Consider the following 110015-nt stretch of genomic DNA (forward strand, 5'->3'; position numbering starts at 1 on the left):
ACCATCGCCTTGGTCTGTGAGCCGATGTAGAAGCGGGAGTCGGCCGGGATCGTGCCGCCTTCGCCGTTGAGCAGCCGCGACCCGGCGGTGCCCTGGCCGGCGGGCCTGCCGTCCACGTACGCGCCGCCGATCGCGCCCACGACGCCGGGCGTCTTGGCGAGGTTCTCCATGGCCTGCTGGGCGTCGCCGACCGCGGCGGCGCCAGCGGCGCCGGCGGCCGTCGCGGGTGAGGCGGTGGCCAGCAGCAGGGCTGCCGCGGTCGCGGCGGCAACGGACATGCGCTTCAAGACAACAACTCCTTTGAGGGGAGGAAAAGGGGTCAACAAGGCGCACAGGAGGATCACGCGATGACCTGTCGTGCCGTCTCGCCGAGGGACGCCACGGAGGCGTCGGAGATGCCAGGGATCACCATCAACAACACGCGCGACACGCCGCCGAGTCTCACAGCACGCTCCGTAACCCGCCCGCCGGTCGACTCCCATCCACTGTCGGCCACCCGTGTCCCCACCTCATCCGCGCCGTGTCATGGTCAAGTCACGGTCGCGCCGACAGCGGCCGCCGCCAAGAACCGTGACATGCGGCAGACGTACATTCGGAACGAATCGCGTGCGCATGCTAGAGCACGCCTCCCTCCCCCTGTACGAGCCGCCGCCTGATCGCAGTGACGCGGCGCAACCTACTCGTCGACGTCCATCGCGATCGCCCGCTCCCGATCGGCCCGCAACTGCATGACGTGCTGCTCCATCTCCGGCAGGTAGGTCGGGTCGGCGCGGAAGAACGTGCAGGCGGCGCACTGGAAACGGATGGCGCAGGCGTTGCCTCCGGCTCTGACGTTGGCGGGCTCCTGGCAGCGGCCGTAGGGCACTGCCACCGACTGCGCCTCATAGGCGGTGCCCGAACGGGTCGGCCGAGCACACCGGCGCGGTCGAAGCCGTGACGACCGGCGATCTCCACCGCTTCTCGCTTCCGCTTGAGGGAGAGTTGCGGTAGTAGACCTGGGTGGAGATCGTGCTCTTGTGGCCCATGAGCTCGCGAAGCACGTCCTCGGGGTGCCGGCGTACGTCCCGCCTGGCTATCGCTGGCAACGCCCGAAGTCGACGACGTACGTGCCGCCGCCTGCGGCCCCCGCGCCGGCCGGATCCGCCGACCCTGCCGCGACTCCGATGCCGAGGTCTCTCAGCGTCGGGCTCAGGACGATCTGGCGGTGGCCGTACGTGCTGACGTTCACCCACCAGTTGACGGCGGCCCGCGCCGTGCCGTAGCCGGTGCCCCAGCCGGTGTAGGTGGTCTCGGAGTAGGCCCACGACACCGGGTTCGGGCAGTAACCCGCGCCGGTGATGCGACTGTACGGCGTCGAGCCAGTCTGCGGATTGGTGTGCGAGTCGGCGCCGGGCTGCCACCACTTCAGGCTCGCCGCCGCAGCGGCGTGCGACGTCGCCGCCGAGTCGAGCGGGCTGTTGCGGGTGAGCGCGGCCAGCCCGACCTTGGCGCGTTCGGCGTCGATGAGGCAGTGCACCGCCTGGCCGACCATGGCGAGGTTGCCGCTGGTTGGAGCCGCGTCGTAGTACGCTGCCGCGGTGGCGCACCCCGGCGCGGCAGCGTACGCCGGGGCGGCGCTCACGAACGGGACGACCATTAAGGCAGCCAGACCTATGGTGCGAATCACAGGGATCTCCTTTGGCGATCGGATGCTCATGCCTTCCTAGTGAAGGGCGACTCCCAGGTGCGCGCATGAGTAGCCCCTACTCAGCCGCAGCTCTCGCGCAGATCGAGACTCCGTCGCCGTCCAGCTCATCGCGGTAAGCCCCCGCCCGGTCATCGCCATGACCAGCGTCACCTTCCCGCCCCACACGGGGGCTGGCCGACGCCGACGCGGACACGGGGTCGACCAGGAGCCATGCCGTCCACGTCCGTCCTTCGTGTTCAGGGGCCCGCGGTGACGGGTGGGGAGTGCGGGTGGTGGATGGTGGGCTCGTGCCCGATCAGTCGCGCCAGGTGCCGTGCTTCGGCGAGTTCCGCGAAAAGGCCGTCGTGTGAGCATTATTCGTACGGCTCCGCCGGCTGGTCGATCTTCGTGACGTCGGTGGCGGTCAGGTCGGGGATCACGTAGCCGTGGGGGATCTTGCCCTTCCACGGATCCATGAGCCGGTGACCTGTACCCAGGAGTTCTCCCTCGGCGCAGGCACGCCCCGGACCGCCACCTTCAAGGCGAGGGCGTCGGCGGCGCAGCAGCTGATCTGCATCCTGGTGACGTACCAGTGGTTCTTCTCTTCGACGGCACCACGAACACCGGCTCGGCCAGCAGCCACGCCACTCGCGGCCCGTGCTTGTGCTCGTGCTCGTGTTCTTGGTCCTGCGCGTGGTCGCTGTGGTCGCGCCACTGCCGGACGAGCGCGACCAGGGCGAGGCCGACCAGCACCGCGCCGGCGCGGATGAGCAAGGGCCGGAAGCCCGGTTTGACGTCCACCAGGAAGGCGAGCTTGGCCGTGGGCGAGAAGGCGGTCAGCGAGGCGGTCACGAGCGCGTCGGCCTCCGAGCAGATCGACAGCAGCAGCGCCAGCACCAGCACGGACTCCACCGGAACACCGGCCACGGAGGTGAGCCATGAGCGGGGAACCACCACGTTCAGCGTCGCCGCGGTCAGCCCGCCGATGACCAGGAACCCGCCCCGTGTGCAGCAGGTCGTGGAACGTCGAGTCCAGGAAGGCGCCCTCCTTAATCTGCCCGGGCGGCGCAGGTCCTGGTCTCCTTCGTCGCCGCCCTGCAGTACGAGGCCGGTCGGGTATTCGATCTGCCGGGCCAGGACTTCGGCCAGGTAGTGCTGGTCGCCGACGTCGAGACCGCCATGGCCGATCTCGCTGGCGGAGCGACTCGCGGCAAGAGCATCCTCCGGATCGGATGACGCCAGCCGGGTCGGCCCGGAGCGCTGTCGGCTCCAAAAGCATCCCGGGCCGCCGGAAGGAGCTCCAGGGGAGCGCCGACACAACACCCAGTTCCGTGGTGCCCGCTGGATGCCGCGAGAGATCATGACTGGTGCCCGGTGTTCCGGTCGGCCTGGCTCTGCTGACCTGCCCGAGGGTCGCGTTCACGAGGAGCAGGAACTCGGCAGCGGCGCCGAAGCGGGCGCCGGCCGGGGTCGTGGCCCCGAGGATCTCGGCCGCGCGCTGCGATGTGGCGGGCGGGGTGTCGTTCATCTGCAGAGCCGCGAGGGTGGACCGGACCCAGAGCTCGTCGTCGGCGACATAGCGTTCGCGGCGCCCGCCGGGGAGGTCGTTCCCGCTTGAGTAGTCCGTGCTGCTCGAGGAGGGCGACGGTCTGCGAGATCGACGCGGGGCTGACACGAAGCCGCTGGACCAGGTCAGCGGCGGTGGGGGTACCGGAGGCGGTGACACCGAGGCGACAATTCAGCCCGTCGAGGGGCGTGAGCTGTGATCAGCTCACGCGATGAGCTTTGCTTGAAACGCCCATATCCGTCTTCGGGTAAGCGGCGTTGACTGACAGTGTCCGGTCACCTGTCTTCGGGCGAGGTGCGCCGGCGATACCCGGGGGAGGCGGTCGTGTCTGCCGAGACCGTGATCTGGGTGGCCGCCATCGTCGGGGTGATAGTGATGGTGCCGGCCTTCGGTTTCTTCTTGTTGCGGAGGCGTCGAGGCCGCCTTCGCGAGCGATTCGGCCCCGAGTACGAACGCACTGTTGCCGCCGCGGGTAACCGCAGGGCGGCCGAGCGTGAGATGCGAGCCCGTCGAATGCGATCAGGCCCACTCGATATACAGTCGCTCGATCCCGACGCACGCCGCGGCTATGCCGAGAGGTGGGCCGCGGTTCAGGAGCGTTTCGTGAATGAGCCGAGTCCGGCGGTCAGCGAGGCCGATCTGCTGGTGAGGGCCGTCATGGCCAAGCGCGGCTATGCCACCGAGGACTTCGCGCAGCAGGCGTCCGACTTGTCGCTGCGACACAGCCGCACCTTGGAGCACTACCGCCAAGCCCATGAGATCAGCGGGCGCGCCGGGGACGGTTGGGTGTCGATACAGGAACTGCGGCAGGCCTTGACGCATTTTCACGCCTTGTTCGACGACCTCATCGGCGGCGATCAGCGGCCTCTCCGGGCTCGGGCTGCCGCTCGATCATCCATGACACGCCCACACGGAGCTGCGAGTCCCCGCCAGTAAGGTCGCGGCGCTCAGGAGGCCGCGAGCCGGAAACACGATCGATGGATCCACCCCGTGGTCGTGCCACGGAGAACTCACGGAGGTGCCAGACCGATGGCGTTGCCCCATCACAGGAGAGCCAAAGCCGCCTTCTCGCTGATGGCGACGCCTCTGCCGGGACGGCCGAGGAGAGCAGCGCCGACGAGAGCCACAAGGAACGCATCGACCGCGAGCTGTCCGAGCTCCTGCAGGGGCTGAGGGTCATGGTGACCGGGGTGCGGGTAGTGTTCGCCTTTCTCCTGGCGATGCCGTTTCAGAGCGGCTTCGCCAAGGTGGACACCTCGGGCCATTGGCTGTTCTTCATCGCGTTGACGGGGTCGGCCACCGCCTCGGTCTGTTTCATCACGCCCGCTGTTCAGCACCGGTTGCTGTTTCGTACCGGACTGAAGGAGAAGATCGTGCATCGCGCCAACGAGCTGGGCCTCGTCGGCGCCGTGTCCCTGGCGGTCGCGATCACCGCCGGGGCGGCTTTGGTGGCCGAGGTCGTGCTCGGCAATTGGCTCGCCATCGTGTTCGGTGCCGCGGCGGCGCTGGCGACCTGCTGGCTGTGGCTCCTGCAGCCGATCATCGACCTGCGCCGCCAGGCAACGGCCGATCCACCGCAGACGACACACAACGAGGACTAGCCGGGCGGAGGTGGCCCACCACCGTTTCGATGGGCGGCCGATCCGTGACTTCGTTCCGATCTTCGTCGAGCGGATCGCCAAAGAAGACCTGCGCCGGTCCGCCTCCTCGCGCTGATGTCTCTGTACGCCCGAGGAAGGCCAGACGGCCGGGCACTTTCAGTAACGCCTCCCACAGGATACGGATACGGGCGTTGTCAGCCCAAGGCCCTGCGCGCCCAGCCGAGCGCAGCAGAGGGATCCATCCCGAGCGGGATGCGGTCGGTGGGGGTGTAGCTGAGCCACTGGTCGATGAGCCGGCCCAAGTGTTCGGGCACGTCCGGGGTGAGGCGATCGGCGCGTTCGGGGCGGGTGCCGGCTTGCATCAGGTGGCGGATCTGCAGCAGGTCGGCGTCTGTGCCGACGACGGTTTCGAGCTCGCGTCGCAGCGGCGCCAGGCCGGTCAGCAGCCAGTAGGCCAGGGCGCCGACGCCGTACAGGTCGGACAGCGTGCTGGGGGTTGCGCCGGTGACGCCGAGTTGCTCGGGGCTGGCGAACCACTTGGTGCCGCCCGGGGACACCGTGGAGACGCTCTTGCCCGCCTGGTGCAGCTGGGACATGCCCCAGTCGATGATCCTGACGTTGGCAGGGCCGTCCAGCACGATGTTCTGCGGCTTGATGTCCAGGTGGATGATGCCGCTCGCGGCGGCGGCCTCAAGGCCGGCCAGCACCTGGTCCAGGATCTGCAGGCTCCACTTCAGCGAGACGCCGGCGCCTGGCCTGCCGTGGAGGTGGAGGTGGAGGTGGAGGCTGCCTGGCTGGTAGAGGGGCGAGATGAGGTAGACCGCCTGGGATCTGCGGTCTCGGCCGGAGTCGATGATCTGCCCGATGTGCGGGTGGTTCAGGCGCATGCTCCGTACTTCCCGCAGGAAGGTGCGGAATCGTTGGGGGTCGTTGTTGGCTTGGTGGAACACCTTGGCGACGACGGTGGCGGCGGGGTCGGCGAGTTCGTAGGCCTTGTACAGGGTGGCCATGGCGCTGGCGTCGGCGTTCAAGGGGGCGTAGATGTGCCAGCGGTCGTTGAGCACCATGATCGGCGCAGGGCGGTCGTCGTCGTCGGGAGCGGGCGCTGGCTGCGTGCTCTGACCTGCCTGGCCCGCCATGGCCTGCCGCCGCGGCAGGTGCCGGCTCCGCGCACGCTGCAGCGTGGCCGAGGCGATGATCTGCGCTGAGGTGATGATCTGCTCGGCGTCGGCGCGGGCCTGGGCGAGGATCGCGGCGGCCTCGACCTGGGCGTCTTGGAGCACCTGATGGCGCGGCCGGTCCGGCGCGGCTGTTGCCACGACGGGAGGATAGGGGCGAGGCCGATTGGTCGTTCCGCTGCCGACGGGGAGAACAGACATGGGGGCACGAGGTCTCAGCGCGCTGCCGCAGGGCAGGACCCGACCCTGCCCGTACCCGTGCCGGGGGTGGTGCCGTACATCGGGAAGCTGCAGTCCAGACCGGTGACGCGCAGCACCTTGGCCACATGCGTGCGGGGTGCGGCCAAGCCGAGGGCGATGTCCAGGGATCTGGCCTGGCGTTGGACGCCGACAAGGACGCTCAGCCCGGCGGCGTCGCAGAACGACACCCCGGACAGATCGAGGATGAGCAGGCTGGTGCTGTGTTGCAGGGCGCGCAGCAGGCGTTCGCGCACCGCCTCGCGGGTGGCGAGGTCGAGCTCGCCGCGCAGGTGAACGATGGTGGCGACAGCAGGGATGAGCCACAGACCTGCCCCGAGGCGGGGGCGGAGGCTGGTCATGAGGTTCTCCGATCGGGGGCATCGCAGGATGCGGCCCTCGCGGCGACAGGGCTTCGCGAAGAGGTCGAACGAGGTCGGTGACCGTGCTGCGCAGGTGGCCGGCGGCACAACGCCGGGGGCATCCCTCGGGGACCGGTGGCTCATGAGTGAGCGGAGCCGTTCAGCCGGGGCGCGTCGGTACCTGCCTCAAGTCAGGCAGGGTGGAGTGGTCGAGTTCGCCCTCGACCCACAGGCCCGCACGATCGGCAAGTGGGGTGATGCGCAGGAGCTGATCGGTGGCCGTGGCGGGGACGGCCCTGATGGGTGCGGTCGTGATGGGGGTGAGGGCGGTCACGAATCGTTCGACCAGGGCGGCGATAACGGAAGCGGGGGCGCTGGCGGCGTCCTTGGTGCTCATGCCGGGCTCCTACAGGAGAGTACGGGAGACAAGAGGGCCGCGGGGTCGAAGCGGCGGCGTGAACACGTTGCGAGGATGCCAGCGTGAGCAGTGTCGTACGGTGCAGTGACCTGATCATCCAGCAGACTCGACGGAGCGGAAACCACCGATGTCAGCCAGGCTTATCACCAGCGGCGATCACCGGCCAGGGGCTGGTCGGGTGAGAGTAGCGGGACCTCGCCCGGAGAAGTGCCGATCTCCCGGCCCCGGGCACCGACATCGGCCCGGGGGGCACGCTCATCGGTTCCGGTGATAACCGGCCTGATCTTTGCTCATTTCCCCGCCATAGGCCGGGGAGGACACTGGGACTCCAAGCCGCCTGAGCGCGGTGAGTGTCCGTCTGCGCGAGGTCATGGCTGACGGGCAGACGGATCAATGGTCTGCCCGGGTGATGGCAGAGCGGGGCGGTGAAGGGAAAACACTATGAGTCTTGGTACGAAGATCCGAGATAAGGCGCAGGTCGTCAAGGGCTGGGCTAGGCAGCGTTTGGGCCGCGCCACCGACAACCAGCGCCTGCAGGCTGAGGGCAAGACCGATCGGGTCATGGGCAACCTGAAGCAGGCCGGCGGGAAGGCCAAGGACGCCTTCAAGCACTGACTCCCTCTGGGCAGGCTGCCCGGCGGGGCCGGGCCGCGAACCGGTCCCGCCCGAATACTGCCACACCCACGATGAGCCGTGCGACTCGCCGTTCCCCCTCATCGCCTCCGACACTTCCGCGCAATGAAAAGATGGAGACAGAAGCGATGCGCTTCGCGTCGATAGTGCTCATCCTGTGGCTGATCGCCGGCGCCGTCGCGGCGGGCCAGCGCGGTTACTACACAGGACCGGTCGAGAACTGCAACCAGGTGGCCACCGTCGCCGTAACGGTCCTGGCAGGCCCGCTCAACTATCTTGGTATGAACCCGAAGATCGCCTGCCAGACGCCCAAGCCCAGCAAGTAGCGTCAGGGCTGCCCAAGGCTCGCGAGGATCTAAAGTGCAGGAAGATGGTCCCTGTCGGTGCTGCCCGGTCGGGAAGGGGTGGCGGGCATGGAGTTGCGCCAACTGCGCTATTTCGTGACGCTTGCCGAGGAGCTGCATTTCGGCCGGGCGGCTGCCCGGGAGCACATCGTGCAGTCCGCGCTGAGCCAGCAGGTGCAGCGGCTGGAGCGCGAGCTGGGGGTGCGGCTGCTGGAGCGCAGCACCCATCACGTCGACCTGACCCCGGCGGGCACGGCCTTCCTCGTCGAGGCGCGCCAGATCCTCGACCATGTGGGCCGAGCCAAGCAGGTCGCGCGCAACGCCGTCGCGGTAACACCGACGCTTCGGGTCGGCATCATCGACGCCGGCTACGATTCGATGCCGCAGATCCTGCGTGAGCTCCAGCGCGCCCATCCGGATATCACCATCCATCAGGTCGAGGCGGGCACCCCCGAGCAGTACCGGCAACTGGCCGACGGGCGCCTGGACATCGGCATCGGATATGCCTCCCAGGTTCCGCACGAGGTGACCTTCGAGCTGATCAGGCTCGATCCGCTCGGCGTGCTGGTTCCCGACGACCACCGCTTCGCCGGCTGGGACGCCGTACCCGTCGCTGCCCTGGCCGACGAGTTGCTGCTGCTCGGCGAGGAAGCGCAGACACCCGAGCTCAACCAGCTCGTCATCGAGCTGTGCCGCTCGGCCGGGTTCGCACCCACCATCTACGAGGGAACCGTCGAGAGCACCCGCGCCGCCGCCGACCTCGTCCTCCAGCACCGCTGCGTGCACTGCATCCCCTCCTCCTCCCACACCTCCAACCGGCCGGGCACCACCTGGCGGCCCCTGACCGAACCCGTCACGCACTACCCCTGGTCACTGCTGTGGCACGACGCCAACTCCTCCCCCCACATCGCCGCCGTCATCGACAGCGCCCGACAACTCGCCCAACGGCTCGGCTGGCTGCAATCCGCCGCCCGGCCCACCGAACCGACACCCGGCGAAGATGCTCCGACAGCCACCAGCCACAGCGATGAGCCTGTGTGATACGCCGGGTTTCAATGCCGGTCGCGCCACGAAGTTCCTTCTCCTGCTGATCGGTTCTGCAGATGGGTTCTTTCCGGATCGCCGGTTTCCGTCCCGTACGCCGGGGGTGTTGGCTCAAGGCGAACGAGTACGACCGTCGGCGCCGACAATCCCGCGGCGGCCGGCCCCCTGCTTCGACCGGTCCGGAAGACCGATCCGCGCAGACATCGATGCACCGCCAAAGGGAGTTCGGCCATGGGCATCATCGCTTGGATCATCCTCGGACTGGTCGCCGGGCTGGTGGCCAGAATGCTGGTCCCCGGTAAAGACTCGCAAGGCTTGATCATCACCCTTGCGCTCGGCATCGGCGGGGCGCTGCTGGGCGGCTTCGTGGCCACCCAGGTGTTCCACGTCGCCGGGGTCCAGGGCTTCTTCAACCTGTCCACCTGGATCTGCGCCATCATCGGCGCGGCAGTCCTGCTGCTCGGCTACAACCTGATCACCGGCCGGCGTTCGGGTCGCTGGGCCGGCCGCCGATGACCCCGCCCCACTCACCCCGCGGCTCAGGTGCCTGCCGCGGCAGGAGTGATGCGTGATGCCCATTGCCGCAGCCATCGCGGTCATCGTCTTCGGCGCGATCCTCACCTTCGCCCTGGCGGACGGCTCGGCGGGCGGCTTCAACCTACGCATCGTAGGTGTCATCTTGATGCTCGGCGGCGCCGCCGCCCTCTTGCTGCCTCTGCTGCTGCGCAGCCGGTCACGCTGGAGCCAGTCCACCGTCCGCAGCCGCCAGGACGTCATCGACGACCGGCCGCCACCCACCCTGATAGACCCTCCTGACTACGACGGCAGACAGGGCGGTACCCGCAGGGCGGCCCCGGACGATCATCGCCTGTGAAAAGAGATGCACCACCGTACCGGTGACCGCATCCGATCTGAAGCCGTACGGAACGCCCGTGCCGGCGGCGGCCGGTACGCCGCGGCAGCCCTCTGGGCGGTCAGGACCAGGCGGCACACCGGTATCGGCGTGCCGCTGCTCAACCTATGTCCAACCGTTGTCTTTGCCCCGTCCTCGCCAACGTGCGCGAAGGCATCGACATCTCTAGGAGGCAGACATGCGCAACGACCACGTACGCCTTGACAAGCGCCTAGACGAATTCGCCGACACACCGCCGCTCCGGCCCGTACCCGTCCCCGTTCTGGAACGCGACAGCGCTGAGGATGCCCCGTCGACGACACCGTCTGACAAGCTCGTCTTCGACCTGTCGGCCCAGCCACCACCCGCACCGCCGGCACCAGCGGTGTCTCTGCTCGACAGTGACCCGGCCGGTGTCCATGACCGCTGGCGAGACCTTCAGACGGCCTTCGTCGACGATCCCCGCGATGCGGTGCAACGCGCCGACTCGCTCCTGGACGAAGTGATGGCCTCAGTCCATCAAGCCCTGGAAAGCCGCATCCGTGAGCTGCAGGACCTGTGGAAGAACTCCGGCCACAACGACACCGAGCAGCTGAGAATAACCCTGCGCTCCTACCGCGACACCCTGCACCGGCTGCTGCCACTCACCGACGCCTCCGACCGTGATGACGCGTCACGGTAACCCCGTCCCGTTGGTGCGGTTGAACACTGACTCCGGCCGTCCTCCACGTCCCCCGACCTTGGCCGTCCTTGTCCACCGACGGATCGCCGGGCGTTTGCCAGGCAACCGGAAGAAAGGAAAAGGGATGGCCGTCCTGGACACTGGCCTGGAACAGATGACCGCCGAAGAGCTCCTGATCGAAATGGTCCGGCCGCAGATCTCGGAAGCGCACAAGGCACGGCTGCGCGAGCGGCTGGTTGAGACGCACGCCTGGATGGCCAAGTCCCTCGCGCGCCGCTACCGCAACCGGGGCGAACCCGTTGATGACCTCTTGCAGGCCGCCTACGTCGGCATGGTCAAGGCCATCAACGGGTTCGACGCCGGCCTCGGGCACGACTTTCGCCGCTACGCGGCCGTCACCATGGCGGGCGAGGTCAAACGCCATTTCCGGGACCATGCGTGGGCAGTCCGGGTTCCCCGCGTCTACCAGGAAGGCCGCTCCAGGCTGAACAAGCTGTCTGCCGACCTCAGCCAGAGCCTGGGCCGCTCGCCTACCGTCGCCGAGCTGGCGCTCGAGATGGGCCGGTCGGAGGAAGACGTCCTGCTGACGATGGACGCCTCGGGCGCTTACAGCACTCTGTCGCTGGATGCCCCCGTCAACAACGACGGCGACTCCTCCAGTCTGGGCGACTTCCTGTCCCAGGACGACGAAGCACTGGACACCGTCATCGGCAGGCAGTCCGTCAAGGCGCTCATCGACGCCCTGCCCACGCGCGAGAAGCACATCCTGCTGCTGCGCTTCTACGGCAACCAGACCCAAGCAGAGATCGCCGCCGAGTTCGGACTCTCCCAAATGCACATCTCCCGCATCCTGCGCAACGTCCTGGGCCAGCTACGCAAGGCACTGACCGACTAACCGCACCTGGAGGACTGTGATGACGGCGAAGAGCGGGGTCAAGTCCGCGGGCCGCCAGGCGGCCTCAAGCCGCTGGCTTGAAGGGCTGGCCCGGGGAGGGTTCGTGGCATGCGGTGTCAACTACCTGCTCATCGGCGTGCTGGCCATACAGATCGGCGTAGGCGCCGGCGGTGAGGCGGCCGACACCTCAGGAGCGATGCATGCCGTCATCGCCTACCCCGGCGGGTTGGTGCTCTTGTGGCTGGTAGCGGTCGGTTTCGCGGGGCTGGCGTTGTGGCGACTGGCCGAGGTGGTGTACGGGCAGGCCAGCCCGAACGGCCAGACGGTCACCAAACGGCTGGCGTCTCTGGGCCGTGCCGTCATGTACATAGCCCTGTGCATCGGCATCGTCACCTTCCTGCTCGGCGTCGGAAGCCAGCGGTCGGGTAACAAGCAATCCAAGGATTTCACCGCGATCCTCATGAGCTTTACGGGCGGTCGATGGCTGGTCCTGCTGGTCGGTCTAGGCGTCGTCGGGGTGGGCCTCAGCATGATGGCGGAAGCCGTCCGCAGAAAGTTCGTCGACAACCTGCACATGACACAGATGAGCGCGCGCACCCGCAAGACCGTCCAGGCGCTGGGGGTCGTGGGCATCTTCGCGCGTGGGAGCGTGTTCGCCGTCCTCGGCGTGTTCCTCGTCGTCACCGCCGCCACGTTCGATGCGAAAGAGGCCCAGGGGCTGGACGGGGCGCTGCGCAAGTTCACGTTGACGCCCCTTGGCCCCTGGCTGCTGGTCGTCGTCGCGCTCGGCTTGGTCACCTTCGGGTGTTACTCCTGGTTCGAGGCGCGCTGGCGCAAGACAGAGCCCGGCTAGACGACCTCACCGACCTAACCATCAGACCTGCGCCCCGCCGTCGAGCCGGGACGCTGGATCCAGTGGCGCCGCTGAGCGAATTTGGCGATCGGCGGCGGCGATGAGCCTTGCTGGCTTCGCCCGTATCCGGGCGGCGGCGATGGGCGTTAACTGAGGGGGTCCGGCCGCCGGCCTGAGGAGGTGTGCCGTGATGGGTGCTCGGGAGAGCGCCTGGCTGCTCGCGGCACGCTCGCCAAGGCGTCTTCGGGTCCTTGGAGGACATCGTGGCCACCGTTCAGGCCAGTACCGCAAGCAATGCCGCTCCCGTGGTAGCGGGCCCAGCGCTGGTGGTCTTTCCCGGCCTGACGTCATTGGCCAGGCAGGCCGCACCCCGCCTGCTGGAGGCGGTGATCGTCCCTCTCACGCTGTTCTACACTGCATTGGCCGTCTTCGGCCTGTACGGTGCGCTGGCCGCGGTGCTCGCCTGGGCCTATGGCAGCGTCGCCTGGCGGCTGCTCAGGGGCCGCACGGTCTCCGCGAGCATGATCCTGGCCACGATCGCGATCACCGTCCGCGTCGCGCTGGCGGCCTGGAGCGGAAACGCGATCATCTACTTCCTGCAGCCCGAGCTGGGCACACTCTGCTTCAGCATGGTGTTCCTGGTCTCCGTCCGGCTGCGCCGTCCGTTGGTGGGCAAGCTGATCGGCGAATACGTCCGGCTGCCCCGGGCGGTCATCACGCACGAGCGGGTCCGCCGCTGCTTCGTCCAGCTCACCCTGCTGTGGGCGCTGGTCCTGTTGCTGAATTCGACCTTGAGCATCTGGCTGCTGCTGCACGCGACGCTCGGCACCTACCTGCTCGTCCGCCCCATCGCCGTCGCGGTCATCAGCGTGCTCGCCTTCACCTGCTCGGTGACGCTCTTCCTGCGGGTGCTGCGCCGACTCGGCCTCTCTGCCAGAGCCGACCAAACCCGTCACCTGCCGAAGGGTGCGGGACTGCACGAACTCCAGCACGATCCACGGCCGTCCTGCCCGTTCGACCACGTCGTACACGGCGGTGACATGGGGTGGCTGATCCGCGCTGCTGCGCGAGCCTCTCGCCGGGTGCGCTCGGCCAGGATCCTCCGTTCGGGGTAGCGCCACCTCCTTGATCGCGACGTCACGCGGCAGCAGCTCGATGCGTCCGCGCCCGACTGTCCCCAGTCCGCCCCTGCCAAGGGGTTCGAACCTCCTTCCCCTCCCCTCCTCCGCCAGCCGGTGCGGAGGCCGACGGTACCGATTCCCGCCTGGTGCAGGGCGAGCAGGCATAGCCCAAGGAGCACGAAGAAAACTCCGTCGAGCCCGGCGAGGGAGACGTTGAGCAGGTCGAAGAGCAGGCCGAGTCCGAAGATGATGGCCGCACCGAGGTCATCACCCCATCAAGTAGTGCGCCGGCTTGCTGCACGGCCTCGCGTGGGTCGTCCACGAACGTCGCCTGCAGAGCCGTTCCTGCAGGGCACCCAGCAGCGACGCGGGTACGGCGACCTCATCGGAGGGCGGGGTATCGGCGAGCGGGGGCTCCGAAACCTGCCCCTCGATGCGTTCGCCGTCTCGAATATCCATGTTGAGTCACCTTTCTCCAGAGCCGTCGCCCTGGAGCGACGGCTCACCGTGGGCTGGTGTCGTTTGTCGTTGACCCTCGTCGGCCCCGATGAGGAGGTCGTCGAACAGGGCGCTAGTGCTGCATGGCCTGCCGTCGATCCTCGGTGGGTGCCTCATTCCGGGCGGCGCGTCCACTGATCGCGTACGCCTGCCTATAGCGGTCCAGGGTGGGGCCGCGAGTGACCGACAGATCGGATACCGTCGTCCCCGCTATCGCTGCTGGTGATGGGGCTTGCTGCGACTGCCTCTTTCCGCTGATTCGCCGATCACGTTGACTGAGGTATGAGATCAGTCGGCGCACCTTGCGTCGCTGTCGCCGTGAGGGGGTCGTGATGACCCTGGACGCAGAAGGTATGCAGGTAACCAGGCGGGCCGCTCTGAACGGTAGCGCGCCGCGCTGCGATCACCTCGACACGCTGATGGTTGTCGAACGCGCATCACCCGAATGCAAGGAATGCCTGGTCCTCGGCTGGGCCTGGACACGCCTCCTGGCCTGCCTCACCTGCGGATGGGTGGCCTGCTCCGACGATTCTCCCGGCAACCACGCCCAGGCGCACTACCAGGAGACCGACCATCCGGTGGTCGCCGCGATCGAGGCGGGCTCGAGCTGGCGATGGTGCTATGTGCACGGGCGAACCGTGTGAGCGGGACGAGAAAAGCCCCCGGGCAGAGGCCTTCGGCTACCGGCAATCCAAGTGGGCTGACCTGGGCGTTTCGAGCGACGTCTCCAGGGCAGCCGTGATCTCAACAGCAGATGAGGAGGCGTCACGTGACCGCCGGGACTCTGATCTGGGTGGCCGTCATCGTGGTAGTCGTGGTGGCCATCGCCGCAGTCGCGTATCTCGCACTACGCCATCAGCGCCGTAGCCGCCTCCGTGAACGGTTCAGCCCGGAATACGAACGCACACTGGCCGGGCAAGAGAACAGGGGCGCGGCCGAACAGGAGTTGCTCGCCCGTGAGGAGCGCGTCGCCGAGCTCGACATCCGACCGCTGGCGCCCGAGAGCCGGCAGACCTATGCCGCGCGCTGGACAGAGGTGCAGGAACGTTTCGTCGATGCTCCAGGTTTCGCGGTGACAGAAGCCGACCAACTGGGCTCCGGGGAGGATCGGACCGGATTTTGGCGCTAGAACCGACCGGCTCGCCGCCCGCACATGGATGCTGAGAGCGGGGTGAGGAACGGGAGCGAACCGCCGTTGGCTGTGGGCGGTGCTGTCGATGATAGGCCGGTCAGCCCGTGGACGTAGCCGACGACAGCGCCGTGGCGTTCGTAGCCTCGGCCACGATCAGCGCGGCCAGGCTGACCCCGAAGTCCTCCATGGGCGAGTCGGCGCCGGAGATGTGGGTGAAGTCGGCCGGCAGGCCGGTGCGGTCGAAAAACTTCCAGCAGCAGCAGCTCGGGAAAGTCCAGCCGGGGCAGCATGCCGTCGACCAGGCTCCGCAGCTCCTTCATCAGCGGCGGCTCTTCGGCCGCGCCGAGCTTCTCCAACTGCAGCCGGCCGCCGACGAACTGCACCGCGGTGTTGGCGCCGAGCCCGTCCAGCACTCGGGCATAAGCGCCCTCCAGCGCGCTGGCGAGCTCGGCCAGATGCCCGGCCGGTTCGACCTCCAGCTCCAGCGAGGTGAGGAGGCGCGGCCCGCGCCTCCTGCCACGCCGACCCGTCCAGCAGCCGGGCTCGCGGGTCGCTCCAGCGCTCGGCCCCTTCGGCGAACACATCGCGCCGGCGCAGCGCGTGGTGCAGGTGCATCACGGCGCACAGCACGAACGCCGCCTTGCCGATCTGTCCCTCCGGCAGGTCCGGGTTGCGGTAGACCAGTGGCCGCCATGACCCGGCGATCAGCGCCTCGTGCGCGGCGATGTCGCCGGGGGTGTAGCGGCGCCGGTTCTTGGCCATCGCCGCAGCGGTGCGCACCATGGCCAGCACCGGAGTGCCGGCCTCGACCGCGCGGAACCGGATCACCTCCAGCAGCAGTTCGCTGAAGCCCTGCACGGTGCGGTAGCGCTTGACCAGCTCCGCCCGCCATTCGGCGGCCGCGTCATCGTCGGTGGCAGGCACGAACGCCGCGATCGTCTGCACCGCCGAGGCCAGCTTCTCGCGCGGCACCACCTCCTCGATCGCTTTCCACACCTCCACCAGCGACACCAGCCGATCCTCGGTCGCCTCCGGCGCCGACATCAGCACCTCTACCGCCGAGGCCATCGTGCGCGCTGCCTTGCGCAACTTCGGGAACGTGCGCAGCTGCTCTGCCTTGCCCGCCCGCTCGGCCCGGGCCAGCAGGTTGGAGGTGATGAGCAGGTCCAGCACGTCCAGGGCGTCATCGACCCCGGCCCGAGGCCCGTGTCGGCGCGGTACGCAGCCGCTCCAACTCTGAGACCCGCCGATCGGCAGGCCCCTTCAGCAGATCAGCCAGCCGCGCCTGCAGCTCCGGGCCGGCGCGCTCGGCCAGCGTGCGATAAGGGCCAGGGTGTCGGTGCGGATCTGATCGGCTTGCTCTTTGTGGGTCAGGTGCCAGCGCAGCATGCTCAGCATCCGGCGCTCCTGGAAGGTCTTCAATATCGCCAGGTAGGCGACCCGTTCACCGGCGAGGGACGCTAGTGCCTGCGGGACGGTGGTCAGCACCAGCAGGGGCAGCAGGACCGGCGCCAGTGTGGCGATCACCACTGTGGCGGCGATCAGGGTGGTCAGGGAGGCGACCAGGTTCTGCGACTCGCCGATCATGTCCTGGCTGACGCTGACTCCTCGGTCGGCCTTGTCGCACCGGTCATCGAACCCCGGGTGGTCGTAGGCGGCCATCTCGGCGTTGGTGGCCGCCTCCAGGAGGCGGTACTCGGCTTCGCGACCGATGCGCGGGCCCAGCCGGTTCGACAGGCCCCCTACCGCGATGCCCAGGAGCGCGCGCAGACCGGCGGCCCCGGCCAGGACCACGATCGAGGGCAGGGCCTCGCGCAGGCGCGTGGGGTCGTGGGCGGATTGGATCAGCGCGCCGAGCGCCGCGGTCGTGGCAAGCAGGCCGAGCGCCTCCGCCAGGCCGGAGATGATCTGGCAGACCAACAGAACGATCACTGCGCGTCGGTCCACGGCCCAGGCCAGGGCGAAGGAACGGCGGATCAGTTGCGGCAGGCGCCTGGTGAGTCGCCTCCAGGTGAGGTGATCGGTCCATTCGGTGTCTCGGCCGTTGAAGTTGAACGTCAGCTCTTCGTTGTGCTGCTGTTCTTCGCCGTGCTGGTGCTGTTCGGGGGTGGGATCGGCGACGGTTGCCTTGTCGGACACGTCAGCGGGCTCCTTTCCGGTGCGGGGGCGAACGGGGCGAGGCCACTGCGTGCTCTGCGGTACTGCGCGTACGGCCTGAACATCACTCGACGGACTGCCTCACCCCCCGGGCCGTCACGTAGGGCTCCTTGGCGAGCGCTGTGCGTAACAGTTTCGGACGCCCGACAATCCGTGGCTTGCCGTGATCGATTCACTTCCTACGTGATGGCGAGTTCTATCGCGGGCGCCTCCAAGCGGCAGCGGCCCCAGCCTGTGTTCAGTGGCCGGGGCGAGGTCAAGCCGGACGGCGAGTACGTCGCGGAGGAAGGTGCGCTCCTGCGTCAGGCCGCGCGCGGTGAGGTAGTCCTGGAGCCAATTCCTGATGCGTTCCATCTCCGCCAGCACCTCGTTCTGGTCGTGGTCCAGGAGGCTGCGCGAGCGTCGGTACTCCAGCTCGCATTGCGAGAGCCTCACGTCCGGTGCGGCAAGGAGCGAACAGTGGTCGAGGAAGATGCCGCAGGGTGCCCGGTGATCATGGATTCGCACTGGATGTCGTAGCGGACGCGGCGGAAGGGCGGCATGGCCCGTACCTGAAGGCCCATCTCCTCGCGTAGATACTCCTCGAAGCCGCCCAGGGAAATGTCCAGGTCGGGGGAGATCTGCTCGCGGCGCGCGAAGGTGTCCTCCGTATACCACTTCCGCTTCAGCACGTGGCCGCCGTTCACCGTCTGGATGAAGGTCGAAGAGGTGGTTTTCGGTGAAGTAGATCTGGAACTCATTCCGGTACTCCGGCTGGCAGCCGTCCAGGACGCCGTGACGCAGAGCCTTCAGCAACTCCATGGCGGCCACCCAGATGCCCGTTCCCGGCGTCAGGTTGAACTTGTACTCCAACTCGGTCCCGGCGAAGTGAGTCTGGAAGTACCGCTTACGGTTGTTCAGGCGGAGCGCCGCGCAGGCGTGGGCCTTGAGTGCGGGGGGCAGCCAGCGCAGAGCCTCCACCGGCCCATCGCCAACCAGCCTGGGGGTGATACGGATGAAGCAGGCATCCTCAGGGTGGAAGCGGATCTGGGCGAAGACGTGGTAGCCGCCGGTGTGCTGCGCCAGGTAGCACAGCGGTACGAGGCCGGGAGCCACGGTGGGGCCGGCCATCGCCATCAGATCGGGACCGGCGATGGCGTCGGGGAAGAGGACACTGCCGTCGATATCGCGGTCCGGTGCGAGCGTGTCGCCGGAGGCGGTCAGCGGGCGGACAGGGCAGAGGCCGAGCGCGTCCCAGCGGACGACAACGGTGGTAGTTGGGGAAGCGCTCGCTTCCTGGGGTGGGACCTGGACCAGGACGATGGGGTCGTCCGGTCGGCGCGGCGTGGTCTGGTTGAGCAGGTGGATTCCGCCCAAGACGACCCAGGCCCGCGTGTGGTCGCTTCACGATGCATGGTGGACCTGCCTTTCCGGTTCCGTGTTCGTTCGGTGGCTGGCATCCCGTACGGAGGTGGCGGCATACGGTGTGCGGGTGATCCACCGCGAGGACGAAGAGACGATCTTGGATGCCGCGGCCGTCGATGTCGGCCTGGCGAATTCGACGGCGCGCGGGCTTGGCTGGAGCAGGCGCGTCGGCACCCGATGGAGCCGCTGGCGGCGGATGTCTGGGTGAGTGATCCAGGCTTCGGGCACATTCTGCTGGTTAAGCACAGGGTGCGCGGCTCTGTGCCGCCCGGTGGCAAGGTCGAGCCGGGAGAGACCCCCGCGCCGCGGCAGCACGCGAACTGGTGGAGGAGACCGGGCTGCACGTGGAACTGCTGGAGGTGCCGGCCGCGGTCTGCGTGCGTTCCTACCGCTCGGACTGGTCGCCGACGCTGGGCCTGTCGTACGCCGCGATCGTCGGTCTCGATGCGCCGCTGAGCGGGGAGAGCGGGCAGCCGCCGCGCTGGTTCGCCCTCGATGAGGAGTGGGGGTCGGTGTTTCCCGAGGATCGCGACCGGATCCGGGCGTACGTAGCCCGGCTGGTGGCCGCTCGCGCTGTCGGGGCGCACTGACCATCGGCTGAGGGACATGGTCAGATCACATCGTCGATCCGGTCGAGCGCCTCGCCGGGCATGGCGACGAGTTGCAGGTCGTGGAGGAAGCGGACCCAGACCGGTTCCAGTCCCGGCCGGGCCGCGGACTCAGCTGCGGTGATCTGTCCGGCGAAGGCGGCGGTGCGCTGGGCGTACTGCTGGAGCTCGTCGGGGTGCACCCATCGGGGGGCGCGCACCTCGCGGGCCGAGGGGTGGAGTTGCCCGGAGGTCTGGGTCTCGAAGATCGTCCACTGGTGGCCGACGGTGCCGCCGGTGGGTCTGCGGCACCGGTTGGACCGCCAGCCCTGGTGCAGCAGGTGGAGGCGGGTTACGGTCAGGCCGACCTCCTCGGTGACCTCTGCGGTGGCGGCCTGCTCGGGGCCGCCATGGGCGTCGATGTGCCCGGCGACGGGCGCGATGCCGGCCGGCGAGGCGGTTGCGGCAAGGCGGGAGGGGCGGTACGCTCACTTACTTGGCACTTCAAGCCAAAGCTATATACAAGCCTCCCGTTAGGAGTATACCAGCGAATGGCTAATCGTCAAGATGCTCTCGCGGAAGCCCTTGACGTCGAGCAGGGGACGGTGTCCATGCTCTACGGCAGACTCGACGCGGCGCGTGAGCGGGCGCGGGCGGTGCTGCGTGAGGTGTACGGCCGGGGTGGCGCGCTGGGCACCCGCCAGGCCAGGGTCGAGCGTGAGGTGAGCGCCTCGGAGCAGGCGCGGCGGCTGGCGCAGCTGGACGGGGTCGAGCGCGGGCTGTGCTTCGGCCGGATCGACGACAGCGGCGGCGAGACCACCTACATCGGCCGGATCGGGCTGCGCGATGAGGGGCACGAATCGGTGCTGATCGACTGGCGCGCCCCGGCGGCCCGCCCGTTCTACGTGGCCACGGCCAGCGATCCGGGCGCCCTGCTGCGCCGCCGTCACCTGCACACCCGCGAGCGCACGGTGGTGGGCCTGGATGACGAGGTGTTCGACCTGGAGCGCATGAGCGAGGGCGAGCGCCGCACGCTGGTCGGCGAGGCGGCGCTGCTGGCGGCGCTGCGCCGGGGCCGCACGGGACGGATGGGTGACGTGGTGGCCACCATCCAGACCGAGCAGGACCGGGTGATCCGCGCCTCTCTGCAGGGGGCGCTGGTGGTGCAGGGCGGCCCCGGCACCGGCAAGACGGTCGCGGCGCTGCACCGCGCCGCCTACCTTCTCTACACCCACCGCGACACGCTGGAGCGGCGGGGGGTGCTGGTGGTGGGGCCCAATCCGATGTTCCTGCGCTACATCGGCCAGGTGCTGCCGGCGCTGGGCGAGACGCAGGTGGTGATGTCGACGGTGGGGGAGTTGTTCCCCGGGGTGCGCGCGGTCGACGTCGACGGGCCGCGGGCGGCGGTGGTCAAGGGCGACGCGCGGATGGCCGAGGTGGTGGCGGCGGCCGTGCGTGAGCGGCAGCGCCTGCCCGAGGGCGATCTGGAGGTGCTGCTGGACGGCCGGGTGCTGCGGGTGCCGCGCGCGGTGTGCGTGGCGTTGCGGGAGCGGGCGCGGGCGGTGCGGTTGCCGCACAACATGGCGCGCAAGCTGTTCGTCACCGAAGTGCTGAAGGAGCTGGCGCGGGCCGAGGCGCGGGCGGTGGAGGAGGCGCTGCGGCTGGCGGAGATGGAGTTCGAGGATCCGGAGCTGGCCGAGCCGCTGGATCTGGAGCGCGATCTGGACGAGGTCGATCTCACGCTGGCCTCCGCGCGGCTGTGGCAGGAGCCTGCGATATACGAGGCGGTGGAGGGGCTGTGGCCGGAGCTGACGCCGCAGCGCGTGATCGGGGAGTTGCTGGCCTCCCCGGAAACGCTGTGGCAGGTCTCGCCTCCGGGACTGGAGTGGCAGGCGCTGGTACGGCCGGCGGGCTCGCCGTGGACGATCGGCGACGTCCCGCTGCTGGATGAGGCGGCCGAACTGCTGGGCGAGGACGACTCGGCCGACCGGTCGGCGTCGCGGCAGGCCGAGGGCGAGTGGGAGGAGCAGGAGCGCTACGCCCGGGAGGTGCTGGAGAGCACCGGCCTGCTGGAGGAGGGCATCTTCGACCGGGCCGACGTCCTGGCCGATCGCCACGCCGACACCGGCCTGGACCTGAGCACCGCCGAGCGGGCCGCGGCCGACCGCCAGTGGGCCTACGGTCACGTGATCGTGGACGAGGCGCAGGAGTTGTCGGCGATGGCGTGGCGGATGGTCATGCGCCGGGTTCCGGCCCGCTCGCTGACGGTGGTGGGCGACATCGCCCAGACGGGTTCGGCGGCGGGCGCACGCTCCTGGGGCGAGGCGCTGGACCCTTATCTGCGTGGCCGCTGGCGGGAGGAGCGGCTGCTGGTCAACTACCGGACGCCGGCGGAGATCATGCGGGTCGCGGCCGACGTCCTGCGTGTGGTCGATCCGTCCCAGAGCGTGCCGGAGTCGGTCAGGGACGGGGAGGCCGAGCCCCGCGCGGTCCGTACGGGCCTGGCCGGGCTGCCCGCGCTGGTGGCCGAGGAACTGGCGCTGATCGGTGAGGGCCGCCTGGCCGTCATCACCCCGGACGCCGCTCATGCGGGGGTGGCGGCGCTGCTGCCGGATGGCGGCGATCTGGAGGCGCCCGTGGTGGTGCTGACGGTGACCCAGTGCAAGGGGCTGGAGTTCGACGCCGTCGTCGTGGTGGAGCCGGCGGCCATCATGGCGCAGTCACCGATGGGCGGCCAGGACCTGTATGTGGCGGTGACCAGGGCCACCCGCCGCCTGACGATCACCCACGAGAACGACCTGCCGCCGGTCTTGTCCCGCATGTCCAAAAAATCTACTTTGTAAAGGCGTCCGGGCGGGGCAAAAACCCAAACACATAATCGAATAAATACTCTCATTTAGAGGCTAGGGGCTTACGGAGGGTCACGGGTAGAGCTGGTCGGCGACCTCGCGGACGCGGGTGGTCACCTGTAGCAGGCAGCGCAGGGTCTCGGTGTCGAGGTGGTCCATGATGCGCCGGTAGTGGTCGAGACCGACATCGTTGATCTCGGCCAGGAGCTTGGCGCCCGCGTCCGTCAGCTCGACCCGGCGCACGCGCCGATCGTGGGGGTCTTCGCGCCGGCTGACCAGCCCATGGCTGACCAGCCGGTCGACGATGCCGGTCACGGTGCCCAGGCCGACGCCGAGGTCGTGGGCCAGCTCCTGCCCGGAGGCCGAGCCGGTGTGCGACAGCAGCATGACAACCTTGAGTTGCCGCATGGTGAGGTTGGAGGTGAATAAGGCGGACTGGGTCTGGCTGAGGGCCCGCCCGAGGCCGCGCTGGGTCTCGGTGATCCGGCGGATCAGGTCTTCGCGTTCGTCGTCCACACTCACCTCTCGCTTCCTGAGAAGGTTATCAGGAAAGCCAAGGCAGCTTAAATATTCGTACAAGGCGAAGTGTTAGTCTGGGGCGAATTCTGAAGGGACGCTCATGACCGCATTCGCCCGGTTGAGTCTTGCCAACCGCAGCCTCGTGATCTTACTTTCGATCGTGATCACCGCGTTCGGCGCGTTCACGATCCCGCAGCTCAAGCAGCAGTTGCTGCCGTCGCTGTCGTTCCCCGGCGCGTTCGTGATCGCCTCCTATCCCGGGGCTTCGCCCGAGATCGTGGAAGACCAGGTGACCAAGCCGCTGGAGGACTCCTTCCAGGGGATTGACGGCATGGAGCAGATGACCTCCACCTCCAAGGAGGGCATGACCCAGGTTCAGGTGGCCTTCGCCTTCGGCACCGACATCGAGGCGTCGATCAGCAAGATGCAGCAGGCGGTCAGCCGGGTGCAGCCGCAGTTGCCCTCCGGTGTGGAACCCCAGGTGGTCGCGGGTAACACCGATGACATTCCGGTGCTGGTGCTGGCGGTGGGCGACGGCGGCGATGAGCGGGCGATGGCCGACAAGCTGCGCCAGATCATGGTGCCGGAGCTGCAGGCCGTGGAGGGGGTACGGGAGGCGACGGTCACGGGCACCCGTGACGAGGTCGTCACGATCAAGCCGGACCTGAAGAAGATGGCGCTGGCCGGGGTGTCGGCGGCGCAGATCCCGGACGTGCTCAAGGCCAACGGAACGCCGATCCCGGCGGGCACGCTGAACTCCGGCTCCTCCTCGCTCACGGTGCAGGTGGGCGAGCGGGTCGATTCGATCGACAAGCTGAAGGACCTGTACCTGACTCCGGCCCAGCCGCAGGCCACCCCGGCCCAAGCACAGCCGCAGGCGCAGCAGGGCCGGCCGGGCGGGCAGCAGCAGCCGGGCGGCCGTCCGGCGCAGACGACCGCGCTCGCGCAGCCCAAGCCGCTCAAGCCGGTGAAGCTGGGTTCGGTGGCCGATATCACCCGCGGCCTGGCCGAGGCGACGACGATCACCCGTACCGACGGCCGGACCAGCCTGGGCGTGTCAGTGACGATGATGCCCGACGGCAACGCGGTGTCGATCTCCAACGCGATCCGCGAGAAGCTGCCCGACCTGGGCCGCTCGCTGGGCGACTCGTCGGAGACGGCCGTGGAGGTGGTCTTCGACCAGGCCCCCTACGTGCAGCAGTCGATCGAGAGCCTGACCACCGAGGGCCTGCTGGGCCTGGCGTTCGCGGTGCTGGTCATCTTGGTGTTCCTGCTGTCGGTGCGCTCGACGCTGGTGACGGCGGTGTCGATCCCGCTGTCGGTGGTGATCGCGCTGATCGCGTTGTGGGCGGGCGACTATTCGCTGAACATGCTGACCCTCGGCGCGCTGACGATCGCGGTCGGCCGGGTGGTGGACGACTCGATCGTGGTGCTGGAGAACATCAAGCGCCATCTCGGCTACGGCGAGGCGAAGCTGTTGGCGATCTTGTCGGCGGTACGCGAGGTGTCGGGCGCGGTGACGGCCTCGACGCTGACGACGGTGGCGGTGTTCGCGCCGATCGCGGTGGTCGGCGGCATGGTGGGTGAGTTGTTCGGCCCGTTCGCGGTCACGGTGGCGGTGGCGTTGCTGGCCTCGCTGGTGGTGTCGCTGACGGTGGTGCCGGTGATGGCGTACTGGTTCCTCAAGGCGCCGGTGCTGACGCCGGAGGAGGCGCGGGCGCAGCGGGAGGCGGCCGAGGCCAAGGAGCTGCGCAGCCCGCTGCAGCGCGCCTATCTGCCGGTGCTGCGCTTCGCGACGCGCTTCAAGCTGGTGACGATCCTGATCGGCCTGGCGGTGATGGTCGGCACGCTGGGACTGGCGGGCAGGCTGCAGACCAACTTCCTGGACTCCGCCGGCCAGAACACGATCTCGGTGTCGCAGAAGATGCCGGTGGGCACGGACCTGGCCACCACGGACGCGGCCGCCAAGAAGGTGGAGGGCGTCCTGGCCGGCCTGGACGGCGTGGAGACCTACCAGGTGAACGTCGGCGGCGGCAACGCGATGCGCGGCGGCGCCGGTGGCGGCGCGGATCGCGCGTCGTACTCGCTGACGCTGAAGGAGGGCGCCGACACCCCGGCGGTGGAGCAGGCGCTGCGCGACAAGCTGACCGGCCTTTCGGGCATTGGTGAGGTGACGGTCGGCGGTTCGGGCGGCGGCGGCTTCTCCTCCGACTCCATCGACGTGGTCGTGCAGGCGGCCGACGCCGAGACGCTGCGGACCGCGGCCGACGCGGTCAAGACGGCCATGGGCCAGGTCTCGGGCCTGCGTGATGTGTCGTCGAACCTGGAGGCCAGCGCCCCGCGGATCGAGGTACGGGTCGACAAGGAGAAGGCGGCCGCCAAGGGCCTGTCGGAGGCGCAGATCGGCCAGTCGGTGGCGCAGGCCTTCCGCGGCGCGCCGCTGGGTCAGCTGACGCTGGACGGGCGGGCCAGCGACCTGGTGCTGCGCGTGGGTGAGGCTCCCGAGGACGTCAAGGAGATCGAGAAGCTGAAGCTGGCCACGGCGACGGGCCTGGTGAAGCTGTCGTCGGTGGCGGATGTCAAGCGGGTGGCCGGGCCGACGCAGGTGACCCGGATCGACGGTGAGCGCTCGGCGACGGTGTCGGCCAAGGCGACGGGTTCGGACCTGGGCAGCGTGACGCAGGCGCTGACGACGAAGCTGAACGGCGTCACGCTCGCCTCGGGCGCCTCCTACGAGATCGGCGGCGCCTCAGCCGATCAGCAGGACGCCTTCGCGGATCTGGGGCTGGCGATGCTGGCGGCCATCGCGATCGTGTTCATGATCATGGTCGCGACGTTCCGCAGCTTCGTGCAGCCGCTGATCTTGCTCGTGTCGATTCCGTTCGCCGCGACGGGCGCGGTCGGGCTGCTGGTGGCCACCAACACGGCAATGGGCGTGCCGGCCCTGATCGGCATGCTCATGCTGATCGGGATCGTGGTGACCAACGCGATCGTGCTGATCGACCTGATCAACCAGTATCGCGCCCAGGGGTTGGGGATCGTCGAGGCCGTGATCGAGGGCGGCCGGCGCAGGCTGCGGCCGATCCTGATGACGGCGGTGGCCACGATCTGCGCGCTGACGCCGATGGCGCTGGGCGTGACGGGGCAGGGCGGGTTCATCTCCCAGCCGCTGGCGGTCGTGGTCATCGGCGGGCTGATCACCTCGACCCTGCTGACGCTCGTCCTGGTTCCGACCCTCTACACGATGGTGGAGCGGGCCAAGGAGCGGCTGCGCCGCAAGCCGGCCGAGCCGAAGAAAGAAGCGGCGAAGGTTCTGGCTCCGACCCCGTAACGCAGAGGGGTGCTCCGCCCGTACGGCCTGGTGCCGTACGGGCGGAGCTGTGTGAATAGACTTGTCCGACGTGACTTCCAAGCCGCGTATCCCTGATGTCCTGGCCGCCCGTTATGCCTCCGCGGAGCTGGCCCGGTTGTGGTCCCCCGAGTACAAAGTCGTCGCCGAGCGGCGGCTGTGGCTGGCGGTGCTGCGGGCGCAGGCGGAGCTCGGGGTCACGGTCCCGCAGGAGGCGGTCGCCGACTACGAGAAAGTGGTCGAGCAGGTCGATCTGGCCTCCATCGCCGCGCGGGAGCGGGTGACGCGCCACGATGTGAAGGCGCGCATCGAAGAGTTCAACGCGCTGGCCGGGCACGAGCAGGTCCACAAGGGCATGACCTCGCGTGACCTGACCGAGAACGTCGAGCAGCTGCAGATACGCGACAGCCTCCTGCTGGTACGCGACCGGGTGGTGGCGTTGCTGGCCCGGCTGGCGCGGCTGGCCGAGGAGCATGAGGCGACCGTGGTGGCGGGCCGTTCGCACAACGTGGCGGCGCAGGCCACCACGCTGGGCAAGCGGTTCGCCTCGGCGGCCGATGAGCTGCTGGTGGCCTTCGGCCGGCTGGAGGAGCTGATCGCCCGCTACCCGCTGCGCGGCATCAAGGGACCGGTGGGCACCGCCCAGGACATGCTGGACCTGCTGGACGGCGACCGCGCGAAGCTGGCGGAGCTGGAGGGCCGGGTGGCCGCGCACCTGGGGTTCGAGCGGCGTTTCACCAGCGTGGGCCAGGTGTACCCGCGCTCGCTGGACTTCGAGGTCGTCTCGGCGCTGGTACAGCTGGCGGCCTCGCCGTCGTCGCTGGCCAAGACGATCCGGCTGATGGCCGGGCACGAGCTGGTGACGGAGGGGTTCAAGGAGGGACAGGTCGGCTCGTCGGCGATGCCGCACAAGATGAACACCCGCTCCTGCGAACGGGTGAACGGCCTGACGGTGGTGCTGCGCGGTTACGCCTCGATGGTGGCCGAGCTGGCCGGCGATCAGTGGAACGAGGGCGATGTGTCGTGCTCGGTGGTACGCCGGGTGGCGCTGCCGGACGCCTTCTTCGCCTTCGACGGGCTGGTGGAGACGATGCTGACGGTCCTGGACGAGTTCGGCGCGTTCCCGGCGGTGATCTCGGCGGAGCTGGACCGCTACCTGCCGTTCCTGGCCACGACGAAGATGCTCATGGCGGCGGTCCGCGCCGGGGTGGGCCGGGAGCGGGCACACGAGCTGATCAAGGAGCACGCCGTGGCTTCGGCGCTGGCGATGCGCTCGCGCGGCGCGGCCAACGAACTTCTCGACCGGCTGGCGGCCGATGAGCGTTTCCCGCTGGACCGTGACGCTCTGGCGGCGCTGCTGACCGACCGGGTCTCGTTCACCGGCGCGGCGGCCGAGCAGGTGGCGGCGGTGTCGCGGTCGGTGGGCGAGATCGTGGCGGCCCATCCGGAGGCGGCGGCCTACCAGCCGGGCTCGATTCTGTGATCGCCGAGCTGTCGCGGCATGCGCGACGCGGCTGGTACGGCACGCGCTGAGCGAGATGGGGCCCTCGTATCGGCCGGTGGGTGAGGCCGACCTGGTGGGAGGGGCCGGGCGGCACTGATGGTGGATGAGGGCAACCGGGCGGCGATCTGGGTGTACGAGCGGATCGGCTACCGGCGCCGCGCGCTCATGGCTTCGCAGGTGGTGTAGAGCGGGCCTGTCGAGGGGGCCGCTGCCGTACGGGAACGGCGGGTTTTGCGCCCTTATGGGCGGGCGTGGCGGAGCAGTTCGGTGAGCAGGGGGCGCAGGGCGGCGGGCACCTCGGACTCGGCTAGCTCGGTGACCTGGTCGCCGGTGGGGCGGTGGACGGTCAGCCGGTAGCGGGGCTGGGACAATCCGGGCGGCTCGGTGGCCGCGCCGGAGCGGAGGTGCCGCAGCAGGTCGTCGACGGCCTCGTCCAGGTCGGTGTCGAGGGTGGCGGTGCGGCGCAGGCCGGTGAAGCCGCCGCTGGTTTCGAGCGTGACACGCATGGGCGTCCTTCCGGCTGGCTGTTCACCCCACGGTACGGGGCTCCGCACGGGTCCGGGCGGGCTTGGCCGCGCGACCCTCGCGGCAAGCCTTGTCGCCGGACCCGTGCACAGGGGGTTACCAGAATCCCTGCTGCCTGGCGGCGCTGCGGACGGTCTGAGGGGACTGGCGGGGGACGAGGCCGGTGCGGGCCAGGATGCGGGCCTGGGCGACGGCGACGGTGGCGGCGTCGGCGAACTTGGCGTTGGGCCACAGGTTCTGCAGCGTCTGGTACATGATCACGGTGGCGGCGTCGAGGCCGAGGTCCTGGCTGATGAGGTAGAACCAGCGGTTGGTGATGCCGGACATGATGTGCGGGTCGGCGGGTTCGAAGTAGCCGGACATGTCGCGGGGTTGCGGGTCGCGGCCCATCAGGGGGTTGTCGAAGGCGGTGCCGGGTTCGGCCATGTTGCGCAGCGCCTCGCCGTACAGGTCGTCGGCCATGATCTCGTCGCCGATGAGCCAGTTGTGGGTGTGGGCGTCCTGGCCGCCCGCGTAGGCGTCGATGGCGGTGCCGAGCATGTCGCTGAAGGATTCGTTCAGGGCGCCGCTCTGGTCGTTGGTGTAGTTGAGGTTGGCGCTGAACTGGGTGACGCCGTGGGTGAGCTCGTGGGCGCACACGTCCATGCTGGCGGTCAGGTCCTTGAAGACCTGACCGCTGCCGTTGCCGAACACCATGCGCAGGCCCGAGTCGTCCCAGAAGGCGTTGTCGAAGGCGACGCCGAAGTTGACGTTGGCGACGAGGTTGAGCCCGGCGTTGTCGATGGACTCGCGGCCGAGCCGGTCCTTGTAGTAGGTGCGTACCGTGCCGAGGCGGTCGTAGGCGTCGTTGGCGTTCTGGGCGGCGACGGCGGGGTCTCCTTCGCCGCGGATGAAGGTGACGTCGAAGGTCCACTGGTTGAGGTCGTCGTAGACCAGGCGTCCGCCGGTGCCGGGTTTGGGGACGGTGAGCCCCGGCGGGACGCTTTCGGGTTCGGCGGTCATGCGCTGCTGGGCCAGGGGGAGGGCGTCGGTGCTGCGCCGGCCGCGGCGGAACTGGGCGGAGACGACGGCTGAGCGCTGGGCCGGTGAGGGTTCGGCGCTCTGCTGTGCCTGGACCTTGGCGATGTGGTCGAGGACGTGGGGCGGGACGAAGGAGCAGCGATATGCCATGGCTGAGCCCTTTTGGCGGGAACGGATTCTGACGTTTCCACGTAAGCGGGGCCGGGTGCGGGGCGCATCGGTGGCGGTCTCAGGGCTATCCCTAGGCGGCGTCCGGGCCGGGATTCGGGGTGGCCGGAAAATCGGATGAGGTTCGGCAGGCCGTCAGGCACAGTTGACAGTGTGATGTCCGATTTTGTTCCTGGTATCGAGTTGTCCCGAGACTTTTATGCCGAGGTGGTGGCGCCGCTGGTGGAGCGGGTGCCGCACAGTGCCGCGCTGATCGGGCCGGGCTCGGAGGTGCTGGCCTTCGACACGGGCCGCTCCGCCGATCACGACTGGGGCCCGCGGGTGCTGGTGTTCGTGGAGCCGGAGCGGGTGGCGCAGGTGGAGGCGCAGGTGCTGGCCGGGCTGCCCGAGCGGTTTCGGGGGCTGGAGACGGTGTTCGACTACCACGGTGCCCGGCGGCCGGGCGTGGTGGTCGCCGATCTGGAGGCGTGGCTGGTGGAGCGGCTGGGGTTCGACCCGCGGCGCGGGGTGTCGCTGCTGGACTGGCTGTCGGTGCCGTGGCAGAGCCTGGCGGAGGTGACGCTGGGGGAGGTGTTCCATGACGGGCTGGGCGGGCTGGAGGAGGCCCGGGCGGCGCTGCGCTGGTATCCGGGCGATGTGTGGCGGTACGTATTGGCGTGCCAGTGGCGGCGCATCGCCCAGGAGGAGCCGTTCCCCGGCCGGTCGGGAGAGGTGGGGGATGAGCTCGGCTCGGCCGTCGTGGGGGCACGGCTGAGCCGGGAGGTGATGCGGCTGGCGCTGCTGCTGCGCCGCCGCTACCCGCCCTACGCCAAATGGCTGGGCAGCGCCCTGGCGCGGATGCCCGGCTCGACGGAGCTGGGGGAGTCGCTGGGGCTGGCGGTGGCCGCCCGGTCATGGCGGGAGCGGGAGGACGGGCTGGCCGCCGCCTACGGGCGGCTGGCGGCGCTGCAGAACCGGGTGGCGCTGGCCGAGCCGCTGGATGAGCGGGTACGGGACTTCCACGACCGGCCCTTCCGCGTCATCGGCGGCGACCGGTTCGTCCAGGCGCTGCTGGGATCGGTGTCGGACCCGGTGATCAGGGGGTTGCCGGTGGTGGGGTGCGTGGACCAGCTGTCGGACTCGGTGGACCTGCTGCTGGAGCCGCGCCGCGCCCGGGCGGTGACGGCGGCGGCTCTCGGCCTGGGCGCCTGAGCGCCGCTCAGGCCCGCCTACGGCCGAACAGGCGGGCGCCGCCGAACACGCACACGGCCGCCAGGGCCACGGTGACGGCGGCGCCGGTCAGGACGGTGGCGTTGGCGTAGTGGCCCTGGAAGACCTGCCGTACCGCGTCGACGGTGTAGCGCAGGGGCACCACGCGGGAGGCGGCGTCGAGCCAGCCCGGCGCCAGGCTCATCGGCAGCAGCAGGCCCGACAGCAGCATGAGCGGCATGCCGGCGGTGTTGGCGATGGCCGCGAACTCCGGCGGCGTGGCGACGTTCATGGCCAGCCCGTAGGACAGGGCTGACAGGGCGGCGGCCAGGACGGCGACGAAGGCCAGGCCCAGCACGATCCCGGCCAGCGGGGCGCGCAGCCCGAAGGCCAGGCCGAGCCCGACGAGCAGGATCGACTGGGCCAGCAGTTGCACGACGTCGCGCAGCGTGCGGCCCAGCAGCAGGGCCAGCGGGTGGACGGGGGTGACGCGCATGCGGTCGATGACGCCGAGGTTGCGGTCCATCAGCAGGCCGAGCCCGACGAACGAGCCGCCGAGCAGGGCGAGCTGCACCAGTACGCCGGGCACCAGCGCCTGCCAGGACGATCCGCCCACGCCGAGGTCGAGCCTGGTCAGCAGCGGGCCGAACAGCGCCAGGAACAGCAGCGGCTGCAGCATGCCGAACCAAAGGCTGGTCGTGGAGCGCAGCGTGGCGCGCAGGTAGCGGCCGAAGATGATGCCGGTGTCGGCGAGGAGGGTCATGAGGGGTCCGTATTCCTGTGGGTCTACTAGATGGACAGGGGTTCGCCGGCGGTGGTGCGGCCGGTGATGGCCAGGAAGGCCTCCTGCAGGCTGGCGGCCGGATCGCCGGTGTGGCGGGACTTGAGCTCGGCGGGGGTGCCTTCGGCGACGACCGCTCCGGCGTCCACGACGACGATGCGGTCGGCGAGCGCGTCGGCCTCGTCTAGGTAGTGGGTGGTCAGGAAGACCGTCGTGCCGTGCTCGGCGCGGATGCGGCGCACCAGCTCCCACAGCTCGGCGCGGCTACCGGGGTCCAGGCCGGTGCTCGGCTCGTCGAGGAAGAGCACCTGCGGCCGGTTGACCAGGCCGAGCGCGATCTCCAGCCGGCGGCGCTGGCCACCGGACAGGGCGGCGCTCGGCCGGTCCATCAGCTCCACCAGAGCCAGGTCGCGGGCCAGCTCCTCGGCCCGCTCGCCGGCCTGGCTTTTGGTCAGGCGGTGCAGCCGGCCCTGGGTGATGAGCTCCTCGCGTACGCCGCAGCCGGGGTCGAGGCCGCCGGACTGGGCGACGTAGCCGATGCGGCGGCGTACTCCGGCGGGGTCGGCGAGCAGGTCGTGCCCGGCCACCTCGGCGTGGCCGCCGCTGGGCGGCAGGAGGGTGGTGAGCATGCGGACGGTGGTGGTCTTGCCGGCGCCGTTCGGGCCGAGGAAGCCGAGGATCTCGCCGCGCCGCACGGTCAGGTCGATGCCGCGTACGGCGTGGACGGGGCCTTTGGCCAGGGTGAAGGTACGGGCCAGGCCCCGGACGTGGATGGCTGGTTCAGGCATGCCGCCGATAGAACCACACTCCACTCCAAAATTGCAATCGACTTAAAGTTTGGAGTTGAGTTAAGCTATTCGGCATGACCGAGGGCTTGCGGGAACGCAAGAAGCAGCAGACCCGCCACCGCATCCGCGACGTGGCCACCGCCCTGTTCGTCGAACGCGGCTTCGACCACGTCACCATCGCCGAAGTCGCCGCGGCGGCCGAGGTGTCCGTCAACACCGTCTACAACTACTTCCAGACCAAGGAAGACCTCGTCCTGCCGCCCGAGGAGGCCTCACCCCAGCGCCTGGCCGACATCGTGCGCCACCGCCCCGCCGGCCAGGCCGCCGTCCCCGCCGTCCTGGAACACCTGCGCCAGGAGGTACGGCGGCGCGAACGCAAGCTCGGCCTGACCGACGGCTTCGGCCGCGTCTTCGACATGATGAGCGCCGCCCCCACCCTCACCGCCCGCCTGGGCGACCTCGGCCGGCAGATGACCGACGAACTGGCCGCCGTCCTGGCCGAGGAGAGCGGCGCCGCGCCCGGCGACCCCCTGCCCGCCATGGTGGCCTGGCACATCGGCGGCTTCCACGCGCTGGTCTACGCCGAGATCGGCAAACGGACCGCGGCAGGACAGAGCCCCGACGCCATCGCCGCGGCCGTGCTGGAACTCATCGACGTCTACGAGGACCTGCTCGGAGACCGTCTTCGTACCTACGCCACACGTAAGGACTGACCCATGTTCAGAGTGACGATCCGCGGCACCTTCCAGGGCCTGGACGAGGCCACGCGTGAGGCCGTACGGGCCGCGGCAGGCGCCGCCTTCACCGAGGCCGGGACCTTCACCCACGACCAGAGCGTGTCGGCCTTCACCTTCCGCTGCCAGATCCCCGCGGGCCCCGACGACGGCGAGCACGAGGCCACCGCGGCCGCGATGGCCGCCCTGGACGCCCACGGACACCCCTACCACGTGCTGCGCGTCGCGGTCACGGACATGCGCGACATCAAGATCCGCCGCAAGGGCCGCCCGAGAGCGAGCTCGGGCTGAGCCCCGCCACCGGCCTTCAGCGGCGGGCGTTGGCGGCGATGGCCAAGCGGAAACAGGCCGCCAGATCCTCCACGACCGCCGCCGCCTCGGCCTTGAGCCGCACCCAGTCGGCTTTGGTGCAGGCGGCGACGCGGCGCCGGCTCTGCTCATACCGCTCACCGCCGCCCCAGCGCCGCTCCACCTCCGCCTCGTGATCCTCCGGCCGGAAACCGCCGGACACCTCCAGCCGTTCGGCCGGACTCAGCGCGACGCTCCTCGTATGAGCCTGCATCGCCCGCTCCACCGCGGCGATCACCTCACTCAGCCGCTCGGACCTACGCACCAGCAACTCATGCTGGCGGCGCAGATGCGTCAGCTCATCGGCACGCGGCTCGTCCAGAATGACGGCCACCTCCTCCAGCGCGAAACCCAGCTCCCGATACAGCAGCACTTGCTGCAGCCTGACCAGATCCGCCTCGGTGTAACGCCGGTAACCGGCCGCCGTCCGCTCACCCGGACTGAGCAGGCCGATGTCGTCATAGTGATGCAGCGTCCGCACGGTGACACCGGCCAGCCTGGACACCTGCCCCACGGAAAGCTCATGACCCCCACCATGAACCCTCACGTTACGTCAGGCACAAGCCCGGGCTGGACTCTCCCACAGCCGGAGGCCCCATGCTGGGGGACGTGGACGACGACCTCCTGCCGATCGGACAGTTCGCCCGGCTCACCCGCCTGAGCGTCAAGCAGCTGCGGCACTACGACGAGATCGGGCTGCTCCGGCCCGCCTGCGTGGACACCGCCACCGGCTACCGCTACTACCGCGCCGCCCAGGCCCGCACGGCGATGTCGATCGGGCTGCTGCGCTCCCTCGACGTGCCGCTGCCCGTCGTCGGCCAGGTCCTGGCCGGCACCGAAGGCGCCCTGGAGTCCGTACACGACACACTGGAGGCCGAACTCGCCCGGCGGCGGCGCACACTGGCCTCCCTGGAACGCGTCATAGCCGACGGCCTGCCCGCCACCCAGGTCCGCATCGTCACCGAACCGGCCCACCGCGTCGCGCTCGTGCGCGAACGCGCCACCGGCCCGGCCGACATCGCCCGCGCCACCACCGCCGCGATGACACGCCTGACAGCCGGCCTGCTGTACGGGCCGGCGACCCGATCCGACACCGACACCGACACGCCCCCAGCACTGCCCGGTGGGGGAGCGGCGGGCGGCGGCCCGCACTTGATCGGCCTGTTCCCCGTCGACCTGACCGACGACTTCGACGTGACCGCCGCGCTCGTCCTGGCAGACGGCTGGCACACCGGCGGGGGAGCACAGGTGGACGTGCTGCCCGGCGGTACCTTCGCCGCCGCCACCCACCTCGGCCCCTACGACCAGATCTCCCTGACCGCCCATGCCGTCCTGGCCTGGTGCGCCGAACGCCGCCACCCCATGCGCGGCCCGATCCGCGAGGTGTACGTGTCCGACCCGGCCCACACCCCGCCCGACCAGCTGATCACCCACCTGATGATCCCTTTGGAGGACGAACCATGAGCGCCGAACTGATCACCCAAGGCCCCGTCACCTGCCTGAACGTCACCGGCCTGGGCGAGCCAGGCGGAGCCGAGCACCTGTCCGCGATCGGCGCCCTGCACGCCGTCGCCGGCGCGATGGGCGGCCCCGCCGGACCGCTGGAAGGCCTGTGGTGGGTGGAGGACGAACGCCCGGGGCTGCAGGTGCCGCGCGAGCAGTGGCGCTGGCACCTGCTGCTGCCCCTGCCCGCCACCCCCGAGCCCGGACGCCTGGAACAGGCCCGCGAGTCCGTACGCGCGAGCGGCGCGGCCGTCGACCGCGTACGGGTGGCCGTCTTCACCGAGGGACAGTGCGTACAGATGCTGCACCACGGCCCCTACAGCGAGGAACCCGCGACCCTGAAGGTGATGGAGGAGTACATGGACGAGCACGGCCTGGTGGCCAACGGGCCGCACCACGAGGTGTACCTGACGGCGTTCGACGACCCCGATCCGCGCACACTGCTGCGCCAGCCCGTCCGCCCGGCATGAACCGCCTCACCCGTTAATCAGGGGTTCATCTGGGGTCGCACGATCTTCCCCCGCCGCCGCGCCGGCTCTTACATTCCGAAGCGTCACCCCATCCCGAGCGTCACCGCGGACACACCGGCCCAGCGAGATCAGGCCGCTCAGCCACCGCGGCCGCGTCGGGCGCGAAGGTAAGAGCCGGCAAGGAGACAGACCGTGTTCAAGCGCATCGCCCTCATCCCTGTGCTATTACTCGCCTTTCTGGGAGTGGCGAACCCCGCCCCGGCCCAGGCGCACGAGCCGCGCCACCTGCGCATCCTGCTCACCAACGACGACGGCTACACCTCCACCTACCTGCAAGGACTGCGCCAGAAGCTGATCGAGGCGGGCCACGAGGTGACGGTTGTCGCCCCCGACAGCGACGTCAGCATCACCGGCACGGCGATCAACGCCAAGTTCGGCACCACGCTGCAGGCCACCCAGAAGGAGCCCGGCGTCTGGGCCGTCGGGGGCAGCCCCAGCGACGCGGTCGCGTTCGGGACGCGCGTCGTGTTCGCCGGCAACCCGCCGGACCTGGTGGTCTCGGGCCCCAACCCGGGCGAGAACGTCGCCGCGACCGCCAACTACTCCGGCACCGTCGCCGCGACGATCACCGCCATCACCGGCGGCATCCCCGCCGTAGCGGTCAGCGTCGCCAGGAGCGGCGGCTCCTTCCCCAGCGCCGACCAGTCGATCGCCTTCGCCGTCAAACTCGTCGACCGGCTGGCGGCGACCTCACGCGGCGCCGTCCTGCCCGCCCGCACCGCGCTGAACGTCAACTACCCCGTCACCCCCAACGGCAAGGTCACCGTCGCCAAGCTGGGAACCTCGCTGCCGTTCTCCACCGACTACACCCTCGACTCCGCCGCGTGCGCCACCTGCTACCGCATCCTGCCCCTGCCGGCCACCGCCCCCGACCCGGTGACCGACGCCGACCGCACCCTGCTGGCCGCGGGCAACGTCACCATCACCCCGCTGGACGGTAACTGGGAAGCGGGACCGGCCACCGCCACCATCATCCGCCTCCGCCTCAACGCCCTGACCCCCTGAGCCCGGAGCACCCCGCCGGGAACACCGTGGGCCCACAACCCGACCCCACCCTGCGGCGCCAACCCTGCGGCGAGCACGAGCGGAGCGGTGAGCACGAGCGGAGCCGCACGAGGGGCGAGCACGACAGAGCGGCGCGATATGGCTGCGCGGCTCCTGAACCGCGACTGCTAAACCGCGGTGAGGATCACAGGCCCGTCGTCGGTGATGGCCACCGTGTGCTCGCTGTGGGAGGCGCGCGAGCCGTCAACGGTCCGCAACGCCCACCCGTCGGCGGCCGTGAGGTAGCGGCCGTCGCCGCCCGCGGTGAACATCGGCTCGATCGCCAGCACCAAACCCGTCCGCAGCACCAGCCCGCGGCCCGGCCGCCCCTGGTTGGCCACGTGCGGGTCCTCGTGCATCTTCCGCCCGATCCCGTGCCCGCCGAAGTCGATCGGCACGCCATAGCCGCCCGCCACCGCGACCGAGGATATGGCGTGCCCGATGTCGCCCATCCGGTTACCCGGCCGCATCGCGGCGATGCCCGCCCGCAGCGCCTCCTGCGTCGCCTCGATGAGCGCCACGTCACGGGCGCGCGGCAGCCCCACCACGAAGCTGACCGCCGAGTCGCCCGCCCACCCGTCGAGGTAGGCGCCGCAGTCGATGCTGACCAGGTCACCGTCCTTGAGCCGGTAACGGTCCGGGATGCCGTGCACGATCACGTCGTTGATCGACGCGCAGATGACCGCCGGGTAGGGCGTCGGCGCGAAGTGCGGCTGATAGCCCAGGAACGCGGGCGTGGCACCCGCCTCGGCGATGATGGTGGCCGCCAGCTCGTCCAGCTCGTCGACCCGCACCCCCACCGCGGCATGCTTGACGATCGCCTGCAGCGCCCGCGCCACCACGCGGCCCGCTTCGCGCATCGCCTCGATCTCCGCCAATGTCTTGATCTCCACCATGTCGATAACTATACCGGTATTTTTATCCCGACGGCATCTGTATCCCAGCTGTAGACTTGGGTTCATGGTCCGACCCTCGCTGACCCCCGAAGAGCGACGGCGCGGCGAGCAGCTCGGCCTGCTGCTCCGCGACGTGCGCGGCGACCGCAGCATCGTCGAAGTCGCCGCCGCGGCCGGCATGTCCGCCGAAACCCTCCGCAAGATCGAGACCGGCCGCATCCCCACCCCGGCCTTCTTCACCATCGCCGCCCTGGCCGACGTCCTCGGCGTCTCTCTCGACCACCTCGCCCTGCGGCTCACCCCCGCCACACCCGCCTGAGCGAGACAAAACCGCGCCCGCTCAACCGCTCACCGCCGCCCCAGAGCCCACCCCGGCCACGCGAGACGAGCTAGGCCAAAGCGGCTGGGCGGAAGCGGGCGAAGCGCAGGCGGGTCCGCTCACCGATCCGGGTCGGCCCGCTTCAACAACGGATGCGCCCGCATCGCCCCCTCCAGCTCACCCGGCAACTCATCGCGGTAACGCCCCAGCGTCGACAGATCACTGTGCCCCAGCACCCGCCGCACCGCGTCCATGTCCACCGCGTCCGCCAGCAGATGCGTCGCCGTCGTATGCCGCAACCCATGCGGCGTCACCGACCGCCGCTGCTCGGCCGCCACCCGCCGCTGCACCCGATCGATCACCGCCTGCACATCGCCACGCGCCAGCCGCCGCCCCCGCCACGACAACAACAACGCCTTGTCCGGCACTTCCGCCCGCTCCCGCGCCAGATAGGCCTCCAACGCCAGCGCCACATCGCGGGGGAGCGGCACATCCCGGGTGCGGCCCCCCTTGCCGAAGATCCGCCAATAACGCACCCCGTCATTGGTGTAGAAATCCTCGACATTGGCCCGCACCAGCTCCGACACCCGCGGCCCCAGCGTCGACAACAGCAACACGATCAACGCATCACGCAACTCCGTCCGCTGATCACGCCGCCCCGCCGCCGGCGCCTCGCCCGCCGACCGCGCCGCCCCGATCAGCCCCTGCGCCTGCTCCCGCGTCAACGCCCGCCGCTCGGGCCGCAGCCCGCCCCGCTCCCTGGCCGTCACCGTCGACAACGCCATCGGATTGATCTGGATCCAGCCCGCCAGCGACGCGTACTTGAACAACGCCGAGATCGAACGCCGAAACCGCGCCTGCGACGACGGACTCTGCCCCCCGCCACCTGCCGAACGCCGGCCATCCGGCTTACGCGCGAACGCCAGCAAAATCGCATCGACGTCCTCACCCGACAGGTCGTCCAGCACCGTCGACTCCCCGGCCAGCGCCACCAGCGTCGCCACATCACGCGCATAAAGCTCCGCCGTCGCCTGCGACAATGCCCCCGTCAACGTCTTGGCCCGCACCAGCTCCACATAGCGGTCGGCCGCCTCCACCACCGTCAGCCGATCCAGCTCAGCAGGCCGCACCGTCCCCCCTCACCCCAAGATCCACCGAAGATCCACACAGGCAGACGGTAGCGGGCCCCACCGACAGAATCAGATGTCGCGGAAGGTCTCGATCCGCGCCCCCAGCGCGTTCAGCCGCTCGGCCAGATCCTCATACCCCCGGTTGATGACGTACACATTGCGCAGCACCGACGTGCCCTCACCCGCCATCATCGCCAGCAGCACCACCACCGCGGGCCGCAGTGCCGGCGGGCACATCATCTCCGCGCTGCGCCAGCGCGTCGGCCCCTCCACCAGCACCCGATGCGGATCCAGCAACTTCACCGACGCCCCCAGCCGCGTCAGCTCCGTCAGATAGATCGCCCGGTTGTCGTAGACCCAGTCATGGATCAGCGTCGAACCCTGCGCCGTCGCCGCGATCGCCGCGAAGAACGGCACATTGTCGATGTTCAGCCCCGGGAACGGCATCGGGTGGATCTTGTCGATGGGGGAGACCAGCTTGGACGGCCGTACCGTCAGATCCACCAGCCGCGTCCGCCCGTTGGCCGCCGCGTACTCGGCACCCCGATCGTGATCGAGGCCCATCTCCTCCAGAACCGCCAGCTCGATCTCCAGGAACTCAACCGGCACCCGGCAGATCGTCAGCTCCGACTGCGTCACCACCGCCGCCGCCAGCAGGCTCATCGCCTCCACCGGGTCCTCAGAGGGGGAGTAGTCGACATCCCGCTCGATCGAGGCCACCCCGTGGACCGTCAGCGTCGTCGTGCCCACGCCCTCCACCCGCACGCCCAGCTCCTCCAGGAAGAAGCACAGGTCCTGCACCATGTAATTGGAGGAGGCGTTGCGGATCACCGTCACACCGTCGTGGCGCGCCGCCGCCAGCAGCGCGTTCTCCGTCACGGTGTCACCCCGCTCGGTCAGCACGATCGCCCGCGACGGCGACACCCCCCGGTCCACCCGCGCGTGGTAGAAACCGCCCGTCGCCGTGATGTCCAGTCCGAAGTGCCGCAACGCCGACATGTGCGGCTGCACCGTGCGCGTCCCCAGGTCGCAGCCGCCCGCGTACGGAATCTGGAACTGGTCCGTACGATGCATCAACGGCCCCAGGAACATGATCACACTCCTGGTACGCCGCGCCGCCTCGGTGTCCATCGCCTCCAGCTCCAGCCGGGCCGGAGGCACGATCTCCAGGTCACTGCCCTCGTTGATCCACCGCGCCCGCACCCCGATCGAGGCGAGCACCTCCAGGATCCGGTAGACCTCCTCGATCCGCGCCACCTTACGCAGAATCGTCCGCCCCGAGGTCAGCAGCGACGCGCACAGCAGCGCCACACACGCGTTCTTGGAGGTCTTGACATCGATGCTGCCCGACAGCCGCCGCCCGCCCACGACCCGCAGATGCATCGGCCCGGCATAGCCCAGCGACACGATCTCACTGTCGAGCGCCTCACCGATCCGCGCGATCATCTCAAGACTGATGTTCTGGTTACCGCGCTCGATCCGGTTCACCGCGCTCTGACTCGTCGCCAGAGCATCCGCCAGCTGCAGCTGCGTCCACCCACGGTGCTGGCGCGCGTCACGAATCAGCCGGCCGATCCGCACGAGATAATCATCAGTCATAACACGACAACATATCTCACATATGAGATGCGGCCGCACCCGACCCCGCCGACGCGCCGGACAACTCCCGATGCACCGCCAGATGCTCCGGCGTCCTCCCCACCTTACGCTTGTGCACGAACGCCTGACGCGCCTGCCGGAACCCATTACGGTCATCGAACATATCCCGGCTCATCTCCGCCAGCTCCTCCACCCGATAGGCCTCCAACGGCTTACGCCGCTCATCGGCCTCCCGCACCTCCCGCTTGATCCCCAGCAACCGCTCATAATCATCCCCGGCCGCCAACCGCTCGGCGTACTCCAGCACCGACCGCTCGAACTCCAGCCGCGACCCCGCCATCATCCGATCGGCCAGCCCCAGCTCCACCGCCTGCGCCGCACCCACCGGCAACGCCTCACCCGTCAGCCGCCCCGCCACCGACGCACCCACCCGCCGAGGCAGCACGTACGTCCAGAACTCCGACCCGAACAACCCCATCGTCCGATAGTGCGGATTCAACACCACACCCTCACGAATCAGCACCCGATCCGCGCCCAGCCCCATCATCACGCCACCCGCACCCGCGTTACCGCCCACCGACGTCACCACCAGCTGCCCCGTACACGCGATCACTTCACGACACACCTGGTTGATCGCGTTGATGTTCATCCACGCTTCCAGCTCCGGATGACGCGCCGCCTCGATCACATTCAGATGGATGCCGTTGGAGAACACCTCACCACCCCGCAGCACCACCACCCGCGTGTCCTGCGCCGCCGCGTACCGCAACGCCGAGGCCAGCCGCCGGCACTGCTCGGTCGACATAGCGCCGTTGTAGAAGTCGAAACTCACCACCCCCACCGCGTCACTACGGTCATAGGTCACCTCGCTGTAACCCGGCCGCTCCTCCAGCCCCGCCACCCGCTCAGCCAGCACCATCGCCGCCGGCAGCTTGATCGCCCCCGGCTCCTCGGCCCGCAGATGCCCCACCCACACCGTGCCATCACCGGTGTGCACCAGCACCGCGCCCTCACGCCGCGCCACCACCGACCCCGGCGTCCCCACGACGGCCGGGCCCCGATACACATCGAACACCCGCATCATCCGCCCCTCCAGCAGCACCCGCCCACCCGGCGCCCCATCGGCCGAACGCACCCGGCGCAACACCGCGTCCGTCGGCTCCGACCAGGAGAACTCCCGGTCGCCATGCCGCATCGCCGGCAGCAACCGCCCCCGCACCAGCGGCGAACGATAATCCAGCGGCACCGGCGCGAACCCCGCGTCCATCGCCTTGGCCGCCACCTCCACCACCAGCTCCACCGCGGCGTCGGCCACCGGCCCGTTGTAGAGGGCGGACTTGCGCGGCGGCTCGGCCGGCATCGCGAACGTCCGGAACCCCCAGATCGGCCCCGCGTCCATCTCCTCCACCGCCTGCAGCGCCGTCACACCCCACTCCGGCTCGGCGTCGGCGATCGCCCAGTCCAGCGAGGACGGGCCGCGGTCGCCGGGCGGCCCGGGGTGAATGATGATCGTGCGGTGGTTCTGCCACAGCAGCGCCGGGACCTTCTCCTTCAGGAACGGGCAGATGATCAGGTCGGGTTTGGCCAGCTGGGCCGCCTCGAGCATCACCTGCTCCGAGACGGCCAGCTCGACGGTGACGTCGTGACCGGCCCGGCGCAGTTCCAGCCAGGCACGCTGGGTCAGGCCGTTGAAGGAGGAGCAGAGCAGCAGAATACGCAACGGAGAACTTCTTTCAGGCGGGTCGTTCGAGGGGTACGGGGGCTCGCCGTGTGCGGGCCCGGGGGAGAGGGGCCGGCTCAGCCGGGCACACCTGGGCGCGGGTGACCCCACCGGTCCCAGATGTTTACGGCAGTCCCATATGGCCCGTACATGCCCTCGATGCTGACACGAACCTGCAAGTGCTGATGACACATCTCGGCAAAAATCCGCCCGAACCGGCCCCAAATGACCAGATTTGTCGGAATCGAATGTGGGGGAGAGGCACCGAAACGGCCCCCAAACTCCCCTCCGCGTCCCGACAGCCGCACCCGCCGCGCGACCGAAACCCCGACCCGGACCGCTTGACACTTGCGGCGCCTCACCGTGATTCCGCCCCCTCCGGTCTGGCTTTCTGTCCTGTCGCAAAAGGGGCCCAACTTCACCGGCCACCGTGACCCGTCACCCGATCCCAACGGGAACAACGGGACCGCCACCCTGGCGGTGATCGGGCCGGGCAAGGATCACCCAGTTTCAGGGCCGAGACGCCGACGGTGCCGGGACGTGCGATTGCTCGCGTGCGAGCAGCACACCCGGTCGAAGCCTCGAAGCCTCGTTCGACGTAAGCCTTGGCGACCGCGTCGTCCAGCCGGTCATCGAGACGCTTCTGCTCCTGCACCGTGACCGCCGCAGGGTGGGGTCGACGATCAACTCCTCCGGTTGGAGCTGGAAACCGAGGTCCCGGACGATCTTCGAGGGGACGAAGATCGCCTCCATGTGCGGATCGGCGGCCCTGGCGCCGACCGCCGGGACGGTCCTGGTCGTCGCGTCGTTCTCGTTGATCTCGTAGGAGAGCTCGACCGAGTCGACCTTCACCTCGGCTGACGTGATCACCACGGGCGTGCCCTCGTCGTACGGCGTCGACTGATCACCCGTCAGATACCGCAGCAGCTTCTCGTCACCGATGGCCTGATCCCCATAGACAATTTCCTCCGGGATCTCGACGTTCTCCGCCCTCACGTCGAAGAACCGAGACTCGGCCGAAAGGCGCTCACTCTGGGCAATCGGCACCCCGGGTAAATCGCGCTCGATCACCGCTCGCACGGTGTCCGCATCCGCCGCCGAGAAAGGCCCCGCGAACAAGGGGCTCGGCTGGACCAATAAGGTGCCCGGCCGGGCCCTGGGGGAGTATTCGGCCCTGCTCTGCGTCGTTTGGCCGACCGCGATCATCGCCAGGGCGATGCCGAAAGCGCTCGCCATCATCGCCAGCGTGATCGCGAGCACCGCGCTAACCCGACGATCGGCCAGGTCGCCGGCCGCCAGGCGGAAGGGCAGCGGCAGCCGTTCCGCATATGGACCGGTGACCTCCAGCAGCCCGGTTTATGGACTCGTGGCGGTTGGGCGGGGCGGAGAGCACCGCGGCAGGGGTGGCCCCGGCCGCGATCATCAGGGGAAGGCCGACGAAACGCCGGGTATCCGGCCTGCTCGCCTGGACGGCAATCGAAAGGAAACTGTGCGCGATACCGGACAGAATCCCGCTTCTGTCCGGTATCGCGTATTTTCGGGTGATTTAGAGGCGGTTGACGAAGCGGGCGGCGGCGCGCTGGCTCATGCCGGTCTCGCCGCGTACGAGGAAGACGGCCTCCTGGAGCTGGCCGTGAGCCTTCATCTCGCGCGCCTGGTCGACGAGGTCGGGGCTGGGGGTGGGGCGGTTGCGGGGGTTCCTGGTCAGCCGGACGGCCAGGATGATCAGGTAGATGGCCAGGGCGGTGACGACGGCGGTGAGCGCGACGAGACCCGTGGTGGAGATCGCCAGGCTGTGCATCTCTCGATCGTAACGCCGCCCGCTGGAGATCAGCGGCGGGAAGACGCCCGGATGACGATGAAGGCGATGATCGCGATCACGACGATGATCACGGCGAAGATGAGTAGCTCCACGGGGCCTAAGTTCATATTTCTCAGCGTAGGTGGCGAAAAGATGCCGTGTGCGGAACGTCGCCGTTTGCTTGATAATGAACATTATGTCAAGTAGACCGCTTCGGGAGAGGCTCTGACTCGGGGTGGAGCCCCATGTGCGCTTAGTGACGTTGGTCACCCTGCCCGCCGCCCCGCCGAGCGGTGATCGTCGGGGCCTGGCCATGGGGTGTTACGGGAGGTGACGGCCGCCTCCGGTGGGCCGGCGCGGTTCTTGATCATTACGCTGCGTGAGGCCGGAATGCTCTGACCGATGGGTTGACCTTCGGTTGATTCACTGTCCTGGCTGGCCGGATCGCCTTAGGGTGGGAGATCTGCTATCGCGCCGCGAGAGGAGCAGCACGTGGGGAACCAGTCGGTGTTATGTCCAGTGTGTCAGGGAGTTCTGCCCGCTACGGGCCGGGAGTCCTATACGACACTGCGTGGTCGTCTTATTGTGACCAACGGTTACTGCGGAGGTGGTTGCGCCGAGCGGCGGGCCGAGATGGAGCGGACGCAGCAGATGACGCGTCCTTCGGCCCCGGTTGTGCCGGCCGCTCCCCCGGTGGCTCACGCGCCTTCCTTGGCTCCTGTCGCCGGTCCGGCGCGGGCGCGGGTGGCGGGCTGATCGTTTTTGTAGCCGGTGCCTGGTTCTGTGTGGGTGCCGGGTGGGTCTCCGGGCCTGGGTTGTAGTGGTTTTGTCGCATTTGTGGGCTGGCCGCTCTGTGCGTGGTCATACGTGGCCTTGTGTGGTGTGCCAGTAGTCGCGGGTCTGTACGGCGAGGCCGTCGGAGTCGAAGCGGGCGATGACGCAGCCCGCGAGGGTGATGGGTGTGCCTTCGTCGATGGCGTGGACGCGGAATTCGATGACCGCTTGGTCGCCGTCCACGATGGGGGTGGCGAAGGTGACGTGCGGCGCGGTTTCGGTGCTGAAGGACCAGCGGATGTAGTCCGCTATGGCGCCTCTCCCCCGGTGTGGTGGCCGGAAGGGCATGGAGGTGTGGATCGCGTCGTGGTGGTAGAGGGTGGCGATGCGGTCGGTGTCGTGGTGGGTCCAGCCGTGTTGCCAGGTGTCGGCGAAGCGCTGGGCGGCTGCTCGGGTGTTCATGGGTCTCAGTGTGGCGGCGTTTAACCGCTCGATTCTGTCGGTGGCGTTGGTTATGGTCTGAGCTCGTGTCTGGTGAGCAGTCGCTGGTCCGCGCGCGTGGGCTGGTGAAGCGGTTCGGGGATTTCGTCGCGGTCGACGGGATCGATATCGATGTGGCGCCTGGTGAGGCGTTCGGTTTCCTGGGTCCCAATGGGGCGGGTAAGTCGTCGACGATGCGGATGATCAGTTGCGTGTCGATGCCGTCGGCGGGTGAGTTGCGGATCTTCGGGCTGGATCCGGTGCGGGAGGGGCCGCGGATTCGGGGGCGGCTGGGTGTCTGCCCGCAGCTGGATAACTTGGATCCTGATCTGACGGTTCGCGAGAATTTGACGACGTACGCCCGTTATTTCGGGTTGTCGCGGGCGCAGGCGCGGGCCCGGGCCGAGGAGCTGCTGGAGTTCGCGCAGCTGAGTGATCGGGCCTCGAGCCGGGTGGAGCCGCTGTCGGGCGGGATGAAGCGGCGGCTGACGATCGCGCGGGCGATGGTGAACGAGCCGGATCTGGTGCTGCTGGACGAGCCGACGACGGGGCTGGATCCGCAGGCGCGTCATCTGCTGTGGGAGCGGTTGTTCCGGTTGAAGCAGCGGGGTGTGACGCTGGTGCTGACCACGCACTACATGGATGAGGCCGAGCAGTTGTGCGATCGGCTGGTGGTGATGGACGGCGGCCGGATCGTGGCGGAGGGGTCGCCGCGTTCGCTGATCGAGGCCCATTCCTCGCCGGAGGTGGTGGAGGTGCGCTTCGGTGGACAGGAGCTGGCGGGTTTCGTGGCGCCGCTGGCCGGGATCGGTGATCGGGTGGATGTGCTGCCGGATCGGATCTTGGTGTACGCCGGGGACGGTGACGCGGCGGTGTCGGAGGTGCATCGGCGTGGGCTGGTGCCCTCCAGTGTGCTGGTGCGCCGTTCGTCGCTGGAGGATGTGTTCCTGCATCTGACGGGCCGGACGTTGGTGGAGTGATGGCGCATCCGACGGTGGCGGTGCTGGAGCGGCATCTGACGCTGTACAAGCGGTTGTGGCGGGCGTCGTTGTTCTCGTCGTTCGTGTTGCCGGTGCTGTTCCTGGCCAGTATCGGGCTGGGGGTGGGCGGTTACGTCGGTGAGGTGGGCGGCGTGCCGTACGTGGAGTGGATCGTGCCGGGGGTGCTGGCGTCGACGGCGTTCCAGATGGCGGTCGGCGAGTGCACGTATGCGGTGTTCGGGGAGTTTCGGTGGAATCGCGGGGCGCATGCGATGTTCGCGACGCGGGTGTCGGTGTGGGACATGGTCGGCGGCTGGCTGCTGTACATCGTGTTCAGGGTCGAGATCGCGGTGGTGGTGTTCGTGCTGGTGGTGGGGGCGTTCGGGGCGTTGTCCTCGCCGTGGGTGGTGCTGACGCCGCTGGTGGCGGCGTTGCTGGCGGTGGCCGTGGCGGCGCCGGTGACGGCGTTCTCGGCGACGATCGATCATGACAGTTATTTCGCGTTGCTGTTTCGGTTCGTGATGTTGCCTTCGACGTTGTTCGCGGGGGTGTTCTTCCCGGTGGAGCAGTTGCCGGCGCTGGTGCGGCCGGTGGCTTACGTGTCGCCGTTGTGGCATGGGGTGGAGCTGGCGCGGGCGGCGACGTCGGGGGTCGCTCCCCCGTGGCCGCTGTGGGCGCATGCCGGGTGTTCGGTGGCGTTCGCGGCGGGCGGGCTGTGGTGGGCGGGTTACGCGTTCCGTAAGCGACTTCAGGACTGATGATGGTGACGTTGGCGGTGGCCCGGCGGCTGGTGTCCGGCCGGGTTGGGGCGGGGCGTGTTTCGGCGGGCCGGGTGGGTGCGGTGGTGGGCCGCAATGTGGGCGCGTTGCGTTCGGGTGCTTCGTACTGGCTGGTTCTGGTGTCGGGGTTTTTCGAGCCGCTGCTGTATCTGCTGTCGATCGGTGTGGGTGTGGGTGCGCTGGTGGGGCGGATTCCGCTGGCTGATGGCCGGGTGGTGTCCTATGCGGTGTTCGTGGCGCCGGCGATGCTGGCGGTCTCGGCGATGAACGGGGCGTTGTCGGAGACGACGTTCAACTTCTTCTTCAAGATGCGTTATACGAAGACGTTCGAGGCGGTTTTGGCGACGCCGGTGCGGCCGATCGAGGTGGCGCTGGGTGAGTTGACCTGGGCGATGGTGCGCAGTTCTGTTTACACGGCGTTGTTCCTGGTGGTGATGGTGGTGCTGGGGCTGGCCGAGCCGGTGTGGGCGTTGGCGGCGTTTCCGGCGACGATGCTGGTGGGGGTGTCGTTCGGCGCGCTGGGGATGGCGGTGTCGACGGTGCTGCGTGGCTGGCAGGATTTCGATCTGATGACGGCGGCGCAGTTTTCGTTGTTCTTGTTTTCCGGCACCTTCTCCCCTGTGACGGATTATCCGGGGGTGTTGGAGGTGGTGGTGCGGGTGACGCCGCTGTATCACGCGGTGGAGTTGGTGCGGGGTCTGGCCTCGGGGGTGCCGGAATGGGGGTTGCTGGGGCATGCGGGTTATCTGGTGGTGATGGCGGTGGCGGGGTTGTGGTTCGCGGCGGGGCGGATTCAGCGGGTGTTGTGCGCGTAACCGGCCGGCCGGCCGTGCCGAGGTGCGGGCGCCGGGGAGCAGGTCTTCGACGCGCTGACCGCGTTGATCGACAAGTCGCTGCTGCTCGCCGCTGATTCGACACCCCGTGAGCCCCGATGCGGGACCCGTCGCCCCGATGTCGAGCCCGTGAGTGTGCGCCGAAGAGTTCTCGCAGCGCCTGGGCGACGACGTGCCTGTATGTCGAAGTGGAGCGTCGGGATGAGCGTCTCGACGGGCACCTCGTCGGTGGGCCCCTCCCCCTGTAGGCGTGTCCCGATGGCCAGGAGCGGCGCCAGGGCGAGGCGGGGAGTTCTTGGGATGCTCGCATTCCGCCGTGCGTGAGGAGCAGTGCGGGTCCGTGGCCGCGGTGCCGGTAGCCGATCGTGGTGCCGTCGGCGGAGCGAACCTGGCCTTTGCCGTATTCGTGTACGGGGGTGCGTTGGCGTGGCGGGTGCGCTCCGGAGCCTTGCGTGGTGCGAACGTGGGCGCTGAAGCCTTGGGCGCCGGGTGGCGGTCCGTCGAGCCTCCAACGGCCTGGCGGGTCGTCAGGGTCGTCGGCGCACGCGTCGCTGTACCTGTGTCCAGCTGGTTCACGCTTGCGGGTGGAAGCTCGATGACCTGGCGAAATGCTGGAGGTATGGAGCACAACGCCGAACTGGAGAGTTTCTGCGTTCCCGTCGTGGCCCGTGCCCTGCGCTTGGACGACGTCGAGCGCGGCTGTGCCCGCCTCGCCTCCCGTGAAGCGTTCGGGTCCATCGTTGTCGAGCTGTGCGCGCTGGATGGTCAGGCGTAGGGGTGTACGGCGGTTACCGAGCTGAGCGGGAGTGGGCCGTACAGGTGGGGGAAGCCGTTTTCGAGGCGGATGTCGAGTCCGGCGGGGTCGATCTGGAGGATGAGCAGCGGCTGGGTGACGTGGCCGTAGAAGGCGGTGTGTACGCCGTGGAGCTGGTCGAGGTCACGGCTGCAGTGGATGAAGCCTTCTTGGTCGAGGGTGCGGCCGAGGGTGGAGATGCGGTACTCCCCCGCCGGCTGGGCGTCGGCCCAGTCGGCGGCCAGGGCGAGGTGGAGGATGTCTATGGTGTCCATTCGGAGTCGAGCATGGCATAGATGACCTCGGAGGACCATTCGCCTTTGACGTGCTCGTTGTCGATGAGGTGGGCTTCGCGGCGCATGCCGAGTTTTTCCAGGACGCGGCCAGAGGCGGTGTTGCGGGCGTCGAGGCGGCCGACGATGCGGTGCAGGCCGAGTTCGTCGAAGCCGAGGCGGAGTAGTTCGCGGCCGGCTTCGGGGGCGTAGCCGCGGCGGTGGTGGTCGGGGTGCAGGATGTAGCCGATCTCGCCTTGGCGGTGTTGTTTGCTGGTCCAGATCAGGACGCCGTTGCCGATGAGCTGGCCGGTGTCGCGCAGGGTGATGGCGATGTCGAGGGCGTCTCCTTCGTCGAGGAGGGCGACGCGGGTGATCTTCCTGTCGAGGAAGGTGCGTACGGTGTCGAGGTCGCGGGGTTCCCAGTAGAGGTAGCGGGCGACGTCGGGCCGGGACTCGTAGGCGTGCAGCGCGTGGAGGTCGTCGGGGGTGAAGGGGCGCAGCAGGAGGCGGTCGGTGAGGATCGGGTAGTGGGGTTTGAGCACGGGGGCAGTGTAGATAACCCGTCTTCGGGGGCGCGAGGCGTTTTCGCCGAGCAGGCAGGTGGTCAGGCGGGCGGGCCACAACCGGGCGTTCGGGGTGCCCGGGGTCAGTGGGCGCCGGCGAGGTTGAGGACGATGACGCCGCCGATGATGAGCAGGATGCCGCCGATCTTGAGCGGGGTGAGGGTCTCCCCCAGGAAGGCGGCGCCGATGAGGGCGATGGCGGCGGTGCCGGCGCCGGACCAGACGGCGTAGGCGGTGCCGACTTCGAGCTGCATCTTGAGGGCGCGGGCGAGCAGGACGAAGGAGATGAGGTAGCCGATGGCGACGATGGCGGCCCAGCCGAGGTGGGACAGGCCGTTGCTGAGTTTGAGCGCGGTGGTCGCGATGACCTCGGCGGCGATGGCGATCGCGAGCAGCAACCAGGCCATGGTGGATCCCTCCTCGTGATTGGCAGTGAGACGGCCTCGGTGTGATCGTGGGTAGCGCTGGAGCCACTGCCGGTCACCGCCGGGGCCATGAGGATGAGTGTGCTGACCGGGGCGGCTTGTGTCGAACCTCCGGTCGCTGGGGGCCGGTGAGGCGGAAGCGCTTGAAAAGGGAGTCGAATGCGTGTTCCACTGGGGCCGTGGGTTGGGACGCGCTTTCGCTTGTTGAGGCCGCAGATGATCGTCCGTTGATCGAGCGGCGGGCGGTGCTGCGTGACGGCTTCTACGAGACGCAGGCCCGTACGATGATCGAGCGGGTGCCGCAGAGTGCGGGGATCGCTGAGCGGTGGGCCGTCTCTCCTTATCGTGGGTGTGCTCATGCTTGTCGTGGCTGTGGTGCTCGTGGGGGTCATCGGCGGCTTGGCTTGGACGCGGGGCGGGATTTCGACACGCGGATCGTGGTCAAGCCCAACGCGGTGACGCGGTTGCGGGCGGAGTTGGCGCGCTGGGGTGGTGAGGCGCTGGCGGTCGGGGTCAGTGGTGACTGTTACCAGCAGGCGGAGGCGACCTACCGGCTGATGCCGGGCATCGTGGAGGCGCTGGGTGAGGCGGCGGTGCCGTTCACCGTCTACACCAAGAGTCCGCTGGTGTTGCGGGATGCCGCGGTGCTGGCGCGGGCGGGGGCGCAGGTGGCGGTCTCGATCGCGTTCGTCGACGAGCGGATCAGGCGTGGGGTGGAGCCGGGCGCGGTGGGTGCGCAGGCGCGGCTGGAGTTGGTGTCGGCGCTGGTGGAGGCGGGGGTGTCGTGCCGGGTGCTGATGGCTCCGGTGCTGCCGTTGCTGAGTGATGGGGCCGATCAGTTGTCGGCGACGGTGCGCCGGATCGCGGCCACGGGGGCCGGGGTGGTGGAGCCGGTGGTGTTGCGGCTGCCGCCGGGGACGCGGCAGTGGTATCTGGAGTGGCTGGGTGAGGCGCATCCGCATCTGGTGGCGCGTTATGAGGAGTTGTACGACGGGGCGGGGTTGCCGGCGGCCGATTACGAGGAGCGGATCACGGGGCAGATCGGGCAGTTGTGCCGGGTTTACGGCATGCGGTCGGGGCCGCCGGAGCCGCCGGAGCGTGAGCCGCGGTTCCCGCAACTCGCGCTGGTCTGACTACTGTCAAGATTTAAGGCTGTCGCCTTAGAATCTTGGGTGTCCCATCAGTGAGCAGAAGGGCGCCGCCATGACCGCCGAACCCGTCCCCCGTTACCCCTTCGACCGGACCGAGGCCCTGCAGCCGCCGCGGGAGTGGGCCCAGTTGCAGAGCGGGTGCCCCGTGGCGCACGTACAGCTGCCCAGCGGCGACACCGCCGAGCTGGTGACCCGCTATGACGATGTGCGCACGCTGCTGACCGACCCGCGGTTCAGCCGCGGCGGCGCCGAGGCCGCGCGGGTGTCCACCACCGCCGACGGCGGGATCTTCGCCCGCGGTATGGCGAGCGGGAGCATGATCGCCGGGACCGGGCATCGGCGATGGCGGCGGCTGCTGACCCCGTCGTTCACCATCCGCAAGATCGAGGCGCGGCGCCCGCGGGTGCAGCGGATGGCCGATGAGCTGGTGGACGGCATGCTGGCCGGTGGCTCCCCGGCGAACCTGTCGCGCGAGCTGGGCCTGCCGCTGCCGGTGCAGGTCATCTGCGCGCTGGTGGGGGCGCCGAGTGAGGATCAGGACAAGTTCGCGTACTGGTCTCAGGTGATGCTGACGCTGACCCGCTATGAGCAGTCAGAGGTGGAGAAGGCGTACGAGGAGTTCGGCGCGTATGTGTCGGATCTGGTGGATGACAAGCGTGCGGCGCCGGGCGATGACATGCTCAGCGAGCTGACGCAGATCTCCGACAGCCAGGACGGGCGGCTCAGCCACGAGGAGCTGATCGCGACCGTGCAGGCGCTGCTGCTGGCCGGGCACGAGACGACGTCGAACATGATCGCCATCATGGTGGCGATGCTGCTGTCGGAGCCGGGGCGTTACGCGGCGGTGGTCGAGGACCCGGAGCTGATCCCGGGCACGGTCGAGGAGGTTCTGCGGCTGGACAGCACGCTCAGCGTGGTGGGCATGCCGCGGGTGGCGACCGAGGAGGCCGACTTCGGCGGGGTGCGGGTCAGCGCGGGCACGACGCTGATCCCGTGCCGGCCCGCGGCCAACCGGGATCCGCGTAAGTTCGCCGATCCCGACAACTTCGACGCGCGCCGCGACAACGCGGGCCAGCATCTGGCGTTCGGCGCGGGGCCGCACTTCTGCCTGGGTCAGCCGCTGGCCCGGATGGAGCTTCAGGTCGTGCTCGGCACGCTGGCCCGGCGGCTGCCGGGGCTGGGTCTGCGGGATGCTCCCGGTGATCTGCGGCTGCGTACGGGGTTGTTGTCCGGGGGGCTGCAGGACGTGTGGGTCACCTGGTGACCAGCGGCCTGCTTGGGCGTCTCAGCCGGTGGTGAACCACAGGCGGATGAGGTGGCGGCGCTGCGGCTCGGGGTGGTCTTCGTAGGCGGTGCGGCCGTGCAGGAGGAGGTGGTTGTTGAGGAACTGCATGTCGCCCTCCCGCAGGTCCATGGTGAGCACGAAGCGGGGGTCGTTGGTCAGCCGGTCGAGCAGGTCCATCGCCTCGCGCTGCGCCGGGGTGAACGGCGGCACGCAGGCGCCGCGCTGGGCCGAGCGCAGGTAGTCGGGCCCGTAGGAGAACGACACCCTGCCGTCCTGGCCCAATGTGCACAGCGGTTTGGTGTAGAAGCTGTCGGGGCCGTCACCGGTGCGCCGGTCGTGCCACCACGGCTGGTAGAGCACCTCGGCCAGGTCGGGGCGGGTCCGGACGACCTCGTTGTGCACCGCCACGGAGCTGACGATGACGCTGAGGCCGCCCGACTTGGCCGGCCGCACGCACAGCAGGGCGACGACGTCGGTGGGGTCGCTGTGGAAGCCGAGCCGCCCGTTGTGCTGGTAGCTGCGGGTGCGTGGCTGGGAGGGGTCGGCGCCGGTGTCTCGTACGTGCACCAGCGGCACCGGGCCGGGTCCTTGTGAGACGATTGCGCCGATGTGGCAGCCGAGGCCGAGTCCGGCGATCTCGCGCTGCCGCTCGCTCATCTGGCCGACGGGCACCCCTTGGAGCAGGGCGAACCCGTGACCGTCCACGATCTCCTCACGCATTCGCCGCAGGAGCGGCCCGAGCGTCGGCAGCGGGAAGCCGTCCGGGGTGATCTCCTGTGGCGCCGGCCCGGCCGCCTGCGCCGCTCGTACGGCGCCGAGCACCTCGTGCCGATGCTCCTCGCTGAGCGCGACCCTCCATGGGTCGCTGTCGCCGATCTCCGCCGCCAGCCATTGGCCGGGCCCCAGCACTTGTGCGATCGCCATGGTGGCCACCTCTCCGCTCGTCGTGGTTCTTGGACTCACCCTGTCGTCCTTGCTCTTGCGTGGCACCCCCTCATCGCCCACGGCGCAACCGCTTCACCCACAGCGCAAGCGCTCTGAAGGCTCTCCTCCCGTCGATTGCAAAGAGTGATTGTTCATAACTTTAAGTAGTGTTACAGTGCGGGTGCCGGTTCACCGCCTCCCGAAGGAGCGCCATGTCCGTGCCCGACGTTCTCGCCCGGAAATTCGACAAGAGATTCACCTTGTACGACGCCGATGGTGACGGTGTGCTCACCAGGGACGACTTTCAGATCGCGGCCACGAGGTTCTTGGCGGCGTTCGGCGTGCCGGCCGACTCCGCCAAGGGCCGGGACGTGGTGGCCGCCTACGCGAGCATGTGGAACGCCCTGATCCACAGTGCCGACGACGACAACGACGGGCACCTGTCGCGCGCGGAGTTCACCGCCTACCTGGCCGGCCAGGAGTTCCGCACCAGCGGCTACGCGGCGACCGCGGGCCGGATCGCCGAGTCCGTCCTGACCGTCTGCGACATCGACGGCGATGGCCGGATCTCCTTTGAGGAGTTCGCCGCCATCCCCGGCATCTGCTCCCTGCCCGAGGCCGAGCGGCGTGAGGTCTTCGACCGGCTCGACACCGACGGCAGCGGGCATCTGGACATCAGCGAGATCCACGCCGCGCAGCGGGACTTCTACGCCAGTACCGACCCGGGCGCGCCCGGCAACCTGATCTTCGGCCGATTCTGAGGAGCCAGAGGTGGAGCATCCCCCGCAGCCGGACGGTCACTGCCGTGTCATCCGGTCCGCTTTGATGTATGAGGGCAAGCAGCATCTGCAGTTCTTCGCCGGTATCGCCGCCGAGACCGTGGGTGCGCGCAATATCTGCATGCACCTGCAGACCATTCCTCCCTCGGGCAGCGGCCGGGCTCATAAGCACGACCATCACGAGACGGCCATCTACGTCATCAGGGGCGCCGTAGGTGCCTGGTACGGCGAGAATCTGGAGCACTACCTGCAAGCGCGTCAAGGGGAGTTCATCTACATCCCCGCCAGTACGCCGCACATGCCGGTGAATCTCAGTGACAGCGAGCCCGCCGAGGTCGTCCTGGCGCGCACGGATCCGCGCGAGCAGGAGAGCACGATTCTTCTGCCCGACCTGGAGAGCCGACGGCCTCCTGTTGACGGTCTCGGGGCCGGCTGAGCTGCGACTCAGATGGCCAGGGTGGTCGCGATGCCGTCGAGGACGTAGGTGAGGCCGGTTTCGAACTGCCACTGCGCGTCGTCCTTGCGGGTGGCGGTTTGAAGGTAGCGCTGGAAAGTGGGATAGCGGCCGGTCCGCATGTGCCAGATCATCTGCGGTGCCAGTTCGGAACGCAGTTCGTCGCCGTCGGACCAGCCTTGTTCGTGCATGAGGTTGCGTACGGCGCTCTCGTCGTTCAAGGCGCCCTGGACGTAGGCGTCCACGGCGCGGAAGACGCTCATCATCGCGTCGGCGTCCAGGCCCAGGCCGTCCAGCGCTGACAGGGCCTGCTCGGCGACTCTCATCCTGTTGGGCGTGAGCGAGAGCCTGGCCTGTGGGGGCAGCTGTGCCAGCCACAGGTGCCGGAGCATGAGGTCGCGGGTGCGCAGCGCCAGGGTCCGCATGCTCTCGCGCCACTCCCGCTCGGCTGGGAGGTGAAAGCCGGCGTAGACATGGTCGACCATCAGCTGCAGGAGATCGTCCTTGCCTGACACGTGGCGGTAGGGCGCCATGGGGGCGACGCCCAGTTCGGTGGCCAGGCGGCGCATGGTGATGGCCTCCAGGCCTTCGGCGTCGGCGATCTCGACCGCGGTCATGGCGATGCGCTGCGGGGAGAGCGTCTGTCGCTGCGCGGGGGCGGGAGCTTCCAGGCGCTCCCAGAGTGATGCGCGCGGCTTGTCGTTCTCGATGGCCATGGTGTGGGGCTTCCCTCCAGCTGGTCGTGCGATACAACGTATCAAAAGTAGACAACGTACACAGGGATGTGTACGTTGTATCTCGCTCGGATACGCCGTACACACAAGGAAGTGCCCCTCCATGAACGACAACCACCTGAAGATCGCGGTCATCCTCGGCAGCACCCGCGAGGGCCGATTCGGCACGGGCGTGGCCTCCTGGGTCGTCGACCACATCGCGCGGCGCGCCGACATGAGCGCCGACCTCATCGATCTGGTCGAAACCCCGCTGCCCACCGTTTTCCCCGTGCTCGGGCAGCCGCCGGCCTCCCAGGAGGCCAAGGATCTGCTCGCGGCCGTATCACCACGGCTGGCGGCGGCCGACGCTTTCGTCATCGTCACCCCGGAGTACAACCACAGCTTCCCCGCGCCGCTGAAGAACGCCATCGACTGGCACTCCAGGGAATGGCACGCCAAGCCGGTCGGCTTCGTCTCCTACGGCGCCTTCTCCGCCGGGCTGCGCGCGGTCGAGCACCTGCGCCTGGTGCTGGCCGAACTGCACGCGGTCACCATCCGCGACGGCGTCGGCTTCCAGCGCGCCTGGGAGCAGTTCGACGGGGAGGGAAGGGCCGTCGATCCGGCCGCCGACACCGCCGCCACGACCATGCTCGACCAACTCGCCTGGTGGGCGCACGCCCTGCGCGAGGCCAAGGCCATCCGGCCCTACGCCGCCTGAACCGCGATGAACGACCGCTTGCCCTACCTCGCGGTGTTCGGCCTGTTGCTCGGTATGTTCCTGGCCATGCTGGACGGCCTGATCGTGGGTACCGCGCTGCCCACGATCGTGGGCGACCTCGGCGGGCTGGACCACCTGCCATGGGTGGTGACCGCCTACATGCTCGCGGGCGCGGCCACTACCCCGATCTGGGGCAAACTCGGCGACCTGTACGGCCGCAAGATCACCTTCATCGCCGCGATCGCGCTCTTCCAGGCCGGCTCCGTCCTGTCCGGCCTGGCCCAGGACATGGGCCAGCTCATCGCCTTCCGCGCCGTACAGGGCCTGGGCGCGGGCGGGCTGATGGTCGGCGCGCTGGCCATCATCGGCATGCTCGTACCACCACGTCACAGCGGCCGCCTGCAGTCGATGATCGGCGTCATCATGCCGATCGCCTACGTCGGCGGCCCGCTGGCCGGCGGGCTGCTCACCGACTACCTGAGCTGGCGCTGGACCTTCTTCGTCAACCTGCCCTTCGGCGCCGTCGCCCTGCTGATCATCGCCACCCGTATCCATCTGCCACCGATCGAGCGCGTCAAAGTCCGCATCGATTACGGCGGTGCGGCCCTGCTCACCACCGCCATCGTGGCCCTGACCCTGCTGAGCAGCTGGGGCGGAACCACCTACTCCTGGTTCTCGCCCCAGATCCTGGCCCTCGCCGCCGGCGGCGTTCTCGCCTTGGCCGCCTTCGTGGCCGTCGAACGGCGCGCCGCCGAGCCGGTCATCCCGCCCCGCTTGTTCCACGACCGCGACTTCACCCTCGCCCAGATTCTCAGCTTCCTGCTCGGCGCGATCATGCTCAGCGTGACCAACTACCTGCCGCAGTACATGCAGTTCGTGCAGGGAACCTCACCCACGCTCAGCGGCATGCTGCTGCTGCCCCTGATGTTCGGCATGCTCGGCGCGCAACTGATCACCGGCCATCTCATCAGCCGAAATGGCCGCTACCGCCGCTATCCGATCCTCGGCGGCGCACTGACGATCGCCGGGACTCTGGCCCTGCTGCTGCTCGAGGCCGGCACTGCGGCGGCGGCGGCCTCGGCGCTCAGCCTCCTCGTCGGGGCCGGGATGGGTCTGGTGACGCAGAGTACGACGCTGATCACGATGAACAGTGCCGGCCCCCGGGACATGGGCGCCGCCAGCGGGACGCTCACCCTGCTGCGCACCATCGGCGGTTCGCTGGGCATCGCGCTGCTGGGCGGCCTGTACGCGGGGAACATGCGGGCCGACCTCAGCGCCCGTCTCGGCCCGGCGGCGGCCGAGCGGCTGACCGCGGGGGGCGAACTCACGCCCCACCTGCTGCCCGACCTGCCCGCTGCGGTCGGCGAGGCCGTGCGAGAAGCCGTCACCAGCGGCTTGCACGGCCTGCTCATCGGCGCCGCCGTTCTCGCGTTGATCGCCTTCGCGGCGTCCTGGCTCGTCCGCGAAACTCCGCTGCGTGAGCATCCCCCGGCCCCGGCGGAGCCCGCCGTGACGGGGCCTGAGCAAAGGGAGCGGCGGGATGGCGGTGAGGCGGCCCGCTTGTCCGCCGAGAAGGCGACATGAGCCAGGCGGCCCGCCTACAGGGCGCTGCCCTTCTTCCACTTGGAGAAGGGCAGCTGCCAGAAGCCCCAGCCGTTGTTCCATTCCAGGTCGCGGGTGGTGCCCTTGATGTCGACGACGTCGCCGCGCTGGAAGTGGTTGTAGAACCACAGGGCCTGGTCGGGGCGGGAGTTGATGCAGCCGTGGCTGACGTTGGAGCGGCCCTGGGCCCAGACGTTGTCCTTGGCGTGGACGTACTCGCCGGAGTTGGAGATCCGCACGGCGTGGTTGATCATGACGTCGTAGTAGCCGGGGTCGCCCTTCTTGCGGCCGGGTGAGATCATGCGGACCGGGTTGCCGCGCTCCATGGTCAGGTGGACGCCGGAGGTGGTGGTGTACTCGCGGGTGGTGGCCATGCCGGCGCTGATGCGCATCGTCTGCACGCGCTTGCCGTCGCGGTAGACGTACATCATGTGCTTTTTGGTGTCGACCTTGCTGATCACGCGGGCGCCGATCTTCAAGGTGGTGGCGGAGTCCTTGACGCCGTACATGCCCTTGCCGCCCTTGACGCCGGTGAGGCGGGCGTTGAAGGTGACCTTCTGGTGGGCGGGCCAGTACTTGGCGGTGCGGTAGATGACGGTGGTGTCGTTGATCCAGCGCCAGGCGCCGTCGACGGGCTTTTGCGCCTCGACCTCCAGGGCGCGTTCGACGTCGGCCTTCTCGCTGACGGGCTGGTTGAAGGTGACGATGATCGGCGCCCCCACGCCGACCGTCTCCCCCTTGGCGCTGGGTGTGACGTCGATGACCTGCAGTTCGCGCTCGGGCTTGAGCGTCTTGAACGTGCTGGCGGCGCTGGTGACGCCGGCCTTGGCGCTGACGTTGTAGGAGCTGGAGGGCAGCAGGGTGCCCTTGGAGACCCATTTGGTCTTGTCGGCGTTGAAGGTGCCCTCGACGCTCTTGCCGCCGCCTTCGGCCGTGACCTCTTCCAGGGTGCCGCCGGCGGCGGTCACGACGATCTTCTTGTCGGGGCTGATCTTCGAGCTGCCCTCGGCGGGTGAGATCTTGATCGTCGGCGCTTCCGGGGTCGCGGAGGTGGTCGCCTTGGCCGCGTCGGCGTTGCCCGGGGCGGGGGGAGTGCTCGAGCAGGACGCGGTCAGTGCCGCGGCCGCGAGCAGGGCCATGCCCGTGACGGGCGTCCTCCAACCGGGCTTGACGTTCAAGTCAGTCCTCTCCCCCATAACAGCAAACTCAATGCCAAAGACCTTAATGCTCCTGCATGTAAGACGCGGAGGAGTTTGGGATAGTTCGGTAACATTTAAATCACTTGTTGCTGGGAACCCCAGGTCAGCCGGGCGCAACAGGAGTAAAGGGGCGAAACCCTCAGTGCTGGGCCAGGCGGTGGGTCAGGCTGGTGTGGCGCCGCCCGGCCCCCTTGGTCCGTACGGCCTGCGCCAGCGCGCGCCGGGACCCGACGATGACGACCAGCCGCTTGGCGCGGGTGATCGCGGTGTAGAGCAGGTTGCGCTGCAGCATCATCCAGGCGCTGGTGGCCAGGGGGATGACCACGGCCGGGTACTCGCTGCCCTGGGAGCGGTGGATGGAGACGGCGTAGGCGTGGGCCAGCTCGTCCAGCTCGTCGAAGGCGTAGTCGACCTGCTCGTCCTCATCGGTGGCGACGATCAGCTTCTGCTCGTCGGGACGGATGTCGACGACGATGCCGACGGTGCCGTTGAACACCCCGGCCGCGCCTTTTTCGTAGTTGTTGCGCAGCTGGGTGACCTTGTCGCCGATGCGGAAGACGCGCCCGCCGTAGCGGCGTTCTGGCAGGTCCTCGCGCGAGGGGGTCAGGGCCTCCTGCAGCGCGATGTTGAGGGCGCCGGCTCCGGCGGCGCCGCGGTGCATGGGGGCCAGCACCTGGATGTCGCGACGGGCGTTGAGGCCGAACTTGCGCGGGATGCGCCGGGCCACCACGTCGACCGTCAGCGCCGCGATCTCCTCCGGTTCCTCGCACGGGAACAGGAAGAAGTCCGTCATCTTCTCCAGCTTGGGGTGCAGGCCGGTGTTGACGCGGTGGGCGTTGACCACCACGCCCGACTCCTGCGCCTGGCGGAAGATCTGCGTCAGCCGTACGCGGGGGATGTCCTCGGCGGCCAGCAGGTCCTTCAGCACCTCACCCGCGCCCACCGAGGGCAGCTGGTCCACATCCCCCACGAACAACAGGTGCGTGCCGGGCGCGACCGCCTTGACGAGCTTGTTGGCCAGCAGCAGGTCGAGCATGGATGCCTCGTCGACGACGACCAGGTCGGCGTCCAGGGGGTTGTCGCGGTCGAAGGTGGCATCCCCGCCGGGCCGCAGCTGCAGCAGCCGGTGAACGGTGGTCGCCTCATGGCCGGTCAGCTCGGCGAGCCTTTTCGCGGCCCGGCCCGTGGGCGCGGCCAGGATCACCTTGGCCCGTTTGGCGCGGGCCAGCGTCACGATGGAGCGCACGGTGAAGCTCTTGCCGCAGCCCGGCCCGCCGGTCAGCACCGCGACCTTCTCCGTCAGCGCCAGCCGTACGGCCTGACGCTGCTCGGCGGCCAGGTCCGCGCCGGTCTGGCCGCGCAGCCACTGCTCGGCCCGCTCCCAGTCGACCTCGGCGAAGGCGGCCAGCCGGTCATGGCCGCCGCGCAGCAGCGACAGCAGCGCCGAGGCCAGCGACAGCTCGGCCCGGTGGAAGGGCACCAGGTAGACCGCCGGCACGATGTTGTCGCCGGCCGGGATCTGCTCGCGTACCACGCCCTCCTCGGCGACCAGCTCTTCCAGGCAGCCGGCGACCAGGTCGGCGGGCACCTCCAGGATCTTGACGGCGTCGCCGACGAGGTTGGGGGCGGGCAGGTAGCAGTGGCCGTCGTCGGCCGCCTGGGACAGCGTGTAGCGCAGCCCGGCCTTGACCCGCTCGGGGCTGTCGTGCGGGATGCCGACCGCCTGGGCGATGGTGTCGGCGGTCTTGAAGCCGATGCCCCACACGTCGTCGGCCAGCTGGTACGGGCGGCTCTTGACGACGGAGATGGAGCTCTCGCCGTACTGCTTGAAGATGCGCACCGCGATCGAGGTGGACACGCCGACACCCTGCAGGAAGATCATCACCTCTTTGATGATCTTCTGTTCCTCCCAGGCGGCGGCGATCAGCTTGGTCCGCTTGGGGCCCAGGCCCGGCACCTCGACCAGCCGCTCGGGCGCCTGCTCGATCACCTCGAGGGTGTCGGTGCCGAAGTGGTCGACGATCCGCTCCGCCATCTTCGGGCCGATGCCCTTGATCAGGCCGGAGCCCAGGTAGCGGCGGATGCCCTGGATGGTGGCCGGCAGCACGGTGGTGTAGGACCACACCTCGAACTGCTTGCCGTACTTGGGGTGGGAGGTCCAGCGGCCGCTCAGCCGCAGCGACTCCCCCACCTGCGCGCCCAGCAGCGGTCCCACCACGGTCAGCAGCTCGGCGCCCGACCGCTCGGTCGCCACCCGCGCGATCGAGTAGCCGGTCTCCTCGTTCGGGCCGTAGGTGAAGCGTTCGAGGACGGCGTCGAGGTGCGTGGCGGGGAGATTGGCCGGACCTTGCTTCACCGAAGAAGTCTCTCCCTGTCCCTGGGCGTTCTCCGGCCCAAGAATAGGGCAAGGGACGGGTGGCCTCGTGCCCGTGCGGGCATAGGGGCCGCGCGTCGCGACGCCTATGCCCGGGGATCCTCTTCGGGACTGGAACTAGGGAGCCGGGTCTCCAGGCTTTTCTCCCTTGCAGCTGCTGGAGAATATCTTTCCGGTCTTGAGGTTGACGCACCTGGTGCAGGCGGTAGCGGCCTCGTCGAGGTCTCCCTTGCAGAGGATGCCCTCTTGTTTCGGCTTCTCGGGCGCCTTTCCTGGCGAGCCCATGCTCTTGTCCTCGCAGTAACTACGCGTGTATCCGCCCTTCTTCGACTTGCACCACAGGCACTTCTTGTTCTTTCCCTCCAGCCATTTGCACGGCTTGCCGGAGCTTGTCGAAGTGCAGTGGGTGAGCGAGGTGGATGCGGTGTGGTTGCCGAGGGTGCGGGCCTTGTCAGGCTGGGCCAGTGCGGCCGCGGAAGGGACGATGGCGGTCGCCACCAGGGCCCCGGTAACGAATATTTCTTTGAGCACGAGACCACCCCCATTGTGTGTCTCTCGCTTTCCCTCCCATCGTGACATGGCGCGCTCGGCAATAGTCAAGACGTGCGCCAAGATTTATCGAGCGCCGGCCGGGCCCTTTTTCCGGAACATGAAACATTTGATGTGTATTTCTTGCGGGGGTGCTGGGGATGTTGACCGGCGTATTTTGGTCTCGACGCGTATATTATTCATTCCACTACTATCGCTGTTGGCGATGGCTTGACCGTGGATGCGCATCTGCCGCTCTCATTAGGCGACCCGCCGGAAGACGACGACCGCCCGGTAGCCGGTGCCGCGCTCCGTGTCGGACTCGGCCTCCGCGCTGATGACGTCCAGTTCGGAGTGGGGCCCGAAGAAGTCCAGGGCCTGGGTCCTGGCCTTCTCCCTGATCTCGTCCGGGGTCGCTCCGCTGACGGTGACGCGCAGCGTGAGCGGGAACCGTATGTCACTCATGGCGGCCTTCCTTCGCAGAGGAGTGATCACTTTTGAGCCTAACATCAGGCCATCGCCGACATGCAGGCATGTAACTGCATATTGACGGGTCCGCGGCTCGAACATGATTACCCATCGACACTCACGGTAGTGCTGTGGATACTCTTCGTGTAGGCCCTGGCTCCCTGGATCACCCCACTTCGACCGCGGGTTCGTGCTGCCCGCGGGCGGAGCGGAGGTGATCCAGGGAACAACTCAAGGAGAGCGATGCACAAGAAGTCCCTCGCCCTGGCCGTCCTCCTCACCGGTGCGTGCGTGGCCACAGCCACCGTCGTCACCGCAGCCAACGCCACCACCGCACCCGCCGGCCAGCCCCACCACGCCTCCGCGCTGCCGCCCGGATACCAGCTGGTGACGCTGCCCAACGCGAACGTGCCCAACTTCCAGCGCCGTACCCTCTACTGCCCCGGCGCCAAGAAGGTCCTGGGCGGAGGCGGCGAGGCCCGCGGCAACGGGGCGATCCTCGTCGGCTCCTTCCCCACTGATGACGGGCGCGGCTGGATCGTCCTCGGCCGCCAGGACGGCTACAGCGACGTCGGCATCAGCGTCTTCGCCATCTGCGCCGACTGACCTGCCGCATCATCCGGCCCCGGTCGCTCGCCGACCGGGGCCGTTCCCATGCCCGCCCGTTCGCAGGTCCGCCGCACGCCGTCGCCACAGAGCACCGGTGAGAACATCTGGGCCTTCCAGCCGCGCCCGCCGCCCTGTAGGAAGCCATGCATGAGCGACGATGTACGCGTCACCATCGAAGCGGTCCCCCGCGCCGGGCTGAGCGCCGGGCAACTGCGCCAGGCCGTGGCCGCCCACCCGGGCGTCCTGTCCGCGCTGGAGGTCGCCGACGCCGACCGGCTGATCATCGGCCAGGCTCCGGCGCTCGGCCACGACCCCGGCCAGGACGCCCCCTTCCGCGCTACCGTCTTCGACCCAGTGGGCAACCGCGCCGTCGAGCTGCGCGGCACCCTGGACCGGCCGGAAAGCGCCGAGGTCCGGCCCAGCGCCCACCGGCCGCCGCCCAGCCACGACGAACTGCTCGCGGCCGCCGACGTCCTGCGCGCCGACCCGCACTTCCCGCCGGGCGACAACGTGATCGTCTACCGGCCCATGCCGCCTCTGGCCGACCTGGACAACCCCGACGGCACCACCGTGCGCCGCCCCACCCTGGGCATCTACACCCCCGGCGAGCCCACCGGGGTACGCCACCGCATCGTCGCCGTCGACACCGCCGCCCGCACCGTCGACTGGACCCCGGCCGGCATCGACGTGCGCATGCACCACGACTGCGAGCACACCGTGCCCGAAGGCGTCACCCCCCTGGCCGACCACGGCGGCCCCGACCAGGTGCGGGTACGCGTCCTGCGGGGCGCCGACGAGCTGTGGAACCTGCTGGTCGTGCGGCCGCGCGCCTCTGCCCCGCAGAACCCCGGCGCCGGATCGGGCGTGGAGCTGCGCGAGGTGCGCTACCGGGGCCGGTTGGTGCTGCGCCAGGCGCACGTACCCGTCCTGAACGTCGAGTACGAACAAGGCACCACCTTCCGCGACGACGCCTCCTCCGAGACCCGCTTCTCGGCCACCGGCACCGACCCGGTCGGCTGGGGCTGGCGGCTGTGCGACAGCCCGCCGCGTACCATCCTGGAACGGCCCGACACCGACGCCGGCGGCTTCCAGGGCGTGGCCTTCCACCACGACGGCGACGAGCTGCGCATCGTCAGCGAGCTGCAGGCCGGCTGGTACCGCTACGCCAGCGACTGGCGGCTGGGCGACGACGGCACCATCAGGCCCCGCTTCGGCTTCGCCGCCACCGCCAACCCGATGACCTGCATGGTGCACCGCCACCACGCCTACTGGCGCTTCGACTTCGACATCGAAGGCTCCGCCAACGACATCGTCGAGCAGATCGACCAGGGGCCGATCATCCCCGAGCCGGTGCCGATCGTCCGCGAGACCACCCGCCGCCGCGCCCCCGGCCGCTACTGGCAGGTACGCGACAAATCCTCAGGGCGCGGCTACCAGATCCACCCCGGCCCCTTCGACGACACCGCCGACTCCTACGGGGTCTCCGACCTGTGGTTCCTGCGCCACCACGCGGCCGAGCTCGACGACGGCAACCCCGGCCCGCGCGACCGGGCCGCCATCGGGCGCTTCCTCAACAGCGAGAGCATCGACGCCACCAACGTCGTCGTCTGGTACGCCGGCCACTACTACCACGACCAGGCCCACCCCCAGCCGCACCAGGGCGAGCTGATCGGGCCGGAACTGCTGCCCATCTGAGCACTAGGCTTGGCGCCCATGAGTCAGGTGGGTGAGACGACGGCGCGGGCGCTGCTGCGCAGGCTGGCCGTCGAACAGGCCGAGTGCAGGGTGCCGTCGCTGACGGCCGCGATCGTACGCGAGGGGAGGCTGGCCTGGTTCGGCGCTCGCGGCTTCACCGGCCCCGGCGGCGGGGCGCCTCCCACCGCCGATACGCAATACCGGCTCGGCTCGATCACCAAGAGCATGGTGGCCGTCGTGGTCATGCGGCTGCGGGACGAAGGCCGCCTCGACCTGCTCGACCCCCTGGCCAAACACCTGCCCGGCACCCCGTTCGGCGAGGTGAGCTTGGCCCAGCTGCTCTCCCACACCGCCGGCCTGACCGCCGAACCGCCCACCGGCTGGTGGGAGCGCACCCCCGGCCTGCCGGCCGGTGACCTGCTGGCCCTGCTCGGGCCGCAGCACGCCAAGCACCGGCCCGGCCGCCGCTTCCACTACTCCAACATCGGCTACGGCCTGCTCGGCGAGCTGGTCGCCCGGCTGCGCGGCATGCCCTGGCTGCAGGCTGTACAGCAGGAGGTCCTTCAGCCGCTCGGCCTGTCGGCCACCACCGAGCGGCCGCGCGCCCCGCACGCCACCGGCTACGCCGTCCACCCGTGGGCCGAGGTGGTGCTGGCCGAGCCCGAACACGACGCCGCCGCCATGGGGCCCGCCGGTCAGCTGTGGTCCACGACCGCCGACCTGGCCCGCTGGGCGGCGTTCGTGGCCGGGGACACCGGCGGCGTCCTGTCCCCCGCCACGCTGGCCGAGATGCGCGAGCCCGCCACCGTCGACGACGGCGACGCCTGGACCTCCGGCTACGGGCTCGGCCTGCAGCTGACCCGGCACTCCGGACGCCGCCTGGCCGGTCACACCGGGTCCATGCCCGGCTTCCTGGCCACCGTGTGGGCCGACCCGGCCGACCAGGTGGGCGTGCTGTTCCTGGCCAACACCACCAGCGGCCTCAGCTACAGCCTGCCCACCGACCTGCTGGACATCCTCGACGAACACGAGCCCCGCCTGCCCGAGCAGTGGCGGCCCGCCCCCGCCGACCCCGCCCTGCTGGCGCTGACCGGGTTGTGGCACTGGGGCCCCAAGCCGTACGCGTTGCGGCTGCTGCCCGACGGCGGCCTGGCGCTCACGCCGGTGGGCGGGGCGGGGCGGTCCTCCCGGTTCGTGCCGCAGGAGGACGGGACCTGGCTGGGGCTGGATGGCTACTACGCCGGTGAGACGCTGCGGGTCGGGGCCGATCACCTCGACCTCAACACCTTCATCTTCACCCGCGAGCCCTACGACCCGCAGGCGCCCGTCCCGGGCGGCGTGACGGACTGGCACGCCTGACCTCGTTACCGCCCGCGCCGCCCGCCCGCCCGCGCCCGAGCCCCTGCCCGGGGCCGGGGCCGGGGCCGGGCGCCTGCTCCTGCTACGGCCCGGCTCGTTCGGTGGAGCCGGTTCGGTCCAGCTGGCTCGGTCCCGGCCGGCTCGGCGAGGTGACGGCGGTCAGGTGGCAGCATGGTTCCTGTGCGTGTGGCAATCTTGGGGCCGCTGGACGTCGAGTCCGCCGCCATCGGCGGCGCCCGGCTGCGCCTGCTGCTGGTGCGCCTGGCGCTGGCGGCCGGGCGCACCGTCACCGTCGAGGAGCTGGCCGAGGCGTTGTGGCCCGACGAGCGGCCCGCGGACCCGGGCAACGCGCTGCAGTCGCTGGTCTCCCGGCTGCGGCGGGCCCTGCCCGACCCGTCGGCGCTGGTCCTGGAGCCCGGCGGCTACCGGCTCGACGCCGTCACCGACGTAGCGGAGTTCGACCGGCTGACGGCTCGGGCGCGCGGCGAGAGCGACCCGGCGGCCAGGGCCGGGCTGCTGCGCGAGGCGCTGGCCCTGTGGCGGGGGCCGGCGCTGGGCGAGGTCGCGACGGCGCCGTTCGCGACCGGATACGCGGTACGCCTGGAGGAGGCCCGGCTGACGGCCATCGAGGACCGCGCGGAGGCCGACCTGACACGCTTCACGCGACAAGGCGCGGGGCCCACCCAGGGCAGCGTCACCCGGCATCGCACCGACCAGGCCGAAACCACTCAAGGCACGGCGGAAGGCGGGGGCGCGGACGGCGAGTTGGGCGGGCTGCTGGCGGAGCTCGGGGAGCTGGCCGCGCGTCATCCTCTGCGCGAGCGGCTGCACGCCACCCGCCTCAAGGCGCTGCACGCCGCCGGGCGCCGGGCCGAGGCGCTGGCCGCCTACGAGGACCTCCGGCGCGCTCTGGCCGATGAGCTGGGCGCCGATCCGGGGCCGGAGCTGCGCGAGATCCATCTGAGGCTGTTACGGGCCGAGCCGGTCCGCCGCCCCCGTACCAACCTGCGTACTCCGCTGACCAGCTTCGTCGGCCGTGCCGCCGAGATCGCCCAGGTGAGCGCCCGGCTGGGACACAGCCGTCTGGTGACGCTCGTCGGTCCGGGCGGCGCGGGCAAGACCCGGCTGGCCACCACGATCGCCGCCGCCCTCCTGAACCAGGCCGAACACCGAGGCCGCCCCGCGAACGGCTCCCCCTGCGGCGACCGGCCGCCGACGCCGGACGGGGAGCCGGGGTACCCGGGGCCGAGCGCGGTGTGGCTGGTGGAGCTGGCGCCCGTGAGTGATCCGGCCGACGTGGCGCAGGCGGCACTGGCCGCGCTCGGCCGCTCGATCGTGCCGGCCGGGCCCACCGCGCCGCCCGACACCATCGACCACCTGGTCGAGCCCCTGTCGGCCGGTCATGTGCTGCTGGTGCTCGACAACTGCGAGCACCTCGTCGAGGCCGTCGCCCGCCTGGCCGACGAACTGCTCGGCCGCTGCCCGCGGCTGCGGGTGCTGGCCACCAGCCGTGAGCCGCTGGGCATCGTGGGCGAGGTCGTCACCCCGGTCCCGCCGCTGCCGGCCGAGCCGGCCGTGCAGTTGTTCGGCGACCGGGTGGCGGCGGCCTGTCCGGGGCTGGTGCTGGATCAGGGCCTGGTGCGGGAGGTGTGCCGCCGGCTCGACGGATTGCCGCTGGCCATCGAGCTGGCCGCGGCCCGGCTGCGCGCACTGAGCCTGCACGAGCTGGCCGTACGCCTGGACGACAGGTTCGTGCTGCTGACCGGAGGCAGCCGTACGGCGCTGCCCCGCCACCAGACGCTGCGCGCGGTGGTGGCGTGGAGCTGGGACCTGCTGGAGGAGCCGGAGCGGCGGCTGGCCGAGCGGCTGGCGGTGTTCGCGGGCGGGTTCGACCTGGCCGCGGCCGAGCACCTGGGCGGCACGCTCGACCTGGTGGCGGCCCTGCTGGACAAGTCGCTGCTGCAGGCGGCCGACGGCGGCCGTTACCGCATGCTGGAGACGATCAGGGAGTACGGCCTGGAACGGCTGGCCGGCAGCGGCGAGATCGGCCCGGCCCGCGTCCGCCACGCCGCCTACTTCCTGCGGCTGGCCGAGCTCGCCGAGCCGCATCTGCGCGGGCGCGAGCAGCTGACCTGGATCGCGCGACTGCTGGCCGAGCATGACAACCTGCTGGCCGCGCTGCACTTCGCCGTCGACCGGGGTGATGCCGACACGGCGGTACGGCTGGCGGCGGCGATGGGCATCTTCTGGACCTTCCGCGGCAACCGGCAGGATTCGGTTGGCTGGATGAAGCTGGCGCTGGACGTGCCCGGGGACGCGCCGCGGCAGGCCAGGCTGATCGCCTCGGCCACCTTCCTCATCAACGGCGCGCTGGCCGGCGGCGACGCCACGGTCGGGGCGGCGGTGGAGGAGCTGCGCCGCATCGCCGAGCTGTCGCAGCAGGAGCTGTCCCATCCGGTGCTGGCGATGCTCGGGCCGGCGCTGGCGCTGTTCACCGATGACAGCGAGTTGGGGCTGGCCGAGGTCGAGCGGCGCCTGTCCCATCCCGACCAGTGGGCGCGCGGGATGCTCCTGACGGTCAGGGCCGCCATGAAGGAGAACGACGGCGACATGCGCGGCTCCCGCCAGGACCTGATCGCCGCCGCCGCGCAGCTACGGGAGGTGGGTGAGCGGTGGGGGCTGTCGATGGCGCTGATGTCGCTGGGCGAGGCGCACGCGATGTTCGGCGACTTCGACGACGCGCTCGCCTCGATCCTGGAGGCCACGGCGTTGGTGCGGCAGCTCAACCCCGACCTCGACCCCGGGCATCAGGTGTGGCAGGCCACGATCCGCATGCGCAAGGGACAGGTGGAGCAGGCGCGTGCCCAGCTGCGCGAGATGACCGAGCAGCCGCACCGCGACCAGTCGCCGCGCAACGCCGCGTTCGCCCACTCCGGGCTCGGTGACCTGGCGCGGCTGGAGGGCGATCTCGAGACGGCCGCGCGCGAGTACGAGCGGTCGGCCGCCACGCTGGAGTACGCCTCGGCGATCGCGCCGCAGTTCCGGGCGCTGGTGATGATCGGCCGGGCGCATCTGGCGCTGGCGATGGGCGACCCGGCGGCGGCCGAGCGCTACATCGGCCAGGCCGCCGAGCTGAGTCTGTCGGCCAGGGACATGCCGGTGCTGGCCCGGGTGGCGGTGGCGGTGGCGGAGTCGAGGGCGTTTGGCGGCCAGCCGGTCGCAGCCGCCCGGACGCTGGGCGCGGCCGAGCAGTTGCGCGGCGCGCCCGACGCGTTCAACCCCGAGGTGGCCCGCCTGTCCGCGCGGCTGCGCGCCGAGCTCGGCGACGGCTACGACGCCGCCTACGCGGCGGGCCGGAGCCTGGACCGGCCCGCCGCGCTCAGCCTGGTACACGCCCCGGCCGCGCCACCGTAGCGGCCGGCTCAGCGCAGCGGGCAGCGGCCGGGGACGCCTGTACAGCGGCTGGGTCAGGCGCGGCGGCGGTAGGCCGCGACGGCCAGGGGCGCGAAGATCGCCAGGAACACCAGCCCCGACACGAGCGTCCACACCACCGAGGCGCCGGCCGGGCCGCCGAGCATCAGCGCCCGGGATGCCTCCATGGCGTGGTTGACCGGGTTCACCTCCAGCCAGGCCCGCAACCAGCCGGGCAGCGTGTCCTTGGGGGTGATCATGCTGGTGCCGAACGTCAGCGGGAACAGCACCAGGAACGAGGTGCCCTGCACCCCGCCGGGCTCGCGCATCAGTACGCCCAGCAGCACGAACGCCCAGCTCAGGCAGAAGGAGAAGAAGATCGTCAGCAGGCAGGCGGCCAGCGTCGGCACCAGCCCGGTGTGGATTCTGAACCCCAGTGCGGCCCCGGCGCCCATCAGCACCACGATCGCCACCACATAGCGGATCAGGTCGCCCAGGACCGAGCCGATCAGCGGCGCCGAGCGGGCGATCGGCAGGCTGCGGAAGCGGTCGAAGACGCCCTTCTTGATGTCGGTGTTGAGGCTGACGCCGGTGGCCATCCCGCCGAACATCACCGTCTGCACCATGATCGCGGGCAGCAGGAACTGCAGGTAGTCCTCGGTGGAGCCGGACACGGCGCCGCCGAGCAGGAACACGTAGACGATGAGGAAGACGATCGGCTGCAGGGTGACGTCGATGAGCTGTTCGGGGGTGCGCAGGGTCTTGACGACGCTGCGCCCGGCCAGCGCGAGGCTGTGGCGGACCAGGCCGAAAGGGCGCGCGTCCAGGCGGGCGGGGGCGGCGGTGCGTTCGGCGGTGAGGGTCATGCCGCGTCCTCCTTGTCGGCGTGGTGGCCGGTCAGGGTGAAGAAGACCTCATCCAGGCTCGGCAGGCGCAGCGACAGCTCGGTGACCGCGATGCCGGCGGCGTCGAGGCGGGCCACGATCTCGGTGAAGGCGGCGTCGCCCTCGACGGGCACGGTGGTCACGTCGCGGCCGGGTGATTCGGCGGGGCGGCCCGCGACGGCCGAGATGATCTCGGCGCTCTCGCGCAGCCTGGTGTGGTCGGCGGGCCGCACCAGCACGGTCTGTCCGCCGACGACGTGCTTGAGCTCGGCCGGGGTGCCGTGTGCGATGACCTTGCCGTGGTCGATGACGGAGATGTCGTCGGCCAGGGCGTCGGCCTCCTCCAGGTATTGGGTGGTCAGCAGGACGGTGACGCCGTCGGTGACCAGGCGGCGGATGATGTTCCAGACGTCTTCGCGCTTGGCGGGGTCCAGGCCGGTCGTGGGCTCGTCCAGGAAGATCACGTCGGGCCGGCCGACCAGGCTGGCGGCCAGGTCCAGGCGGCGGCGCATGCCGCCGGAGTAGGTGGCGGCGCGGCGGTCGGCGGCCTCGGCCAGGCCGAAGTCGCTCAGCAGCCGGGCGGCCCTGGCCTTGGCGTCGGGGCCGCGCAGGTCGAGCAGCCGGCCGATGAGCACGAGGTTCTCGGTGCCGGTCAGGTCCTCATCCACCGAGGCGTACTGGCCGGTCAGGCCGATCATGCGGCGCACTTGGGCGGGGTGGCGGACGACGTCGACGCCGCTGACGCGGGCCTGGCCGGCGTCGGGGCGCAGCAGGGTGGCCAGGATCCGTACGGCGGTGGTCTTGCCGGCGCCGTTGGGGCCCAGCACGCCCAGGACGGTGCCCCGGCGGGCCGATAGGTTGATGCCGGCCAGGGCGGTGGTCGTGCCGAAGCGTTTGACCAGCCCTTCGGCTTCGAATGCGTTCATGCCCGACATCGTGGGCGGCGGCGCTGACAGCTCGCGCACAGATCGCTGTCACGGTGACAGGCGCGCCGCCAGGTCGGCGGCGGGGCCCGGCGGCAGGGTGGCGTGCAGCAGTTCGACGCGGTGCACCAGCCGGGGAGCCACCAGCGGCACGCCGCGGCCGGCGGAGGCGGGCAGCAGCGTCAGGCCGTGGCCGGCGGCGACCAGGTTGAGCACGGTGTGCACGTCGTCGCCGGTGTAGTCGAGCGCGGGCCGGAAGCCGTCGCCCAGCAGGTCGCGCAGCCGCTCCAGCGGGCACAACGTCGTCTGCAGCCAGTGCGCGTCGACCAGGTCGGCCAGCCGCAGCCCCGCCCGGCCCGCCAGGGGGTGGTCGCCGGGCAGCGCCACGACCAGGCCCTCCTCGGCCACGCCCACCGTGGTCATCGGGCCGACCTCGGGCAGGCGCAGCGGGTCGTTCGGCGCGGTGATCCCGTCGGCCAGGCCCGCCTCGGCCCTGCCGTCCGCCACCTGCCTGGCCACCTCGTCCCTGCCGCAGGTGCGTACCGTCACCCGCAGCCGCGGCTGCGCCGCCCGCGCGGCCGCCAGTCGTAGGGCCAGGACCGAGTTGAGCGCCAGGGGCGTGGCGGCCAGGGTCAGGCGGTGGGCGGGCAGTGCGGCGGTGCGCAGCACGTCGGCCCGCGCGGCGCGGATGCGCAGCAGCAGCGGCCCGGCGTGCTCCAGCAGGCGCAGGCCCGCCTCGGTGGGCGCGACCGGGCGGCGGTGCAGCAGCGGCAGGCCCAGGTCGCTCTCCAGCGCGGCGATCTGCTGGGAGATGGCCGACTGGGTGTAGCCGAGCCGCTCGGCCGCGGCCGAGAAGGAGCCCGCCTCGGTGACGGTCACGAACGTACGCAGCAGATGAGGGTCCATCAGTGTTTCTTATAGCATGTGCAGACATCATCGTTGGTGCTTAAGCGGTGGTCCGCCGCACCATGGAGGCATGAAAATCGCCCTGGTCGGAGACCGCTCGCCCAGCGTGCGCGCGCACGCCCGCATCCCGCTGATCATCCAGGCGCTGCGTGAGCGTGACGGCATCGCGCTCGACCCGTACTGGATCCCCTCCACCGACGCCCACGACGACGCCCTCGAACGCTTCGACGGCATCTGGATCGTGCCCGGCAGCCCATACCTCAGCGAGGAAGGCGTGATCAGCGCCGCGCGCACCGCGCGCGAGCGCGGCATCCCCGTGCTGGGCACCTGCGGCGGCTTTCAGCACATGCTGCTGGAGTACGCGCGCGGCGTGTGCGGGCTCGACGTGGCGCACGCCGAGAACGAGCCGGACGCGCGTGAGTTCCTGCTGCTGCCGCTGGAGTGCTCCCTGGCCGGCCACGAGGGCCTGGTACGGCTGAGGCCCGGCTCGCTGATCGAGCAGATCATCGGCTCCCCCATCACCATGGAGGCCTACAGCTGCTCCTACGGCCTCAACGAGGCGTACAAGCACAAGCTCGTCGAGCACGGGCTGGTCTTCTCCGGGCACGCCGAGGAGGGCATGGTGCGGGTGGCCGAGCTGCCCGGCCACCCGTTCTACCTGGCCACGTTGTTCCAGCCGGAGCTGTCCGGCGACGGCAGCCGCCCGCACCCGGTCATCTCCGCCTTCGCCGCCGCGATCAGCCGTAGGACGGCTCGGCGTGCCGTACCTCACGCAGGCCGGGCAGGGTGATGGCGCCCAGCCGCGCGCCGGTGCGCGGCTCCAAGCGCAGGACCTGCTCCCCCGCGCCGGCCAGCAGCTCGCCGTTCAGCCAGGCCAGGCCGTGTGCCTGGCCGGGCAGGTCCCATACGCCGGCGGGGGTCAGGGTCTGGCCGTCGGCCGACAGCAGCCGCTTGCCCGCCGCCAGATAGGCGCGGCCATCCGCCGCCACCGCGTACGCCTCGCCGTCGCCCAGCCGGCCCAGCAGGCCGCCGCGCTTGATCGTCAGGTCGTCGGTGGAGGCGACCACGATGCGGCCGGTGGAGGCGTCGAAGACGTACAGCCGCCGGGCCTGGGTGTCCAGCGCCATCGCGTGGGCCGCTGGCGGGCCGAGGCCGAACGGTTCGGGCAGGTCCAGGCAGTAGGCCCAGCGCTGGTCCAGGCTGAGCACGTGGACGAAGGCGTGCACGCCGGGGCTCAGGTCGTGGCCGGCGATCAGGTCGCGGGTGTGCAGGTGTTCGTCCTGGTGGGTGTAGAGGGTGTAGAGGGTGGCCAGGTCCGGGTCGTGCACGGCCTGGCGGCCCTTGCCGCGCATCTCCTCCTCCTTCGACAGCGGCACGGGCTGCTTGGCGCGGGTCAGCAGCGGCGTCATCCGGCCGGCGGCCAGGTCGTACATGCGCACGCGGTAGCGGTCGGGGTGTTCGGGCGGCAGGTGGTCCAGGACGTACATGACCTGGCCGTCGCCGGAGAAGGCCTCCGGTTCGATGTTGCCGTCGAGCTGGAGCGTCCGGTTGCCGCCGGCGCCGGTCAGGGTGAGGGTGGTACGGCTGCGGGGGCCGGGTTCGGGGCCGAGGGCGACGAGGTCGCCGGAGACGGCCTTGATGCGCCGGCCCGGGGCGCCGGCCAGGTCGCGCTGCTCGAGGAGGTGGCCCGTGGTGGCGTCGTAGGTGCGCAGCCGGTCGTGGTCGATCTGGTAGAGGCGCAGCCAGCGGGGGCCGGGCACCGCGCCGGGGTAGGTGGCCGTCACCGCGCCGGTGGACAGCTCGACCAGGGACAGCCCGGCGGCGGTCTCGGCGAGCAGCCTGCCGCGCGGGGCCGGGGGCGCCGCCTTGGGGGGCGGCTGGGTGGTGGCGCAGGCCGATACGGCGGCCGCCGCGCCGAGCGCCAGGGCTTGGCGTCTGGTGATGGTGCTCACGTCTTCCCTACACCGGTGAGAGGCCGGGGGTTCCCGTTCAGGTGGTGACGCCGAGCTGGGTACGTACCTTGGCCAGGAGATCGTGCGGGAGCGGGGCGTAGCCGTACAGGGACAGGTAGGACTGGCCGGCGTCGCTGGCGGTGTAGTCCAGGAAGGTGCGCACCAGCGGGTCTGAGCTGCGGGAGCAGATGATCTCGTAGGTGACCAGGATGATGGGGTAGGCGTCCTTGTTCTTGGTCAGGTAGTCGAACGTGACGATCAGGTCGCCGTTGTGGCCGGCGATCCGGGCGCCTTCCAGGGCTTTGGTGGCGCTCTGGGGCGAGAGGGCGACGAACTGGCCGGCGGCGTTGCGTATCTTGGCCGTGCGCAGGGCGGCGTCGCCGGCGTAGGCGTACTCCACGTAGCCGATGGAGCCCTCGGTGCGCCCTATGGCCTCGGTGATGCCCGCCGAGCCGGTCACGCCTTGCCCGGTGTCGGCGAACTTCCTGGACGGCTCGTACGGCCAGCGGCCCGCCTCCTTGAGATAGGCGGTGAAGTTGTAGGTCGTGCCCGAGTCGTCGGAGCGGTGGAAGAGCCGGATGCCGGTGCCCGGCAGGTTCGCGCCGCGGTTGTCGGCGGCGATCTGCGCGGCGTCCCATCGGGTGATGCGGCCGCTGAAGATGCCGGTCAGGGTGGTGGGCGAGAGCTTCAGTTCCGGCGTGGACGGCAGGTTGTAGGCCAGGGCGATGGGGCCCACCACCATGGGCAGGTGTATCGCGCGGCTGTGGCAGCGTCTGTCGGCCCGCAGTTGTTCGTCGGGGTGCATCGCGACGTCGGAGCCGGCGAAGGCGGTGGCGCCGGTGATGAAGTCGCGGATGCCGGCGCCGGAGCCGTTGGCGTTGTAGTCCACCCGCAGGTCGGGGTGCAGCCCTTGGAAGTCGGCCCGCCAGGCGTCCATCGCGCCTTTCTGCGCGCTTGAGCCGGAGCCGGAGATCGACGCGGTGATCGGGAGACTGGGGGGCGCTTCGTCGCGGGTCAACAGCGCGGTCCCGGTCAAGCCGACGGCAGAAGCGGCCAAGGTCAGGGCGACCAACAGCGCCGCCCTGATGATCCCGGTCAGCTTTTCCATCTCATCAAACTATGAAGTGGTCGCGGTCTTCTAGTTCACCACGCGTCAAACTCCTTGCCACAAAACAGTCATTTCCCGCAAGATTTGGGCAACGTTCAGGATCGAGCCGCTGACGAGGGCGGTCACACGTCCCAGGTGACCGGCAGGCTCTTGACCCCGTAGATGTCGGCGGTCTCCGGGCGCAGGGCGACCTCTTCGGCCGCTACCGCCAGGCGCAGCGTGGGGAAGCGGTTGAGGAGCGCGGGGAAGGCGGCCCGCATCTCGACACGGGCCAGCTGCTGGCCCAGGCACTGGTGGATGCCGTGACCGAAGCCCAGATGCCCGCCGTCCTGCCTGCGCAGGTCGAGGGTGTGGGGATCGGCGAAGCGCTCAGGGTCGCGGTTGGCGGTGTTCATCGACAGGATGACCGCTGTACCGGCCTTGATGGTCTGGCCGCCCAGCTCGACGTCCTCCAGCGCCGTCCTGAAGAACGTCTTGGCCACGCTCAGATACCGCATCAGCTCCTCCACCGCCTTGTCGGCGAGTGTGGGGTCGGCGCGCAGCGCGGCCAGCTGCTCCGGGTTCCGCAGCAGGGCGAAGGTGCCCAGCGCCAGCATGTTGGCGGTGGTGTCGAGCCCGGCCGCCAGCAGGATCAGGGCGACACCCTTCAGCTCCTCATCGGTCAGATCGCTGTCGGTCAGGTCGCTGAGCACGTCGTCGGTGGGGTTGGCGCGCTTGGCCACCACGAGGTCGGCGAGATAGGTCTGGACCGCGGTGTAGGCCGCCATCAGCTCCTCGTCGCCGGTCTCCCCGTCCATGAACTTGTCGACGTTGCCCTGGAAGGCGCCCCGATCCTCATACGGCACCCCCAGCAGCTCGCAGATCACGATCGCGGGGATGGGCTTGGCGAAGGCGGTCACCAGGTCCGCGGACGGCCCGGCCTTCTCCATAGCGTCCAGGCACTCGGCGGTGATCTGCTCCACGCGCTCGGTCAGTAGCCGCATCCGCCGCACGGTGAACTTGCCCACCAGCGGCTTCCTGTACCGGCTGTGCTGGGGCTCGTCCATGAGCAGGAACTCGCCGGGTGGCGCCGGAGGGACTTCGATGTCGCCGTAGTCGACCCACGGGTGGTGGCGCATGAGTTCTCTGCGCGAGCTGAACCGCGGGTCGGCCAAGACCGACCGGACCAGGTCGAAGCCGGTGATCAGCCAGCCCTGGTGCCCGTCGGCGAAGGGGATGCGGCTGATCGGGCTCTGCTCGCGGGCCTCGATCAGCTCCTTGGGCGGGTCGAAGGGACAGCCGGGCTGACGTTCGGTCGGCATCGCGGTAACGGTGTGTTCCATGACGTCCACTCTCGCCGACCGCTCTGATATGAGACCGTCGCCGTCCTGACACGGCCGCTGACACCGCATGGCCGCAACGGCGCGGCGTCGTGTCAGCGGTCACGTCAGGTCGGCGACGGCCCGATATCAGAGCGGTCGGCCAGGTTGGACCCCATGAACGGTTCAGCCATTGTGGCCTCGGGGCTGCGCAAGGCATACGACGACAAGACCGTGCTCGACGGCATCGAGCTGAATGTCCGGACCGGCACGATCTTCGCCCTGCTCGGGCCCCACGGCGCCGGCAAGACCACGACGGTGAACGTGCTGACCGCGCTGCTGACCCCCGACGCCGGCAAGGTGGTCGTCGCCGGGTACGACGTGGCCACGCAGACCAAGGCGGTGCGCGCGGCGATCGGGGTCACCGGGCAGTTCGCCTCGGTGGACGACCTGCTCACCGGCGCGGAGAACCTGCTGATGATGGCCGATCTCCTGCACCTGCCCAAGGCGGAGGGCAAGCGCGTCGCCGGCCGGCTGCTGGAGAGGTTCGATCTGGTCGAGGCGGCGGGCAAGCTGGCGGTGTCCTACTCCGGCGGCATGCGCCGCAAGCTGGACCTGGCCATGACGCTGGTCGGCGACCCGCAGATCATCTTCCTGGACGAGCCCACCACGGGACTCGATCCGCGCAGCCGACGCACCATGTGGGACATCATCCGGGAGCTGGCCGCCGAGGGGAGGACCATCTTCCTCACCACCCGGTATCCGGAGGAGGCCGGCCGGCTCGCCGACCGTATCGCCGTGCTCGATCAGGGCCGGCTGGTCGCCGAGGGCACCGCCGATGAGCTCAAGCGCCGCATTCCCGGCAGCCATGTCCGGCTGCGGTTCACCGCCCGGCACGAACTCGAGGCCGCGGCGCGGGTCTTGCACGAGTCCACAAGGGACGACGACGAGCTGACCTTGCGGGTTCCCGGCGACGGCGGGGTGCGGTCCTTGCGCGCGCTGATCGATCGGCTCGACGCCCATTGCCTGGAAGCCGAGGAATTGTCGGTGCACACACCGGACCTGGATGACGTCTTCCTCGCCCTTACCGGTCACGCGAACAACGTGGCCGGCGCGCGATGAACGCCATGTCAGCTTTCCCGGGCTCGAGCGACGTTCACGAAGCGAGCGTGATCTCGGCCAGCTCACGCCAGTCCCGCCGCTGCCCGGCAAGGGTCGCCTCGGCGAACACGGTTTCGCCGAGGTGATCGCGCGCGTCCGCGGCGATCCTGGCGGCGTCCGGCTGCGAGCGGTCCGGCGTGCCGCGCACGCCGTCGCTCGCCCCGAGCAGCCGTACGGCCTGCTCGAGGTCTCCCTGGCGCAGCGCGAGATCCGCGATCCCGATCAGCACCTGGGCGATCGTGGGGGGATGGGTGTGCTCGACGGTCGTGGCCGCGCGCAACGCCTCGGCCCGGTAGGCGCGGGCCTTGCCGAGATCATCGGCGAGGTAGCCGTACAGATCCATGGTGTGAACACGGATGGAGTCGGCCATGTCCGCCTCGCCCAGCACCGCCCGCACCGTGGCCAGGTGCTCACGCGCCTGGTCCGGCTCGCCGCGCAAGCGCGCCAGCTGCGCCTGCGCGAGCGCCAGCTCGACGAGCGCGTCCGGCCAGACGATCCCATCGGCGATCCGCCGCGCCTCGGCCATGGCACAGGCGCTGGATCGCTCATCGCCGAGCAGCCAGTACAGCTGAGCCTGCCGCGCCCGAAAGCCGACCACGTCCTCTCTCGCGCCCACCTCCATCAGCGCCAGCGCCGCCTGTTCGTAGTGCTCACACGCGCGGGCGAACTCGCCGCGCATGGCCAGCCGGTCGGCCAGGAAGGTCAGCGCGAGCGAGATCCCCATCCGGTCGCCCAGCGTACGGAACTCGGCAAGGGCGGTCTCGGCGTCGAGGTCCACGCCGGTCTCGTCGCCGCCGAGCGTGAGCCGCAGCCGGCCACGGCTGAGCCTGGCCTGCGCGCGCACCCACGGATCGGCGTCGGCGATGAGCGGCTCGAAGGCGGGCATGAACTCCGCCGGGCCCCGCAGCATCCGCTCATGCAGCTCGACGAACCCCAGCAGCGGGTGACGAGACCCGCTGCGCCGGGCGAAGCGATGCGCCTGCTCGATCCACTCCCGCGCCTGATACTGATCGCCGGTGACCCCGGCGGTCACGAAGATCGTCACATTGAGGTACGCCAGCGCCCGCACCTCATCGGACACCTCCCCCGGCAGCGAGGCCGCCGCGATGCTCAGCTCGGCGCCCTCGGCCCGGTGCCCGCTGAGGTACCAGTACCAGCCCGCGGCCGCCACCAGCCGCATCGCCTCCTGAGCCCATCCCTCGGCGATGGCGCCGCGCAGGGCCGTGACGATGTTGTCGTGCTCGGCCCCGAGCCTGGCCAGCCACTCCACCTGCTCGGCCCGGCGCAGGCGCGGCTCGGCCGTCTCGGCCAGCTCGGTGAAGTACGCCAGGTGCGCCCGGCGCGCCGGCTCACTCTGCCCGGCTTCGGCCAGCCGCTGCGCCGCGTACTCCCTGATGGTGTTGAGCATCCGGTAGCGCGGCATGCCCTCGCCGTCGGCGAGCAGCAGCGACTTGTCGATCAACGCGGTCAGCACGTCGAACACCTGCTCCCCGGCGGACGTCTCCTCCCCGCAGACCTGTTCGGCCGCTTCCAGGCTCACCCCGCCGGAGAACACCGACAGCCGCCGCAGCACGTCACGTTCGGTCTCGGTCAGCAGGTCCCAGCTCCAGTCCACGACCGCGCGCAGCGTCTTGTGCCGGGCGAGCACTGTACGGCTGCCGCTGGTCAGCAGCCGGAATCGGTCGTCGAGCCGGCGGGCCAGCTGATCGACGGACATGGTGCGCAGCCGGGCCGCGGCCAGTTCGATCGCCAGCGGCATCCCGTCCAGCGCCCGGCAGATGCGCACCATGGCCGCTACGGTGTCGGCGTCGGAGCCGATGTCCTTGCGCACCAGGTCCGCGCGGTCGCGCAGCAGCCGCACCGCGGGCGAGGATCCGGCCTCGGCGAGATCGGCTCCGCCGGCGGGCAGCGCGAGTGGCTCGACCTGCCACAGCACCTCCCCGGTGATGCCGAGCGGTTCCCTGCTGGTGGCCACGATCCGCAGCCTGCGGCACTCCCCCAGCAGCCGGTCGGCGAAAGCCGCGGCCGCCTCGATCACGTGCTCGCAGTTGTCCAGGATGAGCAAGATCGCGCGCTCGCGGACCGCGGCGATGAGCCGGTCCATCGGCTCCCCGCCCCGCGAGCCGCCGAGCAATGCCTGGTCACGCAGGCCGATCGCGGTCAGGGCGGCCTGCGCCAGGTCACCGCCTTCCCCAACGGAGGCCAGTTCGACCAGCCACGCCCCGTCCGGCAGGTCGGCGAGCATCGTCCGCGCGGTCTCGGTGGCCAGCCTCGTCTTGCCGGAGCCGCCCGCCCCCGTCAAGGTGACCAGCCGGTGCTTGGCGGCCAGAGCGGCGACCGCGGACACATCATTCTTCTTGCCGACGAAACTCGTCAGCTCGGCGCGCAGGTTCGTCTTGTGGTTGTCCGCCCGCTCGCCCAGCTCGCCACGCAGCAGCGCGGTGTGCAGCGCGGAGAGCTTGGCCGACGGATCGACGCCCAGCTCCTCGGCGAGCCGCTCGCGGGTGCGCTGGTACACCGTCAACGCCTCGCTGCCCCGCCCCGCCTCGGCCAGCGCCCGCATCAAGGCCGCCACGAACCCCTCCCGCAGCGGGTACGCGGCGACCAGCTCGGTCAGCTCCGAGACCAGCTCCGAGCCGCGGCCGAGGCGAATATCGGCATCCACCCGATCGCCGAGCGCGGCGACGTGGAGTTCGTCCAGGCGTGTGACCGCGGCGTCGAAGGCGTCGCTGCCGTGCAGCGCGAGGTCGGCCATGGCGGTGCCGCGCCACAAGGCCAAGGCCGAGCGCAGCAGATCCGCCCGCGCCGCGGGCTCGGCGGCACGGGCCTGGCCGACCAGCTGCTCGAACCTGGATACGTCGACGGCATCAGGAGTCACGGCCAGCCGGTATCCGCCGGAATCGGCCTCGATCACCCCGTCCGGCAACACCCTGCGCAGCCTGGACACCAGCGCCTGCAAGGCGTTCACCTCGTCGGCGGGCGGCTGTTCGCCCCAGATCCAGTCCACCAGCCTCGCACGCGTGACGATCCGGCCAGGTTCGAGGGCGAGCGCGGCCAGCAGTGCGCGCAGCCGAATCCCCGGAACCTCCACCACGGCCCCATCGCGGTTTCGGACCTCGAACGGTCCCAGCAATTCGACTCTCACAGCGGCAATTGTGCCGAACTGTGAGCCCGTCTTGCGCCATGTGGCCGTCTGGGCCTTCCGGCCGCACCCCCTGGACGCCGTCTGGGCCTTCCGGCCGCGCCCCCTAAACGCCGGGCGGGAGGGTGGCGGTGAGCTCGAAGCCGCCGCCCGGGTGGGGGCCCGCCTCGACGCTGCCGCCCGCCTGGCCTAGCCGTTCGGCCAGCCCGCGCAGCCCGCTGCCGCCCTTGGCGGGTTTGTCGGGTTTGTCGGGGGTGCTGCCGCTCTCTGCGGGTCCGTCGGGGCTGCTGTCGCTCGCGGTGGGGTGAGGGCCGTCGGGGCCGTTGTCGCGGATCGTCAGGGTCAGGCCGGTCAGGTCGATCTCGGCCTCGGTGGCGCCGCTGTGCCTGATGATGTTGGTGACGCCCTCGCGTACCACCCAGCCCAGCAGCGCCTCGGCCTGCGCGGCCGGTGGCGGCCCGGTGCGGCGGATGTGGGCGCGCACGCCGGCGGCGGCCAGGGCGTCGCGGGCGCGGGCGAGCTCGTCGGCCAGGCCGCCCGCCCGGTAGCCGGTGACCGCCTCGCGTACCTCGGTCAGGGCCTGCCGGCCGACGGCCTCGATGTCGGCGGCCTGGCGTTCGGCCTGGCCGGGGTCGCGGCGGGCCAGGCGTCGTACGGCCTCGGCCTTGACCACGATGACCGACAGGGTGTGCCCGAGCAGGTCGTGCAGGTCGCGGGAGAAGCGCAGCCGCTCCTCGGCGACGGCCGCCTCGGCCAGGCGTTGCCGGGTCTGGTTCAGCTCGCCGATGACCATGTGCAGGTGCAGGATGACGGCCACGACCAGGCCCGCGCTGAAGGTCCCCCACGAGAAGGCCAGGATCGACTCCAGGCTGCCGCCACCGGCCCACACCACCAGCGCCGTGCCGAAGGGCAGCGCCGCCGTGGCGACCCGCACCGCCCGGCCGCGCAGGGTGATGCCGCATGCCACGCCGAGCAGCGGGAACAGGTAGTACCAGCCGCCGCCCAGCACGATCGACAGCCCGAAGACCACGGCCGCCAGCCCGGTCAGCGCGAGCCGGGCGGGCAGCGTACGGCGCCGGAAGGCCATGATCACTGTCAGCGCGTACAGGGCGGACATGGCGGCCAGGCCCGCCCACGACAGCCAGCCCGGCCGCAGCGAGCCGTCGACGGTCTCCCAGATCGCGCCCGCGGCCAGCAGGACGAAGGGCAGGAACGCCCCTGTGCCGGGCGCGTCGGGCGCCTCGTCCGGCGTGCCGTCGGGGCTCGGGGGCGGGGTTCGGGCCATCAGGCCAACGTTATCCGCGCCCGAGAGCCGCGACGAGCCGACCGCGCCACTACGGCAAGGGATCAGCCCGCCGCCGACATCGGGTCGAGCCGGGCCAGCCGGTCGGCGTCGGTGATGATGACGACGTCGGCGATCAGGCCGCCGCTGACGGTGAAGGCGACCAGCGAGACCACCCGGTCGCCGACCGTGGCGACGACTCCGGCGGCTCCGTTGACCAGTACCGGATGTCCCACGGAGCCGGCCGGCCGGAACGTGATCGCCTGCTTGGCCGCCACCGCCGCCCCGCGCGCCACCAGCACGGTCCCCGCGGCGCCGCGGTCGGAGCGGACCACGACATCCGGGTCGAGTACCCGCATCAGCGCCTCGAAGTCTCCATCGCGGGCGGCGGCCAGGAAGGCGTCGACGGCCTGGCGCTGACGGCCCAGATCCGGATCGGGCGCCGGGGCCGTGCCCCGCACGCGGCGGCGGGCGCGGCTGGCCAGCTGCCTGGCCGCGGCCGGGGTCCGCCCCACGATCGGCGCGATCTCCTCGAACGGCACCGCGAACATGTCGTGCAGCACGAACGCCAGCCGCTCGGCCGGCTCGAGCGACTCCAGCACCACCAGCAACGCCAATCCGACCGAGTCGGCCACCACCGCCTCATGCTCGGGATCGACGCCCTCGGCGGGGCTGACGACGGGGTCGGGCAGGCGCTCCTCCAGGGAGTCCTCGCGCCGCCGCTCGCGCGAGCTCAACATGGTCAGGCACACCCGGGCCACGACCGTGGTCAGCCACCCGCCGAGATTGTTCACCTCGCTGGTGTCGCTGCGGCTGAGCCGTATCCACCCCTCCTGTACGGCGTCCTCGGCCTCGCTCAGCGACCCGAGCATCCGGTAGGCCACGGCCCGCAGATGGGAGCGGTGCTCCTCGAACCGGCCGGCCAGAAACTCCGCGTCGCTCGTCGTCCCCATGTTCATCGTCACAATCCTCCGTCAAGGCAAGTCATAGCACTGACCAACCCGACGCCACCGATGTGACAACTCTCGCCGAGCTCACGCCTGGACCAGAGTGATCACCCCCGCGCCCACGAGGGCGAGCGCCCACATACGGTCCAGGTTGAACCAGGCGCGCCGCAGCACCGTGAGCCCGGCCACCTCGTACACCACCACGGCGATGACGCCCGCCACCACGAACATCGCCAGCGTGTGCAGCGCCGCCACCGCCAGGCCGCCCGACAGGGCGTGACCCTGGTGGCCGGAGGCGTGCAGGCCGGTGAAGACGGGCAGCAGCATCAGACCGGCACCGTGGGCCGAGGACATCAGGAACGACCAGCCGGCCAGCTGCCACAGCGACAGCCGCATCCCCACCCAGCGGAAGTGCCGCCTGGACAGCAGCCGCCACAGGCCGAACCCGACCAGCACCACCCCGCCGCCGATCGACAGCACCCTGCCGGTGACCAGCGAGCCGGTGAGGCCGACGACGATCGCGACCACGGCGACCGAGCCCAGGTGGCCCAGCGCGATGACCGGCAGCGACTGCAGCAGCAGGTCCCTGCTGCGCTCCTGCAGGCCGCGGGCCACGGCGAACAGCCAGCCCATGGCCGGGTTCAGGCCGTGGAAGGCGCCCAGCAGGAGCACGGTGGCGATCGTCACGGGTAGCAGTAGGAGTCGGAGGAGGCGTCGCCGCCCTGCAGGCGTACCTGGTGGGGGCGCAGGCCGCGGAACGCCTCGCCGTGCGGGAAGAAGCCGGTGTCGAAGGTGAAGGACTCGGTGTCGATCTTGGCCATCCAGGCGCCGACGCCCTCGGGGTAGAACTGGTCGTCCCAGGCGCCGTACAGGGAGTTGGTGAGGTAGACGCGGCGGCCGTCGCGGCTGACCTCGACCATCTGCGGGCCGCCCCGCAGCGGCAGCGACGGCTGGGCGGGGTGGGGTGCCTGCCGGGCGATGCCGCCGATCCTGAGCGTGCCCAGTTCGGCGGGGTTGGCCGGGTCCGACACGTCGTACTGCTTGATCTCGCCGGTGCCCCAGCAGGAGACGTACAGGCGCTGGTCGTCGACCGACAGGTCGATGTCGGTGACCAGGGGCGGCACGGCGCCGAAGGGCCGCAGGACGGGCGGCAGCAGGTCGGCGCTCGCGGGCTCGGCGGGGATGGTGATCACCTTGCGGGCCTGCCAGCGGCCGTCCTCGTGGAACCAGAGCCAGACCGAGGCCGACAGGTCCGTGGTGCTGGTGACGACCCCGGCGAAGCCGTAGGTGCGGGTGGGGTCGTGCGCCGGGCGCAGCTCCAGGACCATCTGGTGTTCATCGCCCAGGTCGACCTCCTGGAGGTGCTTGCGCTTGCGCAGGTCCCAGAAGTGCAGCTTGTGGCCGTACTTGCGGCCGAGCAGCAGCTCTCCCACCACGCCGTTCTCGACCATCGACGGGGTGCCCCACTCGGAGGTGATCAGCACGTCATGGTTGATGTGCCACCAGAAGTCGTAGGCGAGGTACTGCGGCCCCCGCTCGACCTCCCAGCGCTCCAGCACCTCGAACGTGGTGTGGTCGAGCAGCGCGATCCCGCCGGGCCCGTCGTTGCCGTCGGCGCCGCCGAGCGCCGACAGGTAGATCCCGCCGGGCCCGCAGTGCACGGTGTGGGGCCGGGAGTAGCCGGCCCGTTTGGCCAGTTCGTCGGCCTCGATGACCTTGACCAGTTCCGGGCTGAGGCGGTCCTTGGTGTCGAAGACGTGGATGCGTGAGGAGCGCAGTCCAGGCACGATGAGGTAGCGGCGTTCGACATGCGGGTGCGGGGCGCTGGGGCACAGGGCGGTGCTGCAGGCGTTCCAGCCGAAGTGGTGCAGCTCGTCGCCGGTGTTGGGCAGGTCGCTCCAGCCCACCACCTGGCCGTAGTGCGGCGAGGCGGTATCGGTGTCGAGTACGGCCAGCGCGTCCGGCCTGGTCGCCGACCGGTCGAAGGCGACGACATAGGCCAGTTTCTCGGCGGGTGCGCCGGCCGCGTCCCTGGGCGAAGGATAGAACGTGGGGTCCGGGGTCCAGAGGCTCATCCCTTCACGTATCCACCAATTCCCTACACGGTCAACAGGGTATTGGGCACGTTTTCGGAATGATCGCGCCAGCTGTCGTATCGATCAGGCTCGATCGCGGGCCGGGCCTCGTCGGCCGTCGAGGGCGGTGTCGACGAAGCCGTAACCCGCGCGAAGCGGCAGCGGCCACACCCGGGGCGCCGAGCGGATGCCCCAGAGTGCGACGGCGATGTAGAGGACCTGCTCGGGAATGCGCAGCCACAACGGGGACGCCTCGCCGCCGTTGAACGGCACGTCGGCCAGCGCGGCGTAGATGTTGGCCGGCAGCAGCAGGACGAAGAGCGCGATCAGCCCGATCCCGGCCGACCAGCGTGTCCTGGCGATGATCAGCCCCACCGCGCCCATGAGCTCCAGCACGCCGGTCAGGTAGACCACCGCGTCGGCGAAGGGCACGAAGGGCGGCACCATGCGTACGAGATCCCCGTGGGTGGGCATCACCGTGACGCTTTCCGGGACGAAGTGCGCGCTGGCTGTCATGAAGAGCATGACGGCCAGGGCGTGCGCCGCGCTGACCGGCCATGAGGCGAACCGGCCGACCCCGAAGGCCCCCAGCGCGCGGAAGCCCAGCAGGGCCACCACCAGAACGATGCTCGTCTCCATCACGTCTCCCTGTTGGGTAGTCGCGCTATCTAGTTATTGGATAGCACAACTATCCTATGAAGGGCATGACTGTCAAGCGGCCGGGCGCCTTGAGCGCGGGACCGTTCGCTTTGGCTTAGTTCGGCCAGTCGCCGATGAGCGCCCTTATCTCGTCGGCCACCTCTTGCGCCGACCGGTCGTCCGTGTCGATACGCAGGTCACCCGCTCCGGCGCGGTCGAGCGCCAAGGCCTCGCGTGCCGCCCGTTCGGCGACGCGGCGCAGGGCTTCGGGGTCCAGTCCCTTCAGCTCATCGCCCGGTATCGCCGGCCCGCCTCCCCGGCCGCGCCGCGTGACGCGCTCGGCCAGCGTCGCGGGCCCGGCGTGCAGACGGCACACCGTCAGCGCCGCGCCGGGAAGCAGCTCGGCGTAGTCGCGGACGGTGTCGTCCCGGTCGTCGTGCCCGGAGACGATCAGGCACCTGGCCTCGGCCGCGCGGTATCCGGCCAAGAGGGCCGCGAGGTTGCGCGCCTTGAGGCGATGGCCGTCCGGGTCGTCGTCCGTGGCGGGACGTAACACGCCGATCTGCTTCAGATCCACATAAGCAGCTCGTACGCCGGCCCGGACGATCCGCGAGAAGACCTCATAGCCGACGGTCGACTTCCCCACCGCGGTGGCGCCGGACAACCACAGCACCGGAACCGGGTCAACGGCGCGCGGTGCGGCCGGTCGGGAAACATGGCCGACGGGTGGGCCGGGACGTGGCCAGCCACCGGCTCGCTCGCGGACCATCCGGGCCGCCTCGGGCACGGTCAGCCCGCCGGTATCCAGGCACAGGTCGGCGAAGTCGCTGCCCTCCAGCGACTCCGCCTCGGCGACGGCCTCCGCCACCAGGTCGGGACGCCATCCCCGCCCGACAAACCGTTCCTTGAGCTCATCGGTGCTCACGCGCAGCCGGCACACGGTGAAGGCGGCGTCCGGGAGACGCTTCGCGTACTCGCCGATCTCCTCAGCGGTGTCGACGAAACCCGACAGGACCACGCACTGTGCCCCCTGCTCCCGGAAGTTGGGCCACATCGCGGCCAGGCTCCGGGCCCGGATCCGATGGGTGCCGATCTCCGGCAGGGGGTAGCACAGGCTGATCTGGTCGGCGTCGACGAACGCCGCCCGGACGCCGCCCCGGCTCAGCTGGGCGAACACCTCCCAGCCGAGCGAGGACTTCCCGACACCTGACGGCCCGCACAGCCACAGCAATGGCAGAAGATCGCTTCCCATCCGGGCGACAGTAGTTGGTCGCCCGCGCGATCGGCGATCGCTTTTCGCCCTCTACGAGGCATCTAGGACGGGCATCGCCCGTCAAGGGCGTTGCGGACGGCGTCGATGAACACCGGTGACGCCGGTTCGTCGGCATGCGCCACGCCGGCGAATTCGGCCCGGCACCAGGCGCCGGCGATGACGTCGTTGCGCGTCTCGTCGAGCGAGCTCGTCAGCAACGTGTACCTGACCGGATCCGGCGTGGGGTCGCCGCTGTTGAGCTGGGTGATGAAGCTGCTGGTGGGGCACATCTGCCCGCCCTGACCGGCCGGCAGCAGGCAGGCGGGCCAGTAGCCGAGCTGCCCGGTGCCCATCGAGATGTAGCTGAGCGTCTTGGCGGCGCCGCCGAGGGATTTGAGGTAGTAGCGCGCGGACAGCCCTCCCATGCTGTGCCCGACGAGACTGACCTTGCTGCCGCCGTGTTCGCCGCGTGCCTGCTCCACCAGGTCGGCGATGGCCCGGGCGTTGGCGAGGTTCTCCTCGCCGGGCAGGTCGATCGCGTACGTCGGGTAGCCGGCCTGCTCCAGCGCCGTCTGCATCTGGGCGAACTCGGTCGGCGAGCCGTTCCAGCCGTGAACCAGGATGACCGGCTCCCGCTGCGCGCCCTGGGCCGGCGAACCGGGGCAGAGCCCGCCCAGCAGGGCGACCGCGATGATCAGTAAGGACCGGATGCGGTGGGGTCTGGGCGGCATCGTCGCACCTCGCTACTCGTACCGAAGGGGGGTTCACTTACCTAGTGCTCGGTAAGTGAGTTGCGTTAGGTTTAACACCGTGACCCCGAGCAGGCAAGGATCCGGCAGGCAGGAACGCGCTCGCCTGCGGCGGGAGGAGATCATCACGGCGGCCGGCGAGATGTTCGCCCGCAGCGGTTTCCGCGGCACCTCGCTCGCCGACGTCGCGGCCCGGGCCGGCATCACCGAGCCCGGTCTGCTGCACCACTTCGGCAGCAAGGCGGGCCTGCTGCTGGCGGTGATCGAGCGGCGTGACCTGGACAGTGAGGCGTTCGCCCTGGAACTGCTCGGCATGGAGCCCTCCGGGCGGCTTCGGGCGTTGCCGGAGTTCGCGCGCCGTAACAAGCAGCGGGCCGGGCTGGCCAAACTGTTCACGGTATTGGTGGCGGAGAGCCTCGAGCCGGGCTCGCCCGGCCACGAACATTTCGTCGAACGCTACCGCGCGATGCGCGCCATCGTGGCCGACAACATCCGCTCCGCCCAGGCCGACGGCGTCGCCCGCCCGGACATCGACCCGGTGGCCAAGGCCACCGAGATCATCGCGACCCTCGACGGCCTGCAGACGCAGTGGCTGCTCGACCCCGACGCCGTCGACATCGTCGCCACCGTCGAGTCCTACGCCCGCACCCTGGAACACGACCTCGCCTGCGGCCTGCCCCACCTCAGGTGACCTCATAGCGGAAACCGAGCGACGGGAAGGCGGCGCGAGGACATGCGGGTGACGATGACGAGCGTCGCGAAAGGGACCACCCGCGCGAACGAGGACTTCACCGGCGCTGTGCCGACGGCGGCGGTGCTGGTCGACGGGGCCGGCATCCCCGGCGGCGAAGCGACCTGCCGGCACGGCGTTGCCTGGTACGCAGGCCGCCTGGGAGCCAACCTCCTGTCACTCGTAGGGGACCGCGGCCTTCCGGCGCTGCTCGCCGAAGCCATCGAGCAGGTGACGAACGAGCACCGCCACACCTGCGACGTCGCCAACCCCATCAGCCCGTCGGCGGCCGTGGCCGTCCTGCGCCTGTCCGGCGGCCTGCTCGAGTACCTGGTGCTCGGTGACGCGTTCCTCGTGCTCGACAGAGCTGACGACGCGCCGCTCGTCGTCTCCGATCCCCGGGAGGTGATCATCAGCCGGTCGTACGAGCCCGCGCTCGAGGCCGCCGCCAAGGGCAGCGAGGACTACCACCGCCTCCTGCGGGACCTGCGCGCCAACCGGAACCAGCCGGGCGGCTTCTGGGTGGCCAAGGACGACCCGCGCGCGGCGGACGAGGCGATCACCGGAAGCTGTGCGATCTCCGAGCTGAGCGGCGCCGTCCTGCTCAGCAATGGAGCCAGCCGCATCGTGGACCCCTTCCAGCTCGCCGACTGGCCGGGGGTCATGGCCGTACTGGCGTCGAGCGGGCCCGCCGACATCATCCATCGTGTCCGGCAGGCGGAGACGCGCCACGCGGTGGCGGCGGACGACGCGACGATCACCTACTGCACCGACCTCGGCCAGGCATGAGGGTCACGTGGTCCTCGCCGAGTGCGTCGTCGCCGGCATCGGCACCGCCACCTGGGTCGACGCCGATGACCAGCAGTGTCTGACCTGGGTGGATCAGCAGTGCCGGGGTCGGCACCTGTCCCGGCCGGACGTGCTGACCACCACGACGCTGCCCGCCGTGCGGGCCAGGATCCGGGAGGCCGTCGCGGCGTGGCGGCGGCTGGCGCTCGGAGACTCGCTGGAGGTGACGTACCCGCCGTCGATCAACTGAGCAAGCGCCCAGGCGGCAGCCTTTTCAATGCCTCAAGGTAGGTCAGCACGGTGACGGTGTCGTGGGCTTCGACGGTCAGGGCGAGATGGCCGTCGGGACGTACGAGCACCATGGCCTCGCCGGTGACGCCGTAGCCGTCGGCCGCGTGGCCGTCGGCGTCGGTGAGCGTGCCTGCTTCGGCGATCAGGCACGTACGTAGAGGGCCGGGCCAGGCATCGCGTACGGCGTCGAGCGAGCTTCGGCTGCTCTGGCCGAAGCCCACAAGGGTGAAGTGCGAACCGCGGAAGATGTCGAAGAGCCGCACGGTGGCCCCCGACTTGCCGTCCTGCTCGAACCGGATCAGCCGGGTGGCGTACTCGACCGTGACGCCCAGGCGGCCCAGCAGGGAGCGCAGGATGGCCTCGGTGCGCCACTGCGGCAGCAGCAGTTGCGGGTGCGGCTCGGCCGGGCTGGTCTGCCAGTACGACGCCGGACGCTGGTCGGTGAAGGTGCCGTCGCGCCCGTAGTGCCGCATGACGACCGGCGTGGCGGTCCGCGCGGCCTCCTGGGCGAGGCCGAGATCGTCGAGGACCTCCGCGGTGCGGGGGGTGACGCCTTTGGCGCGCGAGCCGGGAAACGGTCCGGGGGCCTGGTCGATGACGCGTACGGCGACGCCGCGGCGGGCCAGGTCGCAGGCCAGCGTCAGGCCGGTCGGCCCGGCCCCGGCGATCAGCACTTGTAAGTCGCTCACCGGCCTGCTCCCGCCGGCCCCGTGATGCCCTCCAGCAGCAGGTCCACCGCCTGGTCGCGCAGCCGCGCCCGTGCCTGCTCGCCGCTGGTGCCGCCGGCCAGGGCGGTCAGCCGCCCCGGCAGGGTGGGAAGCACCGTCAGCAGGCAGATCGCGGTGACGTAGAACAGCTCGAAGTCGCCGTCGGCCCGGAAGGCCCCCTCCCGCTGCCCGCGCTCGAACACCTCGCGCAGCGGCGCGGGCAGGTCCGCGGGCTCGATCGGCGGCCGGATCTCCCCCTCGCCCAGCCCTTCGTGCAGCAGCAGCGGCACCAGCAGGGGACGTTCGCAGACCAGGTCGAAGTACGCCCGCAACGCGACGCGCGTGGCCGCGACCGGATCCTGGCCGGTCAACCGGTCCAGAACCGGCCGCCACGCCGCTCCCATGTCGCTGCTCTGCGCGTCCAGGACCGCCCGGTACAGCCCTTCCTTGCTGCCGAAGTGGTCGTAGATCATCCGCTCGTTGACGCCCGCGCGCTCGACGATCTCGCGAACCCGGGTGCCTTTCAGCCCGTGGCGGGCGAACACCTCGGCTCCGGCGTCGAGCAGCGCCTGTTTGCTCTTCGAAGTCACAAGTAAATGTTTACTGGGATGATCTCGCCGGCGCAAGTGGGTCCCCTCCGCACACGACCAGGTACCCGTCGATGGTGGTGATGCGATCGCAGGTGGGGTCGTCGGGCAGGGCGTGGCCGAGGTCGCGGCCGGTCCTGATCAGAGGCAGCGCTCGCGATCCCGGGCTGGTACGGGGCGTTCTGTGATCGGCTCGGGCACGAAGTCCCGTGCGTAGGCCTGCCTCTTGATGTGTTTTCCTTCCGTTCCCCAGATCTCGGCCGCCCGGTAATCGGCCCACTTGACGGCCCCGGTCTTCAGATTGACGACGTAGAACTCCTCCCAGTCGCACGGTCCAGGTGGGTAGCCGTGGTCGGGCCAGGTCCGGCTCCGCTCGGCGCGGAGCAGCACGCTGTCGCGACCCAGAGGGCGGACGGCGTTGACGGTCTCCAGGTCGTACGGCAGCGCGAGATCGGCGAACGTGGCCCGGTGGGTGGAGCGCCGGAGATCCACTCTCTTCAGCTGGTAACGCAGGTTTTCCACTTCACCCAGCCGGTCCACGCTCACTGCCTCATCGCCCAGCACCACGGGGTGCGTGCCGTCCTCGGCATCACCTTCACGGTGGGCCACGGTGAAGGGAGACCTCCAGCTCTGGCGGACCCGTAGTTCCTTGCCCGTCACCACGATGACGCGACCGCCGCCGGCGCGAGCGTCCAGAAGGTCACGATCGAAGTCTGCGCCGACACGGAGACGCCGCTTCGACGACAGATCGATCAGCTCGCTCCCCCGCTCGGCGTTCCACACGAACAGCAGCTCGCCCTCCCCCTGGAAGACGAGCGCGACGTTCCATGAGTCGTCATCGGGCTGATACACCCCGGCAGGGACCCGTTCGGTCGTCCCGTTGGCGAGGTCTCTGACAACCAGGACACGGTCGGAACGCCTGATATAGGCGAGATGCCGGCCATCGTCACTGATGGCGAGAGGTGAGACCGCCTGCTCGCCGTCCTTGGGCACGAAGCCGAGCGCGTCCTCGATCCGCCACTCCTGGCCGGAACCGCTCCCCACCCGCCAGGGATGGTGCGCGGCCGCGGGTTCCCGGATGACTTCCGGGTCGTACAACACCGCGTAATCGAGGCGCGGCGCCCTTTTGGCCGGTAACTCGGGCAGCCCCGCCGCCGGTCGTACCGTTGGCCGCGGATCCGGATCTCCCTCAGATCCGGTCTGTACGGCGAGCACGACACACAAGCCGCCGAGACAGATCATTGCCAGCCAGAGTACGAGACGCTTCATGCCGAATCCTTGCACAAAGCCCGGGCGGCACCTTCTTGATCCATCATGTTCCGGCCTGCGGCAAGGCCGATGGCGGCGTCGGCGCGTTCAAGCGCGTTTGGAGCCCGCAGAAGCGATCACCTTCCCGCGCCCGTCAGAATCGCGCTCGCGATGACGCCGAAGAGATGATCGGCGCGGGGCGCGAGCGAGGGTTGATCGTTGAGCCACGCGAGAGCCCCGGCCAGCGCGAACAGGTCGGTGCCGTCGATGTCGGTCCGTGCCACGCCCGCCGCCTGAGCGCGGGTGAGGAGCCGCGTGCCCGCCGCGCGCATCGTGACGCACGAAGCATGGAGTGCCGACTCGGCGTCTTCGATGGCGGCCACCATCAGCGCCACAACGCCCCGATACTCATGGGCGCAGGCGACCCAGTCGCGTAGCCACGAAACGAGAGCATCCCCAGGCGAGCTCGACGTTGCGAGCTCGCCTGCCTGTGCCGCCAGTTCGTCGAAGCTCGCGCGGAGCATGGCCTCGAGCAACGCCTCGCGCGTCGGGAAGTGACGGTACAGCGTGCCGAGCCCGACGCCGGCCCTGCGGGCGACGTCGCGCAGCGACGCGTCGGCGCCTTGCTCGGTCACGACGGCACGCGCGACCGCGAGGAGCTGGTCGTAGTTCTTCCTGGCGTCGGCTCGCATATGCCTCCTGAGTTGACAAGCGGAGCAGTGCCCCGGTTATATTTGGAGCACTGCTCCGGAAACGATAACCCACTCTGCGGTGAAGGAGGAAGACAATGCCGGCGAACACGATGAAGGCCATCCGGCTGCACGAGCACGGTGGTCCTGAGGTGCTGCGTTACGACGAAGTGCCGATTCCCGAGCCGAAACCGGGTGAGGTGCTCGTTCGCGTGCACGCGGTCGGCGTCAATCCCCCCGACTGGTACGTGCGCGAAGGAATGTCCAACGTGCCTCCGGAGATGAGGCCGAAGCTGAGCTTGCCCATGATTCCGGGGACGGACGTGTCGGGCGTCATAGCGGCCGTCGCCGCGGATGTGGACGGCCTCTCCGTCGGCGATGAAGTCTTCGGTCTGCTTCGCTTTCCCAGTCTCGACGGCAGCGCATATGCCGAGTACGTCGCCGCGCCCGCGTCGGACCTCGCCCGCAAGCCGGCTCGCCTCGATCACGTGCACGCCGCGGGGGCGCCGATGGCAGGGCTCACCGCGTGGCAGTTCCTGATCGAGCTCGGACACGATCACCAGTCGCCCTTCCAAGCGGCGCGGCATCGCCCGATGGCACTGAACGCCGAGACGACGGTGCTCATCAACGGCGCCGCGGGTGGCGTGGGGCATTTCGCGCTGCAGCTCGCCAAGTGGAAACGTGCCCGCGTCATCGCGGTGGCATCGGGCGCGCATGAGTCGTTCCTGCGCGAGCTCGGCGCCGACGAGTTCATCGACTACACCAAGAGCCGTCCCGAGGAACTCGCGCACGACCTTGATCTCGTGCTCGACAGCGTCGGTGGTCGCGACAGCGGTCGTTTCCTGCGCACGCTCAAGCGCGGCGGCGCGTTGTATCCGGTGTTCCCCGGCGACTTCGATGACGAAGAGGCCGCGAAGCTGGGCGTCACGGTCTCGGCCACCCAGGTCCGCTCGAACGGCGCGCAACTCGCTGAGCTGGGACGCTTGCTCGACGCGGGCACGGTTCGCGTCGCGATCGACAGCACGTTTCCACTCGCGGATGCGCGTGCGGCGCACGAGCGCGCCGCCCGAGGGCATATCCAAGGCAAGATCGTGCTCACAGTCGCCTAGGACCGCTTGTGAGACATCATTGTCTCATCATGGGCCGTTAGCATGGTCGAGTGGTGAAATCGGATGCCGGGATGCAGCGGACCAGGTCGGCGATCCTCGACGCCGCCGCCCGGGCGCTGGGCCGGCGCTCAGACGCGGGGATGGCGGAGATCGCCGATGAGGCCGGTGTGGGACGCGCGACGCTGTACCGGCATTTCCCGACGCGGGAGTCGCTGCTGCGCGGTGTGGCCGAGGTCGGGATGGCCGAACTCGTGGAGGCCTTCGCGGCCGCGAATCTCGACGAGCTTCCGGCCGACCGGGCGATCACCAGGATCATCGCCGTGTACCTGCGTAACGGTGCCAAATACGCGGCGGTGATCGGCCAGGCCGACCAGTTCTGCGACCATGACGCCATCGAGCGTACGGTCAGGCCCATCCGCGACGTCATCGCTCGCGGCATGCGCGACAAGGTGCTCCGCGACGACCTGCGCCCTGACGTCGTGCTCGCCATGTTCTCCGCGATCGTGGAACGTACCCTGTGGCTGACCGTCGGCGAGGTCATGACGCCCGAGGAAGCCACCGAGGCGGCCGTGACGATTTTTCTCAACGGCGCACGGAAGCCCGAGTAGGCCATCATCGCCCGCCGTCGCGCCGACGATCCGCTCGTAGGTACGGGCAGCGTCGGCCGTAGCGGGAACGCGAGGCGCATCTCCATCCGCGCCAGCGGCGCCCCCAGGCAATGGTGCACCCCATGGCCGAAGGCGACAGGGGCGATCATCCGCCGACCCAGCTTCGCCGCTTCGACGTCCACCAGAACCTGACCGTCGCCGGGCCCCGGATCAGGGGCCTCCCCGGCGACCAGCACCGACGGAGCCCCGAACTCGGTCAACCAGATCGCTCGCATAGATCGTCAGGGGTGCGGTGCTAGGTTATAACTCGCACGCGACTCATTATGAGATGTGAATGTCTCATTATGGATGGTCTGGGTACGACCGGCTCAGCGGCTCACCGTGGTCTCCCACTCCATGTGCGACAGCTTCTCGGGATTGCGTACGGCATAGAGCCCGGTGATGAGGCCGTCGTCGATGCGTACCGTCACGACGGTGTCGATCGCGCCGTCGAGCCGGACGATCAGTGCCGGGTGGCCGTTGACCTGGGCCGGCTGCAGCAACGCCACAGGGGTGAGGTTGCCCAGCACGTGGGCCACCTGGTCGGCCCCCACGACGGGCGCCAGCGCGGCCTGCTTGAGTCCGCCACCATCTGTCAGGAGGACGACGTCCGGCGCGAGGATGTCGAGCAGGCGCTGCAGATCGCCCGTTTCGATCGCCCTCTGAAACGCCTTGATCGCGGCTCGGGTCTCGGTCGGGGAGACAATGTCGCGTGGCCGGCGCGCGGCGACGTGCCCCCGTGCCCGGTGGGCGATCTGGCGGACCGCGGCCGGGCTCTTGCCGACGGCGTCGGCGATCTCGTCGTAGTCCAGATCGAACACCTCGCGCAGCACGAACACCGCCCGCTCGGTCGGCTGAAGCGTCTCCAGCACCAGCAGCATCGCCGTCGAGACGCTGTCGGCCAGTTCGACGTCCTCGGCGACGTCGGGCGCGGTCAGCAGCGGCTCGGGCAGCCAGGGGCCGACGTAGGACTCCTTGCGGCGGCCGAGCGTACGCAGCCGTTTCAGCGCCTGCCGGGTGGTGATCCGGACCAGGTAGGCACGCTGTTCCCGTACCGTGCCGAGGTCGACGCCCGCCCACAGCAACCACGTCTCCTGCAGGACGTCCTCGGCGTCGGCGGCCGAGCCGAGCATCTCGTAGGCGACCGTGAAGAGCAGGTTGCGGTGGGTGAGGAACACCTCGGTGGCGGGGTCCACGTGGCTGTCACGAACGAGGGGCCCTGCCGCGTCCGTCGGTTTCTCGTTGTGCTCGCTCATCGCTGCTTCCTGCCTGTTCGTTCTCGACCGTGGCGTGCATGAGATCCCGGTAACCCCCGCTTTGTGACACCGACGATCGGTGATGCACGTCACATCACTCCGCTGTCACAAGGATCTGGTCGCCGGGATCTTCTTGTTCGCCAGGACGCCGCGCCAACGATTGACGCGGCACGTACCACCACGAATGAGGACCACATCATGGAACAGCGTATGGATCTGATGGCCAACGAGCTCGGCGCCAAGATCGCCAAGCGCATCTACAACGTCGCCCTGGCGATCCAGCAGTCGCCGCTCCCCCAGGCCACCCAGGACCTGGTGATGCTGCGCGCCAGCCAGATCAACGGCTGCGGTTTCTGCGTCGACTACCACACCAAGGACGCCACGGCCGCCGGGGAGAGCGCGGTCCGGCTCCACCTGGTCGCCGCCTGGCGCGAGTCCACCGTGTTCACCGAGGCCGAGCAGGCCGCGCTGGCGCTCACCGAGGAGGGTACCCGGCTCGCCGACACCCACCACGGCGTGTCCGACGACACCTGGGCCCAGGTGCGCAAGCACTACGACGACGACCAGATCGTCGCGCTGGTCTCCGTGATCGCCATGATCAACGCCAACAACCGGCTCAACGTGATCGTGCGCAACCCGGGGGGCTCCTACCAGCCCGGCATGTTCGACGGCATGGCGAACTGACCGGCAGGCCGATCCCCGCCGGTCCGGGATCCCCCCATCCGGGCCGGCCCGGGCACCTCACCACCCCCTCCTCCGGGGCGACTATCTCTGAAGGAATGTCATGAGTCTTGAAACCCTTCGCCGTGACTTCGGCGGCGACATCATCGAACCGGGCGCGGCCGAGTATCCATCGGCCAGCCGCTCGATATTGGCTTCCGGCAGCCCGGCCTACGTTCTGCGGCCCAAGAGCGTCGAAGACGTCCAAGCGGGTGTCAGATTCGCCGCCGGCGCGGGGCTTTCGCTGTCCGTACGAGGCGGCGGCCACAGCTTCGCGGGCTTCGGCACCCTGGACGACGGCGTCGTGATCGACCTCGGCAAGCTCGCGAACGTCGAGGTCATCGACAAAGAACGGCACCTCGTACGGATCGGCGGCGGCGCCACCTGGGGTCAGGTCGTGGCCGCGCTGGCCCCGCACGGCCTGGCGATCTCCTCGGGCGACACCAAGGGCGTCGGTGTCGGTGGGCTGACGTTGAGCGGTGGCATCGGCTGGAAGGTCAGGAAGTACGGCCTCGCGCTGGACAACCTGGTCACCGCCGAGGTCGTCACGGCCGGCGGACAGGTCGTACAGGCGAGCGAGGAGGAGAACCCTGAGCTGTTCTGGGCGATTCGCGGTGGCGGCGGCAATTTCGGGATCGTGACCGCCTTCGAGTTCGCGGCCCACCCGACGACGGACATCTTCTACGGCAAGATCAGCTTCCCGGCGTCGGAGGCGGCCACCGTGCTCCAGGGCTGGGCGGACCACCTGCGCACCGCCCCCGAAGAGCTCACCTCCGTCGCGGAGTTCGCCAATCCCTTCGCGGGCGGGCCCGAAGCGCCGCTCGAGATCCGCGTCGCTTTCGACGGCGATGACCCGGATCTCGCGGCACGGGCCATCGACCCGATCCGGCGGCTCGGCACGGTGATCGGCGACGATGTCGCGCTGAGACCGTACGCGGACGCGCTCGTGGACGCCGCCACCCCGCCGCCGGGCATCCAGCTGGTGACCCGAAGCGCGTTCGTCGACCAGGCATCGGTGCCCGATGTCCTTCGGATGCTTGTCGAGGTCGGGGCAGCGCAGGGGTCGCCGTTCATCGCCGTTCGCAGCGTCGGCGGCGCGGTGTCCCGAGTCCCCGACGATGCCACCGCCTACGCGCATCGCCAGGCGGAGTTGATGATCGTGACCACCATCCTGGGGCCGCAGCCGGTCGTCGAGGCCGCGCGTCCCGCTCTGGACGCGGTCTGGGCGAGACTCGCGCCTCACCTCAGCGGCGCCTACGCCAACTTCCTCACTTCTGCCGGCGAGGAGGATGTCGCCGCGATCTATCCGACACGGACCTACGAGCGGCTCGCGGCGGTCAAGCGTCAGTACGACCCCGGCAATCTGTTCGCCCGCAACCACAACGTCCGGCCTCAGTAGGCCCGGCGCCAGACAGCGGCATGCTCTGATCGGCCGCTTTACCGTGCGGGCGTGCCCGTTGCCCTCGTGGGGAACTCTTCGATACCGAGCACCCGCAGCAGCTCCAGCCGTTCGCGGGTCTCGGCGTCCGCCGGGGTGAGCACCAGCAGCTCCTGCCCCTGGTCGGGAGTGACCAGCGTCTCGCAGTTCATCGCCAGGCGGCCCACCCGCGGGTGCAGCATGGTCTTGCGGTCGGCGCGCCGGACCGCCACCTCGTGCTCGGCCCAGAGCCGCCGGAAGTCGGCGCTCGCGGCCCGCAAACGGTCAAGGAGCCCGGCGACCGTGGGGTCGCCGGAGCGGCGGCCGGCGGTCGCGCGCAGGTCGGCCACGAGCTGACGGGAGTGACGCTCCTGCTCCTCGGGCGGGCAAACGGCGCGCGCGGCCGGCTCGGTGAACCAGCGGTATGCGACATAGCGCCGGTCGCCGGAGAAGCCGGTGTGGTCGCCCATCAGCAGGACGTCCGCCCGGTTCTGGGCAAGGACCTCGCCCAGGTCCGACAGCACCAGGGCCGGGGTGTCGCCGAGCAGGTCGAGCATGCGCATCAGGCCGGCGCGAGCCAGGCGGGCCACCCCGTCGGCGGGCGGGGGCCGGTGGCCGGCCAGGTGGAACAGGTGGTCGCGCTCGTCGTCGGACAAGCGCAACGCCCGGGCCAGCGCGCCGAGCAGCTGGGTCGAAGGCTGACTGCTGCGGCCCTGCTCGAGACGTACGACATAGTCCACCGACATGCCGGCGAGCATCGCCACCTCTTCCCGGCGCAGCCCGGCGGCGCGGCGGCGAGGGCCGTCGGCGAGCCCCACCTCGGCCGGGCGGATCGCCTCCCGGCGGCGGCGCAGGAAGTCGGCGAGCTGGTCACGTTGCATGACCCCATGGTCTCTCACGGCGGCCGAGCCGAGCCAGGGAGCGGCTCTCCCACGATGAACGCTCCGCTCCCGCTCGTCCCGGCCAGGGCCCAAGGTTGGGGACGACATCGAGAACGAGGGAGAACGTGATGCAGATGCGAACCCTGGGCCGCACCGGACCGGCCGTTTCCGCGCTGGGCCTGGGTGCGATGGGCATGTCGGGCGCGTACGGCACGTCCGACCGCACGGAGAGCATCGCCACCGTGCACGCCGCGCTGGACAGCGGCCTCACACTGATCGACACCGGCGACTTCTACGCCATGGGCCACAACGAGTCGCTGCTGGCCGAGGCGCTGCGCGGCCGCGATCGCGACAGCTACGCGCTGAGCGTCAAGTTCGGCATGCTGCGAGGGCCGGGCTCGGAGTTCGGCGGGCATGACTGCCGTCCCGAGGCGGTGAAGAACTTCCTGGCCTACTCGCTGACCCGGCTGGGCACCGACCACATCGACATCTACCGTCCCGCCCGGCTGGACCCGGCGGTACCGATCGAGGAGACGGTAGGCGCGATCAAGGAGATGATCGACGCCGGATACGTGCGCCACATCGGGCTCTCAGAGGTCGACGCGGCGACGATCCGCCGGGCGCACGCCGTGCACCCGATCGCCGACCTGCAGATCGAGTACTCGCTGATCTCCCGCGCGGTGGAGGCGGACGTGCTGCCCACACTGCGGGAGCTCGGCATCGGCCTGACCGCGTACGGGGTCCTCGCCCGCGGCCTCATCTCCGGGCACTGGGCGGCCGGCCACACCGCCGGCCCCGGTGACAGCCGCGGCTTCAGCCCGCGCTTCTCCAGCGGGAACGTGGAACACAATCTCGTCCTCGTAGAGGCCCTGCGCCGGGTCGCCGAGGCGAAGGGCCGCACCGTCGCCCAGCTGGCCATCGCCTGGGTGGCCGCGCAGGGCGCGGACATCGTGCCGCTGGTCGGCGCTCGTACCCGCGAGCGGCTGGCCGAGGCGCTGCCCGCGATGGAGGTGAACCTCACCGCGGACGACCTCGCCGAGATCGAGAAGGCGGTGCCGCTGGGCGCGGCCCGCGGCGACCGGTATCCGTCCGCGTTCATGTCCTATCTCGGCGTGGGCAACTGAGTCCGACTCTCCGGCTGGGCTACGACCGCTCGTAGGTGATCAGGTCGCCCGGCTGGCAGTCGAGCGCGTCGCACAGGCGCATGAGCGTGGAGAAGCGGATCGCCTTGGCGTGGCCGTTCTTGAGGATCGACAGGTTGACGACGGTGATCTGGACCCGGTGCGACAGCTCGGTGAGCGTCATGCCGCGTTCTTTGAGCACGTCGTCCAGTCGTACGCGGATGGACGGCTCGGCCATCAGATGGTGGCCTCGACCTCTTCGAGGAGGGCGACGCCGCGCCGGACGATCTCCGACACGCCCAGCACCGCCACTCCCGTCACGACCCCGGCCAGCACCTCACCCACCTCCAGGTGGAACGGGTAGCTCTTGGCCAGCAGCAGCGAGGAAAGGATCGGCTCGGCCACCATGCCGAGCGCGCCCGTGGCGAGCGAGCCGATGATCAGGATCCAGCCGAGGCGGCGCAGGTGGGCGGCGGTGACGGCGGAGAACAGCGCCCTGTCCCCCGACCTGGCCCGGCGTATCGCGCGCACGACGGTGAACAGGGCCAGCAGAGTGGTCGCGACACCCGGTCCCCACAAGAGCAGGTAGAGCAGGCCGACGAGTGGCGCGGCGCCCTGGAGGCCGACGGTCACGTCGGCGCTCGCGCCGGAGATCGTGGCGTCGGGCGCCGCCATGCCCGCGACCGGCACGTCGTAGACGTGCAGCGGGACGCCCACGCCGTTGGGCGTGCCGAAGAAGGCCATCATGAAGGTGAAGGCCAGCAGCGCCAGGGCGCCCAGGCAGCTGATGATCAGCGAGAAGGTCAGCAGGATCTCGAGTCGGTTGAGCCACTTCGTAGACATAACGATAATCGTAAATAACGAAAGTCGTTATGTCTACTTGGTCGCACCCCTCCAGAGGCGCGCGACCACCAGCGCCGTCCCCGCCGCCGCGGCCGTCACCAGCCAGATCATGAACGTCGGGTAGAGGTAGACCACCTGGATCCAGGAAATGTCGCTGCCTCGGGCGAGCACCCGGAAGACCGGGGCGATGGCCGTACACAGGATGAGCGGGCACAAGTACGGCAGCAGCCGCCATCGCTGCCAGCCCGTCCGGCGGGCGGCCCAGCGCCGGGAGCGGGTGATCCCACGCACCGCCAGCGCGACGGTCGCCAGCGTCAGCAGCGTGAACACCAGGTCGGTGGCCAGGAAGGGAGAGGAGGGCGCCTCCGGCCGCCGGCCCTCGATCAGGGCGACCAGGCCGTCCATGAGCGCGGCGCTGTCGGCGAAGGCCATGCCGGTGTTGGCCATGACCGCCACGCCGTAACCGGACCCGGGCATCAGCAGTTGCTGGGCGGTGGAGGTGAACAGGTCGCCGCCATGGCGTACGACGGGAGTGCCGCCCGCGGTCCGGTCGAGTTCCCAGCCGAGGGCGTAGTCCGGGTTCTGGACCGAGGGCGTGCGCATTTCCTTGACGCTCGCGGGAGACAGGATGCCGCCGTCGCTGTTCTGGGCGATCAGCCAGCGGGCCATGTCGTTGGCGCTGCTGAGCACGCCGCCGGAGCCATTGCCGAACCCGGGCGGCTCCGGCACGGCGATCGCCTGGCCGAGGAGGTAGAGGTGGCCCCGGGCGCTGCCCGGCAGGTCGCGATCGGTGTCGATCGTGCTGCTGTTGCGCATGCCGAGCGGCGTGAACACGTGCGTCTTGAGGTAGCCCGCGAACGGCTCGCCGCTCACCACCTCGACCAGCCGGGCGGCGACCTGGTAGTTGGTGTTGTGGTAGCTGTAGGCGGTGCCGGGCTTCGAGGCGAGCCGCGCGTCTTTGAGCCGGCGCACCGAGCCCTGGAGCGTGTCGGGCTGGGGCAGGCTCTTCTCGTGGAAGGCCGAGTCGGCCATGCCCGACGTCTGGTTGAGCAGCTGGCGCACTGTGATGTCGGCCGCCCGGGGATCGGCCATCTGGAACTCGGGCAGGTAACCGCGAACCGGCTTGTCGAGCTCGACCCGGCCCTTCTCCACCAGTTGCAGGACGGCCAGCGAGGTGAAGGACTTGCTGAGCGACGCGAGCGCCATGGGGGTGTCGGCGGTCACGGGCTCGCCTGTAGCGGTCCGGCCATAGCCCGCGGCATGGACGACCCGCGTCCCCTTGGTGACCACCACCGCCACACCCGGCAATCCGGTCGCTTCACGATATTGGGCGATAAACCCGTCGATCGAGGCGGGGGTTGGTGGGACGGGAAGCGCGGGAAGTACGGCCAGGAAGAGCGCCGCGAGAGTATTCAGAAGCACCCGTCAACGCTAGGGACCGCGCCCGCCGCGGCACATCGCGGAAACCCTCATCATCCCTTACGGAAAACCGCCATCAGATCCCTCTGACCTCGCCGGCCTGACCCGGTTCGGCGAAGGCGAGCAGCCCGGCCGCCTCCTCCCGGATCTCCTGGGCCTGCCCCGGCGAGACCGGCGCGAACATCTCGACGCTCACCACCCGCTTGTCCCGCTTCCATACCCCTTGGACGAACCCGTCGACGAGGACCGTCCCGAGCACCTGCCCGTTGATGGTGATGACGCGCTTGCGATGTTCGTCGGAGATGATCCGCGTGCGGTCAGCATGGCTGAGCAGCACGTTGTCGAACGGCGCCAGCAGCCGCACCGGCGCCTCCACCTCCGGGCCCGGCCGGGGCGCGTCCGGCAGGTCGAACAGCCCCTTGTCCAGCTCGACAAGTCGTGGACGCAGCCGTTCGACCACCTCGCGCAGCCCTGTCAACCCCGACCACGCCTGTACGTCGGCCACGGTCGCGGGCCCGAACGCGGCCAGGTAGCGCACGACCAGCTCCTCCAGCGACGGCGAGGGATGCAGCTCGCGGCCCAGCCACGACTCGGCCGTCGCGTACGCGGTCTGCCCGGCCTTGCCCCACACCGCCCTGGGCGGTACCTGGACCAGCGGCGCCAGGAGGCGCATGACCTGCGCCAGGTCGGCGGCGTTCGTGCCGGGGAAGCGCCCGGTCAGCAGCGTTCCGAGCTTGGCCGCGGTGAGGGGTGCGCCGGTCAGCGCCTCGCGGCCCGCCTCGACGACCGCCGCCAGGTCCAGATCCGCCAGCTGCCGGCCGTACGCGCTGTGCAGGTATTTGGCGAGCAGCGGCTGCGTCAGCGGCCGTAACGTCAGGCAGTCGGCGGCGCTGACCAGGTGGACGGTGCCGCGCATGAGCACGATCCGCACCGCCTCACGCCCGGTCAGCAGCCCCGCCAGCTCCTCCGGCCGGAACCCCGCCAGGCGCGACCAGAGCCCGAAGTACGGCGGGAACGGCGCCTGCGCCTGCAGGCCGACCAGGTGCTCCACCGCCTGTATCGCCGGCATCGCGTGCCGCTGGAGCAGGAGTTGCCTGGCCAGCGTGGCCCGGTTGAGCTCCCTGGCAGTGATCATCGGGCCGTCCCGTCCAGCAGGTCCTTGGGCATCAGGCGATCATAGGGTGGGCCGGTACTGGATCGATGGTCAGCCCTGCCACGATGAGCCCTGTCGAGGTCGAAGCGCCGACCTGCCCGCTACCACGCGCCGACGTGCTGCTGCCCACGCGCCTGCTGCCCGATGGGCCGCCGTCAGGTGGGATCGCTGAGGAACTCCCGCAGCACCGGGGCGAGCACCTGCGGATCCACATCGTGCGTCTGACCCTCCAGCGTGCGGTGCCGCCCCTCCGGAAGCGCGGCGGCCAGGCGCCGCGCCATGTCGCGCATCCACGCCGGACCGGCCCCGCCGTCGGCCACCAGGACGGGCGCGCCCACCTTGGCCGCCAGCTCCACGGGCAACGCGCCGCCCGTGGAGCCGTTGCCCATCACGGCCGCGTCGTAGGCGAGGGTGGGCGCCAGCGCCTCCAGCGCGGGCCACATCGGCGCGCCCCGCATCCGGCCGATCAGCTCCGCCGGCAGCCCCACCGTGGTCATGAACAGCGCGACCGCCTCCCCACGCCGCCCCGCGCTCAGCAGCTCGGTCAGCTCGGCCTCGTAGGCGCGGGCCCGCGCCAGCCGGTCCGCCTCGTCGGGACTGTAGGGCGGCTCGAACAGCGCCAGCCTGGTGATCGCCACCCCCTGGGCGGCCGCCCGCAGCGCCAGCGCCGCCCCCGAGGACATGCCGTACACCGCTGCGGCCCCACCGGCCTCGGCGATGACCGCCGCCAGGTCCTCCACCTCGCGGTCGACCTGGTACGGCGCCGTGTCGCCACTGTCTGCCCGCCCGCGCCGGTCATAGGTGAAAACGGTGAAGTACGGCGCCAGCAGCGCGGCCAGCGGCGCACCTGTCGAGCGGTCGCAGAGCGCGCCGGTCACATAGACAAGCGCCGGGCCACTGCCCGACCGGTCGTACGCGATGCGGGTGCCGTCGGCTGAGAGCACGGTGTGCATGAGACTCCTTCTTTCCCTTGCCGGTCATCTCGCCTCACCGACGAACGGGACAAGCCGGAACCGACACCCGCCCTCCCTCAGCTGACCTCGGCCAGCCGTCCGGCCAGATAGCGGCGTTCGGAGTCGTTGGCGGCCAGGTCGAGCGCCTGCCGGTAGGCGTCGGCCGCCTCGCCGTCGCGTCCCAGACGTCGCAGCAGGTCGGCGCGCGTCGCCGGGAGCAGGTGGTAGCCGTCCAGCTCGCCCGACTCCGCCAAGCCGTCCACCAGCGCCAGCCCGGCCAGGGGGCCATCGGCCATGCCCACGGCCACCGCCCGGTTCAGGCGTACCACCGGGGAGGGGACAAGTAGGGCGAGCCGGTCGTACAGGGCGACGATCTGCGCCCAGTCGGTGTCGGCGGCCTTGGCCGCGGTGGCGTGGCAGGCCGCGATGGCCGCCTGCACCTGGTAGGCGCCGGGACGGCCCTCGAGCAGCGCCCGCTCCAGGATCTCGGCGCCCTCCGCGATCTCGCCGGTGTCCCAGCGGCCGCGGTCCTGGTGCTCGAGGGTCACCAGCACCCCGGCGGCGTCCACCCGGGTGGCCCGCCGGGCGTCGTGCAGCAGCATCAGCGCCAGCAGCCCGCGTATTTCCGGCTCCCCGGGCATCAGCCGCGCCAGCACCCTGGCCAGGCGGATGGCCTCGCCGCACAGATTGCGCCGCACCAGATCGGCGCCCGCGCTGGCCGAATATCCCTCGTTGAACAGCAGGTACACCACGCCCAGCACAGCCGTCGTGCGCTCGGGCAGCAGGTGAGCGGGCGGCACCCGGTAGGGAATGCCCGCGTTGCGGATCTTCGACTTGGCCCTGACCAGGCGCCTGGACATCGTCTGCTCCGTGACCAGGAACGCCCGCGCGATCTCGGCCGTCGTCAGCCCCGCCAGCGTACGCAGGGTCAGCGCCACCTGCGCCTCCAGGGCGAGCGCGGGATGGCAGCAGGTGAACATCAACCGCAGCCGGTCATCACCTACCCCGCTCTCGTCGCCATTCCCCTCACCATCCCGGGCGTCGAGCAGGGCCAGCTGCCGCAGCTTCTCGGCCCCCACGGCGTCGCGGCGCAGCCGGTCGAGCGCGCGGTTGCGGGCCGTCGTGGTCAGCCACGCGCCCGGCCGCCGCGGCACTCCGTCGCGCGGCCACCGTTCGAGCGCCGCGGCGAAGGCGTCCTGCGCGCACTCCTCGGCCAGGTCCCAGTCGCCGGTCATCCGGATGAGCGTGGCGACGACCTGCCCCCACTCCTGGCGGAACGCGGTCGCGACCGCCGCGGTGACCTGGTCCGTCACGGTCGCCAGAATGGCCTGGTCGCGATCTGTGCCTGTCACGGTTGCCAGACCGGCCGGATCTCGATCTGTCCGACGCGCGCCCACGGATGGGCGGCGGCCAGCTCGATGGCCTCGTCGAGGTCGGCGCAGTCGATCACGCTGAACCCGCCGATCTGGTCCTTCGTCTCGGCGAACGGCCCGTCGGTCAGCAGGACCTCCTCACGGCGTACGCGCAACGTCGTCGCGTCACTGCTGGGCCGCAGCCCCATCGCACCCCGCAGGATCCCGCGGCGCTCCATGTCCTCGGTCCAGCCGCCGCAGCCGACCATGTCCGGATCCTGCCCGGCGACCGTCTCGTCGGACACGTCGCTGCACAACATCAACACGTAACGCACCGGTCCTCCTCGGGATGGCGGGTTGGCGGGATTCCGGCCGATCTCAGTCTGCCAGGGTCGCCCCTGTGGGCAGCGCGGAGAAGCGGCTGTCGGGTCGTTCTGTAGGGTCAAGCATCGATCTGGAGCATGAAGGGACCCACTTCCGATGAGCGACTCGCCCCGTACCCTGCAGCAGCGCAAGCAGGACACCCTCGACCGGCTCGCCCAGGACGTCGACGCCTGGGTGGCCACGGCCGATGGCGAAGGCGGGACGCCCTACATGGTGCCGCTGTCCTTCCTCTGGGACGGCGCCACCCTGCTCATCTCCACTCCGGCCGCCAGCCCCACCAGCCGTAACCTTCAGGCCACCGGCAAGGTCCGTCTGGGCATCGGCCCGACCCGCGATGTGGTCCTCATCGAGGGAAGCGTCCAGACGGTCCCGGCCGGCGAGCTCTCCGACCAGCTCGGTGACGCCTTCGCCGCCAAGACCGGCTTCGACCCGCGCCGGCTCAGCAGCCCCTACCTCTATTTCCGGATCCAGCCCCAGCGGCTGCAGGCCTGGCGCGAGGCCGACGAGCTGGAGGGCCGCGACCTCATGCGTGACGGACACTGGCTCGGCTGACGCGCGGCTGACGCGCCGCCTGGGCCTGGAACCAGTGGCTAACGTCCCGGGCCGGGCAGGACGCGTTCGACCACGTCGGTGACCAGGTCGTGGATCTGGCTCTCGGGAAAGACGTCGGGCAGCGTGAGCCGTTCGAGGATCAGCCAGTTCAGGGCCAGGTAGAGCAGGACCACGGTGGTCGCGTCGCCGGGCAGGCCGGACTCCGTGTGGGCGGTGATGTTGGCGTCGACGTCGGCGCGGATGCGGTCGGTGAGCAGGCGGCGCAGCTCGGGGCGGCGAGTGGCCTCCAGGCGGAGTTCGAGCAGGGCCAGGTAGCCGGAGCGGAACTGGCTGATCCGGTCCACCAGGTCGTGCATGAGCTCGGTGACCCGGTCGCGGTCGCGCGGTCCCTCCAGTGCGGCGGCCACCATCGTGGCCTCGGGCTCCAGCCGTTCGTAGAAGCGGTGACCGACCTGGGTGAGCAGGTCATCGCGGTTGTCGAAGTAGTTGGAGGCCGTGCCGTTGGGTACCCGCGCCTCGACGTCGACGGCACGGAAGGTCAGCCCGCGCGCCCCTTCGCGGGCCAGTACCTCGATGGCGGCGTCAAGGAGCGCCGCCCGTCGTGCCGGGTTCTGCCGCATGCGTATCTCCTGGATCGGAATTCAAACCACTCCGATCATAGTACTAAGCTGGAGATACGTGAATTTCGTTCACCTGAATTCGAGAACGGTACCCAGATATAACGAGGACCGTGACTCGCATGCATTCGCCCACCACGCCGCCCGGCTGGTTCATCGCCCGGCTTCATCTCGGGGACGAGCGGGGGGTCGCGGCGGCCGCCGCCGTCGTCAACGCCGCTCTCGGCCACGGCGTGCTCACCGTCGACCGGCTCCTGCGGCACATGCGCGATGACGAGAGGGTGCAGTTCCTGGCGGCCTTCCCGCAGGGGTCGATGACGCCGGTGGGAGCGGCCCTGGCCCAGGTGATCGACGATGAGGAATATCGCGCGTTCATCGCCCCGATGCCACAGGGGATCCTCTCCGCCGCGCCGCCGTCCGCCGACGGCCGCCGGGTCGGCATCCTGAGCACCATGGCCGTGGTGCCGTCGGTGCGCCGTCGTGGCCTCGGCACCGCCCTCGCCCTCCAGCGCACGGCCTGGCTGAGGGAGCGGTGCACCGAGGCGTACGCGATGGTGTGGCTACGCGACCGGCCCGGGCGCGCCGACGGGGTGCTGAAGGCGGCCGGCTGGGAGCCGGTGACCACCGTCCGCCGATACTGGGAACAGGCCTCGGTGGTGGGCGACTGCCACTGCCACCGGTGCGGCTCGCCCTGCCGCTGCGACGGCCTGCTGATGCGCCTGCCCCCCGCGCCGACCGGCACCTCTGAGCCGACCGGCACTCCCGAGTGGGCCGCCTGGTCCCCCGGGGCTACCGGCCACCGGTGAAAGGCGGCTCGCCTTCCTTGAGCGGACGGAAGCGCAGCGCCGACCAGACCTCGTCCACGGCCACCTGCCCGTTCGGCCGCAGGTCGTACTCGGCGACGATGGGCCAGAGCGTGTCGCGGTTGATGTCGGCCTTGTTGCCCTTCGGGTAGGCCACCCACAGGGCCGCGGGCCGAGCCAGTCGATCGCGGTGCTCGTCGAGGAGCCGGCGGACCGCGGCGGCGTCGGCGGCGAACAGCACCGCCACGCCCGCCTCGCCCAGGTCGTCGACGTGCCGCGCGCCCTCGGGCAGCGGCTCGACAAGTGGGCGGTGCTCGTCGTCGGAGATCCAGACGGCGGTCCGCGGCTTGACGAGCAGCTTGTCGGCGACGGTCTTGGTAGCCATGTCACGCCCTGCCGTAGGTGAGGGAGAGGACGCCGGTGCTGAGCGTCCGGGCGTCGGCCAGCTGGAGCGGGATCTGCCCGGTGCCCTCCTCGAACAGGCGCTTGCCGGAGCCGACCACGATCGGGTGGACCAGCAGGCGCAGCTCGTCGAGCAGGCCGTCGGCCAGCAGCGACCGGACCAGGGCGGCGCTGCCGGTGATGCCGATGTCCTTGCCGGGCCGCTCCTTGAGCTCGGTCAGACCGGCCACGACGTCACCCTTGATGATCGTCGTGTTCTGCCACTCGGCGGTGTCGAGGGTGTTGGTCACGACGTATTTGGGCGTGTTGTTCATGCGGTCGGCGAACGGGTTGTCGGCCGGGTCCTGGTGCGGCCAGTGGGCGGCGAACTCCTGATAGGTCTGCCGTCCCAGGAGCATGGCGTCGGACTGCTCCATCTGCGAGCCGACGATCTCCCCCATCTCATCGTTGAAGTAGGGGAAATGCCACTTCTCCGGGGACTCCACGACGCCGTCCAGGGAGATGAACAGGCCCGCCACGATCTTTCTCATCGCTGTGCTCCTTGTCTGAGGTGTCCTCAGCCTCCCACCGAAAAATATAATTGTCAAGAATCCTGCAATGGTCGGCAGGCGTTTATTCGATGGAGGCGCTTTCTTGCCGCTTGTACAGTGATCCACAGCTGTCAGGGGGAGGGATCATGCGCGCGCACTATCCGCGCACTCCTCATTTGCCCTGGTCGCCTGGGGTGACGCCGGACGACGTTCGCGCGGGAGACCTGTCCGGGCTGCGCGGGCGCGAGGTCGTGGTCACGGAGAAGCTCGACGGCGAGAACACCACCCTCTATACGGACGGGATGCACGCCCGGTCGCTGGACTCGGCCCACCATCCCTCCCGGGCGTGGGTCAAGGCCCTGCAAGGGCGGATCGGTGGCCGGATCCCGGCGGGCCGGCGGGTGTGCGGGGAGAACATGTACGCCCGGCACTCCATCGCCTACCAGGAGCTGGACAGCTGGTTCTACGGCTTCTCGGTCTGGGACGACGACCGCTGCCTGGACTGGGACCGCACGGTCGCCTTCCTGCGCGGCCTGGGGATTCCGGTCCCGCCGGTGCTGTGGCGCGGCGTCTTCGACGAGCGGGCGCTGCGGGGACTGCGGCTGAACCCGGAGCGGCAGGAGGGCTACGTGGTGCGGGCCGTCGAAGGATTCGGGCGGGCGGAGTTCGCGGGGCGGGTGGCCAAGTGGGTGCGCCGGGGGCACGTCCAGACCGGTACGCACTGGATGCACGCGACCGTCGTACCCAACACCCTTGGCCCGGGTGCGGCCCTGTGGTCGGTGCGTTCGGGCGCGGACTGCGAGGTGAGCGCGCTGCTGGCCGCGGTGGACCTCGCCCCAGCCGAAGCAGAGCACATCGCCCCGGAGGCTGTGGCCGAGGTGTCGGCTCGGCTGGACGCGATCGGCCGGTCCGGGGACGCCCGGCTGGCGGGCGTGCTGGCCACGGTGCTGCACTCCGTACCGCGGGCCCGGTTGGCGGCCCGGCTGGCCAGGCCGCTGGGCATGCGGCTGGCACGGCGGGTCGCGGATCTGACCGGGCTGCACGGCACGCTGGGCCGGCCGTACCCGGACGAGGAGCGGCGGGCCGGGCTGGGACGCATGGCGTTGGCCGCCGATCTGGGGGTGCTGCACGCCGTGGCGGCGGCGCGCGTGGACGATGAGGCCGACCATGAACGTGAGCAGGTCGAATGGTCGGCCCTGTACGCCGAGGACGCCGGGCTGCTCGGGCCCGATCCGCTGGAGCCGTTGCGAGCCGGTCTGCGCGAGGCGTTGGCCGGCCTCGGCGGGGAGGCGGCCGAGCGCTGCTGGGCGGAGGCGCGCGACGCCTGGGCCAGGGGAAAGGTCACCACGGTTGAGGAGGCCGTGGCGGCGACCTGGCGGTGGCGGTCGGGGCGGTTCCCCCGGCTGGTACATCTGGTCGGACCGTCAGGCAGCGGTAAGAGCACGTTCGCGGCCGGTCTGACGAAGACGGACGTGTTGCGGGAGGCCGACGGGGCCGCGTACCTGTCGCTGGACGATCTGCGTGCCGCCAGAGGCTCGCGGGCGAACCAGCGGGCCAACCGGGAAGTGCTCGGCGAGGGGCTGGACCGCCTCGATGCCGCCCTGGCGGCCGGTGGCACCGTGGTATGGGACGCCACCTCGCTCAATCAGCACCAGCGTTCCCTGGTCCACGCCGTGGCGCGCCGCCGCGCCGCGCTGACGACGCACGTGGTCGCGCTGGTGGAGGCGGACGAACTGCACC

117 protein-coding genes and 1 pseudogene (1 of these 118 running past the window's edge) are annotated in these 110015 nt (G+C 70.0%); 52 read left to right on the plus strand and 66 right to left on the minus strand.

Annotated features, from left to right (window positions below):
* From AB0C30_RS47300 to AB0C30_RS47325, 6 genes and pseudogenes are all read right to left on the minus strand, one after another.
* Positions 1 to 287, minus strand: a 287-nt coding sequence (locus AB0C30_RS47300) for a hypothetical protein (protein ID WP_357956723.1), incomplete at its 3' end; no start/stop codon positions are given.
* Between the two features lie 389 nt (positions 288 to 676).
* Positions 677 to 871, minus strand: a complete 195-nt coding sequence (locus tag AB0C30_RS47305) for a hypothetical protein (RefSeq protein WP_357956725.1) — start codon at positions 869 to 871, stop codon at positions 677 to 679.
* A 10-nt stretch (positions 872 to 881) separates the two neighbouring features.
* A complete protein-coding gene (locus AB0C30_RS47310; RefSeq protein ID WP_357956727.1) occupies positions 882 to 1085 on the minus strand; it encodes a hypothetical protein in 204 nt (67 codons plus the stop codon).
* The gene (locus AB0C30_RS47315) at positions 1073 to 1666 is read right to left on the minus strand and encodes a CAP domain-containing protein (protein WP_357956729.1); all 594 of its coding nucleotides are present in this window, start codon (positions 1664 to 1666) and stop codon (positions 1073 to 1075) included. The genes AB0C30_RS47310 and AB0C30_RS47315 overlap by 13 nt, the downstream gene beginning before the upstream one ends.
* A 798-nt stretch (positions 1667 to 2464) precedes the next feature.
* Positions 2465 to 2705 (minus strand): annotated as a pseudogene (locus AB0C30_RS47320) (permease); the annotation flags it as partial.
* Between the two features lie 319 nt (positions 2706 to 3024).
* Positions 3025 to 3408, minus strand: a complete 384-nt coding sequence (locus AB0C30_RS47325) for a helix-turn-helix domain-containing protein (RefSeq protein ID WP_357957079.1) — start codon at positions 3406 to 3408, stop codon at positions 3025 to 3027.
* A gap of 149 nt (positions 3409 to 3557) precedes the next feature.
* Between AB0C30_RS47325 and AB0C30_RS47330 the strand changes: the two genes are divergently transcribed.
* From AB0C30_RS47330 to AB0C30_RS47340, 3 genes are read left to right on the plus strand one after another with little or no spacing between them, the layout of a single operon-like run.
* A complete protein-coding gene (locus tag AB0C30_RS47330; protein ID WP_357956731.1) occupies positions 3558 to 4169 on the plus strand; it encodes a hypothetical protein in 612 nt (203 codons plus the stop codon).
* A 41-nt stretch (positions 4170 to 4210) separates the two neighbouring features.
* Positions 4211 to 4834, plus strand: coding sequence for a DUF6328 family protein (locus AB0C30_RS47335; protein ID WP_357956734.1), 624 nt, complete (start codon positions 4211 to 4213; stop codon positions 4832 to 4834).
* Between the two features lie 10 nt (positions 4835 to 4844).
* Positions 4845 to 4949 carry a three-helix bundle dimerization domain-containing protein gene (locus AB0C30_RS47340; RefSeq protein ID WP_357956736.1) on the plus strand — a complete coding sequence of 35 codons (105 nt, stop codon included), beginning with the start codon at positions 4845 to 4847 and terminating at the stop codon, positions 4947 to 4949.
* A 79-nt stretch (positions 4950 to 5028) separates the two neighbouring features.
* Here AB0C30_RS47340 and AB0C30_RS47345 read toward each other — a convergent pair whose 3' ends face one another.
* The 3 genes from AB0C30_RS47345 to AB0C30_RS47355 all read right to left on the minus strand — a co-directional run bounded on the left by AB0C30_RS47345 (position 5029) and on the right by AB0C30_RS47355 (position 7008).
* On the minus strand, positions 5029 to 6153 hold the full coding sequence (locus AB0C30_RS47345; RefSeq protein WP_357956738.1) for a protein kinase: 1125 nt from the start codon (positions 6151 to 6153) through the stop codon (positions 5029 to 5031).
* A 74-nt stretch (positions 6154 to 6227) separates the two neighbouring features.
* Positions 6228 to 6611, minus strand: coding sequence for an STAS domain-containing protein (locus AB0C30_RS47350; RefSeq protein WP_357956740.1), 384 nt, complete (start codon positions 6609 to 6611; stop codon positions 6228 to 6230).
* Positions 6612 to 6771: 160 nt separating this feature from the next.
* Complete coding sequence (locus tag AB0C30_RS47355; protein ID WP_357956742.1) at positions 6772 to 7008, minus strand: hypothetical protein; 237 nt, start codon at positions 7006 to 7008, stop codon at positions 6772 to 6774.
* 462 nt (positions 7009 to 7470) lie between these two features.
* Here AB0C30_RS47355 and AB0C30_RS47360 point away from each other — a divergent pair, with 462 nt between their 5' ends.
* The 9 genes from AB0C30_RS47360 (at position 7471) to AB0C30_RS47400 (ending at position 13487) form a co-directional block, all read left to right on the plus strand.
* The gene (locus tag AB0C30_RS47360; RefSeq protein ID WP_357956744.1) at positions 7471 to 7644 is read left to right on the plus strand and encodes a CsbD family protein; all 174 of its coding nucleotides are present in this window, start codon (positions 7471 to 7473) and stop codon (positions 7642 to 7644) included.
* 131 nt (positions 7645 to 7775) lie between these two features.
* Entirely contained in the window at positions 7776 to 7988 is a 213-nt protein-coding gene (locus AB0C30_RS47365; RefSeq protein ID WP_357956746.1) for a hypothetical protein, read from the plus strand.
* An 87-nt stretch (positions 7989 to 8075) separates the two neighbouring features.
* Entirely contained in the window at positions 8076 to 9047 is a 972-nt protein-coding gene (locus AB0C30_RS47370; RefSeq protein ID WP_357956749.1) for a LysR substrate-binding domain-containing protein, read from the plus strand.
* A 234-nt stretch (positions 9048 to 9281) separates the two neighbouring features.
* On the plus strand, positions 9282 to 9566 hold the full coding sequence (locus tag AB0C30_RS47375; protein ID WP_357956751.1) for a GlsB/YeaQ/YmgE family stress response membrane protein: 285 nt from the start codon (positions 9282 to 9284) through the stop codon (positions 9564 to 9566).
* A 55-nt stretch (positions 9567 to 9621) separates the two neighbouring features.
* Complete coding sequence (locus AB0C30_RS47380; RefSeq protein ID WP_357956754.1) at positions 9622 to 9924, plus strand: hypothetical protein; 303 nt, start codon at positions 9622 to 9624, stop codon at positions 9922 to 9924.
* A gap of 217 nt (positions 9925 to 10141) precedes the next feature.
* Complete coding sequence (locus AB0C30_RS47385; protein ID WP_357956756.1) at positions 10142 to 10624, plus strand: hypothetical protein; 483 nt, start codon at positions 10142 to 10144, stop codon at positions 10622 to 10624.
* A gap of 124 nt (positions 10625 to 10748) precedes the next feature.
* Positions 10749 to 11519: a SigB/SigF/SigG family RNA polymerase sigma factor gene (locus AB0C30_RS47390; protein WP_357956758.1), complete on the plus strand. Its 771-nt coding sequence runs from the start codon at positions 10749 to 10751 to the stop codon at positions 11517 to 11519.
* Between the two features lie 19 nt (positions 11520 to 11538).
* On the plus strand, positions 11539 to 12372 hold the full coding sequence (locus tag AB0C30_RS47395; protein ID WP_357956760.1) for a DUF1206 domain-containing protein: 834 nt from the start codon (positions 11539 to 11541) through the stop codon (positions 12370 to 12372).
* A gap of 305 nt (positions 12373 to 12677) precedes the next feature.
* Positions 12678 to 13487 (plus strand): VC0807 family protein, encoded by an 810-nt coding sequence (locus tag AB0C30_RS47400; protein WP_357956762.1) that lies wholly within the window; start codon positions 12678 to 12680, stop codon positions 13485 to 13487.
* Positions 13488 to 13760: 273 nt separating this feature from the next.
* Here AB0C30_RS47400 and AB0C30_RS47405 read toward each other — a convergent pair whose 3' ends face one another.
* The gene (locus tag AB0C30_RS47405) at positions 13761 to 13952 is read right to left on the minus strand and encodes a hypothetical protein (protein ID WP_357956764.1); all 192 of its coding nucleotides are present in this window, start codon (positions 13950 to 13952) and stop codon (positions 13761 to 13763) included.
* A gap of 371 nt (positions 13953 to 14323) precedes the next feature.
* On the opposite strand from AB0C30_RS47405, the gene AB0C30_RS47410 reads away from it, so the two are divergent.
* Both AB0C30_RS47410 and AB0C30_RS47415 read left to right on the plus strand, forming a co-directional pair.
* The gene (locus AB0C30_RS47410) at positions 14324 to 14635 is read left to right on the plus strand and encodes a UBP-type zinc finger domain-containing protein (RefSeq protein ID WP_357956766.1); all 312 of its coding nucleotides are present in this window, start codon (positions 14324 to 14326) and stop codon (positions 14633 to 14635) included.
* 125 nt (positions 14636 to 14760) lie between these two features.
* Positions 14761 to 15120: a hypothetical protein gene (locus AB0C30_RS47415; RefSeq protein ID WP_357956768.1), complete on the plus strand. Its 360-nt coding sequence runs from the start codon at positions 14761 to 14763 to the stop codon at positions 15118 to 15120.
* Positions 15121 to 15276: 156 nt separating this feature from the next.
* Here the strand turns inward: AB0C30_RS47415 and AB0C30_RS47420 are convergent, their stop codons facing one another.
* From AB0C30_RS47420 to AB0C30_RS47430, 3 genes are all read right to left on the minus strand, one after another.
* Positions 15277 to 16296, minus strand: coding sequence for a hypothetical protein (locus AB0C30_RS47420; protein WP_357956770.1), 1020 nt, complete (start codon positions 16294 to 16296; stop codon positions 15277 to 15279).
* Between the two features lie 90 nt (positions 16297 to 16386).
* Positions 16387 to 17262, minus strand: a complete 876-nt coding sequence (locus tag AB0C30_RS47425; RefSeq protein WP_357956772.1) for a hypothetical protein — start codon at positions 17260 to 17262, stop codon at positions 16387 to 16389.
* Positions 17263 to 17376: 114 nt separating this feature from the next.
* Positions 17377 to 18636: a hypothetical protein gene (locus AB0C30_RS47430; RefSeq protein ID WP_357956774.1), complete on the minus strand. Its 1260-nt coding sequence runs from the start codon at positions 18634 to 18636 to the stop codon at positions 17377 to 17379.
* A gap of 371 nt (positions 18637 to 19007) precedes the next feature.
* Here AB0C30_RS47430 and AB0C30_RS47435 point away from each other — a divergent pair, with 371 nt between their 5' ends.
* A complete protein-coding gene (locus tag AB0C30_RS47435) occupies positions 19008 to 19274 on the plus strand; it encodes a hypothetical protein (RefSeq protein ID WP_357956776.1) in 267 nt (88 codons plus the stop codon).
* 20 nt (positions 19275 to 19294) lie between these two features.
* Here AB0C30_RS47435 and AB0C30_RS47440 read toward each other — a convergent pair whose 3' ends face one another.
* Positions 19295 to 19714, minus strand: coding sequence for an NUDIX hydrolase (locus AB0C30_RS47440; RefSeq protein ID WP_357957081.1), 420 nt, complete (start codon positions 19712 to 19714; stop codon positions 19295 to 19297).
* Positions 19715 to 19822: 108 nt separating this feature from the next.
* On the opposite strand from AB0C30_RS47440, the gene AB0C30_RS47445 reads away from it, so the two are divergent.
* Entirely contained in the window at positions 19823 to 22114 is a 2292-nt protein-coding gene (locus AB0C30_RS47445) for an ATP-binding domain-containing protein (protein WP_357956778.1), read from the plus strand.
* Positions 22115 to 22192: 78 nt separating this feature from the next.
* Here AB0C30_RS47445 and AB0C30_RS47450 read toward each other — a convergent pair whose 3' ends face one another.
* Positions 22193 to 22642: a MarR family transcriptional regulator gene (locus AB0C30_RS47450; protein ID WP_357956780.1), complete on the minus strand. Its 450-nt coding sequence runs from the start codon at positions 22640 to 22642 to the stop codon at positions 22193 to 22195.
* A 97-nt stretch (positions 22643 to 22739) separates the two neighbouring features.
* Here AB0C30_RS47450 and AB0C30_RS47455 point away from each other — a divergent pair, with 97 nt between their 5' ends.
* Positions 22740 to 25970, plus strand: a complete 3231-nt coding sequence (locus AB0C30_RS47455) for an efflux RND transporter permease subunit (protein ID WP_357956782.1) — start codon at positions 22740 to 22742, stop codon at positions 25968 to 25970.
* A gap of 70 nt (positions 25971 to 26040) precedes the next feature.
* Positions 26041 to 27471, plus strand: a complete 1431-nt coding sequence (gene purB, locus AB0C30_RS47460) for an adenylosuccinate lyase (RefSeq protein ID WP_357956784.1) — start codon at positions 26041 to 26043, stop codon at positions 27469 to 27471.
* Positions 27472 to 27731: 260 nt separating this feature from the next.
* Here purB and AB0C30_RS47465 read toward each other — a convergent pair whose 3' ends face one another.
* Positions 27732 to 27998, minus strand: coding sequence for a protealysin inhibitor emfourin (locus tag AB0C30_RS47465; RefSeq protein ID WP_357956786.1), 267 nt, complete (start codon positions 27996 to 27998; stop codon positions 27732 to 27734).
* A 115-nt stretch (positions 27999 to 28113) separates the two neighbouring features.
* Positions 28114 to 29187 carry a M4 family metallopeptidase gene (locus tag AB0C30_RS47470; RefSeq protein ID WP_357956788.1) on the minus strand — a complete coding sequence of 358 codons (1074 nt, stop codon included), beginning with the start codon at positions 29185 to 29187 and terminating at the stop codon, positions 28114 to 28116.
* 201 nt (positions 29188 to 29388) lie between these two features.
* On the opposite strand from AB0C30_RS47470, the gene AB0C30_RS47475 reads away from it, so the two are divergent.
* Positions 29389 to 30396, plus strand: a complete 1008-nt coding sequence (locus AB0C30_RS47475; protein WP_357956790.1) for a DUF4037 domain-containing protein — start codon at positions 29389 to 29391, stop codon at positions 30394 to 30396.
* A gap of 7 nt (positions 30397 to 30403) precedes the next feature.
* Here AB0C30_RS47475 and AB0C30_RS47480 read toward each other — a convergent pair whose 3' ends face one another.
* Together AB0C30_RS47480 and AB0C30_RS47485 are read right to left on the minus strand one after the other, a co-directional pair.
* Positions 30404 to 31156, minus strand: a complete 753-nt coding sequence (locus AB0C30_RS47480) for an ABC transporter permease (protein ID WP_357956792.1) — start codon at positions 31154 to 31156, stop codon at positions 30404 to 30406.
* Between the two features lie 26 nt (positions 31157 to 31182).
* Positions 31183 to 31962, minus strand: coding sequence for an ATP-binding cassette domain-containing protein (locus tag AB0C30_RS47485; protein WP_357956794.1), 780 nt, complete (start codon positions 31960 to 31962; stop codon positions 31183 to 31185).
* A gap of 74 nt (positions 31963 to 32036) precedes the next feature.
* Between AB0C30_RS47485 and AB0C30_RS47490 the strand changes: the two genes are divergently transcribed.
* Positions 32037 to 32675: a TetR/AcrR family transcriptional regulator gene (locus AB0C30_RS47490; protein WP_357956796.1), complete on the plus strand. Its 639-nt coding sequence runs from the start codon at positions 32037 to 32039 to the stop codon at positions 32673 to 32675.
* Between the two features lie 3 nt (positions 32676 to 32678).
* Positions 32679 to 32987 carry a DUF6204 family protein gene (locus tag AB0C30_RS47495; protein WP_357956798.1) on the plus strand — a complete coding sequence of 103 codons (309 nt, stop codon included), beginning with the start codon at positions 32679 to 32681 and terminating at the stop codon, positions 32985 to 32987.
* A 16-nt stretch (positions 32988 to 33003) separates the two neighbouring features.
* On the opposite strand, the gene AB0C30_RS47500 is transcribed toward AB0C30_RS47495, so the two are convergent.
* Positions 33004 to 33558, minus strand: a complete 555-nt coding sequence (locus AB0C30_RS47500) for a MerR family transcriptional regulator (protein WP_357956800.1) — start codon at positions 33556 to 33558, stop codon at positions 33004 to 33006.
* Positions 33559 to 33653: 95 nt separating this feature from the next.
* On the opposite strand from AB0C30_RS47500, the gene AB0C30_RS47505 reads away from it, so the two are divergent.
* The 3 genes from AB0C30_RS47505 (at position 33654) to AB0C30_RS47515 (ending at position 36082) form a co-directional block, all read left to right on the plus strand.
* Entirely contained in the window at positions 33654 to 34508 is an 855-nt protein-coding gene (locus tag AB0C30_RS47505; RefSeq protein ID WP_357956802.1) for a MerR family transcriptional regulator, read from the plus strand.
* Positions 34505 to 35017, plus strand: coding sequence for a GyrI-like domain-containing protein (locus AB0C30_RS47510; RefSeq protein ID WP_357956804.1), 513 nt, complete (start codon positions 34505 to 34507; stop codon positions 35015 to 35017). The genes AB0C30_RS47505 and AB0C30_RS47510 overlap by 4 nt, the downstream gene beginning before the upstream one ends.
* A gap of 192 nt (positions 35018 to 35209) precedes the next feature.
* Positions 35210 to 36082, plus strand: coding sequence for a 5'/3'-nucleotidase SurE (locus tag AB0C30_RS47515; RefSeq protein ID WP_357956807.1), 873 nt, complete (start codon positions 35210 to 35212; stop codon positions 36080 to 36082).
* Between the two features lie 167 nt (positions 36083 to 36249).
* Here AB0C30_RS47515 and map read toward each other — a convergent pair whose 3' ends face one another.
* Positions 36250 to 37017: a type I methionyl aminopeptidase gene (gene map / locus AB0C30_RS47520; RefSeq protein WP_357956809.1), complete on the minus strand. Its 768-nt coding sequence runs from the start codon at positions 37015 to 37017 to the stop codon at positions 36250 to 36252.
* Between the two features lie 64 nt (positions 37018 to 37081).
* Here map and AB0C30_RS47525 point away from each other — a divergent pair, with 64 nt between their 5' ends.
* The gene (locus AB0C30_RS47525) at positions 37082 to 37336 is read left to right on the plus strand and encodes a helix-turn-helix transcriptional regulator (protein ID WP_357645069.1); all 255 of its coding nucleotides are present in this window, start codon (positions 37082 to 37084) and stop codon (positions 37334 to 37336) included.
* Positions 37337 to 37455: 119 nt separating this feature from the next.
* Here AB0C30_RS47525 and AB0C30_RS47530 read toward each other — a convergent pair whose 3' ends face one another.
* The 6 genes from AB0C30_RS47530 to AB0C30_RS47555 all read right to left on the minus strand — a co-directional run bounded on the left by AB0C30_RS47530 (position 37456) and on the right by AB0C30_RS47555 (position 44822).
* Positions 37456 to 38466 carry a tyrosine-type recombinase/integrase gene (locus AB0C30_RS47530; protein WP_357956811.1) on the minus strand — a complete coding sequence of 337 codons (1011 nt, stop codon included), beginning with the start codon at positions 38464 to 38466 and terminating at the stop codon, positions 37456 to 37458.
* A gap of 69 nt (positions 38467 to 38535) precedes the next feature.
* Positions 38536 to 40065, minus strand: a complete 1530-nt coding sequence (locus tag AB0C30_RS47535) for a UDP-N-acetylglucosamine 1-carboxyvinyltransferase (protein ID WP_357956813.1) — start codon at positions 40063 to 40065, stop codon at positions 38536 to 38538.
* Positions 40066 to 40081: 16 nt separating this feature from the next.
* Positions 40082 to 41785: an enoyl-CoA hydratase-related protein gene (locus AB0C30_RS47540; protein ID WP_357956815.1), complete on the minus strand. Its 1704-nt coding sequence runs from the start codon at positions 41783 to 41785 to the stop codon at positions 40082 to 40084.
* 510 nt (positions 41786 to 42295) lie between these two features.
* Positions 42296 to 42856: a hypothetical protein gene (locus AB0C30_RS47545; protein ID WP_357956817.1), complete on the minus strand. Its 561-nt coding sequence runs from the start codon at positions 42854 to 42856 to the stop codon at positions 42296 to 42298.
* Between the two features lie 475 nt (positions 42857 to 43331).
* Positions 43332 to 43586 carry a hypothetical protein gene (locus tag AB0C30_RS47550; RefSeq protein ID WP_357956819.1) on the minus strand — a complete coding sequence of 85 codons (255 nt, stop codon included), beginning with the start codon at positions 43584 to 43586 and terminating at the stop codon, positions 43332 to 43334.
* An 861-nt stretch (positions 43587 to 44447) separates the two neighbouring features.
* Positions 44448 to 44822, minus strand: a complete 375-nt coding sequence (locus AB0C30_RS47555; RefSeq protein WP_357956821.1) for a nuclear transport factor 2 family protein — start codon at positions 44820 to 44822, stop codon at positions 44448 to 44450.
* Positions 44823 to 44926: 104 nt separating this feature from the next.
* Here AB0C30_RS47555 and AB0C30_RS47560 point away from each other — a divergent pair, with 104 nt between their 5' ends.
* From AB0C30_RS47560 to AB0C30_RS47575, 4 genes are all read left to right on the plus strand, one after another.
* On the plus strand, positions 44927 to 45820 hold the full coding sequence (locus AB0C30_RS47560; protein WP_357956823.1) for an ATP-binding cassette domain-containing protein: 894 nt from the start codon (positions 44927 to 44929) through the stop codon (positions 45818 to 45820).
* Positions 45820 to 46578, plus strand: coding sequence for an ABC transporter permease (locus AB0C30_RS47565; RefSeq protein WP_357956825.1), 759 nt, complete (start codon positions 45820 to 45822; stop codon positions 46576 to 46578). The genes AB0C30_RS47560 and AB0C30_RS47565 overlap by 1 nt, the downstream gene beginning before the upstream one ends.
* Positions 46578 to 47414 carry an ABC transporter permease gene (locus AB0C30_RS47570; RefSeq protein WP_357956827.1) on the plus strand — a complete coding sequence of 279 codons (837 nt, stop codon included), beginning with the start codon at positions 46578 to 46580 and terminating at the stop codon, positions 47412 to 47414. The genes AB0C30_RS47565 and AB0C30_RS47570 overlap by 1 nt, the downstream gene beginning before the upstream one ends.
* A gap of 637 nt (positions 47415 to 48051) precedes the next feature.
* Complete coding sequence (locus AB0C30_RS47575) at positions 48052 to 48207, plus strand: hypothetical protein (RefSeq protein WP_357956829.1); 156 nt, start codon at positions 48052 to 48054, stop codon at positions 48205 to 48207.
* Here AB0C30_RS47575 and AB0C30_RS47580 read toward each other — a convergent pair.
* The 3 genes from AB0C30_RS47580 to AB0C30_RS47590 form a co-directional block, all read right to left on the minus strand.
* The gene (locus AB0C30_RS47580) at positions 48198 to 48500 is read right to left on the minus strand and encodes a DUF952 domain-containing protein (protein ID WP_357956831.1); all 303 of its coding nucleotides are present in this window, start codon (positions 48498 to 48500) and stop codon (positions 48198 to 48200) included. The two genes, AB0C30_RS47575 and AB0C30_RS47580, sit on opposite strands and share 10 nt — an antisense overlap.
* Positions 48488 to 49042 (minus strand): GNAT family protein, encoded by a 555-nt coding sequence (locus AB0C30_RS47585; protein WP_357956833.1) that lies wholly within the window; start codon positions 49040 to 49042, stop codon positions 48488 to 48490. Before AB0C30_RS47585 ends, AB0C30_RS47580 begins: the two co-directional genes overlap by 13 nt.
* A gap of 104 nt (positions 49043 to 49146) precedes the next feature.
* Complete coding sequence (locus tag AB0C30_RS47590) at positions 49147 to 49470, minus strand: SMR family transporter (protein ID WP_357956835.1); 324 nt, start codon at positions 49468 to 49470, stop codon at positions 49147 to 49149.
* A 245-nt stretch (positions 49471 to 49715) separates the two neighbouring features.
* Here AB0C30_RS47590 and AB0C30_RS47595 point away from each other — a divergent pair, with 245 nt between their 5' ends.
* Entirely contained in the window at positions 49716 to 50621 is a 906-nt protein-coding gene (locus AB0C30_RS47595; RefSeq protein ID WP_357956837.1) for a radical SAM protein, read from the plus strand.
* Between the two features lie 70 nt (positions 50622 to 50691).
* Positions 50692 to 51903 (plus strand): cytochrome P450, encoded by a 1212-nt coding sequence (locus tag AB0C30_RS47600; protein ID WP_357956839.1) that lies wholly within the window; start codon positions 50692 to 50694, stop codon positions 51901 to 51903.
* A 21-nt stretch (positions 51904 to 51924) separates the two neighbouring features.
* On the opposite strand, the gene AB0C30_RS47605 is transcribed toward AB0C30_RS47600, so the two are convergent.
* Positions 51925 to 52848, minus strand: coding sequence for a TauD/TfdA family dioxygenase (locus AB0C30_RS47605; protein ID WP_357956841.1), 924 nt, complete (start codon positions 52846 to 52848; stop codon positions 51925 to 51927).
* A 212-nt stretch (positions 52849 to 53060) separates the two neighbouring features.
* On the opposite strand from AB0C30_RS47605, the gene AB0C30_RS47610 reads away from it, so the two are divergent.
* A complete protein-coding gene (locus tag AB0C30_RS47610) occupies positions 53061 to 53609 on the plus strand; it encodes an EF-hand domain-containing protein (protein ID WP_357956843.1) in 549 nt (182 codons plus the stop codon).
* A gap of 10 nt (positions 53610 to 53619) precedes the next feature.
* Positions 53620 to 54063 (plus strand): cupin domain-containing protein, encoded by a 444-nt coding sequence (locus AB0C30_RS47615; RefSeq protein WP_357956845.1) that lies wholly within the window; start codon positions 53620 to 53622, stop codon positions 54061 to 54063.
* An 8-nt stretch (positions 54064 to 54071) separates the two neighbouring features.
* On the opposite strand, the gene AB0C30_RS47620 is transcribed toward AB0C30_RS47615, so the two are convergent.
* Positions 54072 to 54797: a TetR/AcrR family transcriptional regulator C-terminal domain-containing protein gene (locus tag AB0C30_RS47620; protein ID WP_357956847.1), complete on the minus strand. Its 726-nt coding sequence runs from the start codon at positions 54795 to 54797 to the stop codon at positions 54072 to 54074.
* A gap of 121 nt (positions 54798 to 54918) precedes the next feature.
* Between AB0C30_RS47620 and AB0C30_RS47625 the strand changes: the two genes are divergently transcribed.
* Entirely contained in the window at positions 54919 to 55512 is a 594-nt protein-coding gene (locus AB0C30_RS47625) for an NAD(P)H-dependent oxidoreductase (protein ID WP_357956849.1), read from the plus strand.
* Between the two features lie 6 nt (positions 55513 to 55518).
* A complete protein-coding gene (locus tag AB0C30_RS47630; RefSeq protein WP_357956851.1) occupies positions 55519 to 57096 on the plus strand; it encodes an MDR family MFS transporter in 1578 nt (525 codons plus the stop codon).
* Between the two features lie 14 nt (positions 57097 to 57110).
* Here AB0C30_RS47630 and AB0C30_RS47635 read toward each other — a convergent pair whose 3' ends face one another.
* From AB0C30_RS47635 to AB0C30_RS47650, 4 genes are all read right to left on the minus strand, one after another.
* Positions 57111 to 58292, minus strand: coding sequence for an Ig-like domain-containing protein (locus AB0C30_RS47635; protein ID WP_357956853.1), 1182 nt, complete (start codon positions 58290 to 58292; stop codon positions 57111 to 57113).
* Positions 58293 to 58452: 160 nt separating this feature from the next.
* Complete coding sequence (locus AB0C30_RS47640) at positions 58453 to 60669, minus strand: ATP-dependent RecD-like DNA helicase (protein ID WP_357956855.1); 2217 nt, start codon at positions 60667 to 60669, stop codon at positions 58453 to 58455.
* 135 nt (positions 60670 to 60804) lie between these two features.
* Positions 60805 to 61218 carry a hypothetical protein gene (locus tag AB0C30_RS47645; RefSeq protein WP_357956857.1) on the minus strand — a complete coding sequence of 138 codons (414 nt, stop codon included), beginning with the start codon at positions 61216 to 61218 and terminating at the stop codon, positions 60805 to 60807.
* Positions 61219 to 61476: 258 nt separating this feature from the next.
* On the minus strand, positions 61477 to 61680 hold the full coding sequence (locus tag AB0C30_RS47650) for a hypothetical protein (protein WP_357956859.1): 204 nt from the start codon (positions 61678 to 61680) through the stop codon (positions 61477 to 61479).
* Positions 61681 to 61926: 246 nt separating this feature from the next.
* Between AB0C30_RS47650 and AB0C30_RS47655 the strand changes: the two genes are divergently transcribed.
* From AB0C30_RS47655 to AB0C30_RS47670, 4 genes are all read left to right on the plus strand, one after another.
* Positions 61927 to 62289: a hypothetical protein gene (locus AB0C30_RS47655; RefSeq protein WP_357956861.1), complete on the plus strand. Its 363-nt coding sequence runs from the start codon at positions 61927 to 61929 to the stop codon at positions 62287 to 62289.
* Positions 62290 to 62439: 150 nt separating this feature from the next.
* Entirely contained in the window at positions 62440 to 63987 is a 1548-nt protein-coding gene (locus tag AB0C30_RS47660; RefSeq protein WP_357956863.1) for a hypothetical protein, read from the plus strand.
* 18 nt (positions 63988 to 64005) lie between these two features.
* Positions 64006 to 65346 (plus strand): serine hydrolase domain-containing protein, encoded by a 1341-nt coding sequence (locus AB0C30_RS47665; protein WP_357956865.1) that lies wholly within the window; start codon positions 64006 to 64008, stop codon positions 65344 to 65346.
* 180 nt (positions 65347 to 65526) lie between these two features.
* Positions 65527 to 68760 carry a BTAD domain-containing putative transcriptional regulator gene (locus tag AB0C30_RS47670; protein WP_357956867.1) on the plus strand — a complete coding sequence of 1078 codons (3234 nt, stop codon included), beginning with the start codon at positions 65527 to 65529 and terminating at the stop codon, positions 68758 to 68760.
* A gap of 53 nt (positions 68761 to 68813) precedes the next feature.
* Here the strand turns inward: AB0C30_RS47670 and AB0C30_RS47675 are convergent, their stop codons facing one another.
* The 3 genes from AB0C30_RS47675 to AB0C30_RS47685 are packed head-to-tail and all read right to left on the minus strand — an operon-like array spanning position 68814 to position 71470.
* Positions 68814 to 69623 carry an ABC transporter permease gene (locus AB0C30_RS47675; protein ID WP_357956869.1) on the minus strand — a complete coding sequence of 270 codons (810 nt, stop codon included), beginning with the start codon at positions 69621 to 69623 and terminating at the stop codon, positions 68814 to 68816.
* The gene (locus AB0C30_RS47680; RefSeq protein ID WP_357956871.1) at positions 69620 to 70567 is read right to left on the minus strand and encodes an ATP-binding cassette domain-containing protein; all 948 of its coding nucleotides are present in this window, start codon (positions 70565 to 70567) and stop codon (positions 69620 to 69622) included. Before AB0C30_RS47680 ends, AB0C30_RS47675 begins: the two co-directional genes overlap by 4 nt.
* A gap of 48 nt (positions 70568 to 70615) precedes the next feature.
* Positions 70616 to 71470, minus strand: a complete 855-nt coding sequence (locus tag AB0C30_RS47685; RefSeq protein ID WP_357956873.1) for a LysR family transcriptional regulator — start codon at positions 71468 to 71470, stop codon at positions 70616 to 70618.
* A gap of 70 nt (positions 71471 to 71540) precedes the next feature.
* Between AB0C30_RS47685 and AB0C30_RS47690 the strand changes: the two genes are divergently transcribed.
* Positions 71541 to 72260 carry a hypothetical protein gene (locus AB0C30_RS47690; protein ID WP_357956875.1) on the plus strand — a complete coding sequence of 240 codons (720 nt, stop codon included), beginning with the start codon at positions 71541 to 71543 and terminating at the stop codon, positions 72258 to 72260.
* Here the strand turns inward: AB0C30_RS47690 and AB0C30_RS47695 are convergent.
* The 3 genes from AB0C30_RS47695 to AB0C30_RS47705 all read right to left on the minus strand — a co-directional run bounded on the left by AB0C30_RS47695 (position 72208) and on the right by AB0C30_RS47705 (position 75852).
* Entirely contained in the window at positions 72208 to 73422 is a 1215-nt protein-coding gene (locus AB0C30_RS47695; protein ID WP_357956877.1) for a hypothetical protein, read from the minus strand. The genes AB0C30_RS47690 and AB0C30_RS47695 overlap by 53 nt on opposite strands.
* 37 nt (positions 73423 to 73459) lie before the next feature.
* Positions 73460 to 74530, minus strand: a complete 1071-nt coding sequence (pstS, locus tag AB0C30_RS47700; RefSeq protein WP_357956879.1) for a phosphate ABC transporter substrate-binding protein PstS — start codon at positions 74528 to 74530, stop codon at positions 73460 to 73462.
* Between the two features lie 122 nt (positions 74531 to 74652).
* On the minus strand, positions 74653 to 75852 hold the full coding sequence (locus AB0C30_RS47705; protein WP_357956881.1) for a cytochrome P450: 1200 nt from the start codon (positions 75850 to 75852) through the stop codon (positions 74653 to 74655).
* Between the two features lie 153 nt (positions 75853 to 76005).
* Here AB0C30_RS47705 and AB0C30_RS47710 point away from each other — a divergent pair, with 153 nt between their 5' ends.
* Positions 76006 to 76950, plus strand: coding sequence for an ATP-binding cassette domain-containing protein (locus AB0C30_RS47710; protein WP_357956883.1), 945 nt, complete (start codon positions 76006 to 76008; stop codon positions 76948 to 76950).
* Positions 76951 to 76984: 34 nt separating this feature from the next.
* Here the strand turns inward: AB0C30_RS47710 and AB0C30_RS47715 are convergent, their stop codons facing one another.
* The 8 genes from AB0C30_RS47715 to AB0C30_RS47750 form a co-directional block, all read right to left on the minus strand.
* On the minus strand, positions 76985 to 80134 hold the full coding sequence (locus tag AB0C30_RS47715) for a BTAD domain-containing putative transcriptional regulator (RefSeq protein ID WP_357956885.1): 3150 nt from the start codon (positions 80132 to 80134) through the stop codon (positions 76985 to 76987).
* Between the two features lie 103 nt (positions 80135 to 80237).
* Positions 80238 to 81416 (minus strand): sensor histidine kinase, encoded by a 1179-nt coding sequence (locus tag AB0C30_RS47720; RefSeq protein WP_357956887.1) that lies wholly within the window; start codon positions 81414 to 81416, stop codon positions 80238 to 80240.
* A gap of 62 nt (positions 81417 to 81478) precedes the next feature.
* Positions 81479 to 82372 (minus strand): sigma-70 family RNA polymerase sigma factor, encoded by an 894-nt coding sequence (locus AB0C30_RS47725; protein WP_357956889.1) that lies wholly within the window; start codon positions 82370 to 82372, stop codon positions 81479 to 81481.
* A gap of 75 nt (positions 82373 to 82447) precedes the next feature.
* Positions 82448 to 83056, minus strand: coding sequence for a hypothetical protein (locus tag AB0C30_RS47730; RefSeq protein ID WP_357957083.1), 609 nt, complete (start codon positions 83054 to 83056; stop codon positions 82448 to 82450).
* Positions 83044 to 84435, minus strand: coding sequence for a selenium-binding protein SBP56-related protein (locus AB0C30_RS47735; protein ID WP_357956891.1), 1392 nt, complete (start codon positions 84433 to 84435; stop codon positions 83044 to 83046). Before AB0C30_RS47735 ends, AB0C30_RS47730 begins: the two co-directional genes overlap by 13 nt.
* 84 nt (positions 84436 to 84519) lie before the next feature.
* A complete protein-coding gene (locus AB0C30_RS47740; protein WP_357956893.1) occupies positions 84520 to 85074 on the minus strand; it encodes a hypothetical protein in 555 nt (184 codons plus the stop codon).
* Positions 85075 to 85189: 115 nt separating this feature from the next.
* On the minus strand, positions 85190 to 86326 hold the full coding sequence (locus AB0C30_RS47745; RefSeq protein ID WP_357956895.1) for a hypothetical protein: 1137 nt from the start codon (positions 86324 to 86326) through the stop codon (positions 85190 to 85192).
* A 62-nt stretch (positions 86327 to 86388) separates the two neighbouring features.
* The gene (locus AB0C30_RS47750; protein ID WP_357956897.1) at positions 86389 to 87057 is read right to left on the minus strand and encodes an alpha/beta fold hydrolase; all 669 of its coding nucleotides are present in this window, start codon (positions 87055 to 87057) and stop codon (positions 86389 to 86391) included.
* Between the two features lie 79 nt (positions 87058 to 87136).
* On the opposite strand from AB0C30_RS47750, the gene AB0C30_RS47755 reads away from it, so the two are divergent.
* From AB0C30_RS47755 to AB0C30_RS47765, 3 genes are read left to right on the plus strand one after another with little or no spacing between them, the layout of a single operon-like run.
* Entirely contained in the window at positions 87137 to 87766 is a 630-nt protein-coding gene (locus tag AB0C30_RS47755; protein WP_357956899.1) for a TetR/AcrR family transcriptional regulator, read from the plus strand.
* A gap of 48 nt (positions 87767 to 87814) precedes the next feature.
* Complete coding sequence (locus AB0C30_RS47760) at positions 87815 to 88594, plus strand: integrase (protein ID WP_357956901.1); 780 nt, start codon at positions 87815 to 87817, stop codon at positions 88592 to 88594.
* A 7-nt stretch (positions 88595 to 88601) separates the two neighbouring features.
* Complete coding sequence (locus AB0C30_RS47765) at positions 88602 to 88844, plus strand: hypothetical protein (RefSeq protein WP_357956902.1); 243 nt, start codon at positions 88602 to 88604, stop codon at positions 88842 to 88844.
* Here AB0C30_RS47765 and AB0C30_RS47770 read toward each other — a convergent pair.
* The 4 genes from AB0C30_RS47770 to AB0C30_RS47785 all read right to left on the minus strand — a co-directional run bounded on the left by AB0C30_RS47770 (position 88837) and on the right by AB0C30_RS47785 (position 92119).
* Positions 88837 to 89574 (minus strand): FAD-dependent monooxygenase, encoded by a 738-nt coding sequence (locus AB0C30_RS47770; protein ID WP_357956904.1) that lies wholly within the window; start codon positions 89572 to 89574, stop codon positions 88837 to 88839. The genes AB0C30_RS47765 and AB0C30_RS47770 overlap by 8 nt on opposite strands.
* Complete coding sequence (locus AB0C30_RS47775; RefSeq protein WP_357956906.1) at positions 89571 to 90182, minus strand: TetR/AcrR family transcriptional regulator; 612 nt, start codon at positions 90180 to 90182, stop codon at positions 89571 to 89573. The genes AB0C30_RS47770 and AB0C30_RS47775 overlap by 4 nt, the downstream gene beginning before the upstream one ends.
* Positions 90183 to 90320: 138 nt before the next feature.
* On the minus strand, positions 90321 to 91448 hold the full coding sequence (locus tag AB0C30_RS47780; RefSeq protein WP_357956908.1) for a hypothetical protein: 1128 nt from the start codon (positions 91446 to 91448) through the stop codon (positions 90321 to 90323).
* A gap of 116 nt (positions 91449 to 91564) precedes the next feature.
* On the minus strand, positions 91565 to 92119 hold the full coding sequence (locus AB0C30_RS47785; protein ID WP_357956910.1) for a helix-turn-helix domain-containing protein: 555 nt from the start codon (positions 92117 to 92119) through the stop codon (positions 91565 to 91567).
* A 95-nt stretch (positions 92120 to 92214) separates the two neighbouring features.
* Between AB0C30_RS47785 and AB0C30_RS47790 the strand changes: the two genes are divergently transcribed.
* Both AB0C30_RS47790 and AB0C30_RS47795 read left to right on the plus strand, forming a co-directional pair.
* A complete protein-coding gene (locus tag AB0C30_RS47790; protein ID WP_357956912.1) occupies positions 92215 to 93225 on the plus strand; it encodes an NADP-dependent oxidoreductase in 1011 nt (336 codons plus the stop codon).
* 50 nt (positions 93226 to 93275) lie between these two features.
* On the plus strand, positions 93276 to 93833 hold the full coding sequence (locus tag AB0C30_RS47795; protein WP_357956914.1) for a TetR/AcrR family transcriptional regulator: 558 nt from the start codon (positions 93276 to 93278) through the stop codon (positions 93831 to 93833).
* A 368-nt stretch (positions 93834 to 94201) separates the two neighbouring features.
* Here AB0C30_RS47795 and AB0C30_RS47800 read toward each other — a convergent pair whose 3' ends face one another.
* Positions 94202 to 95128: an RNA polymerase sigma-70 factor gene (locus tag AB0C30_RS47800; RefSeq protein ID WP_357956916.1), complete on the minus strand. Its 927-nt coding sequence runs from the start codon at positions 95126 to 95128 to the stop codon at positions 94202 to 94204.
* Between the two features lie 198 nt (positions 95129 to 95326).
* Between AB0C30_RS47800 and AB0C30_RS47805 the strand changes: the two genes are divergently transcribed.
* Together AB0C30_RS47805 and AB0C30_RS47810 are read left to right on the plus strand one after the other, a co-directional pair.
* Positions 95327 to 95812, plus strand: a complete 486-nt coding sequence (locus tag AB0C30_RS47805; protein WP_357956918.1) for a carboxymuconolactone decarboxylase family protein — start codon at positions 95327 to 95329, stop codon at positions 95810 to 95812.
* 100 nt (positions 95813 to 95912) lie between these two features.
* On the plus strand, positions 95913 to 97247 hold the full coding sequence (locus AB0C30_RS47810) for an FAD-binding oxidoreductase (protein WP_357956920.1): 1335 nt from the start codon (positions 95913 to 95915) through the stop codon (positions 97245 to 97247).
* A gap of 38 nt (positions 97248 to 97285) precedes the next feature.
* Here the strand turns inward: AB0C30_RS47810 and AB0C30_RS47815 are convergent, their stop codons facing one another.
* Entirely contained in the window at positions 97286 to 98146 is an 861-nt protein-coding gene (locus AB0C30_RS47815; RefSeq protein WP_357956922.1) for a helix-turn-helix transcriptional regulator, read from the minus strand.
* 128 nt (positions 98147 to 98274) lie between these two features.
* Between AB0C30_RS47815 and AB0C30_RS47820 the strand changes: the two genes are divergently transcribed.
* Entirely contained in the window at positions 98275 to 99270 is a 996-nt protein-coding gene (locus AB0C30_RS47820; RefSeq protein ID WP_357956924.1) for an aldo/keto reductase, read from the plus strand.
* 19 nt (positions 99271 to 99289) lie between these two features.
* Here AB0C30_RS47820 and AB0C30_RS47825 read toward each other — a convergent pair whose 3' ends face one another.
* The 7 genes from AB0C30_RS47825 to AB0C30_RS47855 all read right to left on the minus strand — a co-directional run bounded on the left by AB0C30_RS47825 (position 99290) and on the right by AB0C30_RS47855 (position 105322).
* On the minus strand, positions 99290 to 99505 hold the full coding sequence (locus AB0C30_RS47825) for a helix-turn-helix transcriptional regulator (RefSeq protein WP_357956926.1): 216 nt from the start codon (positions 99503 to 99505) through the stop codon (positions 99290 to 99292).
* Positions 99505 to 100110: a DUF2975 domain-containing protein gene (locus tag AB0C30_RS47830; protein WP_357956928.1), complete on the minus strand. Its 606-nt coding sequence runs from the start codon at positions 100108 to 100110 to the stop codon at positions 99505 to 99507. Before AB0C30_RS47830 ends, AB0C30_RS47825 begins: the two co-directional genes overlap by 1 nt.
* Before the next feature lie 33 nt (positions 100111 to 100143).
* Entirely contained in the window at positions 100144 to 101532 is a 1389-nt protein-coding gene (locus AB0C30_RS47835; RefSeq protein WP_357956930.1) for a serine hydrolase domain-containing protein, read from the minus strand.
* A 73-nt stretch (positions 101533 to 101605) separates the two neighbouring features.
* A complete protein-coding gene (locus AB0C30_RS47840; RefSeq protein ID WP_357956933.1) occupies positions 101606 to 102664 on the minus strand; it encodes a winged helix DNA-binding domain-containing protein in 1059 nt (352 codons plus the stop codon).
* Positions 102665 to 102837: 173 nt separating this feature from the next.
* A complete protein-coding gene (locus tag AB0C30_RS47845; protein WP_357956935.1) occupies positions 102838 to 103635 on the minus strand; it encodes an alpha/beta fold hydrolase in 798 nt (265 codons plus the stop codon).
* Positions 103636 to 103712: 77 nt separating this feature from the next.
* Entirely contained in the window at positions 103713 to 104987 is a 1275-nt protein-coding gene (locus tag AB0C30_RS47850) for an RNA polymerase sigma factor (RefSeq protein WP_357956937.1), read from the minus strand.
* Positions 104984 to 105322, minus strand: a complete 339-nt coding sequence (locus AB0C30_RS47855; RefSeq protein ID WP_357956939.1) for a YciI family protein — start codon at positions 105320 to 105322, stop codon at positions 104984 to 104986. The genes AB0C30_RS47850 and AB0C30_RS47855 overlap by 4 nt, the downstream gene beginning before the upstream one ends.
* 145 nt (positions 105323 to 105467) lie before the next feature.
* Between AB0C30_RS47855 and AB0C30_RS47860 the strand changes: the two genes are divergently transcribed.
* On the plus strand, positions 105468 to 105923 hold the full coding sequence (locus AB0C30_RS47860) for a pyridoxamine 5'-phosphate oxidase family protein (protein ID WP_357956941.1): 456 nt from the start codon (positions 105468 to 105470) through the stop codon (positions 105921 to 105923).
* Positions 105924 to 105961: 38 nt separating this feature from the next.
* On the opposite strand, the gene AB0C30_RS47865 is transcribed toward AB0C30_RS47860, so the two are convergent.
* On the minus strand, positions 105962 to 106543 hold the full coding sequence (locus tag AB0C30_RS47865) for a TetR family transcriptional regulator (RefSeq protein WP_357956943.1): 582 nt from the start codon (positions 106541 to 106543) through the stop codon (positions 105962 to 105964).
* Between the two features lie 119 nt (positions 106544 to 106662).
* Between AB0C30_RS47865 and AB0C30_RS47870 the strand changes: the two genes are divergently transcribed.
* A complete protein-coding gene (locus tag AB0C30_RS47870) occupies positions 106663 to 107346 on the plus strand; it encodes a GNAT family N-acetyltransferase (RefSeq protein WP_357957085.1) in 684 nt (227 codons plus the stop codon).
* Here the strand turns inward: AB0C30_RS47870 and AB0C30_RS47875 are convergent.
* Both AB0C30_RS47875 and AB0C30_RS47880 read right to left on the minus strand, forming a co-directional pair.
* Positions 107330 to 107728, minus strand: coding sequence for a hypothetical protein (locus AB0C30_RS47875; RefSeq protein ID WP_357956945.1), 399 nt, complete (start codon positions 107726 to 107728; stop codon positions 107330 to 107332). The two genes, AB0C30_RS47870 and AB0C30_RS47875, sit on opposite strands and share 17 nt — an antisense overlap.
* 1 nt (position 107729) lies before the next feature.
* On the minus strand, positions 107730 to 108275 hold the full coding sequence (locus tag AB0C30_RS47880) for a dihydrofolate reductase family protein (protein WP_357956947.1): 546 nt from the start codon (positions 108273 to 108275) through the stop codon (positions 107730 to 107732).
* 146 nt (positions 108276 to 108421) lie between these two features.
* Between AB0C30_RS47880 and AB0C30_RS47885 the strand changes: the two genes are divergently transcribed.
* Positions 108422 to 110015, plus strand: the 5' portion of a protein-coding gene (locus tag AB0C30_RS47885; RefSeq protein WP_357956949.1) for an RNA ligase family protein. It continues 164 nt past the right edge of the window; only the first 1594 of its 1758 coding nucleotides appear in the window; its start codon is at positions 108422 to 108424; the stop codon falls past the right edge of the window.

The sequence above is a fragment of the Nonomuraea sp. NPDC048901 genome (genome assembly GCF_040649695.1).
Lineage (GTDB): Bacteria > Actinomycetota > Actinomycetes > Streptosporangiales > Streptosporangiaceae > Nonomuraea.

Coding starts and splice junctions, on each gene's coding strand:
- AB0C30_RS47335 (WP_357956734.1), top strand. CDS start 4,211: ATGGATCCACCCCGTGGTCGTGCCACGGAGAACTCACGGAGGTGCCAG.
- AB0C30_RS47350 (WP_357956740.1), bottom strand. CDS start 6,611: ATGACCAGCCTCCGCCCCCGCCTCGGGGCAGGTCTGTGGCTCATCCCT.
- AB0C30_RS47355 (WP_357956742.1), bottom strand. CDS start 7,008: ATGAGCACCAAGGACGCCGCCAGCGCCCCCGCTTCCGTTATCGCCGCC.
- AB0C30_RS47360 (WP_357956744.1), top strand. CDS start 7,471: ATGAGTCTTGGTACGAAGATCCGAGATAAGGCGCAGGTCGTCAAGGGC.
- AB0C30_RS47365 (WP_357956746.1), top strand. CDS start 7,776: ATGGAGACAGAAGCGATGCGCTTCGCGTCGATAGTGCTCATCCTGTGG.
- AB0C30_RS47370 (WP_357956749.1), top strand. CDS start 8,076: ATGGAGTTGCGCCAACTGCGCTATTTCGTGACGCTTGCCGAGGAGCTG.
- AB0C30_RS47375 (WP_357956751.1), top strand. CDS start 9,282: ATGGGCATCATCGCTTGGATCATCCTCGGACTGGTCGCCGGGCTGGTG.
- AB0C30_RS47380 (WP_357956754.1), top strand. CDS start 9,622: ATGCCCATTGCCGCAGCCATCGCGGTCATCGTCTTCGGCGCGATCCTC.
- AB0C30_RS47385 (WP_357956756.1), top strand. CDS start 10,142: ATGCGCAACGACCACGTACGCCTTGACAAGCGCCTAGACGAATTCGCC.
- AB0C30_RS47390 (WP_357956758.1), top strand. CDS start 10,749: ATGGCCGTCCTGGACACTGGCCTGGAACAGATGACCGCCGAAGAGCTC.
- AB0C30_RS47395 (WP_357956760.1), top strand. CDS start 11,539: ATGACGGCGAAGAGCGGGGTCAAGTCCGCGGGCCGCCAGGCGGCCTCA.
- AB0C30_RS47405 (WP_357956764.1), bottom strand. CDS start 13,952: ATGGATATTCGAGACGGCGAACGCATCGAGGGGCAGGTTTCGGAGCCC.
- AB0C30_RS47410 (WP_357956766.1), top strand. CDS start 14,324: ATGACCCTGGACGCAGAAGGTATGCAGGTAACCAGGCGGGCCGCTCTG.
- AB0C30_RS47445 (WP_357956778.1), top strand. CDS start 19,823: ATGGCTAATCGTCAAGATGCTCTCGCGGAAGCCCTTGACGTCGAGCAG.
- AB0C30_RS47455 (WP_357956782.1), top strand. CDS start 22,740: ATGACCGCATTCGCCCGGTTGAGTCTTGCCAACCGCAGCCTCGTGATC.
- AB0C30_RS47465 (WP_357956786.1), bottom strand. CDS start 27,998: ATGCGTGTCACGCTCGAAACCAGCGGCGGCTTCACCGGCCTGCGCCGC.
- AB0C30_RS47470 (WP_357956788.1), bottom strand. CDS start 29,187: ATGGCATATCGCTGCTCCTTCGTCCCGCCCCACGTCCTCGACCACATC.
- AB0C30_RS47480 (WP_357956792.1), bottom strand. CDS start 31,156: ATGACCCTCCTCGCCGACACCGGCATCATCTTCGGCCGCTACCTGCGC.
- AB0C30_RS47485 (WP_357956794.1), bottom strand. CDS start 31,962: ATGCCTGAACCAGCCATCCACGTCCGGGGCCTGGCCCGTACCTTCACC.
- AB0C30_RS47490 (WP_357956796.1), top strand. CDS start 32,037: ATGACCGAGGGCTTGCGGGAACGCAAGAAGCAGCAGACCCGCCACCGC.
- AB0C30_RS47495 (WP_357956798.1), top strand. CDS start 32,679: ATGTTCAGAGTGACGATCCGCGGCACCTTCCAGGGCCTGGACGAGGCC.
- AB0C30_RS47510 (WP_357956804.1), top strand. CDS start 34,505: ATGAGCGCCGAACTGATCACCCAAGGCCCCGTCACCTGCCTGAACGTC.
- map (WP_357956809.1), bottom strand. CDS start 37,017: ATGGTGGAGATCAAGACATTGGCGGAGATCGAGGCGATGCGCGAAGCG.
- AB0C30_RS47525 (WP_357645069.1), top strand. CDS start 37,082: ATGGTCCGACCCTCGCTGACCCCCGAAGAGCGACGGCGCGGCGAGCAG.
- AB0C30_RS47535 (WP_357956813.1), bottom strand. CDS start 40,065: ATGACTGATGATTATCTCGTGCGGATCGGCCGGCTGATTCGTGACGCG.
- AB0C30_RS47550 (WP_357956819.1), bottom strand. CDS start 43,586: ATGCACAGCCTGGCGATCTCCACCACGGGTCTCGTCGCGCTCACCGCC.
- AB0C30_RS47555 (WP_357956821.1), bottom strand. CDS start 44,822: ATGAACACCCGAGCAGCCGCCCAGCGCTTCGCCGACACCTGGCAACAC.
- AB0C30_RS47565 (WP_357956825.1), top strand. CDS start 45,820: ATGGCGCATCCGACGGTGGCGGTGCTGGAGCGGCATCTGACGCTGTAC.
- AB0C30_RS47570 (WP_357956827.1), top strand. CDS start 46,578: ATGATGGTGACGTTGGCGGTGGCCCGGCGGCTGGTGTCCGGCCGGGTT.
- AB0C30_RS47575 (WP_357956829.1), top strand. CDS start 48,052: ATGGAGCACAACGCCGAACTGGAGAGTTTCTGCGTTCCCGTCGTGGCC.
- AB0C30_RS47580 (WP_357956831.1), bottom strand. CDS start 48,500: ATGGACACCATAGACATCCTCCACCTCGCCCTGGCCGCCGACTGGGCC.
- AB0C30_RS47590 (WP_357956835.1), bottom strand. CDS start 49,470: ATGGCCTGGTTGCTGCTCGCGATCGCCATCGCCGCCGAGGTCATCGCG.
- AB0C30_RS47600 (WP_357956839.1), top strand. CDS start 50,692: ATGACCGCCGAACCCGTCCCCCGTTACCCCTTCGACCGGACCGAGGCC.
- AB0C30_RS47605 (WP_357956841.1), bottom strand. CDS start 52,848: ATGGCGATCGCACAAGTGCTGGGGCCCGGCCAATGGCTGGCGGCGGAG.
- AB0C30_RS47610 (WP_357956843.1), top strand. CDS start 53,061: ATGTCCGTGCCCGACGTTCTCGCCCGGAAATTCGACAAGAGATTCACC.
- AB0C30_RS47620 (WP_357956847.1), bottom strand. CDS start 54,797: ATGGCCATCGAGAACGACAAGCCGCGCGCATCACTCTGGGAGCGCCTG.
- AB0C30_RS47625 (WP_357956849.1), top strand. CDS start 54,919: ATGAACGACAACCACCTGAAGATCGCGGTCATCCTCGGCAGCACCCGC.
- AB0C30_RS47630 (WP_357956851.1), top strand. CDS start 55,519: ATGAACGACCGCTTGCCCTACCTCGCGGTGTTCGGCCTGTTGCTCGGT.
- AB0C30_RS47650 (WP_357956859.1), bottom strand. CDS start 61,680: ATGAGTGACATACGGTTCCCGCTCACGCTGCGCGTCACCGTCAGCGGA.
- AB0C30_RS47655 (WP_357956861.1), top strand. CDS start 61,927: ATGCACAAGAAGTCCCTCGCCCTGGCCGTCCTCCTCACCGGTGCGTGC.
- AB0C30_RS47660 (WP_357956863.1), top strand. CDS start 62,440: ATGAGCGACGATGTACGCGTCACCATCGAAGCGGTCCCCCGCGCCGGG.
- AB0C30_RS47665 (WP_357956865.1), top strand. CDS start 64,006: ATGAGTCAGGTGGGTGAGACGACGGCGCGGGCGCTGCTGCGCAGGCTG.
- AB0C30_RS47675 (WP_357956869.1), bottom strand. CDS start 69,623: ATGACCCTCACCGCCGAACGCACCGCCGCCCCCGCCCGCCTGGACGCG.
- AB0C30_RS47680 (WP_357956871.1), bottom strand. CDS start 70,567: ATGAACGCATTCGAAGCCGAAGGGCTGGTCAAACGCTTCGGCACGACC.
- AB0C30_RS47685 (WP_357956873.1), bottom strand. CDS start 71,470: ATGGACCCTCATCTGCTGCGTACGTTCGTGACCGTCACCGAGGCGGGC.
- AB0C30_RS47690 (WP_357956875.1), top strand. CDS start 71,541: ATGAAAATCGCCCTGGTCGGAGACCGCTCGCCCAGCGTGCGCGCGCAC.
- pstS (WP_357956879.1), bottom strand. CDS start 74,530: ATGGAAAAGCTGACCGGGATCATCAGGGCGGCGCTGTTGGTCGCCCTG.
- AB0C30_RS47705 (WP_357956881.1), bottom strand. CDS start 75,852: ATGGAACACACCGTTACCGCGATGCCGACCGAACGTCAGCCCGGCTGT.
- AB0C30_RS47710 (WP_357956883.1), top strand. CDS start 76,006: ATGAACGGTTCAGCCATTGTGGCCTCGGGGCTGCGCAAGGCATACGAC.
- AB0C30_RS47720 (WP_357956887.1), bottom strand. CDS start 81,416: ATGGCCCGAACCCCGCCCCCGAGCCCCGACGGCACGCCGGACGAGGCG.
- AB0C30_RS47725 (WP_357956889.1), bottom strand. CDS start 82,372: ATGAACATGGGGACGACGAGCGACGCGGAGTTTCTGGCCGGCCGGTTC.
- AB0C30_RS47735 (WP_357956891.1), bottom strand. CDS start 84,435: ATGAGCCTCTGGACCCCGGACCCCACGTTCTATCCTTCGCCCAGGGAC.
- AB0C30_RS47740 (WP_357956893.1), bottom strand. CDS start 85,074: ATGGAGACGAGCATCGTTCTGGTGGTGGCCCTGCTGGGCTTCCGCGCG.
- AB0C30_RS47745 (WP_357956895.1), bottom strand. CDS start 86,326: ATGGGAAGCGATCTTCTGCCATTGCTGTGGCTGTGCGGGCCGTCAGGT.
- AB0C30_RS47750 (WP_357956897.1), bottom strand. CDS start 87,057: ATGCCGCCCAGACCCCACCGCATCCGGTCCTTACTGATCATCGCGGTC.
- AB0C30_RS47780 (WP_357956908.1), bottom strand. CDS start 91,448: ATGAAGCGTCTCGTACTCTGGCTGGCAATGATCTGTCTCGGCGGCTTG.
- AB0C30_RS47785 (WP_357956910.1), bottom strand. CDS start 92,119: ATGCGAGCCGACGCCAGGAAGAACTACGACCAGCTCCTCGCGGTCGCG.
- AB0C30_RS47790 (WP_357956912.1), top strand. CDS start 92,215: ATGCCGGCGAACACGATGAAGGCCATCCGGCTGCACGAGCACGGTGGT.
- AB0C30_RS47800 (WP_357956916.1), bottom strand. CDS start 95,128: ATGAGCGAGCACAACGAGAAACCGACGGACGCGGCAGGGCCCCTCGTT.
- AB0C30_RS47805 (WP_357956918.1), top strand. CDS start 95,327: ATGGAACAGCGTATGGATCTGATGGCCAACGAGCTCGGCGCCAAGATC.
- AB0C30_RS47810 (WP_357956920.1), top strand. CDS start 95,913: ATGAGTCTTGAAACCCTTCGCCGTGACTTCGGCGGCGACATCATCGAA.
- AB0C30_RS47815 (WP_357956922.1), bottom strand. CDS start 98,146: ATGCAACGTGACCAGCTCGCCGACTTCCTGCGCCGCCGCCGGGAGGCG.
- AB0C30_RS47820 (WP_357956924.1), top strand. CDS start 98,275: ATGCAGATGCGAACCCTGGGCCGCACCGGACCGGCCGTTTCCGCGCTG.
- AB0C30_RS47825 (WP_357956926.1), bottom strand. CDS start 99,505: ATGGCCGAGCCGTCCATCCGCGTACGACTGGACGACGTGCTCAAAGAA.
- AB0C30_RS47830 (WP_357956928.1), bottom strand. CDS start 100,110: ATGTCTACGAAGTGGCTCAACCGACTCGAGATCCTGCTGACCTTCTCG.
- AB0C30_RS47840 (WP_357956933.1), bottom strand. CDS start 102,664: ATGATCACTGCCAGGGAGCTCAACCGGGCCACGCTGGCCAGGCAACTC.
- AB0C30_RS47845 (WP_357956935.1), bottom strand. CDS start 103,635: ATGCACACCGTGCTCTCAGCCGACGGCACCCGCATCGCGTACGACCGG.
- AB0C30_RS47860 (WP_357956941.1), top strand. CDS start 105,468: ATGAGCGACTCGCCCCGTACCCTGCAGCAGCGCAAGCAGGACACCCTC.
- AB0C30_RS47865 (WP_357956943.1), bottom strand. CDS start 106,543: ATGCGGCAGAACCCGGCACGACGGGCGGCGCTCCTTGACGCCGCCATC.
- AB0C30_RS47870 (WP_357957085.1), top strand. CDS start 106,663: ATGCATTCGCCCACCACGCCGCCCGGCTGGTTCATCGCCCGGCTTCAT.
- AB0C30_RS47875 (WP_357956945.1), bottom strand. CDS start 107,728: ATGGCTACCAAGACCGTCGCCGACAAGCTGCTCGTCAAGCCGCGGACC.
- AB0C30_RS47880 (WP_357956947.1), bottom strand. CDS start 108,275: ATGAGAAAGATCGTGGCGGGCCTGTTCATCTCCCTGGACGGCGTCGTG.